The sequence below is a fragment of the Winslowiella sp. 2C04 genome (assembly GCF_050037805.1).
GTDB classification, from domain to species: Bacteria; Pseudomonadota; Gammaproteobacteria; order Enterobacterales; family Enterobacteriaceae; genus Erwinia; species Erwinia toletana_A.
Genome location: NZ_CP188300.1, coordinates 575621 through 690963 on the forward strand (window position 1 = coordinate 575621; position 115343 = coordinate 690963).

At 54.7% G+C, this 115343-nt stretch carries 78 protein-coding genes and 1 riboswitch (2 of these 79 running past the window's edge); of the genes, 51 read left to right on the forward strand and 27 right to left on the reverse strand.

Annotation, left to right across the window (positions count from 1 at the left end; genetic code table 11):
• On the forward strand, positions 1-218 hold the 3' end of the coding sequence (tsaD, locus tag ACP3TC_RS02580) for a tRNA (adenosine(37)-N6)-threonylcarbamoyltransferase complex transferase subunit TsaD (protein ID WP_313853798.1). Its footprint begins 796 nt before the window's first position; only the last 218 of its 1014 coding nucleotides appear in the window; its start codon lies beyond the left edge, outside the window; the stop codon is at positions 216-218.
• An 18-nt stretch (positions 219-236) separates the two neighbouring features.
• On the opposite strand, the gene plsY is transcribed toward tsaD, so the two are convergent.
• Positions 237-848, reverse strand: coding sequence for a glycerol-3-phosphate 1-O-acyltransferase PlsY (gene plsY, locus ACP3TC_RS02585; protein WP_313853797.1), 612 nt, complete (start codon positions 846-848; stop codon positions 237-239).
• Between the two features lie 107 nt (positions 849-955).
• Here plsY and folB point away from each other — a divergent pair, with 107 nt between their 5' ends.
• Complete coding sequence (gene folB / locus ACP3TC_RS02590) at positions 956-1315, forward strand: bifunctional dihydroneopterin aldolase/7,8-dihydroneopterin epimerase (RefSeq protein ID WP_313853795.1); 360 nt, start codon at positions 956-958, stop codon at positions 1313-1315.
• Between the two features lie 150 nt (positions 1316-1465).
• Complete coding sequence (gene bacA / locus ACP3TC_RS02595; RefSeq protein WP_313853794.1) at positions 1466-2284, forward strand: undecaprenyl-diphosphate phosphatase; 819 nt, start codon at positions 1466-1468, stop codon at positions 2282-2284.
• Between the two features lie 33 nt (positions 2285-2317).
• On the opposite strand, the gene ACP3TC_RS02600 is transcribed toward bacA, so the two are convergent.
• Both ACP3TC_RS02600 and ACP3TC_RS02605 read right to left on the reverse strand, forming a co-directional pair.
• Positions 2318-3538: a multifunctional CCA addition/repair protein gene (locus ACP3TC_RS02600; protein WP_426817463.1), complete on the reverse strand. Its 1221-nt coding sequence runs from the start codon at positions 3536-3538 to the stop codon at positions 2318-2320.
• A 151-nt stretch (positions 3539-3689) separates the two neighbouring features.
• A complete protein-coding gene (locus tag ACP3TC_RS02605) occupies positions 3690-4310 on the reverse strand; it encodes a TIGR04211 family SH3 domain-containing protein (RefSeq protein ID WP_313853792.1) in 621 nt (206 codons plus the stop codon).
• 220 nt (positions 4311-4530) lie between these two features.
• On the opposite strand from ACP3TC_RS02605, the gene ACP3TC_RS02610 reads away from it, so the two are divergent.
• From ACP3TC_RS02610 to hldE, 3 genes are all read left to right on the forward strand, one after another.
• A complete protein-coding gene (locus ACP3TC_RS02610; RefSeq protein ID WP_426817464.1) occupies positions 4531-5853 on the forward strand; it encodes an inorganic triphosphatase in 1323 nt (440 codons plus the stop codon).
• A 62-nt stretch (positions 5854-5915) separates the two neighbouring features.
• Complete coding sequence (glnE, locus tag ACP3TC_RS02615) at positions 5916-8762, forward strand: bifunctional [glutamate--ammonia ligase]-adenylyl-L-tyrosine phosphorylase/[glutamate--ammonia-ligase] adenylyltransferase (protein WP_426817465.1); 2847 nt, start codon at positions 5916-5918, stop codon at positions 8760-8762.
• Between the two features lie 85 nt (positions 8763-8847).
• Complete coding sequence (gene hldE, locus ACP3TC_RS02620; RefSeq protein ID WP_313853789.1) at positions 8848-10278, forward strand: bifunctional D-glycero-beta-D-manno-heptose-7-phosphate kinase/D-glycero-beta-D-manno-heptose 1-phosphate adenylyltransferase HldE; 1431 nt, start codon at positions 8848-8850, stop codon at positions 10276-10278.
• A gap of 47 nt (positions 10279-10325) precedes the next feature.
• Here the strand turns inward: hldE and ubiK are convergent, their stop codons facing one another.
• Positions 10326-10613, reverse strand: coding sequence for a ubiquinone biosynthesis accessory factor UbiK (gene ubiK, locus ACP3TC_RS02625; protein WP_313853788.1), 288 nt, complete (start codon positions 10611-10613; stop codon positions 10326-10328).
• A gap of 179 nt (positions 10614-10792) precedes the next feature.
• Positions 10793-10944: riboswitch (FMN riboswitch) on the forward strand.
• Positions 10945-11052: 108 nt separating this feature from the next.
• Here ubiK and ribB point away from each other — a divergent pair.
• Complete coding sequence (ribB, locus tag ACP3TC_RS02630; protein WP_313853787.1) at positions 11053-11691, forward strand: 3,4-dihydroxy-2-butanone-4-phosphate synthase; 639 nt, start codon at positions 11053-11055, stop codon at positions 11689-11691.
• 83 nt (positions 11692-11774) lie between these two features.
• Here ribB and zupT read toward each other — a convergent pair whose 3' ends face one another.
• On the reverse strand, positions 11775-12542 hold the full coding sequence (gene zupT / locus ACP3TC_RS02635) for a zinc transporter ZupT (RefSeq protein WP_313853786.1): 768 nt from the start codon (positions 12540-12542) through the stop codon (positions 11775-11777).
• A gap of 152 nt (positions 12543-12694) precedes the next feature.
• On the opposite strand from zupT, the gene ygiD reads away from it, so the two are divergent.
• Entirely contained in the window at positions 12695-13480 is a 786-nt protein-coding gene (gene ygiD / locus ACP3TC_RS02640; RefSeq protein ID WP_426817466.1) for a 4,5-DOPA dioxygenase extradiol, read from the forward strand.
• 54 nt (positions 13481-13534) lie between these two features.
• On the opposite strand, the gene ACP3TC_RS02645 is transcribed toward ygiD, so the two are convergent.
• The 3 genes from ACP3TC_RS02645 to tolC all read right to left on the reverse strand — a co-directional run bounded on the left by ACP3TC_RS02645 (position 13535) and on the right by tolC (position 16998).
• Positions 13535-14695: a glutathionylspermidine synthase family protein gene (locus tag ACP3TC_RS02645; RefSeq protein ID WP_426817467.1), complete on the reverse strand. Its 1161-nt coding sequence runs from the start codon at positions 14693-14695 to the stop codon at positions 13535-13537.
• A gap of 8 nt (positions 14696-14703) precedes the next feature.
• On the reverse strand, positions 14704-15366 hold the full coding sequence (locus ACP3TC_RS02650; protein WP_313853781.1) for a DUF1190 family protein: 663 nt from the start codon (positions 15364-15366) through the stop codon (positions 14704-14706).
• A gap of 147 nt (positions 15367-15513) precedes the next feature.
• Positions 15514-16998, reverse strand: coding sequence for an outer membrane channel protein TolC (gene tolC, locus ACP3TC_RS02655; RefSeq protein WP_313853779.1), 1485 nt, complete (start codon positions 16996-16998; stop codon positions 15514-15516).
• Between the two features lie 215 nt (positions 16999-17213).
• On the opposite strand from tolC, the gene nudF reads away from it, so the two are divergent.
• From nudF to ACP3TC_RS02685, 6 genes are read left to right on the forward strand one after another with little or no spacing between them, the layout of a single operon-like run.
• Positions 17214-17849: an ADP-ribose diphosphatase gene (nudF, locus tag ACP3TC_RS02660; RefSeq protein ID WP_426817468.1), complete on the forward strand. Its 636-nt coding sequence runs from the start codon at positions 17214-17216 to the stop codon at positions 17847-17849.
• Entirely contained in the window at positions 17846-18271 is a 426-nt protein-coding gene (locus ACP3TC_RS02665; protein ID WP_313853777.1) for a DUF1249 family protein, read from the forward strand. Before nudF ends, ACP3TC_RS02665 begins: the two co-directional genes overlap by 4 nt.
• A gap of 45 nt (positions 18272-18316) precedes the next feature.
• Positions 18317-19144 carry a 3',5'-cyclic-AMP phosphodiesterase gene (gene cpdA, locus ACP3TC_RS02670; RefSeq protein ID WP_426817469.1) on the forward strand — a complete coding sequence of 276 codons (828 nt, stop codon included), beginning with the start codon at positions 18317-18319 and terminating at the stop codon, positions 19142-19144.
• Positions 19145-19146: 2 nt separating this feature from the next.
• Complete coding sequence (gene yqiA / locus ACP3TC_RS02675) at positions 19147-19728, forward strand: esterase YqiA (protein WP_313853773.1); 582 nt, start codon at positions 19147-19149, stop codon at positions 19726-19728.
• A gap of 53 nt (positions 19729-19781) precedes the next feature.
• Positions 19782-21677, forward strand: coding sequence for a DNA topoisomerase IV subunit B (parE, locus tag ACP3TC_RS02680; RefSeq protein ID WP_313853772.1), 1896 nt, complete (start codon positions 19782-19784; stop codon positions 21675-21677).
• A gap of 53 nt (positions 21678-21730) precedes the next feature.
• On the forward strand, positions 21731-22630 hold the full coding sequence (locus ACP3TC_RS02685) for a LysR family transcriptional regulator (protein ID WP_313853770.1): 900 nt from the start codon (positions 21731-21733) through the stop codon (positions 22628-22630).
• Between the two features lie 30 nt (positions 22631-22660).
• Here the strand turns inward: ACP3TC_RS02685 and ACP3TC_RS02690 are convergent, their stop codons facing one another.
• Entirely contained in the window at positions 22661-22969 is a 309-nt protein-coding gene (locus ACP3TC_RS02690) for a putative quinol monooxygenase (RefSeq protein WP_313853769.1), read from the reverse strand.
• Between the two features lie 32 nt (positions 22970-23001).
• On the reverse strand, positions 23002-23583 hold the full coding sequence (locus ACP3TC_RS02695; protein ID WP_313853768.1) for an NAD(P)H-dependent oxidoreductase: 582 nt from the start codon (positions 23581-23583) through the stop codon (positions 23002-23004).
• 156 nt (positions 23584-23739) lie between these two features.
• Between ACP3TC_RS02695 and ACP3TC_RS02700 the strand changes: the two genes are divergently transcribed.
• From ACP3TC_RS02700 to ftsP, 4 genes are all read left to right on the forward strand, one after another.
• A complete protein-coding gene (locus ACP3TC_RS02700) occupies positions 23740-24504 on the forward strand; it encodes a transporter substrate-binding domain-containing protein (RefSeq protein ID WP_313853767.1) in 765 nt (254 codons plus the stop codon).
• 211 nt (positions 24505-24715) lie between these two features.
• Positions 24716-26989 (forward strand): DNA topoisomerase IV subunit A, encoded by a 2274-nt coding sequence (gene parC, locus ACP3TC_RS02705; RefSeq protein ID WP_313853766.1) that lies wholly within the window; start codon positions 24716-24718, stop codon positions 26987-26989.
• A 147-nt stretch (positions 26990-27136) separates the two neighbouring features.
• Positions 27137-27874 (forward strand): 1-acylglycerol-3-phosphate O-acyltransferase, encoded by a 738-nt coding sequence (locus ACP3TC_RS02710; RefSeq protein WP_313853764.1) that lies wholly within the window; start codon positions 27137-27139, stop codon positions 27872-27874.
• Positions 27875-28002: 128 nt separating this feature from the next.
• Positions 28003-29421 carry a cell division protein FtsP gene (gene ftsP, locus ACP3TC_RS02715; RefSeq protein WP_313853763.1) on the forward strand — a complete coding sequence of 473 codons (1419 nt, stop codon included), beginning with the start codon at positions 28003-28005 and terminating at the stop codon, positions 29419-29421.
• Between the two features lie 50 nt (positions 29422-29471).
• Here ftsP and ACP3TC_RS02720 read toward each other — a convergent pair whose 3' ends face one another.
• Positions 29472-35450: a hypothetical protein gene (locus tag ACP3TC_RS02720; RefSeq protein ID WP_426817470.1), complete on the reverse strand. Its 5979-nt coding sequence runs from the start codon at positions 35448-35450 to the stop codon at positions 29472-29474.
• A 237-nt stretch (positions 35451-35687) separates the two neighbouring features.
• Between ACP3TC_RS02720 and ACP3TC_RS02725 the strand changes: the two genes are divergently transcribed.
• On the forward strand, positions 35688-36608 hold the full coding sequence (locus ACP3TC_RS02725) for an Rpn family recombination-promoting nuclease/putative transposase (protein WP_426817471.1): 921 nt from the start codon (positions 35688-35690) through the stop codon (positions 36606-36608).
• Between the two features lie 34 nt (positions 36609-36642).
• Here ACP3TC_RS02725 and ACP3TC_RS02730 read toward each other — a convergent pair whose 3' ends face one another.
• From ACP3TC_RS02730 to yqhD, 3 genes are all read right to left on the reverse strand, one after another.
• Entirely contained in the window at positions 36643-42669 is a 6027-nt protein-coding gene (locus ACP3TC_RS02730) for a hypothetical protein (RefSeq protein ID WP_426817472.1), read from the reverse strand.
• Positions 42670-42887: 218 nt separating this feature from the next.
• Complete coding sequence (dkgA, locus tag ACP3TC_RS02735; protein WP_313853757.1) at positions 42888-43712, reverse strand: 2,5-didehydrogluconate reductase DkgA; 825 nt, start codon at positions 43710-43712, stop codon at positions 42888-42890.
• A gap of 83 nt (positions 43713-43795) precedes the next feature.
• Entirely contained in the window at positions 43796-44953 is a 1158-nt protein-coding gene (gene yqhD, locus ACP3TC_RS02740) for an alcohol dehydrogenase (RefSeq protein WP_313857807.1), read from the reverse strand.
• A gap of 177 nt (positions 44954-45130) precedes the next feature.
• On the opposite strand from yqhD, the gene ACP3TC_RS02745 reads away from it, so the two are divergent.
• On the forward strand, positions 45131-46021 hold the full coding sequence (locus tag ACP3TC_RS02745; protein WP_313853756.1) for an AraC family transcriptional regulator: 891 nt from the start codon (positions 45131-45133) through the stop codon (positions 46019-46021).
• Positions 46022-46049: 28 nt separating this feature from the next.
• Here the strand turns inward: ACP3TC_RS02745 and ACP3TC_RS02750 are convergent, their stop codons facing one another.
• From ACP3TC_RS02750 to ACP3TC_RS02770, 5 genes are all read right to left on the reverse strand, one after another.
• Positions 46050-46715, reverse strand: a complete 666-nt coding sequence (locus ACP3TC_RS02750; protein WP_313853755.1) for a DedA family protein — start codon at positions 46713-46715, stop codon at positions 46050-46052.
• Positions 46716-46841: 126 nt separating this feature from the next.
• The gene (gene metC / locus ACP3TC_RS02755) at positions 46842-48032 is read right to left on the reverse strand and encodes a cystathionine beta-lyase (RefSeq protein ID WP_313853754.1); all 1191 of its coding nucleotides are present in this window, start codon (positions 48030-48032) and stop codon (positions 46842-46844) included.
• A gap of 118 nt (positions 48033-48150) precedes the next feature.
• Positions 48151-49443 (reverse strand): TRAP transporter large permease, encoded by a 1293-nt coding sequence (locus tag ACP3TC_RS02760; RefSeq protein WP_313853752.1) that lies wholly within the window; start codon positions 49441-49443, stop codon positions 48151-48153.
• A gap of 9 nt (positions 49444-49452) precedes the next feature.
• Positions 49453-49959 (reverse strand): TRAP transporter small permease, encoded by a 507-nt coding sequence (locus ACP3TC_RS02765; RefSeq protein ID WP_313853751.1) that lies wholly within the window; start codon positions 49957-49959, stop codon positions 49453-49455.
• Between the two features lie 13 nt (positions 49960-49972).
• Entirely contained in the window at positions 49973-50941 is a 969-nt protein-coding gene (locus ACP3TC_RS02770) for a TRAP transporter substrate-binding protein (protein ID WP_313853750.1), read from the reverse strand.
• Positions 50942-51247: 306 nt separating this feature from the next.
• Between ACP3TC_RS02770 and exbB the strand changes: the two genes are divergently transcribed.
• From exbB to ACP3TC_RS02785, 3 genes are all read left to right on the forward strand, one after another.
• The gene (gene exbB, locus ACP3TC_RS02775; RefSeq protein ID WP_313857805.1) at positions 51248-51982 is read left to right on the forward strand and encodes a tol-pal system-associated acyl-CoA thioesterase; all 735 of its coding nucleotides are present in this window, start codon (positions 51248-51250) and stop codon (positions 51980-51982) included.
• A gap of 5 nt (positions 51983-51987) precedes the next feature.
• The gene (gene exbD / locus ACP3TC_RS02780; protein WP_313853748.1) at positions 51988-52410 is read left to right on the forward strand and encodes a TonB system transport protein ExbD; all 423 of its coding nucleotides are present in this window, start codon (positions 51988-51990) and stop codon (positions 52408-52410) included.
• A 287-nt stretch (positions 52411-52697) separates the two neighbouring features.
• Positions 52698-54014, forward strand: coding sequence for an MFS transporter (locus tag ACP3TC_RS02785; RefSeq protein ID WP_313853747.1), 1317 nt, complete (start codon positions 52698-52700; stop codon positions 54012-54014).
• A gap of 41 nt (positions 54015-54055) precedes the next feature.
• Here ACP3TC_RS02785 and ACP3TC_RS02790 read toward each other — a convergent pair whose 3' ends face one another.
• Positions 54056-56125, reverse strand: coding sequence for a putative bifunctional diguanylate cyclase/phosphodiesterase (locus ACP3TC_RS02790; protein ID WP_313853745.1), 2070 nt, complete (start codon positions 56123-56125; stop codon positions 54056-54058).
• Positions 56126-56613: 488 nt separating this feature from the next.
• On the opposite strand from ACP3TC_RS02790, the gene ACP3TC_RS02795 reads away from it, so the two are divergent.
• The 6 genes from ACP3TC_RS02795 (at position 56614) to ACP3TC_RS02820 (ending at position 63406) form a co-directional block, all read left to right on the forward strand.
• Complete coding sequence (locus tag ACP3TC_RS02795; RefSeq protein ID WP_313853744.1) at positions 56614-57183, forward strand: Csu type fimbrial protein; 570 nt, start codon at positions 56614-56616, stop codon at positions 57181-57183.
• A gap of 32 nt (positions 57184-57215) precedes the next feature.
• The gene (locus tag ACP3TC_RS02800) at positions 57216-57740 is read left to right on the forward strand and encodes a Csu type fimbrial protein (RefSeq protein ID WP_390902410.1); all 525 of its coding nucleotides are present in this window, start codon (positions 57216-57218) and stop codon (positions 57738-57740) included.
• A gap of 30 nt (positions 57741-57770) precedes the next feature.
• Positions 57771-58478 (forward strand): fimbrial biogenesis chaperone, encoded by a 708-nt coding sequence (locus ACP3TC_RS02805; protein WP_313853743.1) that lies wholly within the window; start codon positions 57771-57773, stop codon positions 58476-58478.
• A 3-nt stretch (positions 58479-58481) separates the two neighbouring features.
• A complete protein-coding gene (locus ACP3TC_RS02810; protein WP_426817473.1) occupies positions 58482-60932 on the forward strand; it encodes a fimbria/pilus outer membrane usher protein in 2451 nt (816 codons plus the stop codon).
• Positions 60929-61924, forward strand: a complete 996-nt coding sequence (locus tag ACP3TC_RS02815) for a Csu type fimbrial protein (RefSeq protein WP_313853740.1) — start codon at positions 60929-60931, stop codon at positions 61922-61924. Before ACP3TC_RS02810 ends, ACP3TC_RS02815 begins: the two co-directional genes overlap by 4 nt.
• Before the next feature lie 72 nt (positions 61925-61996).
• Complete coding sequence (locus tag ACP3TC_RS02820; protein WP_313853738.1) at positions 61997-63406, forward strand: PLP-dependent aminotransferase family protein; 1410 nt, start codon at positions 61997-61999, stop codon at positions 63404-63406.
• 14 nt (positions 63407-63420) lie between these two features.
• Here ACP3TC_RS02820 and ACP3TC_RS02825 read toward each other — a convergent pair whose 3' ends face one another.
• The gene (locus tag ACP3TC_RS02825; protein WP_313853735.1) at positions 63421-63906 is read right to left on the reverse strand and encodes a YlaC family protein; all 486 of its coding nucleotides are present in this window, start codon (positions 63904-63906) and stop codon (positions 63421-63423) included.
• Positions 63907-64022: 116 nt separating this feature from the next.
• Positions 64023-64247 carry a flagellar biosynthesis anti-sigma factor FlgM gene (gene flgM, locus ACP3TC_RS02830; protein ID WP_313853733.1) on the reverse strand — a complete coding sequence of 75 codons (225 nt, stop codon included), beginning with the start codon at positions 64245-64247 and terminating at the stop codon, positions 64023-64025.
• Between the two features lie 434 nt (positions 64248-64681).
• Between flgM and ACP3TC_RS02835 the strand changes: the two genes are divergently transcribed.
• The 3 genes from ACP3TC_RS02835 (at position 64682) to ACP3TC_RS02845 (ending at position 66589) form a co-directional block, all read left to right on the forward strand.
• Positions 64682-65017, forward strand: a complete 336-nt coding sequence (locus ACP3TC_RS02835) for a hypothetical protein (RefSeq protein WP_426817474.1) — start codon at positions 64682-64684, stop codon at positions 65015-65017.
• The gene (locus ACP3TC_RS02840; RefSeq protein WP_313853731.1) at positions 65014-65712 is read left to right on the forward strand and encodes a FliA/WhiG family RNA polymerase sigma factor; all 699 of its coding nucleotides are present in this window, start codon (positions 65014-65016) and stop codon (positions 65710-65712) included. The genes ACP3TC_RS02835 and ACP3TC_RS02840 overlap by 4 nt, the downstream gene beginning before the upstream one ends.
• 253 nt (positions 65713-65965) lie before the next feature.
• Positions 65966-66589 (forward strand): cupin domain-containing protein, encoded by a 624-nt coding sequence (locus ACP3TC_RS02845; protein WP_426817475.1) that lies wholly within the window; start codon positions 65966-65968, stop codon positions 66587-66589.
• Between the two features lie 32 nt (positions 66590-66621).
• Here ACP3TC_RS02845 and ACP3TC_RS02850 read toward each other — a convergent pair whose 3' ends face one another.
• Both ACP3TC_RS02850 and ACP3TC_RS02855 read right to left on the reverse strand, forming a co-directional pair.
• Positions 66622-67866 carry an amino acid permease gene (locus ACP3TC_RS02850; RefSeq protein ID WP_313853728.1) on the reverse strand — a complete coding sequence of 415 codons (1245 nt, stop codon included), beginning with the start codon at positions 67864-67866 and terminating at the stop codon, positions 66622-66624.
• A 97-nt stretch (positions 67867-67963) separates the two neighbouring features.
• Positions 67964-69244 carry a 4-aminobutyrate--2-oxoglutarate transaminase gene (locus ACP3TC_RS02855; RefSeq protein ID WP_426817476.1) on the reverse strand — a complete coding sequence of 427 codons (1281 nt, stop codon included), beginning with the start codon at positions 69242-69244 and terminating at the stop codon, positions 67964-67966.
• A gap of 111 nt (positions 69245-69355) precedes the next feature.
• On the opposite strand from ACP3TC_RS02855, the gene ACP3TC_RS02860 reads away from it, so the two are divergent.
• Positions 69356-70873: a PLP-dependent aminotransferase family protein gene (locus tag ACP3TC_RS02860; protein ID WP_313853726.1), complete on the forward strand. Its 1518-nt coding sequence runs from the start codon at positions 69356-69358 to the stop codon at positions 70871-70873.
• Here the strand turns inward: ACP3TC_RS02860 and ftnA are convergent.
• Positions 70855-71367: a non-heme ferritin gene (gene ftnA, locus ACP3TC_RS02865; protein WP_313853724.1), complete on the reverse strand. Its 513-nt coding sequence runs from the start codon at positions 71365-71367 to the stop codon at positions 70855-70857. The genes ACP3TC_RS02860 and ftnA overlap by 19 nt on opposite strands.
• A gap of 447 nt (positions 71368-71814) precedes the next feature.
• Between ftnA and ACP3TC_RS02870 the strand changes: the two genes are divergently transcribed.
• The 16 genes from ACP3TC_RS02870 (at position 71815) to ACP3TC_RS02945 (ending at position 94960) form a co-directional block, all read left to right on the forward strand.
• Complete coding sequence (locus ACP3TC_RS02870) at positions 71815-73560, forward strand: IucA/IucC family protein (RefSeq protein ID WP_426817477.1); 1746 nt, start codon at positions 71815-71817, stop codon at positions 73558-73560.
• Complete coding sequence (locus ACP3TC_RS02875) at positions 73557-74507, forward strand: GNAT family N-acetyltransferase (RefSeq protein ID WP_426817478.1); 951 nt, start codon at positions 73557-73559, stop codon at positions 74505-74507. Before ACP3TC_RS02870 ends, ACP3TC_RS02875 begins: the two co-directional genes overlap by 4 nt.
• A complete protein-coding gene (locus tag ACP3TC_RS02880) occupies positions 74504-76252 on the forward strand; it encodes an IucA/IucC family protein (RefSeq protein ID WP_426817479.1) in 1749 nt (582 codons plus the stop codon). The genes ACP3TC_RS02875 and ACP3TC_RS02880 overlap by 4 nt, the downstream gene beginning before the upstream one ends.
• The gene (locus ACP3TC_RS02885) at positions 76249-77568 is read left to right on the forward strand and encodes a lysine N(6)-hydroxylase/L-ornithine N(5)-oxygenase family protein (protein ID WP_426817480.1); all 1320 of its coding nucleotides are present in this window, start codon (positions 76249-76251) and stop codon (positions 77566-77568) included. Before ACP3TC_RS02880 ends, ACP3TC_RS02885 begins: the two co-directional genes overlap by 4 nt.
• Positions 77569-77598: 30 nt before the next feature.
• Positions 77599-79788, forward strand: coding sequence for a TonB-dependent siderophore receptor (locus tag ACP3TC_RS02890; protein WP_426817481.1), 2190 nt, complete (start codon positions 77599-77601; stop codon positions 79786-79788).
• Between the two features lie 107 nt (positions 79789-79895).
• Entirely contained in the window at positions 79896-80243 is a 348-nt protein-coding gene (locus ACP3TC_RS02895; RefSeq protein WP_426817482.1) for a hypothetical protein, read from the forward strand.
• Positions 80244-80419: 176 nt separating this feature from the next.
• Positions 80420-81283: a ChaN family lipoprotein gene (locus ACP3TC_RS02900; RefSeq protein WP_426817483.1), complete on the forward strand. Its 864-nt coding sequence runs from the start codon at positions 80420-80422 to the stop codon at positions 81281-81283.
• A 5-nt stretch (positions 81284-81288) separates the two neighbouring features.
• Entirely contained in the window at positions 81289-82083 is a 795-nt protein-coding gene (locus ACP3TC_RS02905; RefSeq protein ID WP_426817484.1) for an energy transducer TonB family protein, read from the forward strand.
• A 22-nt stretch (positions 82084-82105) separates the two neighbouring features.
• Entirely contained in the window at positions 82106-84232 is a 2127-nt protein-coding gene (locus tag ACP3TC_RS02910; protein WP_426817485.1) for a S9 family peptidase, read from the forward strand.
• Complete coding sequence (locus ACP3TC_RS02915) at positions 84229-86454, forward strand: TonB-dependent receptor domain-containing protein (protein ID WP_426817486.1); 2226 nt, start codon at positions 84229-84231, stop codon at positions 86452-86454. Before ACP3TC_RS02910 ends, ACP3TC_RS02915 begins: the two co-directional genes overlap by 4 nt.
• 107 nt (positions 86455-86561) lie before the next feature.
• Positions 86562-87230: an iron efflux ABC transporter ATP-binding subunit FetA gene (fetA, locus tag ACP3TC_RS02920; RefSeq protein WP_313853711.1), complete on the forward strand. Its 669-nt coding sequence runs from the start codon at positions 86562-86564 to the stop codon at positions 87228-87230.
• Entirely contained in the window at positions 87217-87984 is a 768-nt protein-coding gene (fetB, locus tag ACP3TC_RS02925) for an iron efflux ABC transporter permease subunit FetB (RefSeq protein ID WP_313853709.1), read from the forward strand. Before fetA ends, fetB begins: the two co-directional genes overlap by 14 nt.
• 101 nt (positions 87985-88085) lie before the next feature.
• Positions 88086-89156, forward strand: a complete 1071-nt coding sequence (locus ACP3TC_RS02930) for a LacI family DNA-binding transcriptional regulator (RefSeq protein WP_426817487.1) — start codon at positions 88086-88088, stop codon at positions 89154-89156.
• 176 nt (positions 89157-89332) lie between these two features.
• Positions 89333-92410, forward strand: coding sequence for a beta-galactosidase (locus ACP3TC_RS02935; RefSeq protein WP_426817488.1), 3078 nt, complete (start codon positions 89333-89335; stop codon positions 92408-92410).
• Between the two features lie 59 nt (positions 92411-92469).
• The gene (locus ACP3TC_RS02940) at positions 92470-93732 is read left to right on the forward strand and encodes an MFS transporter (protein WP_313853706.1); all 1263 of its coding nucleotides are present in this window, start codon (positions 92470-92472) and stop codon (positions 93730-93732) included.
• Between the two features lie 319 nt (positions 93733-94051).
• Entirely contained in the window at positions 94052-94960 is a 909-nt protein-coding gene (locus tag ACP3TC_RS02945; RefSeq protein ID WP_313853705.1) for a LysR family transcriptional regulator, read from the forward strand.
• Here ACP3TC_RS02945 and ACP3TC_RS02950 read toward each other — a convergent pair.
• The gene (locus tag ACP3TC_RS02950; protein WP_426817489.1) at positions 94957-95733 is read right to left on the reverse strand and encodes a substrate-binding domain-containing protein; all 777 of its coding nucleotides are present in this window, start codon (positions 95731-95733) and stop codon (positions 94957-94959) included. The two genes, ACP3TC_RS02945 and ACP3TC_RS02950, sit on opposite strands and share 4 nt — an antisense overlap.
• An 11-nt stretch (positions 95734-95744) precedes the next feature.
• Complete coding sequence (locus ACP3TC_RS02955; protein WP_313853704.1) at positions 95745-97055, reverse strand: MFS transporter; 1311 nt, start codon at positions 97053-97055, stop codon at positions 95745-95747.
• Between the two features lie 1819 nt (positions 97056-98874).
• Between ACP3TC_RS02955 and ACP3TC_RS02960 the strand changes: the two genes are divergently transcribed.
• On the forward strand, positions 98875-99501 hold the full coding sequence (locus tag ACP3TC_RS02960) for a helix-turn-helix transcriptional regulator (protein ID WP_313853703.1): 627 nt from the start codon (positions 98875-98877) through the stop codon (positions 99499-99501).
• Between the two features lie 464 nt (positions 99502-99965).
• Positions 99966-115343, forward strand: partial view of an Ig-like domain-containing protein gene (locus tag ACP3TC_RS02965; RefSeq protein ID WP_426817490.1) — the 5' portion only. Its footprint extends 3807 nt past the window's final position; the window shows 15378 of its 19185 coding nt (coding positions 1-15378); it begins with the start codon at positions 99966-99968; the stop codon falls past the right edge of the window.

Sequence of the window (115343 nt, forward strand, 5' to 3'; positions counted from 1 at the left end):
CCGGTGGCGTCAGCGCCAACCACACCCTGCGCAGTAAACTGGCAGAAATGATGCAGGCGCGTGGTGGTGAAGTATTTTATGCACGCCCGGAGTTCTGTACCGATAACGGCGCGATGATTGCTTATGCCGGCATGGTGCGTCTGAAAGGCGGAACGCACGGTGAGCTGAGCGTAACGGTGCGCCCGCGCTGGCCGCTGGCTGAACTACCGGCAATCTGATGTCAAAAAAAATCCGCGTTAAGCGGATTTTTTGTCTTTATTCTTTTTCTTCCAGATTCTGGTTTCCTGCCCGCGCCACAGGCGCTGAATATTGTCGTGATGACGTAACAAAATCAGGCAGGAGAGCATTGCCACCGGAAACGTGAACTGCGGTTTAAACCACCAGACGTAGAAGGGTGCAATCAGCGCGCTGACGATTGCTCCCAGCGAAGAGTAGCCGCTGAGCAACACCGTCAGTAGCCAGGTGCCGGCCATCAGGCCGGTAAGATCAAAGCCGATTGGCGCGATGGCACCAAAGGCGGTCGCCACACCCTTACCACCTTTAAAATGGAAGAACACCGGATAGATATGGCCGAGGCAGGCAGCAATCGCCGTCAGGCCGAGGTACACCGGCGAGACGCCAAGAAAATAAGCCAGCCAAACCGGCAGCATGCCTTTCAGCACGTCAAATATCAGCACCGCCGCCGCCGCACCTTTACCGCCGATGCGTAACACGTTTGTGGCGCCAGGATTGCCGGAGCCACTGTGACGAGGGTCAGGTAATCCTGCCAGACGGCAAACCAAAATCGCGCTGGAAATGGAGCCGCACAGATACGCGAAAATAATCATACCAAGCGCGATAGCACTCATAACACCGTCCCGTACCGTAAGGGTCGTTTTCTTCTCATCATCAGTGGATAATACGCATAAACCGCCAGAAGTGGTATCCGGCTAACGCAAAAACAGAGACAGACATCATGGATATTGTATTTATTGAACAGCTAACGGTCATCACTACCATTGGTGTATATGACTGGGAACAGACCATTCAACAGAAATTAGTGTTCGATGTCGAAATGGCTTGGGACAACCGCAAAGCCGCGGCCAGCGATGATGTAAATGACTGCCTGAGCTATGCCGATGTGTCTGAAGCGATCATTTCTCACGTCGCTGAAGGTAAATTTGCATTGGTTGAGCGGGTGGCAGAAGAGGTCGCCTCGCTGCTGTTAGCGCGCTTCGCTTCGCCGTGGGTACGGATTAAAGTCAGCAAACCGGGCGCGGTCGCGCAGGCGGCGCAGGTTGGCGTCATTATTGAGCGCGGGACTAATCCGAAATAAAACCATTGTGATTGCCATCACAATGAAACCAAACCACATTATCGTATGTCATAAGCCTGTCGAAAACGTATCAGGCATCTTTTTCTGGCGGTCATCTGTTACAGCGGCCGCCTTTTTCGTGGTTTAAATATTTAGGGTAGAGGACGATTGATGGCAGATATTCATCAGCTTTGGGTGGCAGTTATCCTGGGCATTGTTGAGGGGCTTACCGAGTTTCTCCCCGTCTCATCCACCGGTCATATGATTATTGTCGGCCATCTGCTGGGGTTCGAAGGTCAGAAAGCTGAGACCTTTGAAGTGGTTATCCAGCTGGGTTCGATTCTGGCGGTGGTGGTAATGTTCTGGCGTCGCCTGTTTGGACTGATTGGCATTCACTTTGGCGAAGTCAAACATGAAGGGACCGGAACCGGCCATCTGACGCTGATTCATATTTTGCTGGGAATGGCACCCGCGGTAGTGATTGGCCTGCTGTTACACGATCAAATTAAATCGCTGTTTAACCCTATCAACGTGATGTATGCGCTGGTGGTCGGGGGTGTGCTGCTGCTGGCGGCCGAGTTCCTGAAGCCGAAGAAGCCAAAAGCAGAAGGCATTGATGATATTACTTACCGTCAGGCGTTTGTGATTGGTTGCTTCCAGTGTCTGGCTCTGTGGCCGGGTTTCTCGCGTTCAGGTGCCACTATTTCAGGCGGGATGCTGATGGGCGTCAGCCGTTATGCGGCGTCAGAGTTCTCGTTTATTCTGGCGGTTCCGATGATGATGGGCGCCACCGGGCTGGATCTGTACAAGAGCATGGGTTTCCTCAGCATGGCGGACTTGCCGATGTTTGCCGTCGGCTTTGTCACTGCCTTCATCGTCGCGCTGGTGGCGATTAAAACTTTCCTGCATATCATCAAACGAATTTCGTTTGTGCCGTTCGCTATCTATCGCTTTATCGTCGCTGCGGCGGTTTACATGGTGTTTGTCTAGTTGATAACAGGGCCAGCTATGCTGGCCCTTGTTTTATGCCGCTTTCCACGCCGCCAACGCTGCAACTCTTCTGCGTGTTAACTCTTCTCTTACCGCTGGCCCTTTAAAACCGGCTTCCACCACCGCTTTAGTTGATACGCTTAACGCCACCTGAAATGCCTGGCGCAAAAAATCACCCTGCGGATATGAATTACTTTCAAAACCGGTACGCCCGCGTGCATCGGCCTCGCTGGTTAAGGCAATTTGTTCGACACGCTGCGGTTTACGCCAGGCATCAATCCGGTCAAACAGCTGAATTAAAGTTTCGGGCTGCTGTCTCTCGATGGTATGCACCAGATCATGAACCTCGGCAACCAGCATCGAAAGGTCACGAATATGATTGGGTACCCGCAGCCGCTGGCAAAGCCCTTCAACCAGAGGCACACCGGCCAGTCCGTGGCCATGATGGCTCGGCCATTTCTCCGGTGGCGTTAGCGCTTTGCCAAGATCGTGACACAGCGTGGCGAAGCGCACGTCAGTTTCCGGGCTGAGCTGCGCAGCCATCGCCAGCGTCATTAGCGTATGAATGCCGGTATCGATTTCCGGATGCCATTTGGCCGGAGCCGGAATGCCGTACAGATTGTCGATTTCCGGAAACAGCACCGCCAGTGCATGACAGTCGCGCAGCACCTGGAAATAGACCTGAGGATTGGCCGACTGCAGCGCATTTTCCGTCTCTTTCCATACCCGTTCGGCGGTTAAGTGTGCCAGCTCACCGCTTTCTGCCATCTGACGCATTAGCTGCTGGGTTTCATCGGCAATGCGAAAGCCGAGATGGGCAAAGCGGGCGGCAAAGCGCGCCACGCGCAATACCCGTAAGGGATCTTCATTAAATGCGGCGGAGACATGGCGCAGCAGGCGTTTTGCAATATCGTCCCGGCCACCGTAAGGATCGATGTACTCGCCGTGCTCATCTCGGGCAATGGCGTTTATCGTCAAATCGCGGCGCATTAAATCCTGTTCAAGCGTGACGTCCGCCGCGAAATCGGTGACAAAACCGGTGTAACCCTGGCCTGACTTTCTTTCGGTACGCGCCAGCGCATACTCTTCACGGCTTTTTGGGTGTAAAAACACCGGAAAGTCGCGGCCTACCTGCTGATAGCCCTGTTCGAGCATTGTTTGCGGCGTAGCGCCGACCACCACCCAATCTTTATCTTTGACCGGCAGTTTAAGCAGACCATCGCGTACAGCACCACCGACAAGGTAAGTTTTCACTACAGATCTCCAGAGCACATTCATTGCTAAATTCGGGGTATTAAAAGGCAATCAGGGTAATTGTCGCACAAACGAGGGCAAATTGCGGGCAGGAAAAAACGGGCGGCGTAAAGCCACCTCGTCAGCATCAATGCATGGGCGTGCGGAAAAATTAGTTCATCCAGCGGTCGCTTTTTTTACGGCGCGGGATCATATGTGGCAACAGCAAACCTAACAGCAGGCCAACGCCTGCTACACCACCGCCATACATAAACCACTGCATTATGATGGTGCGCTGTTTATCATCAAGCTGCACATTGGCGGCATTAACTTTCTTCTGCGCGACCACTAACTCATTCTTCAACTTCTGGTTTTCGTCTTTGAGCCCGTTGATAACGCTGTCGCTACCGGCCACTTTCTTCTGCATATCGGCGGTGCGCTGATTCCAGCTGCCATCAATATTCGCCAGCTTGTCGGTGAGATCTTTTACCTGTTTTTCTAATTCCGGCACGCGGGTACGCAGACTTGGCTGTTCGCTCAGCTGCGCCAGTGGAATCCAGGTGGTACGCCCGTTGGCATCACGGATTTGCCCATATTTACTGTTATCATTGGTTTGCAGCAGGGTGACTTCTTCACCTGCGTTTACCGTACCAATCAGGCGATAATCATTGCTTGGGCCGCTACGTACCCAGGTCGACAATTCATCGGAAATATATCGTTTCTCTTCGGCGTGGGCGGAAAGGGTTACGCTGAAAGTCAGCAAAGTCAGGCCAATTAAGTGTGATTTCTTCATTAGATGTCGTTTTTGCAAAAAGTTCGGGAATGTAAAGGCACAGTCTGGAGAGGCTCCGCTTAAATCTGAATGAGAACTATCCTGGTCTCAGAGTCATGTCGTTGCGCGGGTAAAAGTATTAAGAAAGCCGAGACAGCAGCGCTTTTTCTGCATTACTCTTCACTCTTGACCTTTGCCTAATCTCAGCTGCCTGTGCCAGTGAGTATCTGAATAAGAAAATATGACCATCGAAATCGAATTAAAGTTCATTGTGCTGCCGGAAGCGGCAGCTAATCTCGCCGCGCAACTCGCTGCATGGCCGCATCAGCACACCCCCGCGGAGTCGCTGACCAATATCTACTTCGAAACCGCTGATAATCAGTTGCGGCGCTGGGATATGGGGCTGCGCATTCGTGGTTTCGGTGAACACTATGAAATGACGTTAAAAACCGCCGGTCAAACCATTGGCGGATTACATCAGCGTCCGGAATATAACATCGACTTGCAGCAGCCTGAACTTGATATTTTTCTGCTGCCTGCAGATATCTGGCCTGCTGGCTGCGATTTGGCTGCGTTACAACGGCAGCTTAGCGCGCTGTTCAGTACCCATTTTCAACGTGAAAAGTGGCTGGTGAGCTACAAGAGCAGCGAGATTGAAGTGGCATTAGACCGCGGCGAAGTGGCGGCCGGAGAGCTTAGCGAACCGCTGTATGAAGTGGAGCTGGAGCTGAAAAGCGGCGAGCGTGATGACCTGCTGGCCTTTGCAGCCGAGCTGGGCAAGATGAGCGGCTTACGCCTCGGTAGCCTGAGCAAAGCGGCGCGTGGCTATGCGCTGGCTCAGGGAGGCGCGCAACAGGCGCTGCGCCCGCTGCCGGTGATGCAGGTTAAGCGTAAAGCCACGGTTGAAGAGGGGATGCGTGCAGCATTTATGCTGGGTCTGAGCCAGTGGCAATACCACGAAGAGCTGTGGCTGCGGGGCAACCCAGCTGCGCGGGCTTCGGTACAGGAAGCGCTGGAAACGCTGCGTCAGGCGTTCTCGTTGTTTGGCGTATTGATTCCACGCAAGGCGAGCAGTGAGCTGCGCCAGAACTTAACCGCGCTGGAAGAGGCGTTGGCAGAGAAGCGCCCTGAGGCGCAAAACCTCTGTTTTAGCGCGCTATGGCTGGATACCCAGTTGGCACTTACTAACTGGCTGGCTACCGAGCGCTGGCGTCAGTTTATTGATGCCAAAGCCGATGCCAAACTACAGGGTTCGTTTAAGCGTTTCGCCGACATTATGTTGGGTCGTCTTGCTGCCGAGATGAAAGAGAGTTTCGACACAATCCATCACAACGGTGAGTATCGGGATAAAGCGCCGCGACTGGAGCGGCAGCTATTGGCGGTACATTTGTTAGCAGGTGCTTACGACAGTGCGGCGGTTGAAGCCTGGACCGGCAGCTGGAATCAACTGTTACAGGCGATTCGTTATCAGCAGGAGAGCTGGCTGGACGCACATTGCCGTCAGGCAGTGAAGCAGCCGGCATTCTGGATGAACGGCAGCGTTAAAGAGCGCCCGGAAGCCTGATTATTGAGTAAACCCTACGGGGCGACATCCCCGTTTTTCGCTATCGTCATCAGGGAGTGTTTATGTTGCCATCGTTATCACAACCGTTGCCGCCGCTGTTGCTGGAGCAAGCCGCAAAAGCGACTGAGCGGTTAAGTCTGCCGTTAACTGAGTTCAGCGCACAGCAGCAGGCAGTGCTGGCGTTCAGCGATTTCATCAGTGAAAACGTTGCTCAGCATCCGCACTGGTGGCAGCAGATAGTGCAGGTGGCACCACAGCCTGATGAATGGCAGCATTATCAACAGTGGCTGGACAATCAGCTGGCGACAGTGGCCGATGAGAATGCGCTGATGCGCGAGCTGCGGCTGTTTCGTCGTCATATGCTGGTGCGTATTGCCTGGATGCAGACGCTGGCAACCAGCAGCACGGAACAATCCTTGCAGCAGCTGAGCGTGCTGGCAGAGACGTTGATTGTCACCGCGCGCGACTGGCTGTATCAGGCGTGCTGCAAGGATCTGGGTACGCCTTGTAATGCCGCAGGCGAAGCGCAGCCGCTGCTGATTCTCGGCATGGGTAAACTCGGCGGCGGTGAGCTGAATTTCTCCTCGGATATCGATCTGATTTTCTCTTATCCGGAAAATGGCGCTACGCACGGTGGCCGTCGCGAGCTGGATAACGCGCAGTTCTTCACGCGGCTGGGGCAACGGCTGATCAAAGTGCTCGATCAGCCAACGATGGATGGCTTTGTCTATCGCGTTGATATGCGTCTGCGTCCGTTTGGTGACAGCGGGCCGCTGGTGTTGAGTTTTGCCGCACTGGAAGATTATTACCAGGAGCAGGGGCGTGACTGGGAGCGCTACGCGATGGTGAAAGCGCGACTGATGGGTGACAAAGATGACCGCTGGAGTCTGGAATTACGCCAGATGCTGCGGCCCTTTGTTTTCCGCCGCTATATCGATTTCAGTGTGATTCAGTCACTGCGCAATATGAAAGGCATGATTGCGCGTGAAGTGCGACGTCGTGGCCTGACTGACAATATTAAGCTCGGTGCCGGCGGGATTCGCGAAACCGAATTTATCGTGCAGGTATTTCAGCTGATACGCGGTGGACGTGAGCGCTCGCTGCAACTGCGTTCACTGTTGCCAACCCTCGAGTCGATTGGCGCATTGAATTTGTTGCCTGCATCGCAGATCGATCAGCTGCATGACAGCTACCTGTTTTTACGCCGGCTGGAAAACCTGTTGCAGAGCATTAATGATGAACAGACCCAAACTTTGCCCGCTGACGAGCTTAACCGCGCGCGGCTGGCGTGGGCGATGGGCTTCGCCGACTGGCAGGCGCTGCACGCCGGGCTTGATAAGCATATGGCGGCGGTACGGGCTATTTTCGACGAGCTGATTGGTGATGATGCGCCGGAAATTGATGAGAATCAGCAGGGGGCCGATTACGGCGTGCTGTGGCAGGATAAGCTGGAAGAGATTGAACTGGCTCCGCTGGTGCCGCATCTGGACGACATTGGTCGCCACAGCCTGCTGCGGGAACTGACGGATTTTCGCCATGATGTTGATAAGCGTACCATTGGACCGCGTGGCCGCCAGGCGCTCGATCAGCTAATGCCGCGATTACTGAGTGAGGTCTGCCCGCGTGATGATGCGGCAATTACCCTTAGCCGTCTGACGCCGCTGCTGCTCGGCGTGGTTACGCGCAGTACCTATCTTGAGCTGTTGACCGAATTTCATGGCGCATTACGTCATCTTATTCGCCTGTGTGCCGCGTCACCGATGCTGGCCAGCCAGCTGTCGCGCCATCCATTGCTGCTCGACGAACTGCTTGATCCGGCCACGCTTTATCAGCCGACCGCCACCGATGCCTACCGTGACGAACTGCGTCAGTATCTGCTGCGCATTCCGGAAGATGATGAAGAGCAGCAGCTGGAAGCACTGCGCCAGTTTAAACAGGCGCAGCATCTGCGTATTGCCGCGGCGGATATCGCTGAAACGCTGCCGGTGATGAAAGTCAGCGACCATTTAACCTGGCTGGCAGAAGCGATTATCGAGTCGGTGGTGCAGCAGGCGTGGAATATGATGGTGCAGCGCTATGGTCAGCCGTCACATCTGACCGGTGAAGGCGAGCGCGGTTTCGCGGTCATCGGTTATGGCAAGCTGGGCGGTTGGGAGCTGGGCTACAGTTCCGATCTCGATCTGGTGTTTTTGCACGACTGCCCGAATGATTCTGTAACCGACGGCGAGCGCAGTATCGACGGACGCCAGTTCTATCTGCGGCTGGCGCAACGCATTATGCATCTGTTCAGTACCCGCACTTCGTCGGGCATTCTGTACGAAGTGGATGCCCGCCTGCGTCCTTCAGGTGCCGCCGGGATGCTGGTCAGCACCTTTGATGCTTTCGATGACTATCAGCGCAATGAAGCCTGGACCTGGGAGCATCAGGCGCTGGTACGTGCGCGTATCGTTTATGGTGAAGCGGCACTCAGCCGACGTTTTGATGATATTCGTCGCGGAATACTCTGTCTGCCGCGCGATGCTGAGCAGTTGAAAACTGAAGTGCGCGAGATGCGGGAAAAAATGCGTGCGCATCTTGGCAGCAAACATAAAGGGCGCTGGGACATCAAAGCGGATGCGGGTGGCATCACGGACATTGAATTCATTACGCAATATCTTGTCCTACGTTACGCTTCGCAAGAACCGAAGCTGACGCGCTGGTCAGATAACGTGCGCATACTCGAGTTAATGGCAAATTATGAGCGGATGGATGAGGGCGAAGCCAAAGCGCTGACCAACGCCTACGTCACCCTGCGTGATGAGCTGCATCACCTGGCATTGCAGGAGTTGCCGGGGCATGTAGATGATGAGAGCTTTATTGAGGCGCGAGACGGCGTAACCGCCAGCTGGAAACGCTGGCTGGAAGCCTGATTGCTATCCCGCCGGGATAGACAGAGTTTTTAGCAATTATGCTATTATCCCGCGCAATATTTTTCTGCAGTCTGGAGTGTCAGGAATGAAAGTAACACTGCCCGATTTTAACCGCGCAGGCGTGCTGGTAGTTGGTGATGTCATGTTAGATCGCTACTGGTATGGCCCAACCAGCCGTATTTCACCGGAAGCGCCGGTGCCGGTAGTCAAAGTGGACAATGTCGAAGATCGCCCCGGCGGCGCGGCTAACGTGGCAATGAATATTGCTTCATTGGGGGCCGAATCGCGGCTGGTAGGGTTAACCGGCATTGATGATGCGGCACAGGCGCTAAGTGCTACCCTCGGTAGCGTCAACGTTCAGTGTGATTTTGTTGCGGTGCCCACTCATCCAACCATCACCAAGTTACGCATTCTTTCCCGTAATCAACAGCTGATCCGTCTTGATTTCGAAGAGGGATTTGAAGGTGTCGATCCGCAGCCGATCCACGATCGAATTTCGACTGCTCTGCCGTCTATTGGTGCGCTGGTGCTCTCTGATTATGCCAAAGGTGCACTGGCCAGCGTCGAAGCGATGATTAAGCTGGCGCGCGATGCCGGTGTGCCGGTGCTGGTGGATCCAAAAGGTACTGATTTTGCCCGCTATCGCGGTGCAACACTGTTAACGCCGAACTTCTCCGAGTTTGAAGCGGTGGTTGGTAAGTGCCACAACGAAGAGCAGATTGTTGAACGCGGTATGAAGCTGATTGCTGACTTTGAGCTGTCGGCGCTGCTGGTGACGCGTTCAGAAAATGGTATGACGCTGCTGCAACCGGGTAAAGAACCGCTGCATCTGCCGACTCAGGCGCAGGAAGTGTTTGATGTTACCGGTGCGGGCGATACGGTGATTGGCGTGCTGGCGGCAACGCTGGCGGCCGGAGATTCGCTGGAAGAAGCTTGCTTTATGGCGAATGCCGCAGCGGGCGTGGTGGTAGGCAAGCTGGGAACCTCAACCGTCAGCACGGTTGAACTGGAAAATGCCATTCATGCGCGCCCGGAAACCGGCTTTGGCGTTATGAATGAAGCCCAGCTGAAGCATGCGGTGGAGCAGGCACGGAAACGCGGCGAGAAAGTGGTGATGACCAACGGCTGTTTCGACATTCTGCATGCTGGTCACGTCTCTTATCTGGCGAACGCGCGCAAGCTGGGCGACCGTCTGATTGTGGCGGTGAACAGCGATGCATCGACGAAGCGTCTGAAGGGCGAAAGCCGTCCGGTTAATCCACTGATTAATCGCATGATCGTGCTGGGTGCGCTGGAAGCGGTAGATTGGGTGGTGGCTTTTGAAGAGGACACGCCACAGCGTTTAATTGCCGATGTACTACCGGATCTGCTGGTTAAAGGCGGAGATTACAAGCCGGAAGACATTGCCGGCAGCAAAGAAGTGTGGGCAAACGGCGGCGACGTGCGGGTGCTGAATTTTGAAGACGGCATCTCTACCAGCAATATCATTAAAAGCATCCGCTCAGCCAAAAGCTGATGCTTAAATAGCGGGACGGCTCAGGCTTGTCCCGCTATTTTGACTGATTATTGCGGATCTTCAGTCTTAATCACGGCTTGCGGCGCCGTTTCTGTTGCGCGGCTTTCCAGCGTAGCCAGACGCTGTTCCAGCGCGGACAGCTTTTCACGCGTGCGCAGTAACACCTGCGTCTGAACATCAAACTCTTCACGATTTACCAGATCCATGCGCGTCAGCTGTGCCTGCAATACCTGACGGATCTTCTTCTCAACGTCGTCGCCGAATTCACGAATGCCCTTTGGCATAGATTCATGAACCTGACGAGCAAGTTGTTCAATTTTTTTCGGGTCGATCATGGCGGTTTCCTGGTCGCAACAAGTATCTTGTAAGTGTAATGCCAGAAGGCAAAAGGATAAACCTTAAAACTGCATCGCCGTGAGACTTCTGGCCGCCGGGGGCTTAAAGAAGCACTGCGCATAACAATTTGCTGTTTTTGTTCGTTGCTCTGATTTTTTATTGGCGCTATAGTGAGTTCGCTTATTCTCAGGGCGGGGCGAAATTCCCCACCGGCGGTAAATCAGCTCACGCTGAAAGCCCGCGAGCGCTTCTGGTCGCCAGGCCCGAAGGTCAGCAGACCCGGTGTAATTCCGGGGCCGACGGTTAGAGTCCGGATGGGAGAGAGTAACGATATTTGTCGGGCTTTTGCTCGCCGCGCGTTATTTTTTGTCACTGCATGACACTCCTCAAGATCGCCCTGATTCTGGTAACCCATACACTTTATAAGGTTTATTTACCATGAATCAGACGCTACTTTCTGAATTTGGCACGCCGGAACAGCGTGTAGAACGTGCAATTGCAGCGCTGCGTGAAGGTCGCGGCGTAATGGTACTCGACGATGAAAATCGTGAAAACGAAGGTGATATGATCTTCGCGGCAGAGACCATGACGGTGGAACAAATGGCATTAACCATTCGCCACGGCAGCGGCATTGTCTGCCTGTGCATCAATGAAGAACGCCGCCAGCAGCTTGAATTACCGATGATGGTGGAAAATAACACCAGCTCCTATGGCACCGGCTTCACCGTGACAATCGAAGCGGCTGAAGGCGTCACTACCGGGGTCTCGGCATCCGATCGGCTGACCACCATCAAGGCCGCGATTGCCGATGATGCAAAACCCTCTGATCTGAATCGTCCTGGACACGTGTTCCCGTTGCGTGCGCATCAGGGCGGCGTGCTGTCTCGCGGCGGCCACACTGAAGCTACCATTGATCTGGTGACGCTGGCTGGGTTCAAACCTGCAGGTGTACTGTGCGAACTGACGAACGACGACGGTTCAATGGCGCATGCGCCTGAGGTTATTGTGTTTGCTAAACAGCATGATATGCCGGTTGTCACGATTGATGATTTAATCGCTTACCGCCAGAGCCGTTAATCTCCAGGCGGCGTTTTCGCCGCCCGTAAAGAGGATTTGCACTCTGCATGCCATCATGAGGGAGCCGAAAATGGCTCCCCACCTCAACCGGCTCCGGTACTTTGCAGTAACGCCAGACTGAATCCCATCACCGTCATGCCACAGAGTACGCCATAGCTGGGGTTATTGTGCGGATCGATCTCTTTCGCCAGCGGCATCAGTTCATCTACCGACAGCGCCACCATAATACCGGCAACTGCGGCCATCACTGCGGCCATAATGACCGGCGATACCATTGGACCGAGCAGCATAAATGCCAGCAGACCGCCAAGAATCTCGGCCATACCGGAAACACAGGCCCAAAATATAGCTTTTCTTTTTGAGCCGGTGGCGGCATACATCGGTCCGGCAACTGCCAGCCCCTCAGGAATATTGTGGATAGCGACCGCCAGCGCGACGCCAAGCCCCAGTTCAAGATCGCTGCTGGCAGTAACATAGGTAGCAATACCTTCAGGAAAGTTGTGCAAACTGATGCCAAGCGTCAGCAGAATCGCGGTGCGTCGCAGATTCTGCGGCTGCCCGCTGCTGTGGTTCATATCCTGCGGATGCTGATGCGGCACCATACGATCCAGCGCAAAATAACCCAGCAGGCCGAGCATAAACATGCCGTAACCCAGCATCGGTGGCATACCTGGTGTATGCAGCGCCGCGGGCAACATTTCCATTAATGAAATCAATAACATAATGCCAGCGGCAAAGCCGAGGGCGAAAGCTAACAGACGATTAGACGGTTTTTGTCCAATAACCCCCAACAGAGCGCCGATAAAGGTGGCAGCGCCCGCGAGAATCGTCAACAGCAACGGTACTGACATCTCACTCTCCGTAAATTAGTTCTCTGCACGTCATCATTCAGTGGCTATTCAAATTTATTGACCATCTTCATCACTGTTATCCGAGTTCTTCCGGTCAGTAAACGGCGTAAGGTAACCACTATTAACCATACTACTCTTTCCGGTGATGAATAATGAGTCAAATACGTATGCCGGCTCTTTTCCTGGGTCACGGCAGCCCAATGAACGTGCTGGAAGACAATATCTATACCGAAAGCTGGCGTAAACTGGGTGAAACCCTGCCGCGCCCGAAAGCGATTATTGCGGTTTCTGCCCACTGGTATACGCGCGGCACCGCAGTAACGGCGATGGCGCAGCCCCGCACCATCCATGATTTCGGTAACTTTCCGCAGGCACTGTTTGATACTCACTATCGCGCCGCTGGCTCGCCAGCACTGGCGCAGCAGATTGCGGATGCGTTGTCGCCGGTTGAGGTGCAGCTCGATCAGGAGTGGGGCCTCGATCATGGCTCCTGGGGCGTGCTGATTAAAATGTACCCGGATGCGGATATTCCGGTGGTGCAGTTAAGCGTCGATGGCACTAAACCCGCGGCATATCATTTCGAACTGGGACGTAAGCTGGCCGCTCTGCGCGAGCAGGGGATTATGATTGTGGCCAGCGGCAACGTGGTGCATAACCTGCGGATGGCGCGCTGGCAGGGTGAAGCAGCTGCTTATCCGTGGGCTGAGTCGTTTAATCAGTATGTGCGCGATAATCTCGACTGGCAGGGGCCGGATGAGGAACATCCGTTGGTGAATTTTATGCGTCACGAAGGTGCTGCCTTATCGAATCCGACACCTGAACACTATCTGCCGCTGCTGTATGTGCTGGGAGCCAGAGCGTCAGATGAAGCGATTTCGATCCCGGTTGACGGAATTGAAATGGCATCATTGAGTATGCTTTCGGTGCAGGTAGGTTGAGTTACTGAAGATTGTTATGGGCGGCGAGAAGCCGCCCCCGACAATCGGCAGGACTTATTCGATAAAGGCGTGCGGATAAAAGCGCGAAAGATCCTGAGTGATCAGGGCGCGATCTTCACGTAAGCCAATACCGGCTGGTTGATCGTTAATCAGCCAGCTGCCGATCAGCGTGTAACTGTCGCCGAATTTAGGCAGTTCATGAAATTGCTGAACAATCATGCCTTCTTCACCGTATGGCCCGTCAACACGCGCGATTTCCTCACCGTTTTCCACGATGCGGATATTCGCACCTTCACGTGAGAACAGCGGTTTCACCACGTATTTATCCATTGGCGGCACATCATCCTCGGCAAAGTAAGCCGGCAGCAGGTTAGGATGATTTGGGAACATTTCCCACAATAACGGCAGCAAGGCTTTATTGGAAATAATGCTCTTCCACGCCGGTTCCAGCCAGCGGACGCCAGCGTCTTCCAGCTTGGTGGAGAACATCTCGCGCAGCATAAATTCCCACGGGTAGAGCTTGAACAGATTACCAATTACCTGATCGTGAATATCGGTAAACTGGCCTTTTTCGCCGAGGCCGATTTCATCCATATACAGGAACTCAGAGGGTAAGCCCGCTTCGGTGGCACAGTCTTGCAGATATTGCACCGTACCACGATCTTCATCGGTATCGCGACAGCAGGCGAAGTGCAGCCAGCTAAATCCATGTTGTTGATGCAGCTCAGTAAACCGCTCGATCAGTTTTTCCTGCAGACTATTAAACTGGTCTGTTCCGGCAGGCAGCTGGCCGGCATTCAGCTGATCTTCCAGCCAAATCCACTGAAAAAATGCCGCTTCATACAATGAGGTTGGCGTGTCGGCGTTGTTTTCCAGCAGCTTGGCATCACCCTCGCCATCCCATGCTAAATCCAGACGCGAATAGAGCGACGGCTGCGAGGTTTTCCACGACTGACGGACAAAGTCCCAGGTGTGTTTGGGAATGCAAAATTTGGTCATCAGCGCGTCACTGTTGACCACTTTCTCTACCACCTGCAGGCACATCTGGTGCAGCTCGCGGGTGGTGTCTTCCAGGTAATCAATCTGCGGCAGTGTGAACTGGTAATAAGCATCTTCACACCAGTACGGTTCGCCGTGCATGGTGTGAAAGCGAAAGCCGTATTCGGTGGCTTTTTCGCGCCAGTCAGGTCGTTCGGTAATCGCAATGCGCTTCATCGGGCTGATTAGCCTCCGTAAGAACGACTGGTGCCAGAAGCGGCGCTGTTACGCTGCATGCTGTTTTGCTTCGCCACGCTCTCACCAAAGCCGCCGCGCGTCACGGTGCTGGTGGTTGCTGGTTTTGGCGCCAGTGCGGTTTTCGGTACGGTCATGGTGCGGCCGGAAGTGGCATTACCATAATTACGACCGCTGGCATCAACAAACTTACCGTTAGCCGGGCTGTTCGGTGCGCGTGAGGTAAACAACGGTTGTGATGCGCCACCGCTCATCATACGGCCCATCATATAGCCCGCCATCAGCGGCATCCAGAAGCTGCCACTTTGCTGAGCTTCAGCATTGTTAGTGGTACCTACACCGGCCTGCGCTGGAGTCTGCTGGCACTGGCTTTCACCAAACTCAGCCACGCAGTCTTCGCGAGTCGCATATTTAGGCGCGGTTTTTTCGGCTTCTTTCAAGGCGTTATTATAAGCAGTGGTGCATTGTGCGCTCTGGCCAGGGTTGGCTTTTGCACAATCATCTGCATTCTGGAACATGGAGACGGTTTCATCTGACTGTTCACAGCCAGCCAGCATAAATACAGCAGTAACGGCCAGCGCAACTGGCGTTAAATGACGTGCGCTCCAACTCTTACGGAAGGAGGCATGTTTAATTTGTTTAGTCCGTTTCATAGCAATCTGTCCTGTGCCCAAAGGTAGTGCATAGAATAGGGGAAGAGTGGTGAAATTTGAAGCGGTGAAGCCAGATGGAATGGGGATCTTTACTTAGCTATACGTTTGATTGTGAAGGGGGACAGCGATGACTGCCCCCGGTATCACTTACTGACTGAATGGGTTACGGCCAGTACTGGCTGATTGACGCGGCGCAGCGGCAGGTGTGGCCTGCGTTTGTACCGGAGCCTGATCCAGATTCGTGTTGTTGGCAGCGGCATCCTGCTGCGGATCTACTGGCGCAACAGCGTCAGGCGCAGTGGAAACATCCTTGCCTAAACGGGTGTTCAGTGCCGACAGATCCTGTTCGTTCAGCGTACCCAGAGCAGATTTGATGTTCAGTTCGTTAATCATATAGTCATAACGGGCATCAGAAAGCTGCTGCTTGGCATTGTACAATGTGGTCGTTGCATCCAGCACATCAACGATAGTGCGGGTACCCACCTGATAACCAGCTTCCATGGCATCCAGGGAGCTTTGCGCAGAAACCACTGCCTGTTTGTAGGCGTTGATGCTGCTGATGGACGCGTTCACGTTGTTAAATGAGGAGCGAACGGTTTGTACGGTGGAGCGATGCGCGCTTTCCAGCTGCTCACTGGCGCTGACGTAAGCGTATTGCGCCTGTTTCACCTGGGACGTCACCGCGCCGCCGCTGTACAGCGGAAGCGTAAAGCTCAGGCCAACCTGGTTGCTGCCGGTGATGCTATCAGTGGAGCCAGTGGACTGATTGGCACGGCTGCCGCCATATTTGCTGTTCGACATACCGGTAGAAGCAGTCAGGTCGACAGTTGGCATGTGGCCGGTTTCTGACGAGCGAATCTGCTCACGCGCCAGGTCTTGTGACAGACGCGCAGATAACAGGCTCAGGTTACGGCTTTCCGCTTCCTTCAGCAGCGCATTTACCGGCTGCGGTTTTTCGGTCTGGAAACGGTCGATATTCAGTGAAGCCAGTGACGGATAGTAGTTGCCGGTCACCTGGCGCAGGATTTCAACGGTATTATCCAGCGCATTACGTGCGGACACTTCACTCGCCAGCACGCTGTCATATTGCGCGCGCGCATTCTGCACATCGGTAATCGCCACTAAGCCAACGTTAAAACGTTGAGTGGTCTGATCTAACTGACGATAAATCGACTGTTTCTGCGCTTCGATATACGAAAGCGAGTCAATGGCGCGTAAAACATTAAAATAGGCGGTGGCGGTATTCAGCATCAGCGACTGCTGTGCGGTCTGATAAGTAACGTCCTGAATGCCGGCACTTTTTTCTTGTAACGTCAGCGCGCGCCATTTAGACATATCAAACAGCGTTTGCGTTAATTGTAATGTGCCGCTGGTGGTATTGGAGTGCAGGCCGCTGCTGTCGCGATAACCGTTGTTATAAGTATAATCTGCGCCCAGACCAAGTTGTGGTAATAGCGGACTGCGGGCTTCATTAATTTTTTCAAATGCAGCATCACGGTCGGCAGCAGAACTGCGCAGGTCAGGGTTAGTGATTCGCGCCTGCTGATAAACTTGCAGCAGGTTCTCTGCCTGACTTGCGACGCTGAAGCCCGCCAGGCTCAGGCCGATAAGTAATGGGAGCAGTTTCTTCATTTGCATTCCTTGTTGTGCAGCAATATTGCTATGGTAGCGCTGACATAAGCCAAAAAAATAATCGCCGATTCTAGCAGAATCTGCCGCCTGGATAAGTTGGCTGAACGTGCCATCTTCCCTTAATTTACGTAAATCTTTCAGAAAGAACCATACTTCTCCGAGATTGAGATTTGAGATACTCAATTTCGTCCCCAGCTTGTTCAGGAGGTGTAGCGATGGACAGTGAAAAAAAATACCCTGTGACTTTCACAAAAAACGATGTAGAAATTATTGCACGTGACTCGCTTTACCGTGGTTTTTTTTCCATCCAGCGTTATCGCTTTCGCCACCGCCTGTTTAATGGCGGAGTCAGCGATGAAGTGGTGCGGGAAATTTTTGAACGTGGTCACGCTGCGGTGCTGCTACCCTATGACCCATTACGCGATGAGGTAGTACTGATTGAACAGATCCGCATCGCGGCTTTCGACACCAGCCCGACGCCCTGGCTGATGGAAATGGTCGCCGGGATGATTGAGCCGGGTGAAAGCGTTGAAGATGTGGCGCGCCGTGAAGCGGTTGAAGAAGCCGGATTAACCGTTGGTCGTATAAAACCGATTATCAGTTATCTTGCCAGCCCGGGGGGCACCAGCGAACGATCGTCGGTGATGGTGGGTGAAGTGGATGCCAGCCTGGCACAGGGATGCCATGGTCTGGAGGAAGAGAATGAGGATATTCTCGTCCATGTAGTAAGCCGTGAACAGGCTTATCGGTGGGTGGAAGAGGGGAGAATTGACAACGCGGCCTCTGTCATCGCCCTGCAATGGCTGGAGCTGTACCATAAGAAACTACGCGAAGAGTGGAACGCCAAATGATTAAGCGCTATACCCCTGATTTCCCCGAAATGATGCGCCTGTGCGAAACCAATTTCGCCCAGCTGCGTCGCTTGTTGCCTCGCAATGATGAGGCGGGTGAAGCGGTGACTTATCAGGTTAACAGCGCCAGTTACAGCATCACTATTCAGGAATCGACCCGCTACACCACGCTGGTAGAAATCAAGCAAACTGCGCCGGCCGTGAGTTACTGGAGCCTGCCATCAATGTCTGTCAGACTTTATCATGATGCTATGGTTGCGGAAGTGTGTTCAACGCAGCAGATCTATCGCTTCAAAGCACGCTATGATTATCCCAATAAAAAATTGCATCAACGTGACGAAAAGCATCAGATTAACCAGTTTCTTGCTGACTGGTTGCGCTACTGTTTAGCGCATGGCGCGATGGCTGTACCAGCCTGTTAACCGTGCGACAGAAGACGATAATGGCGTGGAGACTAAGGATACTCTTTGGATAGCCTGTTAAAACTTCCTGTGTCGAGTGGGGACAACATCAGGATTTTACAAATAACGGATACCCACCTTTTCGCAGGTAAAAATGAGACGCTGCTGGGTGTGAATACCTGGGAAAGTTATGATGCAGTGCTGGACGCTATCGAGGCGGAAGGGCGGCATTATGATCTGATCGTCGCCACTGGCGATCTGGCTCAGGATCACACAGCTGAGGCTTATCAGCACTTTGCTGAGGGTATTGCACGTCTGCCGGCTCCTTGCGTCTGGTTGCCGGGTAATCATGATTTTCAGCCCGCGATGTTTAGCACGCTTGCTGAAGCGGATATCGCTGATGCCAAGCATGTGCTGCTGGGCGAAAGCTGGCAGGTAGTGCTGCTCGACAGTCAGGTGTTTGGCGTGCCGCACGGTATGCTGAGTGAATATCAAGTGGAGTGGCTGGAGAACACACTGGCACAGCACCCGCACCGGCATACGCTGGTATTGTTGCACCACCATCCGCTGCCATCGGGTTGTAACTGGCTCGATCAACACAGCTTGCGCAATCCCCACGCGCTGGATGCAGTCTTGCAGCACTATCCATTGGCGAAAACGCTGCTCTGTGGCCATATCCATCAGGAACTGGATCTCAACTGGAATGGACGCCGGATACTCGCGACGCCATCGACCTGCGTCCAGTTCAAGCCACACTGCACTAACTTCACTATTGATTCCGTTGCGCCGGGCTGGCGCTGGTTAGATCTGTTTGCTGATGGTCGGTTGGAAACTCAGGTAAAGCGCCTGCAAACTCAGTATTTTAATCCCGACCTCGACTCAGAAGGATATTAGCAATGGCGACGTTGCTCTATCTGCACGGATTTAACAGTTCGCCGCAATCGGCAAAAGCGACGCAGTTTCAGCGCTGGCTGGCAGAACATGCACCGGAGATTGAGATGCTGGTGCCGCAGTTACCGGCATTTCCCGACAGCGCCGCTACGCTGCTGGAAAGTCTGGTTATGGAGCGGGCCGGTCAACCGTTGGGCGTGGTCGGCTCCTCATTAGGCGGCTACTATGCCACCTGGCTATCGCAATGTTTTATGTTACCTGCGGTAGTGGTAAACCCCGCCGTGCGGCCTTTTGAGCTGCTGGCTGACTATCTTGGGCATAACGAGAACCCATACACCGGGCAACATTATGTGTTAGAGTCTTGCCACATTCACGATCTGAAAGTCATGCAAATTGACCCGCTGGAGTCGCCCGATCTTATCTGGCTACTGCAACAAACGGGTGATGAAGTGCTCGATTACCGTCAGGCTCTGGACTACTACAGTGCCTGCCGCCAGACGGTAGAAGAGGGCGGAAATCATGCCTTTATCGGATTCGAACGCCATTTCCCGCAGATTCTCGACTTTATTGGCCTGAATCACGCCTGAGCGATTGTGGGAACATAGCTAACCGTTTTTAAGCCACCAATCAGATTTATACGATGACTCAATCCAGCTACAACGCTGATTCCATTGAGGTACTCAGCGGCCTCGAACCCGTTCGCCGACGTCCGGGAATGTATACCGACACCTCACGCCCGAACCATCTGGGCCAGGAAGTCATAGATAACAGCGTCGATGAAGCGTTAGCGGGCCACGCCAAACGTGTCGAGGTGATTCTGCACGCCGATCAGTCGCTGGAAGTGATCGATGACGGCCGTGGTATGCCGGTGGATATTCACCCGGAAGAGGGCGTGCCAGCGATTGAGCTGATTCTTTGCCGTCTGCATGCCGGTGGTAAATTTTCCAATAAAAACTATCAGTTCTCCGGCGGCCTGCACGGCGTGGGAATTTCGGTGGTCAACGCCCTGTCCAAACGGGTGGAAGTTACCGTGCGCCGTAATGGCGAAGTGTACGAAATGGCCTTTGAAAATGGCGATAAAGTACAGGATCTGACGGTAACCGGCACGGTGGGTAAGCGCAACACCGGTACTCGGGTGCACTTCTGGCCGGATGGCTCTTTCTTCGACAGCCCACGTTTCTCGGTTTCGCGCCTGGCACACGTGCTGAAAGCCAAGGCGGTACTCTGCCCGGGCGTGGAAATTGTCTTTAAAGATAAGGTTAATAACACCGAGCAGCGCTGGCTCTATGCAGATGGCCTGAATGACTATCTCGCCGAAGCGGTTAACGGCCTGATTACGCTGCCGGAAACACCGTTTATCGGCTCGTTTTCCGGTGATGTCGAAGCGGTGGACTGGGCGCTGCTGTGGCTGCCGGAAGGTGGCGAACTGCTGACCGAAAGCTACGTCAACCTGATTCCGACCATGCAGGGCGGTACCCACGTTAATGGCCTGCGTCAGGGGCTGCTGGATGCTATGCGTGAGTTTTGCGAATTCCGCAATATTCTGCCGCGTGGCGTTAAGCTGTCGGCGGAAGATATCTGGGATCGCTGCGCGTATGTGCTGTCGGTTAAAATGCAGGATCCACAGTTTGCCGGTCAGACCAAAGAGCGTCTCTCTTCCCGTCAGTGCGCCGCTTTTGTTTCTGGCGTGGTGAAAGATGCGTTCAGCCTGTGGCTGAACCAGAATATTCAGATAGCCGAACAGCTGGCAGAACTGGCGATTTCCAGCGCCCAGCGCCGCATGCGTGCGGCAAAAAAGGTGGTGCGTAAGAAGCTGACCAGTGGCCCGGCACTGCCCGGTAAACTGGCGGATTGCTCCGCGCAGGATCTCAGCCGCACTGAACTGTTTCTGGTGGAAGGGGATTCCGCAGGCGGTTCTGCCAAACAAGCGCGCGATCGTGAATATCAGGCGATCATGCCGCTGAAAGGTAAGATCCTTAACACCTGGGAAGTCTCTTCTGATGAGGTGCTGGCGTCGCAGGAAGTGCATGATATTTCAGTGGCGATCGGTATCGATCCGGACAGTGAAGATCTGAGCCAGCTGCGTTACGGTAAAGTTTGTATCCTCGCGGATGCGGACTCCGATGGTTTGCATATTGCCACCCTGCTGTGCGCGCTGTTTGTTCGCCACTTCCGTTCGCTGGTGAAAGGCGGCCACGTGTATGTGGCGATGCCGCCGCTGTACCGTATCGACCTCGGCAAAGAGGTTTATTACGCCCTCGATGAAGAGGAAAAGGCCGGTATTCTTGAGCAACTGAAGCGCAAGAAAGGCAAGCCAGGCGTACAGCGCTTTAAAGGGTTAGGTGAGATGAACCCATTGCAGCTGCGTGAAACCACGCTCGATCCGAATACCCGTCGTCTGGTGCAGTTGACTATCGACGATGAGAATATCGCACAGACCTTAGCGGTGATGGATATGCTGCTGGCGAAGAAGCGTTCGGAAGATCGTCGCAACTGGTTGCAGGAAAAAGGCGACACTGCCGAAATCGAAGTCTGAATCCGGGGCGACCAACAGGTCGCCCTTATTATTTCTGGTTTGCAGGATGGTCTGTGAAAATCACCCTTGAAGAACTGCGTGCCTGGGTTGTGGTGATCGACACCGGTTCGATTACCGCCGCGGCTGAACAACTGAATCAAACCAGCTCGGGCATTAGTCGTGCGCTGAGTCGGCTGGAAAATAAGCTGCAAACGACGCTACTACACCGCACCACACGTCGGCTGGCGTTAACCGAAGAAGGGCAGATTTTTCTTGAGCACGCGCGGAACATTCTGTCTTCGGTAGAAATAGCTGAAGAGCAAATTGCTCAGCGCCGTGAAATCCCCTCCGGAAGACTGCGTATTAACGCCGCCACGCCGTTTATGCTGCATGTGATTGTGCCGTTGATGGCGGAGTTCAGTGCGCGCTATCCCTTGATTCAGCTGGAGCTGAATACCGATGATGTGGTGATCGACCTGCTAGAGCAGCAGACCGATATCGCCATTCGCATTGGTGAGCTGCGGGATTCCACTATTCATGCGCGCGCGCTCGGCAGCAGTAAGTTACGCCTGCTGGCCAGCCCGGACTATCTGGAGAAATACGGTAAGCCGGAAAGCGTAGCCGATTTGGCTAACCATCGGTTGATCGGCTTTACTCAACTGGATAAACATAACCTCTGGCCGCTGTGGCGCAGTGAAGGGGAGCTGTTGCAGATTAAGCCGGATGTTGCGGCTTCCAGCGGAGAAACCATTCGCCAGCTGGCAGTATATGGTCAGGGTATTGCACGGATATCTGATTTTCTTAGTCGGCAGGATCGCCAGAGTGGTCGGCTGGTGCCGGTGCTTGAAGAGCAGACGCGTGAAATGCATCACCCGATTCATGCGGTCTATTACCGCAATACCACGCTGTCGACGCGCATTACCTGCTTCCTTGATTTTCTCAGCGAGCAGATTGCCACAAAGCCCCTGCTGTAGCAGGGCGGAGCCAGCTCCGCCCTCAATGAACTACTTCGCCGCTTCCAACACGAAAATCTTCACATCTACCACATCATCTTTGATCCTGGTGCGATGGGCTTCCATATGCGGCATTTGCTGATGCTGTTCCAGATGGCGCAGCGAGTCCCAGTGTTCCAGCATAAAAATAGAATCTGGTGAATGCTGTTTCCACGGTACCTGGGCTTTTAGATCAAGCAGTGCCTGATAGCTGCCACAACCCTCTTCTTCCAGTACCGTTGGTGTTAACTGTTCAATTGCCGCCAAAACTTCATTGCGACGGCCCGGTTTGACACAAATTTCAGCAATCACGGTCAGCATGCTTAATCCTTCAGTTATTCAGGAGTGTTAAGTTAAGCAAAAATTTTGCCCAGATGCTCACGATAGCGCTCGATATCACGTGGAATATCCGGCTGTTTAATCACATCGTTACAGATAAAGGTCGGCAAACCTTCCATGCCAAGGAACTGATTGGCTTTGTGGAAGTGCAGATACAGGCCATCAACGCCAACACCTTCAAAGAACTGCTCGGGATCGGTAAAGGCTTCCAGCGGGGCGTTCCAGGTCAGCGACAGCATATAGGTTTTGCCCTGAATCAGGCCGCCGGAACCGTATTTTTTCGCCGCATCAGCACGGGTACGCCCGTCACTGGCATACAGTTTGCCGTGGCCTTCGGTGAACACTTCATCAATATATTTTTTCAGAATCCAGGGTTCACCCATCCACCAGCCAGGCATTTGATAGATCACCGTGTCGGCTGCGAGGTATTTCTCAATTTCTGCCGCCACGTCATAACCTTCATCGACCATGGTGACGTCTACTTCATGGCCGTTATCACGCAGAAAACTGGCCGCAACGTTAGTCAGGGTATGGTTCAGCTCGCCTTTGGAATGGGCAAACTGTTTGCCTGCATCAATGATAAAAATTTTGCTCATGTGATTTTGTCTCTGGTTCATGAAATTAATGCCAGTGTACGCGCCTGTGCGCCAGAGAAAAATGTGCTGTTGATCACAACACTCTTGCTTCAGCAGCAATAATCATCGCGGCTGGAGTAATGTTTTAGCCTTGATAATAAAACGGAAATGGCAGTAATGAACAAACTATGGGCCGTGGCATTAATGATGGTGGCAGGCGGAGCCAGCGCGCAGTCGCATCTGGACCGCGTAATGCAGAGCAAAATCCTGAACGTCTGTACTACCGGTGATTACAAACCTTATACCTTTCTGCGCAGCGATGGCGGCTACGAAGGGATTGATATATCAATGGCTGAATCACTGGCGAAGAGCCTTGGCGCGCAGGTTAAGTGGGTGCCAACCAGCTGGAAAATGCTGATGCCGGACTTTCTGGCGAAGCAGTGTGATATTGCACTGGGTGGCGTTTCGGTTACGCTAAAACGTCAGCAGACTGCCTGGTTTGCTAACCCGCTCGGCACTGACGGTAAAATTCCGCTGGTGCGCTGTGAGGATAAAGCCAAATACCAGACCATTGAGCAGCTTAATCAGCCGCAGGTAAGGCTGGTTGAACCGGCCGGCGGCACAAATGAAGCCTTTGTTCACAGCCATTTACCGAAAGCGAATCTGACGCTATTCCATGATAACGTCACTATTTTCCAGCAGTTGGTGGATAACAAAGCGGATGTCATGATTACCGATGCGTCGGAAGCATTGTATCAGCAGAAACGCTTCCCGCAGCTGTGTGCGGTTAATGCCGATAAGCCGATGCAGTATGGCGAGAAAGCCTATATGTTGCCGCGCGATGATATTAACTGGAAGCTGTATGTCGACCAGTGGCTGCATCTGAGCACCGCTACCGGCGAGTATCAGCAGATTGTCAGTCAGTGGTTAGCCCGCGATTAATCACTGTTCACCGGCGGCGATAATGCCGCCCGATATCTGACGGGTCGTCTGAGAGCGGTGTGCAGCCGCGCCTGCTGACAGTTGTGCCAGCCACCTCGCGGTTCTCTGTGACAGAACATCACCAGATAAGGTACTATCCTCGCCAAACATACCGCTGTGTGGCGCGTTGAAATCAGTAATAATTGCGCCGCGATGTGAGGAAATGAAATTAATGAGTGACTTGACGCAGGATGGTGCAGAGCGTCTTGCCCTGCATACGTTTACAGAGAATGCGTACCTCAACTACTCCATGTACGTCATCATGGACAGGGCGCTTCCTTATATTGGCGATGGCCTGAAGCCGGTTCAGCGCCGCATTGTCTATGCCATGTCGGAACTGGGGCTGAACGCCAGCGCCAAATTTAAAAAGTCAGCCCGTACCGTTGGTGACGTGCTGGGTAAATATCATCCACACGGCGACAGCGCGTGTTATGAAGCGATGGTATTGATGGCGCAGCCGTTCTCCTATCGCTATCCGCTGGTGGATGGTCAGGGAAACTGGGGTGCGCCGGACGATCCGAAATCCTTTGCGGCGATGCGTTATACCGAATCGCGCCTGTCGAAATATGCAGAAGTGCTGCTGGGAGAGCTGGGTCAGGGTACGGTAGATTACGTACCGAACTTCGACGGCACCATGCAGGAGCCGAAAATGCTGCCTGCGCGCCTGCCGAACATCCTGCTGAACGGCACGACCGGTATTGCGGTGGGAATGGCGACCGATATCCCGCCACATAACCTGCGTGAAGTGGCAAAAGCCGCCATCACCCTGATTGACAGCCCGGAAACCTCGCTTGATGAGCTGCTGGATATCGTGCAGGGGCCGGACTATCCGACCGAAGCCGAGATCATTACGCCGCGCGATGAGATCCGTAAGATCTATCAAAATGGCCGCGGTTCAGTGCGTATGCGAGCGGTATGGCGAAAAGAAGAGGGTGATGTGGTGATCACCGCGTTGCCACACCAGGTTTCCGGTGCGCGTGTGCTGGAGCAGATTGCCGCGCAGATGCGCAACAAAAAGCTGCCGATGGTGGAAGACCTGCGCGATGAATCGAACCACGAAAACCCGACGCGTCTGGTAATTGTGCCGCGCTCCAACCGGGTGGATATGGAACAGGTGATGAACCACCTGTTTGCCACCACCGATCTGGAAAAGAGCTATCGCGTTAACCTGAATATGATTGGCCTGGATAATCGCCCGGCAGTGAAAAATCTGCTGGAGATTATCAGCGAGTGGCTGGTATTCCGCCGTGATACGGTGCGTCGCCGTCTTAATTATCGTCTGGAAAAAGTGCTGAAACGCCTGCATATCCTCGAAGGTTTGCTGGTGGCGTTTCTGAATATCGATGAAGTGATTGAGATCATCCGAACTGAGGATGAGCCGAAACCGGCACTGATGTCGCGTTTTGGCATCAGCGAAACTCAGGCAGAAGCGATTCTCGAATTAAAACTGCGTCATCTCGCCAAACTGGAAGAGATGAAAATTCGCGGTGAGCAGGACGAACTGGCAAAAGAGCGCGATCGGTTGCAGGCGATTCTGGCTTCCGAGCGCAAAATGAATAATTTGCTGAAGAAAGAGCTACAGGCTGACAGCGATGCCTACGGCGATGACCGACGTTCTCCGCTGCGTGAGCGCGAAGAAGCGAAAGCCATCAGTGAACACGATCTGATGCCATCTGAGCCGGTAACGATTGTGCTGTCGCAGTCTGGCTGGGTGCGCAGCGCCAAAGGGCACGATATCGACCCGTCAGGTCTGAGCTATAAAGCTGGCGACAGCTATCGCGCCGCCGCGCGCGGCAAGAGTAATCAGCCGGTGGTGTTTATCGACTCTACCGGACGTAGCTATGCGCTGGATCCAACGACGCTGCCGTCGGCGCGTGGTCAGGGCGAGCCACTGACCGGAAAGCTGACGCCACCGCCGGGCGCGGTCATTGAGCAGGTATTGATGGAAGCCGACGAGCAGAAACTGCTGATGGCATCCGATGCCGGTTATGGTTTTGTCTGCACTTTCAGCGATTTGGTTTCGCGTAATCGTGCCGGTAAGGCGCTACTGTCGCTGCCAGAAAATGCCAAAGTGATGACGCCGATGGCGATTCACAGCAACGACGATATGCTGCTGGCAATTACCACTGCGGGCCGCATGCTGCTGTTCCCGGTCGGCGACCTGCCACAGCTGTCGAAAGGTAAGGGAAACAAGATTATCTCGATTCCATCGGCTCAGGCTGCATCGGGCGAAGATAAGCTGGCGTGGCTGCTGCTGCTCACGCCGCAGAGTGCAATTACCCTGCATGTGGGTAAGCGCAAACTGACGCTGCGTGCTGAAGAGTTACAGAAGTTCCGTGCTGAACGTGGTCGTCGTGGCACCCTGTTGCCGCGTGGATTACAACGTATCGATCGCGTGGATGTAGACGCCCCTGCGCGTCCACCAGCGGCCGACAGCGAAGAGTAACGGTCAGATATTTTCACCATAACGTCCCTTCCTCCTTTACGGAGGAAGGTTAGGATGGAGCTTGCTCCATCCCAATCCTCCGCCATATTCTGGTGGAGGGGGCATTGGCGCCGGGTTGCTTAGCTCGGAAGCAATAACGAGGTTGTGATGCTCTTAATTTTACGGGTAATTTTTGTCGTCATTTATTCAATTCTGCTGTGTGTGTTTGGTTGTATTTATTGTCTGTTTTCGCCGCGAAATCCCCGTCACGTTGCGACCTTTGGCCACCTGTTTGGCCGACTTTCCCGGGTGTTTGGCGTTAAGGTTGAACAGCGTAAACCTGCTGATGCTGCAAATTATGGCAATGCCATTTATATTGCTAACCATCAGAATAATTACGATATGATCACCGCCGCGAACATTGTGCAGCCGACGACCGTAACTATCGGTAAAAAAAGTCTGCTGTGGATTCCGTTTTTTGGACAGCTCTACTGGCTAACCGGTAACTTGCTGATTGACCGGGATAATCGCGCTAAAGCACATGGCACTATTGGTGAGATGGTTGAACAGTTTCAGAAGAAAAAAATCTCTTTCTGGATGTTCCCGGAAGGCACGCGCAGCCGTGGTCGCGGTTTATTGCCGTTTAAAACCGGTGCGTTTCATGCTGCGGTGACAGCGGGCGTGCCGATCATTCCTATTGTGGTCTCAACAACGCATAACAAAATAAAACTGAACCGCTGGAATAATGGTTTAGTGATTGTCGAAATGTTGCCACCGGTTGATGTGAAGCAGTTCGAAAATCAGTCGGTGCGTAAACTGGCGACCCATTGCCGCGAGCTGATGGCTGCTAAGCTTGAGCAGCTGGATGCGGAAGTCGCGGAACGTGAAGCCAGTAACCGGGTTTAATGATGAATATCGGAGCGGCAGCTATGCTGCTCCGCGTGATATAAGCAGTAACGCAGCACTTTCTCACATCATAATAAAATGGAAAGCGGCCAGTCCCCTATAGCCGCGCTCACGGGTACGGAGTTTTTATGTCCTTTAGTCGACGTCAATTTATTCAGGCATCGGGCCTCGCCCTGTGTGGCAGCGCACTGCCTTTCAGTGCCCGCGCCGCCGAGAATGGAACTGCATTACCGGTTCCACCGTTGCTGGAATCTCGTCGTGGTCAGCCGCTGTTTCTTACCCTGCAACGCAGTCACTGGTCGTTTAGCGGCGACAAAAACAGAGTGCCGGTATGGGGTATCAACGGCGGCTATCTTGGTCCGACGGTGCGAGTCTGGAGTGGCGATGACGTCAAGCTTATCTACAGCAACCGCCTGAATGAGCCGGTATCGATGACGGTCAGTGGTTTGCAGGTGCCGGGTGCTCTGATGGGCGGTGCGCCGCGCATGATGTCGCCGGGTGTCGACTGGTCACCGGTGGTGCCGATCCGTCAGGCGGCTGCCACCTGCTGGTATCACGCCAACACGCCTAACCGCATGGCTCCTCATGTTTATAACGGACTGGCGGGTATGTGGCTGGTGGAAGATGAGGTGAGTAAATCGTTACCGATTCCTAATCATTACGGCGTCGATGATTTCCCGGTAATTATTCAGGATAAGCGGCTGGATAATTTTGGTGTGCCACAATATGAGCCGCCTTCCAGCGGTGGCTTTGTTGGCGATACGCTGGTGGTTAACGGGGTACAGAATCCGTATGTTGAAGTGTCGCGTGGCTGGGTTCGCCTGCGCCTGCTGAATGCTTCCAACTCGCGCCGCTATCAGCTGGCGATGAGTGATAATCGCCCATTTAATGTGATTTCCAGCGATCAGGGCTTTTTGCCTGCCCCGGTCGCGGTTCAGCAGCTGTCGCTGGCACCGGGTGAGCGTCGTGAAGTGCTGGTGGACATGTCGCAAGGTAAAGAAGTATCGATTACGGCTGGCGTGGCGGCAGGAGTGATGGACCGTCTGCGTGGCTTTTTCGAACCCTCCAGCATTTTAACTTCTACGGTGGTATTGAATCTGCGACCAACCGGATTGCTGCCGTTAGTGACTGATAATTTGCCGATGCGTCTGGTAGCCGATCAGATTATTGATGGTTTGCCGAGTCGCACGCGTGAGTTCCGCCTCGGTGATGCGTTACCGGGTATTAATGGTGCGCTATGGGATATGACGCGTATCGATACTCAGGCGCAGCAGGGCAGTTACGAACGCTGGATTATCCATTCGGATACGCCACAGGCCTTCCATATTCAAGGCGTGATGTTCCTGATCAAAAGCGTCAATGGGGCGCAGCCGATGGGGGAAGATCGTGGCTGGAAAGATACCGTATGGATAGATGGCGATGTGGAGCTACTGGTGTTGTTTACTCAGCCATCCTCGCAACACTTCCCGTTTGTTTACCACAGTCAGATGCTGGAGATGGCCGATCGCGGCTCGGCAGGTCAACTGCTGGTGCTGCCGGTAATGTAATCCAGCATGCTGCGACTCATAAAATTTGTGCAGGTGTGCTGGTCGTCTGACTAACTTGAACGAAAGTAAGAGAGATAGCGACGTTTAATCGGCAATTTTCGCGCCTCCAGTTCGATCTTTAGCCTGGCGGCATCGACCATCTGCAGATAGCGCGGACTGTGAGCGAGAAACTCATCGGCCGCAATGCCGCGCAGGCGACGGACGTCAAACTGACCGAAGCCACTTTCCGTTAAACTGCGGCTGATGGCCTGGTACAGGCAGTCACCATCGGCGGCAATCGGAATAATTTCTCCCGGCGCTGTTTCAATATCGTAATGCCCCATGCCTGACGGTTCGCTGTATCTCAGCGCGACGTGCAGCTCTGCCGGCTGCGGCTGATAACGTCCCGTCACGCAGCGTTCGTCCTGCCCCTGGCGATAGATATGACTCACACCGTCCCGGTTTACGGTCAGCACCGTGTCTGACGGCAGCTGCGCCGAATTGATCAGTAACACGGCCGCCTGCTCACCCAGTTCAGAGTGCCAGGCACCCGGCGCGCGCAGCATTGAGTCGGCCATCAACGCCACATCTGCGCTGCTGAAGGTGATGTCCGTTGGGGGGGCAAGCTCGCTGCTCGCCGCCGCCGGTTCGGCTTTTATCTCCGTCTGGGCCTTCAGATATTCATCGCCATAGCTGATAAAGTACTCCTCACCCGGCATTACGTCCCGGGTGGTGACCAGCATGGTAAGATTTTTACCGAAACGCACGGCGGCAACGTTATTGCTGGCAATCGCGGGATTGTTACCCAACTGGCCGGTATTGATATTTTTGGTGATATTCCCGCTTGCCAGGCCGCTGACGGTACGCGTGATGGCATTGGTGCCAAAAAGATAGGCGGAGGTGCGGTCTGCCCCCTGTTTCCTGCGCTCGTGCTGCAGCGATTTGACAGAAGCATGATAGATGCCAGCATAGGGTGCCAGCAGGGTCAGTGACGGAATAATCTCTCTGCTGCCGTTAAATACGCCGTTGCCCAGTGAAATAATCTCGCCGTTCACCTCATGGCAGGTTGGCGCGGTTATCATGCGGTCACCGGCGGTAATCTCCAGCGTGGTTTCATGCTCCACTGCCTGGCGAAAGGCTTCAGACAGCTTCATTTTTGCCGCTTTGCTCTCCTTTGAGGGCATACCGGCAAAGATGCTATTCAGCTCACCCCAGTTGGTGGTATTGATCTCACTGGCCGACGCTTTGCCTTCGGCCTGAAGCGTCAGGCTGCGGGAGGGATCGTCCGGATCGCGCAGAATAGGGAGATCATTTCGGATGGTGTCCTGCTGCGGTAGTTCGAGCTGCTCTCTGTTCAACACCATGCCTCGATCATCCAGCGTGATTTGCCAGATTTTACCGCGTTGCTGATCGGTTATCAGAGATGACTCCGTTTTGATTGCCGCTCCTGTTATCTCCGGTGCAACGGCTTGAGGATGGGGAAGCTCATTGGTGATGGATTTGTTGTGCAGCTTCAGCGATTTTGCTGGCCGTTTGGCGCAGTAGCGTTTCCAGAGTATTGCCCCTCGGGGTTTCAGTCCGTTTTCATCGACCAGTCTGGAAAAATAGCTGTATCTCAAACCATGTTCAACGGCGTACTGTTTCACCCCCATTTTTTTCAGCTCCTCGGTCATATTGGACCAGGTCTCCAGATGCGGAAGATAGTTCAGTGGGCCGGGGTGAGTTTTATTAAGTATCGCGTTGCCATCGGCCGTCAGTCCGGAATCATTGGCCAGTTTTGCCCAGGTATGTTTATTAATCCCTTTACTCAGAGCATAGTTTTTTGCTCCTTCCCGAATTGCTTCGGTTTTTTCAGTAATTTTTTGCCATTGCTGACAGTGATAGGCAATAAACGACTGATGATCCTGCATTGTACTGGATGGTTGCGTCACCGGTATGCTGCTGCTGTCAGGAATAGCGGAGACAGTATTATCAGCTTGATGCGTTATTGCCGCTGCCGGGAATGCAGCAACCGGGGTAGGTGACAGATCCGGCTGTTGCGAAAGCAGGACTCTTGTCTCATTAGCATAGATGCCAGAAAGTAACCGCTTGGTGCCCTTATTGCTCAGGCCGTTTTTGTTGGCAAGAAACGAAAACGTCCGGTAATTGAGTACATGTTTATTTGCGTAGTTTCTTACTGCATCATCAGCATTCCTTTCGGCGTCCGACAGCTTAAGCCAGCCCAGCAGATGAATATCATATCCCTTGCGACTTTTATCAGACGGCATCAATCTGCGTTGGCCCTCTTCGGTTAATCCGCTATCGGTAGCCAGCTCTGACCAGTAAGAACTATTGAGGCTGTTGAGTTCAGCGTAACCCCTTGCACCGCCAACCCTTGCTCTGAATTCAGGACTTTTGGTGATCCATAACTGACACTGAAGGCTGTAATCGATCTTGCCGCCAGTTGTCAGAGTAGCCATCATTTTTTTATGTCCTTTTTCAGTCAGGCCCTGGTCGGTGGCATACATTGACCAGTATCGGTGTATCAGGTTGCGGCTATCAGCGTACAGGCGTGCGCTGCCTGCTGGCAGGTTTCCATTCCTGGATATTTGCTGCCATATAATGCAATGCTGGCCATAATCGTTTCCTGAAGGGAAGTTGAGGGCAGCCATTCGCTGATTTCCCTCGTCGGTTAGCCCGATGTCGTTAGCCAGCCTGAGCCAGCAATCAACGCTTAACCGATTATCGACGGCATACTGCGCTGCGCCACCGGCCTGCTGCCGCGCCTGCTGTTGCATCTCGTGCCAGATTTTGCAGTACTTGCCGTAATTAACATGCTGATCGCCGGCATAGCCAATTAACTGTTTTAGTCCCTGGTTCGACAAGCCCTCCTCGTTGACCAGTCTCTTCCAGGTCGACAGGCACAGATTATGCGTGTAGGCATACTTTCTGGAGCCACCTGCATCGGCCTTTTCCTTAGCCGACATTCTGTCCCAGTTATCCAGATGATCGTAATAGCCGATTCTGCGTGTTTCAGCCGGCGCGGGTGCCAGCCGGTCTACTCCAGATTGTTGCAGTCCTCGACGGCCAACCATTCGTTCCCACGTCGAGACAGTTATCTTGTTCGCTTCGGCATAGCCTAATGGCCCGCCCCACATCTCCCGTAGATCCTGTCCCATTGTTTTCCAGTTATTCAGATGAAAGATATAATCGGCTTTCTTATTGACCGATGATGCTGCAACCAGCGCTTCACCCTCGTCGCGCAATCGATCGTTCTGAGCCAGTTGCTGCCAGAATCGGGCATCAATATTGTGGGTTCTGCCATAGCCCTGTGCACCACCAAAGTTATCCCGCTGTGCCTGGATCATGTTTTGCCAGATTCTGCAGTGGTCGGTAAGGCTGAGTCCGTCGGATTGTTGCGGATCGTCACCGGAGATACTGGTAGCGGGCTCTGTGGCACGAATCTCTTTAGCTTTCGGCAGCAGTGGCGGCGAGCCATGACGTTTAACCATATAGATTGAAACATCCTGCCAGGTGGCGATGATCTGGCTGAGATCCGGCTGCGATACGCTGTGGACGGTATTGATATTATTGGCATAACAGATGGCCTGGCTAAGCTGCGCCAGCGTCACGGTCCCACCGGCGCTGGCATCGGTATTTTCCGTGGCTTCAGCCGGTGGATCCAGCTGAGAAAACAGCGATGTGAACGCGTTCTGCAACGGCAGCGGCAGTTGGTCCAGTCGCCGCTGCTGGCCGAGACTGGCGACGCACTGCTCAATATGGCTCAACGCCGCCGCCTGGTTCTGCTGGCGGTGGGATACCGTATCCGTTCCGGCGGCATTGTCCTGGAGCTGATGCAACTGGGTCAGCAGCTGATTTTCAACCGGCGACATCGGGCGCAGATTATCCGGCAGCGGCGGGGCGGACAGGTTTTTGCCTGCGAAAATCTCAGAAACCCGCAGGCAGGGCTGATAACTGATCGGATCGTCAGCGCTGTCGCTGCTGTCATAATCCGGGCCGGTGGCTGACGTCAGCGGACTGGCAGAGTGAGAAGGACCCGCCTGAGGAGGCGATGAACACTTACTGGTGCCCAGTCCGAACGCAGGCCCGGCGTCACTGTTCGCTCCGTCGGGAAGCAGCACTGGATTCAGCGCATAGTGTTCCCACTGGCGTTGCAGCTCCTGCCTGACGTCAAACACCGCTATCCGCAGCGGCAAATCATCACTTTTTTCACGATATCCGGCGATCCTGACCTGGCGATCCTCGTCGGTTACGATCAGCTTGCGCAGCATGTGTCCCTGCTTAACCGGAGCCTGCGCGTAAGGCGCGGTTTTATGCGCGGTCTCACCGTCTTTGATGGCCCCCATGGTACGAAACAGCAGATTGCGCACCGCATAGTCGCCGGTTTTGCGCGCCTCGATCAGATCTTTGCGCCGGACCCTGACGACAAACGACGGTGCTTTATTAATGCGCGTTTCATCGCGGGTAATGTGGCTGTTGACCCCGTCGATCTCCTTCAGCGTCACGATGCGTTGTTTCCGGGTGCTTTCCACCTGGCAGACGATCTCCACTTCCTCGTTCAGCCACTCCTGCTCACGCCGCATGCTGTCGAGCCGATCCTCGCGCTGCTCTGTCCAGGCCTGGCCCTTCAGCTCCCTCTGCTGCTGATATAAGCGGTAGTCGGCCTGCTGCTGCCGGGTTCGTTCCGCATCCTGCTGCGCCTTCGTTCGGTTTCCGCACTCGATGAAAAACTGATTATCGGCGGTGAAGGTGTCCAGCGCTTCACGCAGTTTTATCCAGTTGCGCTGTTTTTTCATTTTCTGCTCAAGCTGCAGGTTGAGTGCCGTCAGGCTGAAATTCAGGCGGCTGAAGAATTCCGGATCGTTGACCAGCTGCAGACTGCGCTGCGCTGCGTGGTAAATCTGACCGTCGGCCAGCACTTCCTGTAAATGGCGACGGGCGTCGGAATCCAGTGCGGTGCAGAAGGTGAAGCACTCCAGCAGAGCGGGCAGCAGCGACTGGTCATGCGGCGTAGCTGCCAACGTGCTGACGATACGGTAGCCGGGCAGGTGTTCGCCGAGTGCGCGGACTAAAGCTGCCCGAGCCTCGCGGCTGGTTTCCAGTAACGCCAGCCACCTGATCGTCGTCAGCTTTTTTGCTTTGGAGGCAGTGGTTTGCTGACGTGTCCGGTCCCATGCCAGCCTCAGTGCGTTCAGTTTGCCAATGACGTCACCGGTCAGCACGCGGCTAATGTCGCTGCTCAGGCCGGTGACAGTGCGCTCTATACCGGTGACGGCGGGAGGCCCGGTCCGGTCCGTCGCAAACAGATCCTGCATAATTATCTGGCGGACAACCTGCTGCATGCGTGGAATTTCCGTAGTTCGCAGCGCGAGGCGGAGGGACGCTTGCCTGTCGGCGATAAAACTTCGCAGTCGCCCGGCCGATGCTTTTTCCTCTGCCCCGATGCCGCTGATGCGTCCCTGCTCAATACTCTGCAACCGGTTAGTCAGCGCACTGAGATCGTCAAGGGTGCGCTCGCCGCCTTGCAAAGCGTGCAGCAGGGCGAGATCACGGTACAGGGCGGGCAGTGCGGAATCGCGGCTGGTAGTGACCTGGCTGTCGGGCAGCCCCTGAAAACGGCGCTGAATCAGCTCAAGATCGGCGCGTAAGGCGACGGTGATGGCGTTGCCGTGCTCAGCCAACAGTCTGGTTGAAAGGCTGTAAAGCTGCCGGGCAAACATCTGTGGGGCAGCGGCTGGCGGCGCTATTCCGGTGGTAGCCAGCGCTCGTGCTGCATCAGGCAGGCAGAGTGCAGCACTGACGGAGGCAGGCACCGGCAGCGGGTTAAAATGAATCGCGGCAGCGGGGGCGGAAAGCGTATCCGGCTGCGACAGCGTGGCTGCGGATCGTGGGAGAAGCTGATCAGCCTGTAGCGTGGGAGCAGCGTTGGCATGTGGGCTGTTAGTAACGTGGCGGAGATTCTCAGCCAGGGCTGATGAACTGCCGATTAAATCAGCAACTGGGGCAAGCTGCGTTCTGTAACTTATACAGGCAATAGCGTTGTTTTCCATACGCGCACCTGCTCCGCTGTCAGGCCGTGATTTCAGGTCTTTTTTGACTGAAATAATTTCGGCAGGTTAACAAATGTAGACGGAAGTACAATTACTCTTACCGTTAAAACAGCGATATGGTCTTTTTTTGCGAACAGCAGGGCGGTATTTATCTGATGAATTTGCTGTCTGTATTTTAACCAATCTGTTTCTGTGATAGCGTCCGGATATGTCAAACGGAATGACAGGTAAGATAATATGGCATCTACACCCGCCCCACATGATTCGATATTCAGGCAGTTGCTTAGCCATCCCGAAACCGCCAGAGATTTTCTGCAGATTCATCTGCCTGCGCAACTGCAGTCACACTGCAAACTTGATACTCTGCAACTGGCGTCGGGAAACTTTATTGAAGAGGACCTGCGACCGTATTACTCAGATGTGTTGTATTCGCTGGAAGCAGGGTGCGGTGACGGGTATGTTTATTGCCTGATTGAGCATCAGAGCTCGCCGGATAAACAGATGACCTTCCGGCTGATGCGCTATGCCATTGCGGCGATGCAGCGCCACCTTGATGCCGGGCATCTTCAGCTGCCGCTGGTGATCCCGTTGTTGTTTTATCACGGACAGGTCAGCCCTTATCCTTACCCGATGAACTGGCTGCAGGCTTTTAGCGATCCGGAGCTGGCGGCACAACTGTACAGCAGCGATTTTCCGCTGGTTGACGTGACTGCCATTCCTGATGACGAAATCATGACGCACAGGCGAGTGGCGATGCTGGAGCTGTTGCAGAAACATATTCGCCTGCGCGATCTTGCCGAGTTGCGCGAGCGGCTGGTCACACTGCTGCACAGTGGATACACTACTGGAGAGCGGCTGAGCTCACTGCTGCAATATATGCTTCAGGTGGGAGATACCGCGGCCGCTGGCTTCTTTATTCGCGAGCTGGCACAACGTTCACCGCAACATGAGGAACTACTGATGACTATTGCACAAAAGCTGGAACAGAAAGGGCGTCAGGAAGGACGTCAGGAAGGGCGTATTGAGGGAATTCAGCTGGGTGAGCTGAAGGCAAAACGAGAAGTTGCCCGGATGATGCTGGCTAAAGGCTTATCCCCCTCCGTTGTGATAGAAATGACCGGTCTGACAGAAGACGAACTAAAAAAAATTCATCACTAACCGGCCAAAAGATCTGCCTTTACTGCCGCCGTGGCTAACTGGAGCGAAAGTGAGAAAGATAGCGGCGTTTAACCGGCAGTTTTCGTGCTTCCAGCTCCACTTTGAGCCTGGCAACATCAACCATTTGCAGATAGCGCGGGCTATGGGCAAGAAACTCGTTGGCCGCGATATCGCGTAAGCGCTTGAAGTCAAAATTGTTGTGGCCTCCTTCGCTTAAGCCGCGACTGACGGCCTGATACAGGCAGTTGCCATCCGGCGCAATCGGAATAATCCGCCCCGGTGCTGTTTCAACATCGTAATGCCCCATGCCTGATAGTTCGCGATACCTCAGTCCGACGTGTGTCTCTCCCGGCTGAGGCTGATAGCCTCCCGTGATAAAGTGTTCGTCCTGCCCCTGACGATAAATATGGGTCACTTCGTCCCGCTTAACGGTCAGCACTGTACCGGACGGCAGCTGTGCCGAATTTATCAGCAATACCGCCGCCTGTTCCCCCAGTTCAGAGTGCCAGGCACCCGGCGCGCGCAGCATCGAGTCGGCCATTCTGACAAGATCTTCAGGGCTGAAAGTGATCTCCGGAGATGTCGCAATCTGCCTGATCTGCTCTGCCGGTTCAGCTTTTACCTCAGTCCCGGCCTTCTGAAATTCATCGCCATAATTGATAAAGTACTCCTCACCCGGCATCACGTCCCGGGTGGTGACCAGCATGGTAAGGTTTTTACCGAAACGTACGGCGGTAACGTTATTGCTGGCAATGGCGGGATTGTTACCCAACTGGCCGGTATTGATATTTTTGCTGATATTCCCGCTTGCCAGGCCGCTGACGGTACGCGTGATGGCATTGGTGCCAAAAAGGTAGGCTGAGGTGCGATCTGCCCCCTGTTTCCTGCGCTCGTTCTGCAGCGATCTGACAGAAGCATGATAGATGCCAGCATAGGGTGCCAGCAGAGTCAGTGACGGAACGATCTGCTTGCTGCCGTTAAATACGCCATTGCCCAGCGAAATAATCTCGCCGTTCACCTCATGGCAGGTTGGCGCGGTCATCATGCGGTCACCGGCGGTAATATCCAGCGTAGTTTCGTGCTCCACCGCGTGGCGAAAGGCTTCGGACAGCTTCGTTTTTGCTGCTTTCCTCTCCTTTGAGGGCATACCGGCAAAGATACTATTCAGCTCACCCCAGTTGGTGGTATTGATCTCACTGGCCGACGCTTTGCCTTCGGCCTGAAGCGTCAGGCTGCGGGAAGGATCGTCCGGATCGCGCAGGATAGGGAAATCATTGCGGATGCTATCCTGTTGAGTCGGCTGTGGGATATCGAGCTGCTCCCGGTTAAGCGTCATACCTTGATCATCCAGCGTGATTTGCCAGATATTCTCGCGCTGGAGGCTGGCTGGCTGAGGCAACTCAGTTTTTATTGCCACCACTGGCGTCTCTGTTCCAGGCGATTGAGAGGCAGTCGTCTCAGTGACGAGAGATTTGGCGCGTAAGATCAGGGATTTTGCTGGTCGTCTGGCGTGGTGTCGCTCAAGAATTCTTATCCCTTTGGGTTTCAGTCCGTTTTTATCAACCAGCCGGGAAAAATAGCTGTATCTTAAATTATGCTTCAAAGCGTACTCTTTTACCCCCAGATTTTTAAGCTCCTCGGTGATATTGGACCACGCCTCAAGATGCGGAAAATAGTTCATCGGGCCGGGAAGCGTTTTATTCATCACCGCGTATCCATCCACTGTCAGCCCGGAATCATTGGCCAGCTTTGCCCAGGTAAACCGGTTGATGCCATTTCTCAACGCATAGTTTTTTGCCCCTGCTTTGATTAATTCGTTTTCTGCGGTTATCTTCTGCCATTGTCGGCAGTGATAAGATATAAATGATTGATGATCCTGAATTTCGCTGGATGATTGCGATGCAGAGATGCTGTCAGTTGCAGGGCTGCAGGAGAACATATTGTCCGAATGGGGTGTTGTCGTCTCTGCAGAAGATGTTGATACAGTGGTCGGCGACAGATCTGATTGCTGGAAAAGAATGGCTCTCGCCTCATCGGCAAAGGCTCCGGATAGCAACCGTTCCACGCCCTTATTCGACAGGCCGTTTCTGTTGGCAAGAAACGAAAAGGTTTTATGATGAAGCCCATGCTGATCTGCATAGTTTCTCACGGCATCGTCGGCGTTTTTCTCAGCATCCGGCAACTTAAGCCAGCCGAGCAGATGAATATCGTAATCTTTTCTGCTTCTGTCGGTCTGGGTCAGCCTGCTAAGGCCCTCATCGGTTAATCCGGTGTCGGTGGCCAGCGCTAACCAGTGCATACCAAGATTGTTAAGTTTAGCGTAGCCTCTTGCGCCGCCAACCCTGGCTCTGAACTCGGGCGTTCTGGAGATCCATATCTGGCACTGAAAGCTGTAATCAATTTTTCCTCCACTCGCCAGAGTAGCCATCATTTTTTCGCGCCCTTTTTCAGTCAGGCCCTGATCGGTAGCGTAGCTTGACCAGTATCGATGCGTCAGACGACGCACATCCCCGTAACCGCGTACGCCGCCCGCTTGCTGTTTTTCTTCCGCAGACATCCGATCCCAGATTATACAGTGATGACCATAATCGCTAATCGCGGGAGAGTTGTGTGCAGACATTCTGATTCTTCCTTCCGCAGTTAATCCGCTGTCGTCAGCCAGCCTGAGCCAGCAGTCGACGCTTAACTGATTATCGACGGCATATTTCACCACTCCCCCGGCCAACTGACGTGCCTGCTGCTGCATGCCATGCCAGATCTCACAGTGCCTGCCGTAGCTGGTATGATTCGCACCGATATAGCTGATTAACCGCAGTTGGCCCATGTTTGACAGCCCATCTTCGTTGACCAGCCTTTTCCAGGTCGACAGATTCAATTTATGCGAATGGGCATAATTTCTGGCACCACCGGCAGCGGCTTTTTCCTCTACCGACATTTTGTCCCAGCAAACCAGGTGGTCGTAATAGCCGATTCTGCGCGAGTTAACCGGCACCGGCACCAGCCTGTCTCTGCCTGGCTGTTGCAGCCCGCGGCGGCCGACCATTCTTTCCCAGGTCGACACGGTTATTTCGTTCGCACTGGCATAACCTTGAGGACCGCCCCACATCTCCCGTTGCTCCTGGCTCATCGACTTCCAGTTGCCCAGATGGAGAATATAGTCAGTTTTCTTTATGGCCGCTGACGCCGCCACCAGCGCTTCGCCCTCGTCGCGTAATCGATCGTCACAAGCCAGATGCTGCCAGAAGCGGGCATCAATGTTGACGGTTTTGCCATAGCCCTGTGCACCACCAAAGTTATCCCGCTGTGCCTGGCCCATGTTTCGCCAGATTCTGCAGTGGTCGGCAAGGCTGAGCCCGGCGGGCTGTTGCGGATTAATACCAGAGGTACTGGCGACAGGCTCTGTGGCGCGCGTCACTTTGGCTTTAGGCAGCAGCGGCGGCGAGCCCTGACGTTTAACCATATAGAGGGATATATCCTGCCAGGTTGAGATGATCTGGCTGAGATCCGGCTGCGATATGCTGTGAACGGTATTGATATTATTGGCATAACGAATGGCCTGGCTGAGCTGCGCCAGCGTCACTGCACCGCCGAAGGTGGCATCGGTGTTTTCAGTGGCCTCAGCCGGGGGCTCCAGCTCAGAAAACAGCGACGCGAAGGCGTTCTGTAGCGGGAGTGGCAGTTGATCCAGCCGCCGCTCCCGGCCGAGGTTGGCCACGCACTGCTCCAGTTGCATCAGCGCTGCCGCCTGATCCTGCTGGCGTCTGCGTCCGGCATCAGCGGCGGTGATGTTGCCGTGCAGCTGATGTAGCTGGCTCAGCAGCTGATTTTCAACTGGTGACATTGGCCGCAGGTTATCCGTCAGCGGTGTGTCGGGCGGGTTTCTGCGGCCAAAAATCTCGGAAACCCGCAGGCAGGGTTGATAGCTGATCGAGCCTTCAGTACTGTCGCTGCTGTCTGAGTCCGGGGCATGAGCGGTGGCTGACGTCAGCGGACTGGCAGGGCGAAAAGGAGCCGCATGAGGCGGTGAGCTCTTACTGGTGCCCAGCCCGAACGCAGGCCGGGCGTCACTGTTCGCTCCGTCGGGAAGCAGTATCGGATTCAGCGCATAGTGTTCCCACTGGCGTTGCAGCTCCTGTCTGACGTCAAACACCGCTATCCGCAGCGGCAAATCATCACTTTTTTCACGATATCCGGCGATCCTGACCTGGCGATCTTCGTCGGTTACGATCACCTTGCGCAGCGCGTGCCCCTGCTTAACCGGAGCCTGCGCGAAAGGCGTGGTTTTATGCGCGGTCTCACCGCCTTTGATGGCCCCCATGGTACGAAACAGCAGATTGCACACCGCATAGTCGCCGGTTTTGCGCGCCTCAATCAGGTCTTTGCGCCGGACCCTGACGACAAACGACGGCGCTTTGTTAATGCGCGTTTCATCGCGGGTAATGTGGCTGTTGACCCCGTTGACCTCCTTCAGCGTCACGATGCGTTGTTTCCGGGTGCTTTCTACCTGGCAAACGATCTCCACTTCCTCGTTCAGCCACTCCTGCTCACGGCCTATGCTGTCCAGCCGATCCTCGCGCTGATCTGTCCAGGCCTGGCCCTTCAGCTCCCTCTGCTGCTGATAGAACCGGTAGTCGGCCTGCTGCTGCGCGTTTCGTTCCGCATCCTGCTGCGCCTTTAGTTTGTCGCCGTACAGCATCTGAAACTGGCTGTCGGCGGTAAAGTTGGCCAGCGCTTCGCGCAAATTCACCCAGTTACGCTGTTTTTTCATTTTCTGCTCAAGCTGCAGATTGAGGGCGGTCAGGCTGAAATTCAGGCGGCTGAAGAATTCCGGATCGTTGACCAGCTGCAGGCAGCGTTGCGCTGCGCGATAGAGCTGGCCGTCGGCCAGTACTTCCTGCAAATGGCGGCGGGCGTCGGAGTCCAGTGCGGTGCAGAAGGTGAAGCACTCCAGCAGGGCGGGCAGCAGCGACTGGTCATGCGGCGTTGCGGCGAGCGTGCTGACAATGCGGTAGCCGGGCAGATGTTCGCCGAGCGCACGGACTAATGCCGTGCGGGCCTCGCGGCTGGTTTCCAGTAGCGCCAGCCACCTGAGCGGCGTCAGCTTTTTTGCGCCTGAGGCGGTGGTTTTCTGGCGTGCAGAGTCCCACGTCAGCTTCAGCGCGTGTAGCTGGCGGACGGCGTCGCCGGACAGCAGGCGGCTGATGTCGGCGCTCAGCCGTGCGGTGGTGTACCCTTCGCCGGTGACGCCGGGCGCGCTGGCCGGCTGTGCGGCAAACAGCCTTTGCATAATCATCTGGCTGACGGCCTGCTGCAGGCGTGGGATTCCGGTGGTTCGCAGCGCGAGGTGCAGGGACGTTTGTCTGCTCCGGATAAAGCTCCTCAGCCGCCCGGCCAACTCACGCTCGTCCGTTCCGATGCCCTCATGGCGGCCCTGTTCGATGCTCTCAAGCCGGGTGGTCAGCGACCGCAGATTATCCAGCGTACTTTCGCTGCTGCGGATAGCCTGGGCCAGCGCGAGGTCGCGGTTTAAAGCAGACAGCGCCAGTGGGTTCTGGTCACTGAACGGCTGAGAGACACATCCATCGGCCAGCCCCCGGAAGCGGTGCTGAATCAGCTCCAGATCGGCGCGAAAAGCGGCGGTGATGGGATTGGCGCGGTCGGCCAACAGCCTGACGGCGAGGCTGAACATCTGGCGGGCAAAAACCAGCGGGGCGGACGCGCCGTCAGCTGGCACCGGCGATGCTATCCCGGCAGACGCCAGCGCCAGCGCGGCATCAGGCAGGCTGAGCGGGGTACCGGCGAGGGCGGGCAGCGGCAGCGGGGTAAAATGGACGGCGGTGACCGAAGCGGACGGATTGTCAGCCGGTAAAGACAAAGCATCCGGCCGCGGATATTGCCGGTCAGGCTGCGCTGCGCAAGCCTGATCGGCGGTAGCGCTGAAATAGGCGCTGTTGGTTATCTGGCGGACATTCTGCGCCAGGCCCGCTGTATGGCTGAAGGGAACCACAGCAGGTGCAAGCTGGGTGCTGTTGCTGATACGGGCAATAGCATTGTTTTCCATACGCGCGCCAGCTCCGGCTGCTAAATCCGTGAATGATGTCTGCAATAATTTCGGAGGGTAGCAAATGTAGACGTAAGTACAATTGCTGTTACTGTTAATACGGCGATATGGTCTTTTTTTGCGAACGGGAAAGGCGACGATTACCTGGCAGGAAGAATGGCTGTGGATGCCAGAGGCGGCGGGAATGCCGCCTCTGTGAAGCTTGTGTTATCCTGAAATCAGTTCAGCTCGTCGGGATTTGGCCCTAAACGATTACCCTGATCCAGTTTGGCAATTTCAGAGATCTCTGGTTTTTCCAGGCGGAAATCAAACACCTTAAAGTTCTCTTCAATACGTGCCGGCGTTACCGATTTAGGAATCACCACCAGTCCGCTGTCAAGGTGCCAGCGAATCACAATCTGCGCGGCAGTTTTACCGTATTTCTTCGCCAGCTTTTTAATGATTTCCTGATCGAATACGCCTTTACCGCCCTGGGCCAGTGGGCTCCAGGATTCAGTCTGAATTTGATGCAGGGCATTCCAGGCGTGTAATTCGCGCTGTTGCAGCATTGGGTGCAGTTCAATCTGATTCACAACTGGCGTAACGCCGGTTTCATCAATCAGGCGTTTCAGGTGCGGCTGATTAAAGTTACAGACACCAATACTTTTGGTCAGCCCTTGCTTTTGCAGCTCGATCATGGCTTTCCAGGCGTCGACATAATTGTCATTATCCGGACAAGGCCAGTGCATCAGATAGAGATCTACACTCTCCAGCTGCAGTTTTTTCAGGCTGGTTTCAATCGCTTTATCGGCATTCAGCTGATCGTCATTCCACAGTTTCGTGGTAATAAAGATCTCGTCGCGTGCGACGTCAGTCTCCTGTAATGCCTGCCCGATAGCTTCTTCATTCTTGTAGATAGCCGCGGTATCAATGGAACGATAGCCGACGTCCAGTGCCTTCAGCGCGGCATTGCGCGCATCCTCAATGCTGGCCTGCCAGACGCCGAGTCCGAGTTGCGGCATCATATTGCCATCACGCAGCTTAATTATCGGTTGATCTACCATAACATCTCCTTTCTGGCGAGTTAGCCGGTGCCAGCGGCACCGGTTTTTAACAGTAGAGTCTAGTCAATAAATGGCATTAATGATTAACGCGCGTCTTCGAAGATCTGACGACTGACCTCAAGCGTAATGTCTTTGTGCTCACCCAGTTGTGTCAGTCCTTTCTCTTCGAGCTTCGCCAGCAGGGCCGGAATGGAACTGCCATCCAGTTGATAATCCTTCATACGGGTCGGAATACCCATGGCTTCGAAGAACTCACGAGTGGCGGTAATTGCCAGGTCAATGCGCTGCTCTTCATTGCCTTCTTTAAAGCCCCAGACGCGTTCAGCATATTGCAGCAGCTTGCCACGTTTTTGCTCACGCTTGATGTTCATCAGTGATGGCAATACGATAGCCAGCGTTTGCGCGTGGTCGATGCCGTGCATCGCGGTCAGTTCATGGCCGAGCATGTGGGTGGCCCAGTCCTGCGGGACGCCAGCACCAATCAGGCCGTTCAGCGCCATGGTGGCACTCCACATCACATTGGCACGAACCGCATAGTTTTCGGGTTCTTTCAGCGCTTTTGGACCCTCTTCAATCAACGTAAGTAGCAGGCCTTCGGCAAAGCGATCCTGCACTTTGGCATCAACCGGATAAGTCAGATACTGCTCAATGGTATGAACAAAAGCATCGACCACGCCGTTAGCAATCTGACGTTCTGGCAGGGTGTAGGTGTACACCGGGTCCAGTACGGCAAACAGCGGCTGTACGAACGGAGAGCTGAAAGCCTGCTTGTCGCCAGTGGCGCGACGGGTAATCACCGCACCGCTGTTGGATTCTGAACCGGTAGCAGGCAGCGTCAGCACTGATCCCATCGGCAGCGCCTGTTGGATATCAGCCCCACGTGTTTTCAGAATGTTCCAGGGTTCTTCGCCGTAGAACGCCGCGGCGGCAATAAACTTGGTGCCATCCAGCACCGAACCGCCGCCAACTGCCAGCAGAAAATCGATTTTTTGCGCTTTAACCACTTCAACGGCTTTCATCAGCGTTTCATAAGATGGGTTCGGCTCAATACCGCCGAACTCCTGCACGTCGAAATCTTTCAGCGCGCTGTAGACCTGATCCATTACGCCGGTTTTTTTAACGCTGCCGCCGCCAAAGGTAATCAGTACTTTGCTGCCGACAGGAATTTCTTTGCTTAAATGTGCAATCTGGCCCTGACCGAAAAGGATGCGGGTTGGGGTATGAAGAGTAAAGTTGTTCATCATTATTCGCCTTATATAGGGGTTATCTGGTGTAACGTGATAACTATTGTCGGGATTCAGCGCTGAACTCACAATGCTCAATTCTGCCTTAATCTTGCCTGTTTCTACAATTCACTGGAGAATTGCGCAGTGGCAGTGCACTATTCCTCGCATTAAAAAGTTACAGAGAATGAGATTATGGATCGTGACGCAATTTGTCGCCGTCTGGCGCAGCAGGTGGTGACGTTAATGACCGATGGCAAAGCCTCACTGGCCTCGGTGCCGGATATCAAGCTACTCTACGCCAATGCCCCCTGTGCGCGGACGCCAGTGATGTATAAGCCCGGCATCATCATCTTATTTCAGGGGCAAAAGACCGGTTATCTTGGCACCAGCGTGTTTCATTATGATGCCAGCCAGTATCTGATGCTGACGGTGCCGTTGCCGTTTGAGTGCGAGACTTTCGCTACTGCCGAAGCGCCGCTGGCGGGAATCTCACTCAGTGTCGATAGCCTGACATTGCAGGATCTGCTAATCGATATTGGCGATGACGATAGTTTTCAGCCGCAGCCGCAAACGCGCGGTATTCAGTCGTCGTTACTGACCGAAGAGATGCTGTGCGCCTGTGAGCGGCTGTTGGATGTGATGTCCAATCCACGTGATGCGCGGGTGCTTGGGCGGCAAATTGTGCGCGAAATTCTCTATCACGTACTGCTGGGGCCGTGTGGTGGCGCACTGCTGGCGCTGATTAGTCGTCAGACGCAGTTCAGCCAGATTGTCCGTTCACTGCGCCGAATTGAACATCATTACACCGAGAATCTCAGTGTCGATCTGCTGGCGGCTGAGGTGAATATGAGCGTGTCAGCTTTTCACCATAACTTTAAGGCGGTTACCAGTACTTCGCCGTTACAGTACCTGAAAAGCTACCGACTGCATCAGGCGCGTATGATGATGCTACACGACGGCCTGAAGGCCAGTGTGGCGGCAATGAAAGTGGGCTACGAGAGTGCCTCTCAGTTTTCACGCGAGTTTAAGCGCTTTTTTGGTGTGACGCCGGGAGAGGAAATTTCAAGAATGCGCGCCTCCTGAAGAGGCGTCGGCGAGCGGGCTGAATTGCTCAGGCCCGCTGTTTTTTATGTTTATGTTTCCAGATCATCACAATGCTGCCAATCAGACCGATAAACAGCAGGGCCACAGGCAGAATGATCAGGATCGCCATCACCTGGTCTTCATGGCGTTTAATAAATGGCACCTGGCTGATGCCATAGCCGAAAGCCACCACAATTGTGACCCACAGCAAGCCGCTCAGCCAGTTAAAAAACTGAAAGCGACCGTTTTTCAGGCCAGAAATCCCCGCCATGGTTGGCAGCAGCGTACGCACAAAGGCGAGAAAGCGGCCTACCAGCAGCGCCAGCAATCCGTGACGGTTAAACATATGCCAGGCGCGCTGGTGATATTGCGCCGGCAGATGCATCAGCCAGCTTTTCACCAGTTGAGTATTTCCCAGCCAGCGGCCTTGCAAATAACTTAACCAGCAGCCCAGACTGGCGGCGGTGGTCAGAATCACCATGGTCGGCACAAAGTCCATTACCCCTTTCGCTACCATGGCACCGGCCAGCAATAACAGGCTGTCACCGGGTAAAAATGAGGCAGGTAATAAACCATTTTCAAGAAACAGGGTAATAAACATCACCCCATAAACAATCCAGACAACATCCGGATTGGCCAGCGCAGCAAAGTCCTGATGCCAGAGCGCCTGCACAATCTCATGTAAAACACCCATGTTTTATCCTGTTAACTACGGCTACTTAGTTTATTGTAGCCGCAAAAGGCAAGCGGCATCTTGATCTGTGGCGCGAAGATACCGGATTGTTGAATCTTGATTAAGATTTCTCTCGCCAGACAGTCATTATTCGCTAATACGCTTAAATCCGGCGGCCAGATCGTCGAGCAAATCCTCAACGTTTTCCAGTCCAATATGCAAGCGTACCAGTGTACCGCTAAAGTCAACGCCAGCGACAGGGCGGATTTCTGCCAGCTCTTCCGGCTGATTCGCCAGAATCAGTGATTCATAGCCGCCCCAGGAGTAGGCCATACTGAAATGCTCGAAATGATCGAGATAGTCTGCCAGCTGCTGCGGCGTTAACTTTTGCTTTAACACAAAAGAGAACAGTCCGCTGCTGCCGCTGAAATCACGTTTCCAGAACTGATGGCCTTTGCATTGCGGCAGCGCCGGATGGTTCACCACCGCCACTTCCGGGCGTTCAGCCAGCCAGTTGGCGATGCGGATACTGCTCTCTTCATGCTGACGCAGGCGGACCGCCAGCGTACGCAAGCCCCGGCTGGTCATATAGGCGGTGTCGGCATCGACCATCTGACCCATCAGATAGGAGTTCTCCCGCAGCTGCGGCCAGCAGCGCTCATTAGCCACCGCCGTGCCAATCATCGCGTCGGAGTGACCAATCAGATATTTGGTGCCTGCCTGAATCGAAATATCGACGCCGAAATCAAGCGCACGAAACAGTATTCCGGCTCCCCAGGTATTATCCAGCATGATAATCGCCTCGGGCGCTTTGCTGCGCACCGCGGCGACAATCGCCGGAACATCCTGCACTTCCATGGTGATCGAGCCGGGCGACTCGAGAAACACCACTTTGGTATTCGGCTGTACCAGTTCGGCAATTTCAGCACCGATACTGTGATCAAACCAGCGGGTCGAGACATTCATTTTGCTGAGGATTTTGGTACAGAAGTCCTGCGTCGGTTCATACACCGAGCCGCTCATCAGCACGTTATCACCTGCCGCGACAAACGCCAGAATGGCGTTTGCCACCGCAGCTGCGCCGCAAGGATAGAGCGCACAGCCTGCGCCACCTTCCAGCTCGGTCATCGCTTCCTGTAGTGAGAAGTGCGTCAGCGTACCGCGTCGGCCATAAAACAGTTCTCCGCTGGCTCGTCCGGCGGTGGCGCGCTTTTTATCCGCAACGGTATCGAAAACCAGTGAAGAGGCGCGCTGAATTACGCTGTTTACGGAACCCTGAGTGAATTTTTTAGCCCGACCGGCAGCGATCAAGGTGGTTTCAATTTTCTTCGTCGTCATACCCAACGCGTCCTGCTAACCCCATAAGATAAATAACAACTTAACATGATTAGCCCGGCGGGTTTATAACGAAAACAGATAATCACCGTGCGCCCGGGCGAGATGCCCGGGCGACAGTCTATTCTCCCATCACGCCAACCAGTCGCGGTAGCCACAGTGAGATGGCCGGAATGTAAGTGATCATCATCAGGACCAAAAACAGTGCGCCATAGAATGGCAGCATGGCACGCACCACCTGCTCTATTTTTTGCTTGCTCACCGCACTGGCAACAAACAGCACGGAACCTACCGGTGGGGTAATCAGACCGATGCCGAGGTTGACCATCATTATCATGCCGAAATGGACCGGATCGATGCCGAGCGCATTGGTCACCGGCAGCAGTACCGGAGTTAAGATCAGAATGATCGGTGCCATATCCATCAGGGTGCCGATCAGCAGCAGCATGATATTGATGCACATCAGAATGACATACTTGTTGTCAGAGATGCCGGTGAAGAAACTGGTGATACGATCCGGCAGCTGCATCCAGGTCATTACCGCACCAAACGAGGCGGCAAAGCCGATCAGAATCATGACGATAGTGACGGTCTTTACCGTGCGGCACATCAGTTTCGGCAGCTCACGCCATTTGTAGTCACGATAGATAAACATGGTGACGAAAAACGCCCAGAGACAGGCGATTGACGCCGATTCGGTGGCGGTAAATACCCCGGTAAGAATTCCGCCGAGGATAATCACTACCGTCATCAGCCCCCACAGCGCATCGAGCAGAATTTTCAGCGCCTGCTTAAAAGGAACGCGTTCACCCTTCGGGTAAGAGCGTTTGTGCGCAAAGGCGATGCACATCACCATCAGCGTCAAGCCGAGCAGCAGGCCGGGCAGCACTCCGGCGATAAACAGCGCGGCGATCGACACCGTGCCGCCTGCCGCCAGCGAATAAATCACCGAGTTATGGCTGGGTGGAATCAGGATCGCCTGCACCGATCCACTGGCGGTAACCGCAGCGGCATAGTCGCGCGGGTAGCCCTTCTTATCCATCTCCGGGATCATTACCGAACCGATCGAGGCGGTATCTGCCACCGACGATCCGGATATGGCGCCAAAAAAGGTTGAGGCGACGATATTCACCAGCGATAAGCCGCCGCGAATAAAACCGACAAAGACATAGGCGAAATTGACCAGTCGTCGGGCAATACCGCCCTCGGCCATAATTGCGCCAGCGAGTATGAAAAACGGGATCGCCAGCAGCGAAAACTTATTCACCCCGTTGGTCATTTGAATCATCAGCGCTTCCAACGGCAGATCGATCCACCAGGCGCCAACCAGCGCGCTTAATCCCACCGCATAGGCCACCGGCATGCCTACCGCCAGCAGCACGCCCAACGTCAACAGCAATACTAATGCGTCCATGATGACCCCTCAGGTGTTACCCATAATCACAACCGGGCGATTTTCTTGCGAACCAAATGCCAGCCGTTCCAGCACAAACATCAGCGTCAGCGCAGCACCAATCGGCACCGGCAAATAGCTGTGTCCGGCGGTTATCATCGGAAATTCGGCGATGGGCTGATACCACAGCTGTATACAAAGCTGAGCGCTGTACCAGAGAATAAAGCCGCAGATCACCAGCATCAGCAGATCGGCAATGCGTGAGGCCAGCAGGCGTAAACCCTCAGGTAAGCGATCGGTCAGCATTGAAACCGCGATATGAGAACCGGCACGGTAGCTGACTGCTGCGCCGACAAAGGTGAAGGTCACCATGCACATAATCGCCAGCGGCTCCGGCCATGAGGAGCCATCATTCATTACGTAGCGCATAAAGATGGCGAAGGGGACGACCAACGTCATCACCAGCAGTGCAATGCCGGAGACCACCATTCCTGCCAGGTAGAGCCAGTCCATCAGGTTATGACATTTATTCGTCATGGTCGGCTCCTGATTATTGAACGTCGGCAATCGCTTGCATCAGTTGCTGATGCTGAGCGGCATATTTATCGCGAATCGGTTTGGTGGCTTCGATCCAGGCGGTTTTGTCGATGTCATGAAACTTAACGCCGCCTGCTGTCATCTTATCGATCGACTGCTGATTGTAGGTTGCCCACAGCTGACGCTGCTCAGCCTGCGCTTCTTTTGCCAGTTTGGTAATCAGCTGCTGATCCTCTTTACTCAGTTTGTCCCACTTCACCTTTGAGTAGAGAAACAGCTCAGGAATAATAAAGTGGCCGCTGAGGGTGTAATTTTTCACCACCGGCAGGTAGTTATGGGCGATAAAGGTAGGGGGATTATTCTCCGTGCCATCGATGACGCCGGTTTGCATGCCGCTGAATACCTCACTGACGCCCATTGGCACCGCATTGGCACCCATTGCTTTCAGCGTATTGATCGCCACCGGGCTGCCCTGCACGCGGATTTTCATCCCGTGTAGCTCTTCCGGCGTCAGCACCGGCTGCTTGGTGATCAAATTGCGCGTGCCGCCATCCATCCAGCCGAGAAACACCAGGCGGGAGTTGGCGCTGCCGGTAATTTTATCGCCGATCTGCTGGCCGATTTCTCCATCCAGTACCTTGTGCAGATGATCCTCATCGCGGAACACATATGGCAGGGTAAAGACTTCGATTTCCGGCAGAATGGCCGCTACCGGAGCCATCGAAACGCGGATCATATCGATGGCTCCCAGTTGAGCCTGCTCGATCATCTGTTTCTCATCGCCCATCACGCCGCTGGGAAACACTTTAATTTCCAGCCGATCGTCGGTGGCCGCCGCCAGCTTTTCCCCCATATGTTCCACCGCAACCACGTTCGGGTAGCCTTTTGGGTGGACATCGGCGGCACGAAGGGTGGCGGCTTGCACACAAGTCACCGCTGCACCAAGCAAACACATGCTGAGTAAAGTTCGGGTTAGGTTCATCTCAGGCTCCAGAGGTCAGGTCGTTGTTAGAATAATGTGGCTAAAAAGTAGCGTTAAAATTAACCAGTAGCGGTGAAGCGACTCACAGTTTTGTAATATTTTGAAATGACATTCGCTAATTTATAAAACATCATTTCAAAAATGTGATGTGGATGGTATCTCTTCGTTAGTCTGAGGTAGCGCAGGCTGAAATCAGCGGTGTCAAAATGTAAATAGTAATGAGAACTACTATCAATTCAGCGCTAATTTGATATGATCTGCGCTTGATTTCCGAATGTGGTTTATTGAGGTTGGAGATACAGCGTGGTGACCAGTAATTTGATGCAAACAGATCTCTCTGTTTGGGGCATGTATGCACATGCTGACATCGTAGTGAAAGCGGTAATGATTGGACTGCTGTGTGCATCCGTCATCACCTGGGCAATCTTCTTCAGTAAGAGTGTGGAACTGCTGTCAGCTAAACGCCGTCTGAAGCGTGAGCAGCAGGCACTGGCAACGGTTCGTTCACTGAACGAAGCGGTAGAAACCTGCAAAAATTTCAACGCTGGCAGCCTCAGTACTCAGCTGCTTAATGAAGCACGCAATGAGCTGGAGCTTTCTGCCGGTTCTGACGACAACGACGGTATTAAAGATCGCACCGGATTCCGTCTGGAGCGCCGCGTCGCCGCATTCAGCCGACATGCCGGGCGTGGTAACGGCTTCCTGGCAACCATCGGTGCAATTGCACCCTTCGTCGGCCTGTTCGGTACCGTTTGGGGTATCATGAACAGCTTTATCGGCATTGCGAAGACGCAGACTACCAACCTGGCAGTGGTTGCTCCGGGTATTGCTGAAGCCCTACTGGCAACGGCAATTGGTCTGGTTGCGGCGATTCCAGCGGTCGTCATCTATAACGTGTTTGCGCGTATGATTGCCAACTACAAAGCTTCACTTGGCGACGTAGCGGCACAGGTGTTGCTGTTGCAGAGCCGCGATCTCGATCTGGCAAACAGCGCTGATGCGCACCGCACGGCGGCAGCCCATAAGCTGCGGTTAGGTTAACTATCATGGCGATGCGATTAAACGAAGATCTCGACAGCAACGGTGAAATGCATGAAATCAACGTCACGCCGTTTATCGACGTGATGCTGGTTTTGCTGATCATCTTTATGGTTGCCGCTCCGCTGGCGACAGTGGATGTCCGCGTTAATCTGCCTGCTTCAACCAGTACCCCGCAACCGCGCCCGGAAAAGCCGGTTTATCTGTCGATTAAAGCAGACAAACAGCTGTTTATTGGCAACGAAGCGGTAAATACTGAGAATCTGGTCAACGTGCTTAATGCGCAGACTGAAGGGAAGAAAGACACCACTATTTTCTTCCAGGCAGATAAGAGTGTTGATTACGAGACGCTGATGGGCGTAATGGACTCCCTGCGACAGGCTGGCTATCTGAAGATTGGTTTAATGGGTATGGAAACCGTCGCTAAATAGCCTTTTGTCACGCCTGTGATTTTACGGGAGCCGTTTTCGGCTCCCGTCCAGACAGCATTTTTCGGCGCGGGTGGCGGAAGATGCCACCGCTACAGAAAAAACCTCAAGTTGCTCATTACTGCGTAAATCCCCTCAAACCCCCTCTTATCAGTACAATCTTCTGGCTAATTCCTTTTGTTAATTTTTCGTTACCAATCGGTTTACTTTGTAAACTGGAATGGTGAAGAAGGTCACATTAAAACCTGGCCTTGCAGGATAAAAACGAAGAAAAACATAAGGAAGCCTGTATGAACCCCACTGCTGCAATGTCAAGGCGGCCCAAGAGCGCTGCAAAAACCATTTTTAGCGTTACCAGCGGTAACTTTCTGGAAATGTACGATTTTATGGTGTTTGGCTATTATGCCACCGCTATTGCTAAAACCTTTTTCCCCGGTGATGACCCATTCGCTTCACTGATGCTGACGCTAATGACGTTTGGTGCCGGATTCCTGATGCGTCCGCTTGGGGCGATCATTCTTGGTGCCTATATTGATCAGTACGGTCGTCGCAAGGGCCTGCTGTTGACGCTGTGCCTGATGGCAGTGGGTACACTTACCATCGCCTGTGTGCCGGGTTACAGCACTCTGGGCGCGGCAGCGCCAATTCTGATTTTGCTGGGGCGTTTATTGCAGGGCTTTTCAGCGGGCGTTGAACTGGGCGGCGTATCAGTTTACCTGTCGGAAGTGGCTCCGAAAGGGCGCAAAGGGTTTTACGTCAGCTGGCAGTCTGGTAGCCAGCAGGTAGCGGTTATCTTCGCCGCGCTGCTGGGCTTGTTGCTGAACCATCTGCTGGATAAAGGCGAGGTTACCGAATGGGGCTGGCGTATTCCGTTTGTGGTGGGATGTATGATTGTGCCGTTCCTGTTCTGGATCCGTCGCATGCTGGAAGAAACCGAAGCATTCAGCCAGCGCAAGCATCATCCCAAAATGAGCGAAATCATGCGATCGGTTGCCAGTAACTGGGCGCTGGTGCTGGCCGGAATGCTGATGGTGGTTACCACCACGGTAATGTTCTACATGATTACCGCTTTTACCCCGACCTTCGGTAAGACCGTGCTGATGATGAGCGACAAGCAAAGTTTTCTGGTAACGCTGTTTATCGGTCTGTCGAACCTGTTCTGGCTGCCAGTAATGGGGGCGTTATCGGACCGGGTTGGGCGTCGTCCGCTGTTGATTGTGTTCAGCCTGTTAATGATCGTCACCGCCTGGCCGGTATTGCACTGGCTGGTGGGATCGCCAAGCTTTGCTCACCTGCTGGAAGCTGAACTGTGGCTGTCGTTTCTCTACGCCAGCTATAACGGTGCGATGGTGGTTTATCTGGCAGAGGTGATGCCGGCTGAAGTGCGTGCCACCGGATTTTCGATGGCCTACAGCCTGGCGACCGCGCTGTTTGGCGGCTTTACTCCGGCGATATCCAGCTACCTGATCCACGTAACCGGCGATAAGGCGATGCCTGGCGTCTGGCTGACCGTGGCGGCGCTGTGTGGGCTGGTGGGGACCCTGCTTATCAGACGCCTGTTACGCCAGTATCAGGCGCGTCATACACCGCTGCCGGTAACCGTATAACCCCGCGCGCAGAGGCGGCGATTTTGCCGCCTCTGGCAAAATTACTCCGGCACGCCAGTGTAATTTTTAAGTTCACTGACTTTTTCTGCCGGAACCGGTCGACCCAACAGATAGCCCTGCAGTGTGTTGCAGCCGAGGCCCGTCAGAAACGCCTGCTGCTCCTCGGTTTCAACGCCTTCTGCCACCACTTTCAGATTCAGCGACTGTGCCAGTGCCACAATCGCCGAGACGATGGTGGCATCTTCGGTTTCAGACTGTAATTCGTTAACAAATGCCCGGTCGATTTTCAACTCGCTGGCGGGTAAGCGTTTGAGATATAACAGGCTCGAATAGCCAGTGCCGAAATCGTCAATCGATGCTTTTACTCCGAGGCGGGTTAACTCCGTCAGGATACGCACGCTCTCATCCGGATCGCGCATCGCGGTGGTTTCAGTCACTTCCAGCGTCAGTAGCTCCGCTGGAATCTGATGGCGATCCAGCGCCTGCACCACCGTTTCGATCAGGCTACTCTGCTCAAATTGTAATGCCGACAAGTTTACCGCCACCGACCAGTCATCATGGCCTTGTAAATGCCAGACGCGCAGCTGGCGCAGCGCTTCGTTAATTACCCAGTTACCGATACTGACGATTAAACCGGTCTTTTCCGCCAGCGGTAAAAATATATCCGGGGACAGCAGACCTCGCTCCGGATGCTGCCAGCGCAGCAGGGCTTCGAAACCAAGAATCGGCCCCTGGGGCGCGCAATACTTCGGCTGATAAAACAGTTGCAGCTGATGGTGATCCTGCGCCAGCCAAAGATCGTTAATGAGTTGAAGCTGATTCTGCGCAATGGTGTTCATCGACGGCTGAAAAAAGTTATAGCCATTACGGCCATTGTTTTTCGTGTGATACATCGCGGCATCAGCGTTAAACAGCAGCTCCCGCTCATCGACGCCGTCATCCGGATAGACGGCGATGCCAATGCTTAATGACACCACCAGTTCATAGCGTGAAATCTCAAAAGGAGCATCGATTGACCTGACCAGCTCCGCGGCCACCGTTGCCGCATCATTAGGATCGTCGATTTCAATCAACAGCACGAACTCATCGCCGCCAAGGCGGGCCAGCGTATGGTGCCCCTGCATTTTTTCGGTCATACGTTCAGTAACGGCAATCAGTAAATTGTCGCCGATATGATGGCCAAAAGCATCGTTCACCGCTTTAAAGCCGTCAAGATCCATAAACATCAGAGCGAACTGCGATTTTTCGCGCGTGGCTTTATTGATGGCCTGGTCAAGCCTGTCCTCCAGCAGGATGCGGTTAGGCAGCCGGGTCAGGTTATCGTGCAGTGCCAGCTGAGCCAGCTCACGATTCGCTTCTGCCAGTGATGAAGCCAGTACCGAGGTACGGGCCTGCAAACGCGCATCCAGCATCGATACCAGCAGCGTAATACCGAGTATCGACAAGGTTACCACCATCACCAGAATTGCCAGCCAGTTGCTGTTAACACCGGCGTGAGTGGCGTGGCTGCCTGCCGGAAAGCTGGCAGCCGCCATGCCGGTATAGTGCATACCCGCAATCGCGATACCCATAATAATTGCCGCACCGGCGCGCAGCCATGCTACCCGACTGCTATTTTTGCGCAGGTTAAACGCCAGCCATAGCGCGGCACCCGAAGCGGCGAGGGCAATCGCCACCGAGCAGGCTATCCAGCCCCAATGCCAGACAATGCCCGGCTCAAACATCAGTGCCGCCATGCCGGTGTAGTGCATCGCTACCACGCCGCTGCCCAGTATCAGCGCGCCACTGGCGAGCCGCAACAGCGGCAGTTCTCCGTAGCAGACGATCCACAGGGCAAAAATCGAAGCAGCAATGGCGATAAACATCGACAGGGCGGTAAGCAGAGCGCTGTAGCTCATTACCATTGGCAAGTTCATCGCCAGCATGCCAATAAAGTGCATTGACCAGATGCCAATTCCCATGGCAAAGCCGCCGCCAATCAGCCAAATCAGCGCGGCCTTACCACTGGTAGTGGCAACGCGGCCGGCCATATCGAGAGCGGTATACGAGGCAAGAAATGCCACGATAAATGAGAAAATGACCAGCGGTTGATCGTACGAACTAACAAGCATAGATATTCCCAAGTGCTGATAACCAATGAGCTGATGATTTGGTGTGGATAAAAGAAAATTACTCAGGCGTATTTTCTGCGAAAAGTCTGAATAAAAACACTGTTATTGCCGCCGGCTGTGGGCTGCGCGATTTATTAAATCAATTAATCGATTTTATTGAGGGAAGAAAATACCACTGGAGAAAAAAATCGCCTATAGCCAGCCAGTAATATCTTTGACAGGTGCGACGAGGCCCCAGCTGGTAACGTGACTCAATCATTTTGGTTGTAATCCACATACTTTGAAATATTTTTTAATTTTGATTGTAAGGGCAGAGGTGAGGGTGATATATAATTAATAAAATTGATGCATAAGCATTAATTCAAATTTCGAACTAATTCATCGGTACTTCAATAACCTGTAGCCAGAGGGATCCAAAACAGCTTTTTTTGTTAATTGTTAGCCAGTCTGGAAAGCACAATCATCACACTAATTAGTAAGGAATAATTATGAAAATGAAGCTTTTTCTGATGGGTTGTGGTCTGAGCCTCGGTGTTGCTTCTTCAGGCTTTGCCGCCACCACAACGGGAACGATTAATGCCACATTGACGCTGACCACCGGCTGTCTGGTCAATGGTCAACCGACTACCACCAATGTCGACTTCGGTGATTTGAGCTTTGGTACCAGTGCAGCGACCTTTGATACGCTTACCGCCACGTTGGTTGGTCCGGTGGGTAACGGTATCTATGTCAACTGCACCAACGACGAAGATTACAACGTACAGATTGACAGCAGTAATGGCGCCCCGTCCGGTGATACCTATGGTGATGTAACCGCCTCGCCACGTTATCTGCTGCTGGACAGCGATAACACTCAGGGCATTGCCTATACGCTGTATAACGACGCTGGCTTTGCGACGGTAATTGCCGACGGCGCGGATCTGACTGCCAGTGGTACGCCCGATCCGGTCAACGGTGAAAACTACCCTATCTATGGACGGATTACCGGCGGAGATTACAACGCGAATATCCCGGTAGGAACCTACTCAGACACCATTAACGTCGTTGTGAACTACTGATTCTTGTTGTCAGGGATAACGGGTTGTCAGGAATGTCAGTGCTCATCACCAGACGTGTACCTGTACTGTGCATCTTGCTGACGTTATACGTCAGCAGTGCACGGTCATTGCCAACGCAGACTTTTCTGGTTTCGGCGACGATTGTCGCAGGCTGTGCGGTTTCCGGCACTAATACCGGTGTGTTTGGCACACTGGACTTTGGTACTCATTCCGGGGTGTCCTCAACCAGCGTCAGCGCCAGCTATGTGCAGAGCACCACCATTATTTTGGCCTGCACGCCGGGTACGACTTTGAACATGAGTATTAATGGTGGCATTCACGCTTCATCCAACACGCGACACCTTAAAATCGCTAACTTCAGCGATCAAATAACCTACCGACTGTTTACCAACTCAAGCCACAGCGCCGCCAGTGAGATCCCGATTAATCAAAATGTGGCGGTAACTTACAGCGACTCTAACAACATTACGCTGCCAATTTACGGCTTATTGCAGTTGAGCGGCGTTAAGCGTGCCGGAAACTATAGCGATACCCTGACGGTTACCCTGAGCTGGTAATGCATCATTTATTTTAAAAGGATGTCTGGAATGAATATTGCTCGTGTCGCATTACTGCTGCTGGCGACGTTGACTACGAGTCTGGCCCATGCGGGTAACTCAGTAATGATTTGGCCTATTGATCCTAAAATCAGCAGCGACCAGAAAGCGACCGAGCTTTGGCTGGAAAATCGCGGAACGTCCACCACGCTGATGCAGGTGCGAGTGTTTGGCTGGAACCAGGTGAATGGCAAGGAACAATATCAAACGCAGACACAGGTGGTAGCCAGCCCGCCGCTGGTACGTATAGAGCCGGGAAAAAGACAGTTGGTGCGTTTGATTAAGCAGGTTCCACCGGCTTCCGGTCAGGAAACCGCCTGGCGGGTGTTGCTGGATGAAATTCCGACGCCAAAAGAGGAAGGGAAGAATCAGGTTGGATTAAATTTCCAGATGCGTTACTCGGTGCCTTTATTTGTCTATGGTCAGGGGCTCGATGCTACTACTACCGAACCCGATCTCAGCTGGCGGGTGGTCAATGAGCAGGGAAAATCGTTCCTTGAGGTAACCAACCGTAGTGCGGTACATGCGCGCCTGAGTAAAGTCTCAATTGGCGGACGCAATATGTCGGAGGGATTACTGGGCTACGTGCTGGGCAAAAACACCATGCGCTGGCCGCTCTCTTTTCCGGCGTCGTCAGGTTCTCAACTGGTCGCAGAGGTAAATAGTAAACCCTGGCGTAGTAGCGGCTCTGAACGTTAAATAATGGCTAACTTTTGGTCACCGCCCTCGCGGCGCTATTCGCTGGTTATCAGCGGGGTAATCTGTTGGCTATCACCGGTGAGTGGCTATGGGGAAACCTGGGATACCTTGCCGCCTCCGGTAGCAACCAGTAATAGCGTGAAGAATCAGCAGTATATGCTGGGGTTGGTGGTGAACGAATCCGATCGCGGCGCGATTGTGCCGGTGCAGTTTCGCGACGGGCACTATCTGTTACGCGCTGCGGATCTGCAAAACGCGGGTATCCCGGCGTCTAAAATGCCCGGCGAACAGGTGGATGTGACCACTCTGCCAGGAGTTAAAGCAGAGTATGACAGCGCCGGTCAGCGTATGGTTCTGACGGTGCCCAGTGAGTGGCTACCCGAGCAAAATTTCTCCGGCGGTAAGCATGCATTACGCTATCCGGGCCGAACCAGTAGCGGCGTGCTGTTTAACTACGATCTGTATGCCAGCCGCGCAGATAACCGAGGCACGCGCTATTCGGCGTGGAATGAGTTTCGTTTGTTTGGTGATTCCGGTCAGTTTATCAGTAACGGGGTATGGCAGCAGCAGTTGAGCAATGAATCCAGTTATCAGGATGACGGCTATATACGTTATGACACCTACTGGACCTATCAGGATGAAGACGATGCGCTGAGCTGGCGGTTGGGTGATTTGGTCACCGACTCTGTGGGCTGGAGCAGCAGCGTGCGTATCGGCGGCGTACAGTTCGGCCGCGACTTCTCTTTACGCCCGGATCTGGTGACTTATCCGCTGCCATCCTTCGCCGGTCAGGCCGCCGTTCCCTCAACGGTTGATCTGTTCGTTAATGGCTACCGCAACAGCAGCAACAATGTGCAGCCGGGGCCTTACTCATTAACCAATATGCCCTTCGTCAATGGTGCCGGGAACGCGGTGATTGTCACCACTGATGCGGTTGGCCGCCAGGTAACCACCACACTGCCATTTTATGTCTCCAGCGATCTGCTAAAGCCGGGTCTGACTGACTATTCGGTTGCGGCCGGGAGCATCCGCCAAAATTACGGCATCAGTAACTTCGATTATGGACCGGCAGCGACCAGCGGCTCGCTGCGCTATGGCGTTACCGACTGGCTGACGCTGGAAACCCACGCCGAGGGCGCAGAGTCACTGGCGTTAGGCGGCGCTGGCGCCCAGATGAAAATCGGTTCGCTGGGGGTGGTAAACGGCGCGCTGGCCCAGAGCCGGATGTATGCTGATAGCGGCAGGCAATACAGCTGGGGATATCAATATAACCAGCGCTGGTTCAATGTCGGTACTCAGCACACCATTCGCACCAGCAGCTACGGCGATCTGGGGCTGTATGGCAGCCGGCAGGGAAATAACAGCAATAGTCGATACACGCTGAGTCACCGTAGTGCCCAATACAATGCCAGCGTTTCCCTTAATCGTTTCGGCAGCCTGGGGGCCGCATTTATCGATATCACGTCAGGATCGGGCGATCGCACCCGGCTGTGGAATCTGTCATGGAGCAAAAATATCTGGGGAAACAGCAGCCTGTACGTTTCCGCCAGCCGCGATCAGCAGCAGGGTGACTGGGCGGGAGCAATATCGCTGATTATCCCATTCGGCGAGCATTACAGTGCCAGCCTGAGTACCGAGCGTAATCAGCAGGGGGGGACTGCACAGCGCGCGTGGGTGTCACGATCGATGCCAAGCGATGGCGGCCTGGCCTGGGATGCTTCCTGGGCGCATCAGAGTGTCGGCAGTGATTATCGGCAGGCCAGCCTGAACTGGCGTAACCGCAAGATTGATACTTCGGTCGGTTTCTATGGCGACAGCGATAACACCACGCAATGGGCCGATCTTTCCGGTTCGCTGCTGCTGATGGATGGCGGAGTGTTTGCCGCTAACCAGGTTAACGATGCCTTTGTTCTGGTGAAAACGGGTTATCCCGATATCAACGTGCGTTATGAAAACCAGTCGATGGGAAAAACCGACAGCCAGGGTTATTTGCTGGTGCCTGGCATCAGCTCTTATTATCCGGCGAAGTACGGTATTGATACCCTTAATCTGCCCGCCGATATGACCGCGCCTGAAGTGGAAAAACGTTTTGCCGTGAAGCGGCAAAGTGGCTACCTGCTCGACTTCCCGATTGAACCGCTTCGCGCGGCCAGCGTAATCCTGCATGACCAGCAGGGTCAGCCATTACCGGTTTCAACGCAAATCTATCGCCGTGGGCAGGCCATCGAATATGTTGGTTGGGATGGTCTTAGCTGGATGGAAAACCTGACTGCCGACAATCAGATTGTGGCGGTGACGCCAGACGGCAGGCGCTGCGAAACCCGGCTGGTGATTGCAGACGGTAAGCCAAAAGGATTAAGCACCTATGGGCCGATTGTCTGCAACCTGCCTTCCGCACCCGTCGCTTCCACTACAGCATCATTGTCTGACTTATCTTCAGGAAAACGCCGATGAAAAATCTTCTTGCCGCGCTTGTAGCGTTAATCACACTGGTGTTTTCCTCCGGTGGCTGGGCAGCCTGCACGCTGCCAGCCTCCACCGCCAGCTTTGGCTCCGCCAGCTCCTTTGCGGTGAACAGCACGGTGAGCAGCACCTCCACGGAAGTGCATGTTAACTGCGGCGCGGGTAATATTCTGTCGCTGCTGGCGACCAATAGCGTAACGCTGCGGCTGTCAGGAGCCAGTGCTGTCTCGGCTGATGCCCTGCGCGGCACCATGAAACGCGCAGGTGATTCAGGGCCGGATAATATCCCTGTCAGGCTTTGCTCGACATCAAACTGTACATCAGAAATGACGATTGGTGCGACCGCCGTCACTTACACGTCAACCCAGCTTGGCAATCTGATCGGTTTGCTGGGTGGGCTTAACTTCACCTTCCCACTCTATCTGCGCACGGTGCCGGGGCAAACGGTAGCGGCCGGAACCTATACCGTTACGCTAAATATTGCGGTGACCTATCGTGTCTGTACTGGCGCAAATATAGGGGGGGTCTGTGTCGCGCTCAGCGATCAGAATGGATCCGGCACGATTCCGATTACCGTAACGATGGTGATTGGTAATGACTGCACCACCATCACCGCACCCAACCTTAATTTTGGTAGCGCACCGTTGACCACTGCCTTCGCACCGGTTTCCCAGTCGATAAGCGTAGTTTGCACCAAAGGTAGTACATATACCGTTGGCCTGAGCAATGGTAACAACTCGATATTTGGCATACGTAGGATGCTCTACAATGGCTACACGATTAATTACAGCATTCTGAAAGCCAGCACCAATACTAACTGGGGACCAACCGGGACCGACCGCTGGTCCAGCGCCTCCTCCAGTGCCGTGAGCAGCGATGGCCTGACACGCACCTACAACTACACCGCAAGGGTGGTTGATTTTATCTCAACGCCACCGCCGGGCACCTATACCGATAACGTGGTAGTCGATTTATCTTTCTGATGACGCCCTCGACGCAGGCCAGCAATCACCTATAATAGTCGCTCTGTTTTCTCAACTGGCCTGTAACAGATCGTGGCAAAATACCAACAGCTGGTCCATCAGATCCGCGCGCAAGTGGAAGCCGAAGTCTGGCAACCGGGTGAAAAACTGCCGTCGCTACGCGAACAAGTGGCGCTTAGCGGCCTGAGTTTAATGACGGTGATGCATGCTTATCAGGTGCTGGAGAGTCAGGGATGGATCGTTTCGCGTCCACAGTCTGGCTACTATGTGGCACCGCGTGCAGAATTTCTCAGCCAGCCGATCAGCCACCAGAAAGTCCAGCTGGCGGAAACGGTGGATATCAACGCTTTTATCTTTGATGTGTTGCAGGCGTGCCGCGATCCGTTGATTGTGCCTTTTGGTTCGGCATTTCCCGATCCTGAGCTGTTTCCGCAGCGCCAGCTAATGCGTTCTCTTAACAGCGTCTCGCGCACCATGACCTCAGCGGATGCCATTAATAACTTACCGCCAGGTAATGAAGCGCTGCGCAAAACGCTGGCCCAGCGTTATGCCCAACAGGGAATTACCGTTTCGCCCGATGAGATTGTCATTACCAATGGGGCAATGGAAGCGCTGAACCTCAGCATGCAGGCGGTTACCGAGCCGGGTGACTGGGTGGTGATTGAGAACCCGTCGTTTTATGGCGCACTGCAGGCGATTGAGCGGCTGAAGCTTAAAGCAGTGGCGATTGCCACCGATCCGCAGCACGGCATGGATATTGATGAGCTGAAAAGGGCGCTGGAGCGCTGGCCAGTCAAGGCATGTTGGCTGATGACAAATCAGCAAAATCCGGTCGGTTTCACGCTGTCGAAGCAGAAGAAACAGCAGCTGGTGGCCTTGTTAGCCGAACACAATGTGGCGCTGATTGAGGATGACGTTTACAGCGAACTCTATTTTGGCGGGGATAAGCCTTTGCCGGCCAAAGCCTTTGATCACACCAGCAATGTATTGCACTGCTCATCATTTTCCAAAAATCTGGTGGCGGGCTTTCGCGTCGGTTGGGTGGCGGCAGGAAAACATGCGCAGCGTATTCAGCGTTTGCAGCTGATGAGTACTCTGTCGACCAGTGCACCTATGCAGCTGGCGCTGGCCAACTATCTGGGCACCCGCAGTTATGACAGCCATTTACGTAAACTGCGTCAGGTACTGGAACAGCGCAAAAACCTGGCGCGGCAGTCACTTAAGCGCCATCTGCCTTACGGCACGCGGATTAACGATTCACACGGTGGCTATTTTCTCTGGATTGAACTGCCGAAACAGGTCAATGCAACGGAGCTTTATTACCGTGCGCTTGAGCACCATATCAGCATTGCGCCGGGCAGTATGTTCTCGTCGGGTCAGCAATATGCCAACTACTTCCGCTTTAATGCCGCCTGGGTCTGGGATGATGCCCAGGAAGCGGCGGCGGCAGTTCTCGGCGGCCTGATAGCCGCCATGATGTGATGCAGGAACGGGGATTATACTGAGGAGGCGCGCGCCTGCCCCCAGGTCAGCGAATAGACGTCATAAAAATCGACTTCGCCCTTCTGCGATAACAGATGGCGGATACCGGCTTTCACTTTTTCCGGCGTATTGTGGTGATTGAGAATCTCGTTGATTGCCGTATCAGACAGGGTGCGCACATAATACCATTCGCCGTAATAGCAGACGCGCAAATCGTGCAGATTGTCGATATCTTCGAAGCGGTATTTTGGATTGATATCCATCAGCATCAACACGCTCATCAGCAGCACGAAAACGGATGCGCCCCAGAATGCTGGCCAGCCAAGGAAGTCGGTAGTAAAGATCAGTGCCACACTCAGGGCATAACAGATATACATCGACAGCCACAGGCCGGGATGGGATTTCAAAAAGTTGAAGCTGAAGCGGGGTTTGTTGTCGCGCTGCTCTTCACGATTCAGTGTGTCGATCTCGCGCTGCAGGATCTGTTTTATTTCATTCATTGTTCACCTCGGTCATCAAACTCCAGCCAGAGTAAAATTAGAACACGAAGTAAACAGTAATAACAGGCACAGTTACCGCACATTTTTCTATAACAGTTGTGCACCTGCGTTGTCAGTTATCCGCGGTTGCGGAAATAATCCAGCATGTTACGGGCCAGAGTATCGACGTCCAGCGGGATGCTACCGTTCGCGATGGCTTGTTTCAGTTCGGCGATGCGAACCTGGTCAATTTCTGGCAGCTGTTGTAACGCTTTCTGTCCCTCATCGATTATGCCGTTTATTTCCTCAGCACTCTCCAGACCGGAGGCAATTCGTTGTTCTGATGATGCGCTCAATTTCATTCAATCTTCCTGCCAGTACCGCGATTAAATTCGATACCTACCCACAACGACACGTTGTCAGGAAACTTAAATACGTCGCTATCCTTAAGGCTGCGTCGATCTTTCCTTGAACATGGGTATAAATCTCGCGGCTGATAAATGCTTCACACTTTGCTGAAAAAAATAAATAAATCATATGCATCATCATGTTAATGGTTTTTCCGTCAAAGAGTTTCATCTGAAAATTAAAGGTGAGAGAGTTTTCCCGTTAACGACAAGAGCTTTCTAATCTGCGCTGTCGTGACTTCTTAGAACGAATTTAACCAATATTTAGGATAATGATCACAGAGCTTACATCAGCTGTGTGATTATTTTTTAGCGCTGAGAAAGTTGAATTATCGGTAGTAGGCAGAGAATCCTGCACCGAACAATTTATATCAACAACGGTGTGAAAGATGACGATTAATCATTTTTTTATTAGCAAGTTGCTGACAGTCTTTGTTGCGATTTTTATTGCCGCAATGATAGTTGCCAGTAAAGGCTATTTCAACCAACAGGAAAAATCATCTTCGACAAATTTATTTTTGACGATGATAAAAATAGAGAAGCAACTTTGCTGTGACGTCATTAAGGGTCACTTCAATACTCTGATTGCCGATGCACATCAACAGCATCATTTTCCTGTAGATGGAATGCAAAATATTATGGCGCGTTATAAAGGAGCTTATGGTGAACAGCTGTCTTTTAATGACGTATTAATTTCAAAGAACATCATTAATTGGCAATCATGAGCGTATTTACTGATATTACTGTATTAACCGTAGCTGAAGAGAGCCACTATTTGCAACAGTGGTTACCCTTAGTTAAACGTGTTGTGCGCCAGCTTTCAACGCAAGCAGACAGCGTAATGGATCGTGACGATCTGGAACAAGTGGCATTAATCGGCCTGCTGGAGTCGCTGCGTCGCTATGGCCGACCGGACGCTCAGTTCGCTGGTTATGCATTGCAGCGTGTACGCGGTGCCGTGCTTGATCAACTGCGGTTGCACGACTGGCGGCCACGGCGTTTGCGCCAGAAAACGCACAAAATTAATGACGCGATGCGCGATCTGACGCGTAAGCTAGGACACCATCCTTCTGATGAAGAGATTCGTCATCATCTTGGTCTGAGTAATAAAACTTTCCAGGAGTATCGGATGCTGGAAAGCGCCAGCAGCATGGAAAGTTATGATGATTTACTTTCTGTCGATGGCCTTGGTACTGCATTACACGGACGGGTAATGGAAGAGGAGATCGATATTCAGCGCACGTTAAAACTGGCGCTCAGTACGCTTGATGATCGCGAAAGAACGATCCTCGCTCTTTATTATAATAAGGAAATGAGCCTGAAAGAAATTGCGCTGATACTTGGCCTGACCGAGGCAAGAATCTGCCAGCTGAATAAAAAGATCAGTGAAAAAATAAAAGCTTTTTTCATACTGAAATAAAAACGTATTGAGCACTGTACCGGCAGGGCGGGGTGAAGCCTTAACTGACCGCTACAGCAATCCTGTGTTCCTGTTTAGAATTTAACGTTTGGTTCACCCGGTGGCTGGCACCACCGGTTTTTTTTGGGTGAATTTGAGTTAAGCAACTAAATTTAAACATGTTTTGTGACTTTGTGCCCAATCATTTTATTGCGTGCTTATTAATAACTGCCACACTAAACATATCGATTATCGCATTACGGGAGACGTCAATATGTTGCCATCAACAGGCAGTCTGTTGTTAATGATGTCATTTGCGGCTGGAACTTTTTCTGCCGGCGCGTCAACTCATCCTCAGCATTTGATGCTGGCTACGCCCGCTAATGGCGTACCCAATAATCCGCTACCCCTGATTATCTATCCTCGCGTGGTGCCGGAGGGTACGGAAGATATTGCCGGTTGGTTTGAACAGCTATTCGCCGCTCATCGCTGGCCACCGCGCTGGCGTTATCCGGTATTCCCCTATACCCACTATCACTCAAATACCCATGAACTGCTCGGCGTCAGCGCCGGCTGGGCAGAAGTGTTGTTCGGTGGCGAGAGCGGCCGCGTGGTGACGCTGCGCGCCGGTGATGCGGTACTGATTCCGGCTGGTGTCGGCCATCAGCAAATTTTCGCCAGTGAGGATTTCTTCTCCGTCGGCGCTTATCCTGAAGGTATTGAGCCGGATACGTTGCGCGATGATAAGAGTAAGATGGCGCAATCAATCGAAAACATTAAGCGTGTACCGCTTCCGCAGCAGGATCCGATTAGCGGGGGGGAAGGTGCGGTAACGGCCATTTGGCATCCGATCGCCCAACAGTCGGGGTCCGCAACCTGGCCGTTCAGTAACGAATGAAGTCTTGCCAGATATCTGGCAAGACGAGTTTATCACCAGCCGGAAGGCAGCAGCCTGAACAGAGAGGCGATTGCGTAGGCCGCGCTGGCAAGGTAAATGGCGATAATAATGACTTTTACCAGCGGATGGGTGATCGCCCGGTTGCATTGCCAGCTCGGTTGGCTATCACCGCTGGCACGTGCGCCCTTAAGAATCAGCATCGGCATAATCGACAACACCACGCCGCTGAATACACCGGCGATATACAGCGCATTCACGAACGAGACCAGCCCGCTCCAGGCCAGCGCAAAGGGAGGAAGCACCACCATCAGCAGCGCCACCAGCCGACGCCAGGGTATATTTTCGATATCCCAGTTAAAGCGATCGCCAATGTTGCTGAGAAAGCTTCCGCCCAACCCCCAATAGGATGACACCAGCGCCAGCAACGCAAAGATATTCGCCGAGAAGAATGCCCATTGACCCAGCGCCTCACCCCAGGTGATGGTCGCCACTTCCGAGATATCGGCGAGGCCATTCAGCGCAATCACCGATAGCGGTACCGCCGCCAGCAGCAAAAAGGTGATCGCCATTCCGACAATAATCGCTTTCGGTAGCTGCTGAGGTTTATCGCTAAAACCACGCGCCATTTCCGGCACGATGTACTGGGCAGAAAAGCAGAACACCACCACATTAAATACCGGGATCATAAACAGCCAATTGCCCTCCAGCAGATTAACCAGCTGGGTTTTCTCCTGAATAAAAGTGGCGCTAAATAACAATAACAACATCAGGATCATCCCGGCGCAGATCACTTTCTCACTGCGTCCAATCGCTTTTAGTCCCAGCCATAGCACCCCGGCCGCGGGTATAAAAAACAACAGGCTACCGACAGAGGGCGACAGGCCAAGTAATGACTGCAACAGCTTGCCGCTGCCGCTCATATAGGCGGTCAGCGCACCAATACTGTTAACGCAAACCGAGGAAAACATCAGCCAGGAACCGAAGCCACCGACATAGCGTTTTGCCAGACCACTAAGCTGCAAGTGTGACCGGGTGCGCAAGGTCGATTCGGCGACATACAGCATAGTGATGGTGGTAAACACGCCGACCACCACCAACCAGAACAGCAGCGGCATAAAGCCTGCCTTACGTGAGGCATAGGCAATCGACAGCACGCCAGCACCAACATTGGTGCCGACGATCATCGCGACACCTTCAACAAAGCTCAGCGATTTGCTGCGGGTATGCTGGCGCTGCGCGGCTTCAGTTGCCGGCAGATACGACGTTTCGAACGACATGGTGGCTCCTTTCGCTGGCCAATCAGGCGTTGAGTAAACACACCTCAACGCAGAGAGTTTTCTGTTCAGAACTGTCAGTGGTCGCGAGGTCAGCGCGTTAGATCTGTGCTGCCAGAGCCTGTTTCAGCAGGGTAAGCGCTTCGGCAAACTGCGCATCGGGAATGGTCAGGGGATAAAGGAAACGAATTACATTGCCGTGCTGACCACAGGTCAGCAGCAGCAGGCCATTCGCCATGGCATGTTGTTGTACCGCGCGGGTGATGTCAGCGTCAGGCCTGCCGCTGTCAGGATGACAAAACTCCACCGCAATCATTGAGCCACGCGCACGAATATCGGCAATCTGCGGCATGCTGCGCTTTGCCTGCTGCAATACTTCAACCAGGGCGGCACCGAGTTGGTTAGCACGCTGACAAAGCTGTTCCTCATCGATCACATCCATCACCGCATGTGCGGCAGCAACCGCCAGCGGATTACCGGCATAGGTGCCACCGAGACCGCCTGCTGCAGGCGCGTCCATCACTTCAGCGCGTCCGGCGACTGCCGAAAGCGGCATACCGCCCGCCAGGCTTTTTGCCATGGTGATCAGATCGGCTTTTACTTCGCCATAGTGCTCCATGGCAAACAGTTTTCCGGTGCGGGCAAAGCCGCTTTGAACCTCATCGGCAATCAGCAGAATGCCGTAGCGATCGCAAAGCTGGCGGAGTTGCGCAAGGAACGGCGTTGGAGCGATATGAAAACCGCCTTCTCCCTGCACCGGCTCCAGCACAATCGCGGCGACATCTTCCGGCGCAATGTCATGCGCAAACAGCGCGTCAATGCTGTTAATGGCATCCTCGACGTTGACGCCGCGTAAGATATTGGGATAGCGGGCATGGAATACGCCTGCCGGCATTGGGCCAAAATCACGCTTGTAAGGCGCGACTTTGCCGGTCATCGCCATCGTCATTAAAGTGCGCCCATGAAAAGCGCCTCCAAAGGTGATAATGCCGTGGCGTCCGGTGCTGGCTCGGGCAATTTTCACCGCGTTTTCTACCGCTTCGGCGCCGGTGGTAAAAAAGGCGGTTTTAGCCGGGCCGTTAACCGGCACGCGCTGATTAATACGTTCGGCTAATGAAATGTAGCTCTCATAAGGCACAATCTGAAATGCGGTATGGGTAAACTGCGTCAGCTGTTGGGCGATGGCTGCCGTCACTTTAGGATGGCGATGGCCGGTGTTCAGTACCGCAATGCCGGCGGCAAAATCGATATAGCGGTTGCCTTCAACATCCCACAGGGTGGCGTTCTCGGCGCGTTCGGCAAACCAGTTACACATCACGCCAACCCCACGTGGGGTGGCATTCAAACGACGCTGGTTGAGAGGGGCGTTTTTGTTGTCCATCCTGTTACTCCGCGGTTATTAGTTATTTACAAACGTTAAGCAATAACGTCTATTTACCCGCTAGCGAAGCGTTGTGACGAGAGCCATTTTTACACTGAGGGAGGGAGCCAATTGCGTACTCTGCACGGAGATCACCTTTTGCAGCGACTGCAACGGGAAACCGAAGGCGCACTGCATGCGCGGCTGTTTCGCAGTCTGCGCGGCGCGATTATCGACGGCATTATGCTGCCGCAAAGCCGACTACCGGCATCGCGCGATCTGGCTCACGAACTGGGCGTATCACGCAATACGGTACTGAATGCCTATGAACACTTACTGGCGGAAGGCTATGTCAAAGCACGCACCGGCAGCGGCACCTGGGTAGCGGAAACGCTGCCAGACAGCTGTCTCTCCTCCAGCGGATCGGCCAGCTGCACGCCGCAGCGTCGTGCAACGGAGGTAAAAATGTCGCGGCGCGGTGCCAGTTTGCTCGGTTATGCCGGGGCGTCGCCGCACCAGTGGGGAGCTTTTGTGCCGGGTGCGCCGGATGTCACCGCGTTTCCTCATGCGCAGTTCAGCCGTATTCAGGCGCGACTCAGCCGCGAACCGGATATTGAACGGTTGATCTACAGCAGTGCTGGTGGTTGCAGCGAACTGCGCAGTGCATTGGCGGATTATCTGCGCGTAGCGCGATCGGTTAACTGCGATGCCGATCAGATTCTGATCACCGAAGGGGTTCATCAGGCGGTGGATCTGGTTTCACGCATGCTGTGTGATAGCGGCGATCGGGTATGGATCGAAGACCCTGGCTACTGGGGAACGCGCAATATCCTGCGCATCAACGGGCTAAAAATTATGCCGGTGCCGGTGGATGAGGAGGGCATTATCCCTGCCAGCGATGCCGACCGCACGCCACCACGGCTGATGTTTGTTACGCCTTCACACCAGTATCCGCTGGGGGCGCATCTTAGTCTGGCCCGCCGTCAGCAGATGCTGGCGCTGGCGCGACGCCATCACAGCTGGATTGTGGAAGATGATTATGACAGCGAGTTTCGCTTTTCCGGACAGCCTTTTCCCTCGTTGCAGGGGCTGGAAGCGGATGCACCGGTGATCTATATGGGCACTTTCAGTAAAACGCTTTATCCGGCCCTGCGTATCGGCTACATGATCGTACCGAAGCAGCTGATGACTCCGCTACGCACTGCGGCAGCTGAGCTTTATCGTGGCGGGCATTTACTGATCCAGCGGGCGCTGGCTGAATTTATTCGTGAAGGGCATTATGCGGCGCATATCCGTCGGATGCGGCTGCTGTATGGCAAACGCCGCGCCTTTCTGATATCACTGATCCAGCGCTATTTGGGGCCGGATTTTTTGCGTGAGTTCAATCATGAGGCTGGGCTGCATCTGGTGCTTAATCTGCCGGACGGCTGTGATGATGTGGCAATTGCCGCGCAGGCGTTGCGCCAGGGAGTGAAGGTGCGCCCGCTGTCGCAATATTATATGCAACCGCAGGCAACACGCGGATTACTGCTGGGTTTTGCCTGCGTCGACGAGCGGGTAATGTTACCCGCTTTCAACGTGCTGCGTGACTGCCTGGCTAAAAATGGCGTGGCATCACGCGCTGACCATCATCAGGCTGCGGGACCGTGATTTTCCGCGCCCATTTTAGCCAGATCTTTATCGACAAAGAACAGGCCTTTGCCACTGGTGCCAACCAGCGCCAGTTTATCCAGTACCGATTTAAACAGTTTCTCTTCTTCGTGCTGTTCAGACACATACCACTGCAGGAAGTTGAAAGTGGAATAATCCTGTGAGGTCATGGCGTAGTGCGCCAGCTCATTAATTTTACCGGTAATCAGCTTCTCGTGTTCGTAGGTTTGTTCAAATACTTCTGCCAGCGAATTAAATGCTACCGGTGGTGCAGCGATACTGCCCAGTACCGGCATTGAGCCTGTATCAGCCAGATAATCAAACAGGCGTTGCATATGCTGCATCTCTTCGCGCGAATGTTCTTTAAGAAATGCTGCGGCTCCTTCAAAGCCTTTGTCACCACACCATGCGCTCATTTGCAGGTAAAGATTAGCGGAGTAGAATTCCAGGTTTAACTGATCGTTCAGGCGCGCGGTCATTTCGTTAGTCAGCATGGCAGCTCCATAATAAGCGATTTGGATTTATATTTAGTTGATTTAAGCCAAGTATGCATCATGAAATAGCAAAGGGATATATTTTTAACGTAAAAGCAGAAAATTCTATCCTGTTGTTTTTAATTGTAATTACTCCGTTTGCTGAATGCTATTGATTCTCATTTTTTTCTGTATTTCATCCGTTATAATTCGCTGATAAAACAGCAAATGAGCAGTCTTTGATAGCGTTTTGGCTGAAGCTGATATTAATTTTCATTATCACAATAATTATATTCAATCATAATTATGATCATCATTTCATTTAGCCTTAAGTCACGAAGAACATTTTTCACTGCGACAAGCGTATTAATCAAAGCCGGCTCAAGAAACGCAAGCTAATAAGTTGATAATGTAAATCACTCTTGATATAAGAATCATTCTCAAGGATATCAGAGTGAGTCAAGGATTATGACCATTCAACATGCAGCATCCGTCACGGATGTTGCTGCGCAGTGTTTTCTTAATGCACTGACGCGCGAAACCCGGGACTGGCAAATTATTCCGGCTGGCGCAGCACAGCAATATGCACAACTGCAAATCTCGCTATTGCCTTCTCAAACGCTGTGTATTGACCTGCGCTTTTATTCGCTGACTCAGCATCATCACTATCTGTTTCCGGCGCGTCTGCATATTGACGGCGAGGAGGAGAGTCGCAGGCTCAGTCCGGAACAGCTGGTTGACCTGCTGCTGGCAAAGCCATCAATCAAAGATAGGGTGGATGAGCATCAGCTGGCACGTTTTCGCCAGCGCGTACTGGAGAGCCATTCCCATACACATCAGGCGATTGCCAGCCGTACGGACTGGCCCGGGCTGCGCGACAAACCGCTAAACTTTATTGACGCCGAGCAGGCGTTGCTGGTGGGCCATGCCTTTCATCCGGCACCAAAATCACATCAGCCTTTAACGCCCCAGCAGGCGCGTCGCTATTTGCCGGAGTTTGCCGCCGGATTTCCATTACGCTGGTTTGCTGTAGATAAGCGTTATCTGGTGGGTGACAGCCTGGGTCTGACGTTACAGCAGCGGCTGCACCGCTTTGCCGCAGAAAATGCGCCGCAGCTGCTGGCGTATTTTCTTGATGATATCTGGCTGCTGCCGATGCATCCGTGGCAGGCCGAGCGCCTGCTGACACAACCCTGGTGTCAGCAACTGGTGATGCAACAGCGGCTGCGCGATTTAGGCGAGGCTGGACAACGCTGGTCAGCGACCAGCTCTTGCCGTTCGCTGTACTGCGCCTCCAGCCGCGATATGGTGAAGTTTTCTCTTAGCGTACAGCTAACCAATTCATTACGAACATTATCGTTGAAAGAGTTGCAGCGCGGCATGCGGCTGGCACGACTGGCGCACACTGAGCGCTGGCAGCAATTACAGGCGCGTTTTCCGACGCTGCAAGTGATGCAGGAAGATGGCTGGGCAGGATTGTGCGATGCTGAGGGGCATTTACAGCCGGAGAGCCTGCTGGCGCTGCGGGTTAATCTGCTGTTTGGCCAGCCACACAGCCAGACTAATGTGCTGGCAAGCCTGACTCAGGCGGCACCGGATGGCGGCGACAGTCTGCTGGCAGCGGCGGTGCATCGATTATCAGCACGGCTTGAGATTTCATTGCCGCAAGCGGCTTACTGCTGGCTGGATGCCTGGTGCCAGCAGGTGCTGATGCCGCTGTTCAGCTGTGAAGCCGATTACGGGCTGCTGCTGCTGGCACATCAACAGAATATCCTGGTGGTGATGCAGCAGGATTTACCGGTTGGCATGATGTTTCGTGATTGTCAGGGCAGTGGTTTTACCGCCGCTGCAGGCAGCTGGCTGGCGCAGATTGACGAAGCCAGTGCAGAAAATAGCTTCAGTGAGCAGCAACGGCTGCGCTATTTTCCCTATTACCTGATCGTTAACTCGGCACTGGCAGTGACTGCGGCACTGGCCGCCGCCAGGTTTGCTGAGGAAAGCCAGCTGATCGCGCGGGTTCGCGATATCCTGAGTCAGCTGCGGGCAACGGTCAGCGATCCGTTATGCCTCGATTATGTGCTGGATAGCGCCGAATGGCGCTGCAAAGGCAATTTCTTCTGCTCTCTGCGTGGACACAATGAAAACACGCTTATCGATCCGGCCGAGATCTACTTTTCGTTGACCAATCCATTGCCTGGTGAGGTGAGCCTGTGATGCCTTCTGCCAGAGTAGTGCACGCCAGCAGGGGTTTTCGCTGTGAACGGCTGGAGCAAAATCTGTCGGTTGGCCTTGGGCGGGATGGCAGCGCAGTGCTGCACTCGCCGGGTGAACTGCCCGCTGGCTGGTTAATTGCTGCATGCGATCAGCTACTGATCGCCGCCCCCGAACTGAGCGGCATTATGCTGCCGTATGCTGAATGGTGCGATCAACCACAGGCGCAGGCGCTGTTTGCGCAGCTCTGCGGAGATTATCTGGCGCGTGAGCAATTTTATCAGCTGCCGCTGTGGCTGACATCAGCGGCGAGACCGCCTGCCAGTGAGATGCACTATGATGCCAGCCATGAACTGTGGCTGCCGCGACGGCCACCACGTCCGGAAGGTGAGGTTTATCGCCGCTTCGATCCTCTGATAAAACACAGCTTAAGTTTCCGCCTGCCGGATGTGGCGCGCGATGCCGAGCAGTTTACCCGCTGGATGAATGCGCCGCGCGTTGATGCGTTCTGGGAAATGCGCGGGCCGCTGGAGCAGCAGGTTGCCTATCTGCAACGCCAGCTCGACTCACGCTATTGCTATCCGTTGCTGGGCTGTTTCGATGACCAGCCGTTTGGCTATTTCGAGGTTTACTGGGCTGCGGAAGATCGCATTGGTCAGCATTATCGCTGGCTGCCGTTTGATCGTGGCTTACACATGCTGGTAGGTGAAGAGAACTGGCGTGGTGCGCCGTATATTCACAGCTGGCTGAGCGGGTTGACTCACTACCTTTATCTTGATGAAAGCCGTACCACCCGGGTGGTGGCAGAACCGCGTGCTGATAATCAGCGGTTATTCCGTCATCTGCCTGCCGCAGGTTATCAGACGGTGAAAGAGTTCGATTTTCCCCATAAGCGCTCACGGCTGATTATCAATCAGCGTGAAGCCTTCTTTCGGAGGTTTGGCCGATGATCGCGTCTGACTATCCGGACTGGCAACGGGTTAATCGCCAGATGATCGCGCGGATGCTGGCTGAACTGGAGTATGAGCAACTGTTGCAGGCCCACCAGCAGGATGGCGCGTGGCGAATTGTGGTCGGTGAGGCAGGCTACCGCTTCTGCGCGACGCGCGGAATCTGGGGATGGCTGCATATCGATGTTGCCAGTCTGAGCTGCGATGGCTTCCCACTGGAGGCCGATCAGATGCTGTGCCAGCTGGCGGGTATGCTGAAGATGAATGATGCGCAGATCGCTGAACAGCTGGAAGATCTTTATGCCACGCTACGCGGCGATATGCAGCTGCTGTTTGCGCGCCATGGCTGCAGTGCGGCGGATCTGATCGCCCTCGATCCTGAGGCCTTACAGTGTCTGCTGGCTGGACATCCGAAATTTATTTTTAATAAAGCGCGACGTGGCTGGGGGCTGAGTGCATTACGCCAGTACGCACCGGAATATCAGGGGCAGTTCCGTCTATGCTGGCTGGCGGCGCGGCGCACCCATTTTGTCTGGAGTGCGGATCGGCTTCACTCGCTGGATGCGTTACTTAACAGCGCGATGGATAAGGTTGAACGACGGCGCTTTGACCGCCACTGGCAACAGCTTGAGCTGGACGATCGGTGGATCCCGCTGCCGGTACATCCGTGGCAATGGCAGCAAAAAATCGCGCTGCATTTTCTGCCGCAGCTGGCAAAAGGTGAGCTGGTAGAACTGGGGGAGTTTGGCGATCTTTATCTTGCTCAGCAATCATTGCGTACTCTGACCAATATCAGCCGTAACGTCGCTTTCGACATCAAGCTGCCGCTGACGATTTACAACACCTCCTGTTATCGCGGTATTCCCGGAAAATATATCAGTGCCGGACCGGCCGCTTCGCACTGGCTGCAACAGATTTTTGCCGAGGACTGCACCCTGCGCAGTAGCGGCGCGACGATTCTTGCTGAACCGGCAGCGGGTTATATGGCGCATCCGACCTATGCCATGCTCAGGCACGCGCCATACCGTTATCAGGAGATGCTGGGAATTATCTGGCGTGAAAACCCCGGCTGTTACCTGAAACAGGGTGAGCAGGCGGTACTGATGGCGGCACTGATGGAGTGCGACAATCAGGGCAACCCGCTGATTGTTGAGTGGATTAACGCGTCGGAACTGAGTGCGGAACAGTGGCTGCTGCAACTGTTTCATTGCGTGGTGGTGCCGCTGTATCACCTGATGTGTTGTTATGGCGTTGGGCTGATTGCCCACGGGCAAAACATCACGCTGGTGATAAAAAATCACTTGCCGCAGCGTATTTTTCTCAAAGATTTTCAGGGAGATATGCGCTTGGTCGATCTGGATTTCCCCCAAATTTCCTCGTTGCCCGCCGGGGTCAAAGAGGTCACTGCTCGTCTCTCGGCGGACTACCTGATTCATGACTTACAAACCGGGCATTTTGTTACCGTATTACGCTTTATCTCACCGCTGCTGGCTTCAGGTGGGTTGAGCGAAATGCGTTTTTATCAGCTGCTGGCGCAGGTGCTGCAGCAATATATGGCACAGCATCCACAGCTGGCGGATCGTTTTGCGCTGTTCGATCTGTTTAAACCGCAAATCTTACGTGTGGTGCTGAATCCAGTGAGGCTGACCTGGTCAGAGCAGGATCGGGGTCAGCGCATGTTGCCGCAGTACCGACAGGATCTCGATAACCCGCTGTATAGGGTCAGCATGGAGCAGGATCAGTGAAGCAGCCTCTTGATTTTATCGGTATTGGAATTGGCCCGTTTAATCTCAGTATCGCCGCACTGGCGAGTGAGGTACCCGGTTTCAACTGTCAGTTTTTTGAAAGCAAAGCGCGGTTCTCCTGGCATCCGGGCATGATGGTGCCGGAGTGTCAGATGCAGACCAGTTTTCTCAAGGATCTGGTTAGTGCGGTATCACCGACCAACTACTACAGCTTTATTAACTATCTGGTACAGCGCAAGAAATTCTATCGTTTCCTGACAACAGAGCAGCGCACCGTATCGCGTGAGGAGTTCGCCGATTATCTTGATTGGGTCGCCAGCCGCCTCGACTCACTGGCCTTCAGCCAGCAGATCGACAGCGTGGATTTTGACGATCGTCAGCGGCTGTTTGTGGTGACGACTTCGCAGGGTATCTGTCGCGCACGTCATATCTGCCTCGGCATCGGCAAAAGGCCGGCCCTGCCAGAGTGTGTCAGTGAGCAGAATGCGCACTGTTTTCATGCCAGTGAGATGGCGTTGCGTAATCCCGATCTCAACGGAAAGCGGGTCACCATCGTCGGCGGTGGACAGAGCGGTGCTGATCTGTTCCTCAATATTTTCCGCGCAGAATGGGGGGTGCCGCAGCAGCTTAACTGGTTATCACGGCGTAACAACTACCAGGCGCTGGATGAAGCGGCGTTCGCGAATGAGTACTTTACACCGGATTATGTGCAGAGTTTCTTTAGCCTGAACGACGGCGCGAAGCAGCAGCTACTTGCTGAGCAAAAGATGACTTCCGATGGCGTTACCAGTGAATCGCTACTGACGATTTATCGCGCCATGTACCACCGTTTTGAGGTACTGCGTGAACCGGTCTGGGCACGACTGCTGCCGAGCCGCAGCCTGACCGCTCTGCACCGGCAGTCGCAGGGCTATCGGCTGGTCACGCAGCATCATCTCGACCAGGGCTATGAGCATTTCGATAGTGATGTCGTGATCTTTGCCACCGGCTATCAACAGTATCGCCCGGCATTCCTCAGCCCGTTAGTGCATCGGCTGCAACTGACCGCCGATCGGCAGTACCAGATTACTCCAGATTTCACCCTGCGCTGGGATGGCCCGCAGGACAACTGCCTGTTTGCCGTTAATGCCAGCATGCACAGTCATGGCATTGCGGAACCGCAGCTCAGCCTGATGGCCTGGCGATCGGCGCGTATTCTTAATCGGGCTTTAGGGCGTCAGCAGTTCGATTTAACGTCCAGCCCATCGGTGATCCACTGGCGTAGTCAGTGCCCGGTTACCGATCTTCAGCACAACCAGTTTGATTACACGCCTTAATAAACGGACTTTTTAAGGAAAAAATAGAAAATGATAAAAATAAGTACTCTGTGGATCGTAAACCTTTGCCTGTTAATGATGTTGTCACCCCCCGCCTGGGCCGCCGAGGAGAATCAGATAGTGGTATCTGCCAGCCGTGCGCACCGGACGGTGGCAGAAATGGCGCAAACCAGCTGGGTGATTGAAAGCCAGGAGATTGAACAGCAGGTGCAGGGTGGAAAAGAGCTGAAAGAGATTCTTGCCCAGTTAATACCGGGAATGGACGTCAGCAGTCAGGGGCGTACCAACTACGGCATGAATATGCGTGGCCGCTCGATGATGGTGATGATTGACGGCGTAAGACTTAACTCATCGCGCAGTGACAGCCGCCAGCTGGATGCCATCGATCCGTTTAATATCGCTCATATTGAAGTGATTTCTGGGGCTACCTCGCTGTATGGCGGTGGCAGTACCGGCGGCTTAATCAATATCGTCACCAAAAAGGGACAGGCGGAAAAGCAGGTCGAATTGCAGCTCGGCGGTAAAAGCGGTTTTAACAGCCACAGCGATCGCGATGAAAATATCGCCGCCGCAATTGGCGGCGGTAATGAAAAGGCGTCGGGGCGCCTGTCGCTGTCTTACCAACGCTATGGCGGCTGGTACGACGGTAAAGGCAATGAGGTATTGATCGACAATACTCAGACCGGATTACAGTATTCGCACCGCATTGATCTGATGGGCACCGGTACGCTGAATATTGACGAGCATCAGCAGCTCCAGCTGACTACGCAATATTTCAACAGTGAGTCGGATGGCAAGCATGGCCTCTGGCTTGGCGAAAATTTTTCGGCGGTGACCGGCAAGGGCACGGCTGCCAACCGCGGCGGGCTGAAGTCCGATCGCATTCCCGGTACTGAGCGTCATCTGATTAATTTGCAATATTCCAACACCGATTTCTGGGGGCAGGATTTTGTGGCACAAATTTTTTATCGTGATGAGTCACTGACCTTTTATCCGTTTCCGACATTGAGTAAAGGTGTGGTCAGCAGCATAAGCGCCTCACAGCAGAAAACCGATTTTTATGGTGGCAAGCTGACACTGAACAGCCAGCCGCTCGATAGTCTGACGCTAACCTGGGGGATTGATGCGGAACATGAAAGCTTCAATGCCAATCAGCAGTTTTTTAATCTGGCGAAGGCGCAGCAGTCCGGAGGAATGATACTGCAGAACGCCTATAATGTCGGTCGTTACCCGGGTTATACCACCACCAATCTCGCGCCGTTTATGCAGGCCAGCTACGATATTGATCCGATGTTTACCCTGAGCGGCGGCGTGCGTTATCAGTACACCGAAAACCAGGTCGATGATTTTATCGGTTATGCGCAACAGCAGGCGATTGCTAACGGGCTGGCGACTTCCGCCGATGCGGTACCGGGCGGCAACACCAGTTACAACAACCTGTTGTTTAACGCCGGTTTGCTGGCACATCTGACTAAGCGTCAGCAGGCGTGGTTCAACTTCTCACAAGGGTTTGAGATCCCCGATCTGGCAAAATATTATGGTTCCGGCAGTTATAAGCTGGTGAATGGTCACTATCAATTGCAAGACAGCGTTAACGTTAACGATTCTAAGCTCGACGGAATTAAGGTTAACTCGTGGGAGCTGGGCTGGCGCTACACCGGTGATAATCTGCGCACTCAACTGGCGGCGTACTATTCCTTGTCGGACAGAACCATCTCGATCAATAAAACCGATATGACCATTAATCTTGAAGACGATAAGCGTCGTATCTATGGGATGGAAGGGGCGCTGGATTACTTCTTTGATAATAGCGAGTGGAGTGCTGGCAGCACCTTTAATCTGATTAAATCGCAGACCCGGGTGAACGGAAGCTGGAATAAACTAACGGTAGACAGTGCCAGTCCGTCAAAGGCCACGGCTTATATTGGCTGGGCGCCGGGCGAATGGAATTTGCGGCTGCAATCTCAGCAAACCTTTGATGTTTCCGATGAGAAAGGCAACAGGCTTGAAGGGTATAACACCATCGACTTTTTGGGCAGCTATGCGTTAGCGGTGGGTAAAGTCAGCTTCAGTGTGGAAAATCTGCTGGATAACGATTACACCACACTTTGGGGGCAGCGCGCGCCGTTACTCTACAGCCCGACCTATGGCTCACCTGCGCTTTACAGCTACAAGGGGCGTGGCCGCACCTTTGGTCTGAATTATTCGGTGGTATTTTGATTTTTTGACGCGGTATGATGCGGGCGGCGATGACGCCGCCGGTAAATCAGCTCTGCACAGATAACCTGTTTGCCGACTGTTAAAGGTCTTACTAAATGGTAACCAGGATGAATAAACGCAGTGCCCTGATAAAATTTTTTCTGCCGCTGGTGGTGCTGGCAGTAATTGTTGGCTATATGTCGCTATCGCGTGTTGATAAGCAGGAGCAGGATTATTATGTGGCGGTTTATTGTCAGGCGGTTAAATTGCCTGACTACCGCTCACCACTGGCCGCGATGCGGAAAATTGTTGACTCTGGTAATGGTGATTACGCGCTGGATCGTAAAAAGTTTAATCAGCAGGCAGCAGATAATGTGCTGAATACCGTCAGTAAACTGACAAATGTGCAGCGCAGCACATTGAAGGACGATGCTACCGTCTGTAGCCAGATAATCAGTGCGAAAATGGCCGGATAACCGGCCTTTATCCCTCAGTTCCCTCCCGATAATACCCTCACAAACTGGCCAGATTCGTTAAGATTTCGTAGAGAAATGATAATTATATTGATCGTGATTATGATAATTATTATCATTCGCTTTCGTAACTGAATATTAACACCAACTTCACTTGCCCCTCTCCTCAGGCCAAAAAAATGATAAAGACTAAGTTGTTAGTCGCAGGGCTACTGGTTTCATGGCTGGCTGGTTGCCAGCAACACGTCAGGCAATCTGAACCGCAGCTGACGCAATCGCTGGAATTTTCCTCACGAATTGAATCACTGCGAGATAATCAGCCGCTCTCTGCCGCTGCTCTGGTCGATAAACTCAGTGCTGCACCGATGGTTATCGTTGGTGAAAAGCACGACAACACCGATCACCATCGCATTGAGCAGTGGTTACTCAACCAGATGGCGAAAAGGCGGCAGCAGGGTAGTGTGCTGATGGAAATGATTGCCAGCGATCAACAGGAGGCGGTGAATCAACTTCAGCAGGGATTGAAAGGCGAGCCCTATATTCGTGATGAGCGTCTGCAACAGCTGTTGCAGTGGAATAAAGGCTGGCCGTGGGCGCTGTATGGCGGAGTAGTGACCACTGCGCTGCACGGAGACTATCCATTGCTGGCTGCCAACCTCAGCGCCAGCGAAGTGAAGCAGATTTATCAGAGTAAGCAATTGCCCGCAGGCGAACTGTCGACGCGGCAACCGGTGCTGGATGCGCTGTCGACGCTGATTGTGACCATGCATGGCGGTCAGATTGATAACGATCGTCTGGCATCGATGCTGGCGGTGCAGCAGCAGCGCGACCGCTTTATGGCGCAGCAGTTACTGGCAGCGCCGAAACCTGCGCTGTTGATCGCCGGCGGTTATCACGCTGCCCGTAATCTTGGTGTGCCTCTACACCTGCACGATCTGGATAAACAAGCCCGGCCATTGGTACTGATGCTGGCGGAGCAGGGAATGAAGATCACCGCCGATCAAGCGGATTATGTCTGGTACGTTGCTGTCGCTGCGCGCTGATGTCGATGATGCTGACAACTGCACCTTATCTGCATCGTCCGCGCTGGCGTGCAGGCCTCTGCTGTAGCGTTATCGTTCACTTGCTGCTGGTGGCGCTTTTAATTACCACCTGGCGCGATAACACGCCGCCGCCAGCGCCACCGGCGGCAGTGATGCTGGCGTTTTCCAAGCAATTTCAGGTCACCAATCGTCAGCCGGATGTGCCATTGGGTATTAATCAGCAACAGAAGGTGGACGCAGCCACCCCGGAAACTACGCCAGAGAAGCAACAGATGCATCGGGTAGTCACGGCGGATAATGCTGAGTTGCAGCAGCCAAAAACGCAAAAGGCCACGCCGAAGCCGACCAAACCGCATGATATGAAGCACAAAAATTTGCTGCCTCAGAAAGCGGTGGAAGGTAATGCAAAAGTGGCTAACCGCGCGGCACCCAAGCCACAGTTAAATGTTGCCAGCACCACCGCCGCGCCGGTAGCCAGTGATGCGGCTACCGTGAGCAACAGTCAGCTAAGCTGGGAAGGGTTAGTTAAAGGGAAACTGAATTTGGTTAAAGCCTATCCGGCAGATGCCAGACGACGTGGCCGATCGGGTATCGTGCTGGTGTCATTTGTGGTGGGTGCCGATGGCGGCGTGATCTCCCGCCAGCTTATTCGTTCATCGGAAACGCTTTCGCTCGACAGAGAGTCACTGGCAATGATTGATCGCGCCCAGCCTTTTCCACCGCCGCCAGCAGAAATATTAACTGGCGGTATGTATAAAGTAACCATGCCGGTGAGTTTTGATTTAAATCAGGCTAATTAATTCTATCTAAGAGTTTTATTCAATGCTGAATATTCGTTGGGTCATGATGGCTAATTTATTATTAGCCATGCATTTCGCCGTGGCTGCTTCTCAGCCAGCCGCGCCGGTAGCAGAGAGTAAACCGGAAATCATCGTCACCCAGGGGGAATCCCGTGAGGATAACTATCACTGGCTGCGGGATGACTCACGGCAAAATAAAAAAGTGCTGGACTATCTGACGGCAGAGAATAATTACACCGCCGGGATATCACAACGCTGGCAGCCGCTCAGCAAGCAAATATATGCTGAAATGAGTGAGCGGCAGGCGCAGGATAAATATTCCCCACCCTATGAAATAAAGGGTTATCGATACCAAAGTCAGTTCCCGGAAAATGCCAATTATCCGCAACTAATGCGCCAGAAAAATGGAGAGGTAGTCTGGCAAAAGGTGCTCGATGCGAATCAGCGCAGTCAGGGAAAGCGATATTATCATCTCTCGCGCTATGTAGTCAGTGACGATAATCGCTATCTGGCGATTGCTGAAGATTTACGTGGGGATGGTCAGAATCAGCTGGCGTTGCTGGATATGCAAAGCGGCAAATGGTTGCCAGACAGTATCGCCAACAGCTCAGGCGATATGGTATTCAGTCAGGATGGTCATACGCTGTTTTATGTGCTGAACGATCCGCAAACCCTGACGCCATCTAAAGTGATGCAACATCGCCTGCATGATGCCGGGCCGGATAAACTGGTTTATCAGCAGCAGGATCAGACGCTGTATACCGGTATTGCTCGCTCGGCATCGAACGACTATCTGCTGATTACTTCCAGCGGTAATGACTCTTCGGAGGTCAGAGTTTTATCCCTTACCAGGCCGCAGGCTGCATTGCAGCTGATACAACCGCGTCGAACCGCTGTTGAGTATTATGTTGATCATATCAACGGCCAGTTCTTTATGCGCAGTAATGCCAGGGATAAGAACTTCGAAATTTATTCTTTCCGCCAGCCGGGCGATAGCTGGAAAACGGTACTTGCTGCGAAAAATAATATTGAAGTTGAAAGCTTCAGCCTGTTTGATCGCTGGCTGACGGTGATTCAACGTACCGACGGTAAAACCGAGTTTGCCAGAATGGAGTTTTCCACTGGCCAATGGCAAAACCTGCAATTTCCGGACGCCAGCTATATGGCGCGGGTGGGAAATAATCCATCCAGTGATGCACAGGTATTTAATTATCTCTATTCATCTCTGGATAAACCGCTGGGTTATTATCAGTGGGATTTAGCCACTAATCGTACCCGACTGGTACATCAGAAAAAAATTGCCAGGTTTCAGCAAAGCCAGTACGCCAGTGAGCGGGTGCAAATTGGCGCACGCGACGGTCAGCAGATTCCCGTATCACTGGTGTATCGCAAGGATAGTTTCAGGCAAGGGCATAATCCGCTGCTGGTATATGGCTACGGGGCTTACGGTGTCAGCCTCGATGCGGCATTCAGTGCGCCACGCCTCAGCTTGCTCGACCGGGGTTTTGTCTTTGCGCTGATACACGTGCGTGGTGGTGGTGAGAAGGGCGTGAACTGGTATCTGAGCGGTAAAAAGGCACTTAAGCAAAACAGTTTTAACGACTTTATAGATGCCACTCGCGGCCTGGTCGCACTGGGTTATGGCGCAGAAAAACGTGTTTACGGTATGGGGGGCAGCGCCGGCGGTTTGTTGCTGGCCGCAGTAGTGAATCAGGCTCCCGGACTGTTGTCGGCGGTGGTGCTACAGGTGCCGTTTGTTGATGTGCTGAACACCATGCTGGATGCTTCGCTGCCCATGACGCAGCAGGAATATGAAGAGTGGGGTAATCCGGCTACTGCTGAATATTATCCGATAATTAAATCTTACAGTCCTTATGAGAATCTCTCCGCACAAGAATATCCCGATATGCTGGTGACCAGCGGATTAAATGATTCACGCGTACCCTATTGGGAGGCGGCGAAATATGTCGCCCGTCTGCGCGTGCTTAATCAAAACAAGCAGGCGAGAATTCTGCTTAATACTAATATGCATGCCGGGCACAGTGGCGAAGCCGGACGCTATTCCCGTCTGCGCGACTCGGCTGGTGCATTTAGCTTTCTGCTTTACCTTGATAATGAAAAAAATAATACCTCAGGAGCATTACCTTGAAATATAAAAATATCGCCAACTGTGCATTGGCCAGCTGTCTTATTTTTCCTTGTATTGCCAGCGCTGCGGAAAAAAAAGGAGAGTCGACTTTCTCAACGTTAAAGGTTGCTGATAATACCCGGCAGCAGGAGAACGATAATGTCGGCTCCGATGAGGAAACTTACAGCAAGCCGGGCGCTTTTAGCTCACGCAAGATCAATAAGAATCTGCAAAGTCTTGATGCCACTTTGCGTACCATGCCGGGAACCTTTACCCAAATAGACCCGTTACAGGGGGCGGTGAATGTCAATATTCGCGGAATGAGCGGCTTTGGCCGCGTCAATACTATGGTTGATGGTGTCAGTCAGACCTATAACGGTATGGCGCCTTCCAGCTATCATGGTGGCGCGAACAGCTCTTCAGGCGTGTTAATTGATCCCAACTTCCTTGCCGGAGTGGATATTACCCGCGGCAGCAGCGCTGGAGCGCAGGGCGTTAATGCGCTAGCCGGCAGTGCCAATATGCGTACCATCGGCATTGATGATGTGCTGCTAAAAAATCGCCGGGCCGGTGTGCTGACGCGTTTTACCGTCGGAGATAATGGACTGGGGCGCAGTGGCATGGTGGCGGTGGCTGGCAGAAGCGAAACCTTTGGCGACGGTGGCAGCATCGGCGGCCTGCTGGGATTAAGTGATAATGTTCAGTATGCCACTTATAACAATGGTGCCGGCACCAGTAGCAGTGAGCTGTTTGGCTCAGATAACAATTACATGAAGCAGAAACCCAATTCGCAGCTGTATAAGCTTAACCTGAACCTCGATCGCTACAGTAAACTTGAACTGGCCGGACGTAACTACGCCAATAAGTTTACCCGCCGTGACATCACCAGCGATGATTATTATCTGAAATATGACTACACCCCGCTGTCAGAGCTGGTTGATGTAAATATATTGCTCAGTACCAGCCGCTCTAACCAGACTTATGATGTCAATTCACTCAGTGATGCCAATCATGCTTCCACCACTAATAAATCAGACGCCGTGAATATCAGTAATACCAGCCGTTTTTCGCTGAGCGATTACGATTTTGCCTGGCAGTATGGCGGTAAGGTAATGGATACCGAATATACCCGTGCTTATGATAACAGCGCTGAAAAAGTTTATAATACGTTTGCACCAGCGGGTAAGCAGAAGATCTCTGCGCTATACACCGGGCTGACGATAAATAAAGCTATTTATCAATTGGATTTAAATCTGAATTATACGCAAAGTCGGGTTAGTGGTTTCAAACCGGCATGTGCAGCGAATCAGCAATGCTTTCCGCAGGGCGCGGCAAATCTGAGGCTCAACGATCATGCAGTTAATCCTTCGGTGGCGTTTTCGGCGCAGGTGACGCCGTGGCTGCAACCCTTTATCAGCTATAGCCATTCCTCGCGTGCTCCGGTGCCACAGGAGGTCTTTTTTGCCAATGAAGGCGGCGCTTCAATGAATCCATTCCTGCAACCTGAACGGTCAGAGACCTGGCAGGCTGGATTTAATCTGGTAAAAAATGGGCTGTTGCTGGAGCAGGATAGCTTCAGGCTGAAAGCACTCGCCTATCAGACGCGGATTAAGGACTACATCAGCAGCCAGAACTATTATCTGTGCGCCAGCGGAGTTAAGTGCCGCAATGGTGAAGACAGCGATCCTAATTTCAAAGCCAATATTTACACCAACTCGCTGTCGCCGGTGAAAACCGAAGGCTATGAGATCGAAGCGAGCTATGATGTTGATTATGCCTATATTAATCTCTCCTGGAGTAAGCAACATACCGATCAGCCGACCTCCATCGCCAGTACCACCATGTTGGGTTTTGGCTACGATGATTTAAGCGATTTGCCGGACAGCTATGCCACGCTGGATATCGGCGCGCGTTTCCTTGCTAAAAAACTGGTGGTAGGCAGCCTGATTAAATTCACCGGAAAATCGAAGCGTTTACATCCTGAAGGTGAAAGTATTGATACCGGCGATGTGCCTAAAGATGATATGCCCAATATTCCAACGGTTATCGATGTTTACAGCAGTTATCAGATGACGGATAACCTGTTGTTACGCCTGAGCGTACAAAACGTGGGCAATAAAAACTATGCCGCCGCTTTGAATAAAATGAATCAGGATTATAACTACGTCGGCGATGATGGAAAGTCAGTTAATACCACCGCTCGTGGCCGCACCTGGGTATTTGGCGGTGAGCTGCGTTTTTAATTGCGTAAGGCAAAGCGGGCTGTCAGTAGGGCAGCCTGATAAAAAGGCGACAACAAGCGGCTTTTTAGCGCTATGCTTTTGCAGATTATTTTTCAGGATGAAGCAAAATGTCGACCGATTTTCCCCTGCTTGACGTGCAGGAAATAAGCTATTCCCTTGATGGCAGTCAGCTGCTGGCGCCGGTTTCGCTGGCGCTGAACGCCGGTGAGTTTGTACTGCTGACCGGGCCTTCCGGCAGTGGAAAAAGTACGCTGTTAAAGATTATTGCTTCGCTGTTGACGCCAACGACGGGCCATATCTTTTTTAAAGGCCAGCCGATCGGTGAGCTAAAAGCAGAACACTATCGCCAACAGGTCTCTTATTGTTTTCAGACGCCGGTACTGTTTGGCGAGACGGTATTTGATAACCTGGCACTGCCGTGGCAAATCCGCCACAAGAGAGTCGACAGGCCAAAACTGCAAAGCTGGTTGCAAAAGGTCAACCTGCCGCCGGAGATGCTGGATAAGAAAACGGAGCAGCTTTCCGGCGGTGAAAAACAGCGGGTGGCGCTGTTGCGCAACCTACAGTTCTTACCGGATGTTTTATTGCTTGATGAAATTACCAGTGCGCTGGATGAGGAAAACAAGCAGCTGATTAACCAGCTCATTACCGGGCTGGCGGCGGAAGAGGGTGTTGCCGTGATGTGGATCAGTCACGACAGTGCTGAAATCAGCCAGGCACAGCGGGTACTGACGCTCACGCCGGTCGGCCTGGAGAGTGCTAATGAGCCAGCATAATATTACCAATGAATCGCTTGCTCTGGCGCTGATGCTGGTAGTGATTGCCCTGCTGGTCAGTGGCAAAGAGAAGCTGGGTCTGGAAAAAGATATTGTCTGGAGCGTGGCGCGGGCGGTTGTTCAGCTGATCCTTGTCGGCTATGTGCTGAAGTATATTTTCGATTTGAACAACGGCTGGCTGACGGTGCTGATGGTGCTGTTTATCTGCGTTAATGCATCGCTAAATGCCCGCAAGCGCAGTCGCAATATCGGCAATGCCCTGATGATTTCGTTTGTTGCCATCACCGTGAGCACCACCTCGACGCTGACGATTCTGGTGCTGAGCGGCTCAATCGAATTTGTCCCGATGCAGGTGATTCCGATTTCCGGCATGATTGCCGGTAATGCGATGGTGGCGGTCGGGCTGTGCTACAGCAATCTGAATCAGCGTTTTGCCGACAATCAACAAAAAATCCTCGAAATGCTCAGCCTCGGCGCGTCAGTTAAACTGGCTTCCGCTAAGCTGATCCGCGACAGTATTCGCGCCGCGATGATCCCGACGGTTGATGCAGCCAAAACCGTCGGGCTGGTCAGCCTGCCAGGCATGATGTCCGGCCTGATTTTTGCCGGTATCGATCCGGTGAAAGCGATCAAGTATCAGATAATGGTGACGTTTATGCTGCTGGGTACCGCCAGCCTGTCGACCATTATTGCCGGTTACCTTGCTTACCGTCGCTTTTTTAATGCGCGCGCACAGTTAAAGCAAGCGGGTTAAACATTGCAGGGGAGTCTTTTTTGGCTCCCTTGATTGCACTACCCCGAGCCAGAATGTGTAGAATACCCGCCACCTGAGCCTGTCTGATAAGGAAGCCCGCGATGAAACCGAAGTCTGTGACCCTGTATGATGTGGCAGAGTGTGCCGGCGTCTCTTACCAGACCGTTTCACGCGTGATTAATCAGGCCAGTCACGTCTCAGAGAAAACGCGCCTCAAAGTTGAAGCGGCGATGAATGCGCTGAACTACGTGCCTAATCGCGTCGCACAGCAGCTGGCTGGCAAGCTCAGCCATACTATCGGGCTGGCCACCACTAATCTTTCTCTGCATGCACCGTCGCAAATCGTCGCGGCAATCAAATCCAAAGCGGGAGAAATGCAGTTCAATGTGGTGATTTCCATGATTGAACAAGCTGGGCTGGAGGCGAGTAAAGCGGCGGTCAACAGCCTGCTTTCTCAGCGGGTAGACGGACTGATCGTTAATATTCCACTGGAAGACGCTGAGGCGCTGGAGATCCAGCGACGTTGCGGTGAGGTTCCTGCGCTGTTTCTTGATGTATCGCCGGCACTGGCCGCCGATCATATTGTTTTCGATCCGACGATGGGAGCGTTGTTAGGCGTGGAACATCTTGTCGGGCTGGGCCACCAGAAGATTGCGTTACTGACCGGGCCGCTCAGTTCTGTCTCAGCGCGTCTGCGCTTTGAAGGCTGGCAACAGTGTCTTGCGGCGCATCAGTTAACCGCCAGCGCAATTATGCACGGCGACTGGAGCTCTCTTTCCGGTTATCAGCAGGTGATCCAGCTATTACGCGGCGGGGTGAGCCCGAGCGCTATTCTGGTCGCAAACGATCAAATGGCACTCGGCACGCTGCGGGCATTGTCAGAATTTGGTCTTGCAGTGCCGGGCGATGTATCCGTGGTGGGTTATGACGATACCGAAGACAGTGCCTGTTTTATTCCACCACTGACCACCATTAAGCAGGATTTTAAAGCCTTAGGCCAGGTCAGCGTCGATCATCTGTTGGCGCTTATCAGGGAAGAACAGGTTGAGCCAGTCATATTGCCGGTCAGTCTTGTGGAACGCAAAACCACCGCTGCACCGTGCGCAATTACGCCACATGTTCTGGCTGAGGCGCTTGCGCGGCTTGCGTTGCAGGTCGCTCGCCTGAAATAAACCGCCGACGGTGGCGGGGGTGTGTATCCGGCATGCCGTCAGGGCGGGAGCCGATACTGCGGTTTATTTGTGACGACTATCACCGAATAACTCTAATCAGCTTTACAGCTACGTTAGCCAAAATCATATTACTTTAAAATTGTGAGCGCATCGCAATACGCTAAAGGAATCCGACGATGACTAACAACGCTATTGATTTAAACGCCGTATTACAACGCCGCGACTGGGAAAACCCGGCGGTTACTCAGCTGAATCAGCTGAACGCCCATCCGCCATTTTCGAGCTGGCGCTCAGCAGAACAGGCGCGTGAGGACAGCGCTTCCGCCTCACTGCGCAGCCTGAATGGCGAGTGGCAATTCAGCTATTTCGCGCGGCCAGAAGCGGTGCCTGCCAGCTGGGTGAATAGCGATCTGAGCGATGCGAATTCGACGCCGGTGCCTTCCAACTGGCAGATTCTTGGCTATGACGCGCCAATTTATACCAATGTCACCTATCCAATTCCGGTAAACCCGCCGTTTGTGCCGCAGGAAAATGCCACTGGTTGTTACTCGCTCACATTTGATGTCGATGAGCGCTGGCTGGCCAGCGGACAGACGCGGATTGTATTTGATGGCGTGAATTCTGCGTTTCATTTGTGGTGTAACGGGCAGTGGATCGGCTATGCCCAGGACAGCCGTCTGCCTTCTGAGTTTGATCTGAGCGCAGTGTTAAAGCCGTCAGAAAACCGCATTGCGGTTATGGTGCTGCGCTGGAGCGATGGCTCTTATCTGGAAGATCAGGATATGTGGCGTATGAGCGGCATCTTCCGCGATGTGTCGCTGTTGCATAAACCGGAGACCCGCCTTAGCGATGTACGGCTGGTGACGCATCTTAATGAAGATTTCAGCCGGGCCGAACTGGCAGCGTTAGTGGTGGTGGAAGGTGAGCCATTAACCGATGTGCAAATCGCCGTGCAGCTATGGCGCGGTGACCAGCTGATCACTGAGCAGCAGCAGGCTATTGGCAGCGAGATTATCGATGAGCGCGGCGCTTATCACGACCGTACTACGCTGAAACTGCCGCTGGAACGCCCGCTGTTATGGAGTGCTGAAATACCAAATCTCTATCGTGCTGTGGTGGTATTAAAGCGCGGTGAAGAAGTCATTGAAGCCGAAGCTTATGACGTTGGTTTTCGCAAAGTGGAAATCAGTGAGGGTTTGCTGAAAGTTAATGGTAAGCCGCTGCTGATTCGTGGCACCAATCGTCATGAACATCACCCGGAAACGGGCCAGGTGATGGATGTGGAGACCATGCGCCGCGATATTCTGTTGATGAAACAGCATAACTTTAACGCGGTGCGCTGCTCGCACTATCCTAATCATCCAATGTGGTATCGCCTGTGTGATTACTATGGCCTGTACGTAGTGGACGAAGCCAACATCGAAACCCACGGCATGGTGCCGATGAACCGCTTAAGTGACGATCCCCGCTGGCTACCAGCCATGACCGAGCGCGTTACCCGCATGGTGATGCGTGACCGCAATCATCCATCGATCATTATCTGGTCTCTGGGTAACGAATCCGGTCATGGCAGTAACCACGATGCGCTGTATAACTGGATTAAATCCAACGATCCGACGCGCCCGGTGCAGTACGAAGGCGGCGGTGCTGACAGTGCGGCGACGGATATTATCTGCCCGATGTACGCCCGCGTCGATCAGGATCAGCCTCATCCACAGGTGCCAAAATGGTCAATTAAAAAGTGGATTGGCATGCCGGATGAGCAACGTCCGCTAATCCTTTGTGAATATGCCCACGCTATGGGTAACAGCTTTGGCGGCTTCCATAAATACTGGCAGGCATTTCGTCAACATCCGCGTCTGCAGGGTGGTTTTGTCTGGGACTGGGTGGATCAGTCACTGATTAAGCACGATGAAAACGGCCAGCCATTTTCTGCCTATGGCGGCGACTTTGGTGACAAACCGAATGACCGTCAGTTCTGTATGAATGGTCTGGTATTTGCCGATCGTTCCCCTCATCCGGCGCTGTATGAAGCGCAGCAGGTACAACAGTTCTTCCAGTTCCAGTTACTGACCAATGGTCATCCAGCAGTAGAAGTGACCAGCGAGTATCTGTTCCGTCACAGCGATAATGAGCGACTGGTGTGGACAGTGAAGTTGGAGGGAGAAGTGCTCGCCAGCGAAGAGGTGCTGCTGGATATCGCGCCGCAAGGCAAACAGCTGATCGAACTTAATCTGCCGCCCGCGACCCGCAGTGGTCAACTGTGGCTGAATGTCGAAGTGCAGCAGATTCAAGCCACTGACTGGAGTGACGCCGGTCATGTCTGCGCCTGGCAACAATGGCGTCTGCCTGAGTTATTAAGTGAGCCGGTAAAATCCAGCCACGGTGAAAGCCCACAGCTGGATATCAGTGAGCAGACGTTCGATGTGCGGCATGGCGCGCAGCACTGGCAGTTTAATCGCGCCAGCGGCTTGCTTACGCAGTGGCAAAGCGCTGGCGAAAATCTGCTGCTGACTCCGTTACAGGATCAGTTTACCCGTGCGCCGCTGGATAACGATATCGGCGTCAGCGAAGTGACGCGCATTGACCCGAATGCCTGGGTAGAGCGCTGGAAAGCGGCGGGGATGTATGAAATGGAATCCCAGCTGATCAGTTGCGAAGCTGAATCCCTGCACCATGCGGTGCAGCTGCATACCGTTCACTGCTGGCGTGCCCAGAGCAAAACGCTGTTTATCAGCAGCAAAACCTACCGTATTGATAATCAGGGTCAGTTACAGATCAGTGTTGATGTGGAAGTCGCTTATGGCGTACCTGCTCCAGCCCGTATTGGCCTGAGCTGCCAGCTGGCAGAGGTACAGCCGCAGGTGAGCTGGCTGGGTCTCGGTCCGCATGAAAATTATCCGGATCGCCAGGCATCAGCACGCTATGACCACTGGCAGCGCCCGCTGGCAGAGATGTATACGCCGTACGTCTTTCCTACCGAAAACGGTTTGCGCTGCGGTACCACCCGTCTTGAATATGGTGATAACCAGTGGCGCGGCAATTTCCACTTTAATATCAGCCGCTACAGCCAGCATCAATTGCATGAGATTTCACATCGCCATTTGCTGCGTGAAGAGCAGGGCAGTTGGCTGAATATCGATGGCTTCCATATGGGAGTGGGTGGCGATGATTCCTGGAGCCCCAGCGTATCGCCTGAGTTTTTATTACAGGAACAACATTACCACTACACAGTGAACTGGGCGCGTAACTAACCGCCGGGTTTTTCAGGGCAGGCGCCAGCCTGCCCACTGCTCCCCTAAGGATAAGAACCATGTACTACTTAAAAAACAGCAATTTCTGGATGTTCGGGCTGTTCTTCTTTTTCTACTTTTTCATTATGGGAGCCTACTTCCCCTTCTTCCCAATTTGGCTACATGATATTAATCATGTCAGCAAAAGTGATACCGGAATTATCTTCGCCTGTATCTCTTTCTTTTCACTGCTGTTCCAGCCAATTTTTGGCCTGCTGTCCGATAAGCTTGGCCTGAAAAAACACCTGCTGTGGTTTATTACCGGCATGCTGGTAATGTTTGCGCCATTCTTTATTTACGTATTTGGGCCGCTGCTGCAAACCAACCTGCTGCTCGGTTCGATTGTCGGCGGTATCTATCTTGGCTTTATCTATAATGGCGGTGCGCCAGCGATTGAAGCCTATATCGAAAAGGTCAGCCGTCGTAGCCAGTTTGAATTTGGCCGCGCTCGCCTGTTCGGTTGTATCGGCTGGGCGCTGTGTGCCTCGATCGCCGGCATCATGTTTACCATCAATAATGAGTTTGTTTTCTGGCTGGGTTCTGGCTGTGCGGTAATCCTCGCTATTCTGCTGTTTATTGCGAAGCCGCAAACTCAGCCGTCAGCGGAAGTGGCGAATTCTCTCGGTGCCAACCACTCGCCGTTTAAATTCCGTCTGGCACTTGAGCTGTTCAGGCAGCCAAAACTGTGGTTTTTATCGCTGTATGTGGTGGGTGTATCCTGTACTTATGATGTGTTTGACCAACAGTTTGCCAACTTCTTTACCTCATTTTTCAGCACCAACGATCAGGGGACGCGTGTCTTTGGCTATGTCACCACTATGGGTGAACTGCTGAACGCCAGTATCATGTTCTTTGCACCACTGATTGTTAATCGGATTGGCGGTAAGAACGCGCTGCTGCTGGCTGGGATGATCATGTCTGTACGCATTATCGGCTCTTCCTTTGCCACCACGGCGACTGAAGTGGTGATTCTGAAAACCCTGCATATGTTTGAGATTCCTTTCCTGATTGTCGGCTGCTTTAAATACATTACCAGCCAGTTTGAAGTTCGCTTCTCAGCGACCATTTATCTGGTCTGTTTCTGCTTCTTTAAACAACTGGCGATGATTTTCATGTCGTTATTTGCCGGATACATGTATGACCGGGTCGGCTTCCACGGTGCCTATCTGGTACTGGGGCTGGTGGCGCTGTCGTTTACCGTGCTGTCGGTATTTACCCTGTCAGGCGACGGCCCGTTGACGGTGCTGCGCTCATTCGGGAAGCAAAAACAGAAAATGGCATAATCCAGTGGAAGCCACGTTCCGGGCGTAAAGCAACGGCGTGGCTTCCACACTTTCCTGCATAAGCACCTCAATTAATTTAACTGAAAATTAATCGCCTTTATCCTTCACTCTGTTCAGCCGTGGCTTTTAGACGTAGTTTATGTCGCGCCAATGTAAGTCTATTATCATGGTGTATTTATTAAGGCTCCGGCATTCAGCAGAAGCGTGAGCGCCAATGATGTTTCTGATGGTCTGTCATAACTGGCATTAGACGGTTCATGGCCTGATACCAGCATCGGCTTACTCACTTAAGCACAGTGTTTTAAGGAAGCGGATAATAATGGCGGTAAATTTTGACCTGAGTGATCTTTACGCATTCCGCGCGCTGGTGGAATACGGCAGTTTTAAATCCGCGGCTGATGCGATTTGCATATCGCAACCTGCGCTTAGCAGGCGCATTGATAAACTTGAAACCTTACTCGGTGTTAAGCTGTTTGAAAGGACAACCCGCCGCGTCAGTCTGACCTTAGTGGGGCGCAAATTCTCTCCTCGCGCCCAGCGTCTGCTGATGGATTTTGAAGAGGTAATGTCGGATATCAGTGATGTTGGCAATAGCCGGGCAGGATTAATTACCGTTGCCTGTGTGCCTTCGGCGGCTTACTATTTTATGCCAAAAGTCATTGCCGCTTTCCAGTCACACTATCCACGAGTCCGTATCAAGCTGATTGATTCCAGCGCCGGGAATGTTTATGACGCAGTGATCAGCGGCCAGGCGGATTTTGGCCTCAGCTTTACCGGAACACCGCAACCGGACGTGGAATTCTTTCCTTTAGTCGACGAAGTTTATGTTGCGGCATGCCGTCGGGATCACCCTCTTGCCGCGCGAAAAACCATGACATGGCAGGAGTTTTACACTCATCCTTATGTCAGGCTGGATAAAACCTCAGGTAATCGCAATCTGCTTGATCAGGCGTTGGGCGATATCGTTCCTGAGACGCCAGGTGTTTGTGAAACCCGACATGTCACTACCCTGCTTGGAATGGTGGAAGCCGGTCTCGGAATTGCCGCCGTTCCGGCAATGGCAATGCCAAAATCAGACCATCCTGTTCTGGCAAGCATAGGATTAATTAACCCCACGGTAAGACGTAATGTGGGGTTAATTAAACGCAGTGGCCGTGAGCTATCACACCTTGCCAGAGCGCTGGAAAAACAGATTATTGCGCTACACGCCGTCGATTCCACTGCTTAAGGCGTTGTAACAGAATCCAGCCCGGTAGCGCGCACGGTTTGCTGTACCTGCTTTGACGATAGGTAGCGGAGTAAAAGCTTCGCCTCTTCAGCGTGCTCCGTTTTAGCGGCCACAGCACCGGCAAAGCGCGTGACATACTGAACGTTGTCCGGAATTTTTCCCACAAATGATACGCCTGGAACCGGCAGCAGCTCACTCACCTGCTGAAGCCCGATAGTATAGTGGCCCTGCGCGACGGTTAACGCTACCGGGGTTTTCTCAACCTGATGCGCTTTCCCCTGAACCTGTTGTTCAATGCCCAGCTTTTTAAACAGCTGTTGCTGCACATATCTGCCACTGGCACTGTCGGAATAAGCTATCGAGTCCGTTTCCAGTAAGGCGCTCCTCAGGGTTTTATCAGTGCTGATATCTGGTTTTGGCTTACCGCTACTGACGACCACACCAATTCTTGAATCAGCAAGTTCAGTGCGCGTATCCGCAATGACCATGCCGTTGCGGCTTAAATCACTCAGCGCATCGCCGACCATAATAATCACATCAGCGTTCTCTCCAGCCGCCAGACGGTTGGGAATAGCTTCAGCAGATTTCCCCATCGACGGGCCAGGTACGGTTTTCAGGGTAATTCCCTGTTTTTCAGCAAATTCCGGCGCCAGTTTTTCCCATGCGGCTTTGAAGCCGCCAGAGATCATTACGGTTAACTCTGTTGCGTGAAGGGGCTGACTGATTAAACAAAACAGCATCGCCAGCAGACTCAAACTCATACGTTTTTGCATGAAGTAATCCATTATCCGAAAGTTTTTTTAGCAGAGTGAGGTTGTGGTGTTTCCTGTTTGTACAGATACAGGGTTGCCAGTAGTGCGCACACCGCAGCAAAACTCATCCACAATCCGGGAGAGGCTTTATCACCTGTGGTTTCAATCAGTACCGTTGAGATTGCCGGAGTGAAGCCGCCAAAAATGGCAGTAGCAAGGCTATATGCCAGCGAGAAACCGGCTACTCTGACCGAGGTTGGCATTATTTCCGTCAGGGCAGGGATCATGGCACCGTTGTACAGGCCATAAATAAATGACAACCAGAGTAAAACGCCCAGCATCATATAGAAATCAGGCGCGCCAGCCAGAAGTTTGAGCGCGGGATATGAGGTGGCGATGGCGATCAGCGCCATGGTAATCAACACTGGTTTACGCCCGAATTTATCAGAAATAGCTCCGCCAATCGGTAACCAGATAAAGTTGGACACTGCAACCAGCAGCGTGACCAACAGACTGTCAGAAGCACTCAGCAGCAGGACTTTTTTACCGAAAGTCGGGGCGTATACCGTAATCAAATAGAATGAAGTTGTCGTCATCGCCACCATCAGCATGCCGGCTACCACTATTTTCCAGTTCTCCATCAGGGTACGGAATACCTGGGATAGTTCCGGATGTTGACGTCGGGCGCTGAACTCTTCGGTTTCTTCCAGATTACGGCGCAGGAAAAAGATAAAGGGAACGATTAAACAACCAAACAGAAACGGGATGCGCCATCCCCAGTCACCGATAGCTGCTTCGTCCAGCAATGCATTAAGAGCAAATCCCATCGCGGCGGCGACCATAATCGCTACCTGCTGGCTACCGGACTGCCAGCTGGTGTAAAAACCTTTCTTTCCGGGCGTTGCAATTTCAGCCAGGTATACGGACACTCCACCCAACTCAGCACCGGCTGAGAATCCTTGCAGCAATCGACCGACGAGGACGATTAAAGGTGCCCAAAATCCGATCGCATTGTAAGAAGGAATCAGCACGATAAGAAATGTGCCCATTGCCATAATGGATAACGTAACGATAAGCCCTTTCCGGCGCCCTACTTTGTCAATATAAGCACCCAATACCACCGCGCCGATAGGGCGCATTAAAAAGCCCGCGCCAAAAACAGCAAAAGTCATCATGAGTGAGGCGAACTCACTGCTTGCAGGAAAAAAGGTATGAGCAATATAGGTTGCGTAAAAACCAAACAGGAAAAAATCGAATTGTTCTAAGAAGTTTCCCGAGGTTACCCGAAAAATTGCGCCAATACGTGAACGGGCTGATGCAGGATGAGCAGAGGTTTGATTCATTATTTTCTCCGATACATATTAAATGTGTCGTAGTTGTTACCGACTTGTATCAGGAGACTGGCGCAATAATGGTGATTTAATAAGTGCGTTTTAGTTATCGTTTGATGCGTCTGACGCATCAATGCAAAAACAACTCAGGCGTGACTGAGCACCAGGTGCAATTCTTACATTCAGTGCGGACTAAACTGAAAACCTGGCTCGTTGGATATTTGTGACAGACTTATCATGTTTGAGTCTCTCTTTGGAGCAATGTTTGGCAACCGACTGACGGCATCCCCGGTGATTCGCACACCTATTAAGAAGGTGTTTGCCACACCGCAGCAGAGATAGGCTTTTTACCCAGTTGCTACCCCTGGAACATTGATAAGGATGTATCACAGCAATGATTCGCTGTTGCAGGAGATGCTGTCACCGCGAACGGGAGTCGTGAGTGAGACTGAACTATTTAGTCGCGACAGCATGTCAGGCTGGCTTGCGATATGGAAAACGGCAAGTTGAGAATGTCTAAAGCACAGCAGAGTTTAAGAATTTTATGATTGGCAATATCGAACCACATTTCACAGGCAACTAATTACTCATCGTTACTATCCAGGTGTGGTGCATTATCATATTTGCTCACCAGATAGCCCTATATTCACCTGGTATAGAATGTAAATGCAAAATTTACACTTAAAAAAAGATCTTGATTGAGTGTATGGCTCTGCGCGAACTAAACCTGATTGTGTATTCAGGAATATTCGATATGCTCGAAATATTTAATTCCAGTATCGGATAAATCCTTGTTCTAATCCTATACTATCTGGCGGCCAATGATGTCCATTGTGGAGTAGCATGAGCTCTATTTTTTAAAGGGAATCAAAAAAATTATTATATCTACGAAATAATTTTATGAGAGCACTTGAGCCTTTTTTGCGCAGATCTCAAAGAGAGCGTGATAGATTAACAGCTTGCCATGCGCTCTATAGTTTGATGATTGGGATTAATCCTGGTGTGTATATTGGTGTAAGAATTGTCTTTTTGCATAGGAATATCTAGGCATCCTGTCAGTAATCTAAATATATGCCTATTAAAAATAAGTGTTTTTATTGATTGCTTAATTAAAGTCTTGTTTAATCAATGGGTTAAATGTTGTTTTGTTCAGCGAAAGATTACAAATTTAACACTTGGTAAAACCTGGCAGGATTGACTGAAACATTATTAGTATATAGTATGATTTGTAAGTGAACAGTCAGGGTAGTGTGACATTAATATCCGCATTATGTAAGAGTGGTTAGCAATTATGTGGAGGCTCGTTAATGGTTTGTTTAAGTTATAATTTTCCTCTGTAAATTATTAGCTTATCTAAGATCACATGAAGCTTCATTATTATAGTGCTTACAGGATAGCGCTAAGAGCAAAATTTAGACATTGGAGAACTCTCAAGGTGCTAACGCTGCGCCAGGTGAATCTCACCGATGACAATATTAGAGGAGGAGTGTTAATTTGCGAATGCAATGGAGTGTTCTTCGCGCAACATAACAGCAAGTTTTTTTGATGTATATGTTCTTACCGAAGATAAGAAATGGAAATTTAATCTTCCTGGGTATTTTTTATTAAATATTCCAAGCCCCGGTTTATAGATGAATTTTATATTTATCATCGCTGATTTTTAATTTGGCTTCGATTGATATTGGTTTGTCCCATTTCTATATAAGTCATAGCGATGTTTGCCGCTTTATGATCAATAACTTCTTAAATTATTTTTTTATATTGTAGTCTATACTTAATATTTTCTGGATGGTTAGCTGTTCATATGAGTATGGCTCTTAAGAGATTGCTAATGAAATTTTTATATCTGGGTGAAAAGAACATTGGAAGCTTGGGAATAGTCCATATTATTGAAGCGAACTATCAAGATTCTACTATTGTATTAAAAAGTATCGAAGAATGCATCGAGTCAACTATTGCCGAATCCTATGACATTTGCATCATTGATGGCAAGAAGCTGGATGATATGCCACTAACCAGCTTAAAGAAATTTGCTGCGGTGACTAACATTCCGCTGCTGATTCTTGCAAAAAAAGATCAGGGAATCTACAAATTCATAAATCATCTGAACAATGTGCGTGGAATGATTGAGTTTGAAAGTGGAGTAGAGTTATTCCTTAACGCAATCAATGTTGTGCGATCAGGTGGCTATTGCTATTCCTGGGATATCTATGCACTGAAGAACAATAATTCGGCATTATTTAATGAAGAGTATTGCGAATCTGTTGGGTTGACTCGTCGAGAGATGGAAATTTTAAAAATGTATCTTGATGGTGCAACCAACAAAGAAATCTCCGTAAAGCTTTCACGTAGTCAAAAAACCATCAGTGCACATAAGTCCAATATACTTAGAAAAATTGGGATTAAACGTTTGCCTGTCTCATCATTCAAAATGGAATGTATGGAAGTTGGTTGCTAATTTCAGCCTGACTTTTAATGACTAAATGTAATGGTAGTGAATCACTATAGCCATGCGCTGTGTGTGGTTTTTTTAACAATGCCAGTAGTTGTAATTATGCGACTACGGATTACATCAAAGTATTAACAATCCTGAATGATTTAAATCAGGATTATTTATTTAGTTTCAGGATTAATTTTTCCTACTTTTTACCTGGATGCTATTTCATCAGCTCAAAACCCTCACAGTTCTTGTGAGGGTGATTCCTTTAAAAACAACCATTTACATTGTTCTTTTCTTGATATTTTCTTAAGTTTACTTAGTGCTGTTTATTTCCCTCAAAACCCGGGTTTTGGGGGTGGCTAAAATTGTCTGATTATCAATGATAAAGTGTCAGGTGATTATCTTTGCAGTGACCAGAACGTCATTCGTTATAAAGGAAATGACGCTTTTTCATCGGAGCAACATCTGGAGTTATGGAATAAATGGATAGAACAATAGTTCTGGCCGTCAACAGTGGCGAGGGGAAAACCCGACTGTTAACCGCGAACGCAAACAAGGCAGTTAAGGTTAAATTGATCGACGGTAATAAGTATCTGTTGAAAAATCTTGGTAACGATTTTGCTCCAGAAAATATTACTCTCACCCGCGTAGGCAATGAGTTGCATGTCATCCAGGAAGGTGACACTCAAGCCAGTATTATTATTGAAGATTACTTCAATGGGAATGACAAAAATCCTGCATTGTTAGGTATGGCGGAAGATGGGCAACTGTACGCCTATGTGCCTTTGTCAGGTGCAGACTACGAAAGTGGTTATCTGACCAGCGAAGGTGAAATGTCTGATGCAGCGCTGGGTGGCCCGGCATTGGGCAGCGGTGAGGATATTTTTACTGGCTCCGATGATGATAGTAACAACTATATACTTTACGGCCTGTTAGGATGGCTTGGAGCGGCTGGCCTTATCGGTGCCGGGGCTGCTATTGCCAATAATAATAATGATGATGGCGAAAGTAACCCACCGGCTAAGCCGGCAATTGGCCAGGCGCTGGATAATACCGGACCAATCACTGGGGCAATTCAGAATGGCAGCGTCACTGACGAAGCTAAACCTGTTCTGAGTGGCACCGGTCAGCCTGGTAATACCATTACGATTTATGACAATGGCCAGGAAATTGGTTCGGTAGTCATTGATAATGCAGGTAACTGGACTTTCACGCCGGAAAATTCATTGGCAGATGGCCAGCATGAGCTGGTGATCACTGAAACCGATCCTTCAGGTAATATCAGCTCTCCATCAGACTCGCTGAATTTTGGCGTGGATACTGTAGCGCCAGGCGTGCCCGGCATTCAGCATATTATGGATAAAGTGGGCGATACGGTTGGTGAAATTCAGCCGGGTGGCTTTACCGACGATTCACGTCCAGAAATAAGTGGTACTGGCGAAGCCGGTAGCACCGTAACTATTTATGATAACGGTATTGTCATCGGCACTGCTGAAGTCAATGCTGCAGGCCGTTGGTCATTCCTGCCAGAAACCGCGTTGGTTAACGGTTCTCACAACATTACAGTTTCTCAGACTGATGCAGCAGGAAACCAGAGCGTTATTTCTGAAGGATGGGCCTTTACGGTCGATACTGGTTTGCTTTCTCAGCCGAACATCAGTGAAATTCAGGATAATACCGGCAGTATTACCGGACCAATACAATCAGGTGGAATCACTGATGAAACTCAGCCGGTCTTAAGCGGCAAGGGTGAGCCAGGCAACGTCATCATCATTCAAGATAATGGTAATGAAATTGGCACCACTACGATTGATGAAAACGGCAACTGGACCTTTGTCCCGGAACTCCCTCTCGATGAAGGTCGACATGAACTGGTTATTACCGAACAAAATCAATCCGGTAATAAAAGCGAACCTTCAGATCCGATTGTAATTAATGTCGACACCACCGCGCCTGACCAACCGGGTGTTTCTCAGGCTATTGATAATACCGGACCTATTACCGGTATCATTCAGCAAGGTAGTACGACTGATGAGTCCAGGCCTCAACTAAGCGGCGTTGGCGAAGCAGGCAATACCATTACCATTTATGATGGTGGCCAGCAGATCGGTTCTGTGGTGATTGGTGAAGATGGCAAATGGAGCTTTACTCCAGAAGAAGCGCTTAGCGAGAGCGATCATAGCATTACGGTCACAGAGTCCGATCTGGCAGGTAACGAGAGCGCACCTTCTGAGTCGTTAGACTTTACCGTTGATACCACTCCACCTCTGTCAGGATCAGAGTTTCTGGCGATCACTGCGGTTGCCGATAGCGTTGGTGACAGGCAAGGTAATGTTGCCAGCGGTGAAATCACCGATGACAGCAAACCTCAAATCAGTGGCATCGGCACTGCCGGCGACACGGTTTTTGTCTATACCACTGACATCTCTGGCAACCATCTGATTGGCAGTGCAGTTGTTGGCGAAGACGGTACCTGGAGCATGGCACCAGAGTTACCGCTGCTTGAAGGCACGAACCAACTGGCCATCATTGCGCAGGATGCCGCAGGTAACAGAACCCCTCTGTCATCACCAAGCTATGACATTAATATCTTCATTCCTGTTGCCAGCGGTGCACCGGCGATCCTCAGCGTGGTGGACAACGTTGAGCCGAACGCCGGCGCGCTGCAGAAGGGCGACGTCACCAACGACAGCACCCCGACCCTGAGCGGCTCGGCGGAGGCGAACAGCACCGTCACCGTTTACGACAACGGCGTGGCGATCGGCAACGCGACGGCGGACGCCGGCGGGCGCTGGACGTTTACCCCGGAAGCGGGGCTGGCGGACGGCGGCCACAGCCTGACCATCACCTCAACCGACGCGGCGGGCAACGTCAGCGCGCCGAGCGGCGACTTTGCCCTCGTTATCGACACCGCGGCGCCGGAGGCGGCGGCCGGCATCGTGATCGTTGACGACGTGGGCGACAAAACCGGGCCGGTGGCGCCGGGCGAGACCACGGACGACCGTTCGCCGACCCTGAGCGGCAGCGGCGAGCCGGGCAGCACCGTCACCGTCACCGACAACGGCCGCGAGATCGGCACGGCGGTGATCGACGAGAGCGGCAGCTGGACGTTTACCCCGCCGGCGCCGCTGGACAACGGCGAGCACAACCTGAGCACCACGGTGACGGACGCGGCGGGCAACGTCAGCGAGCCGAGCCCGGGGATCAGCATCGTGGTGGACGACACCCCGGTGGTGGTGAGCGTGGGCACGGTGGCGGACAGCGTGGGGCCGGTGACCGGCAACGTGCCGGCGGGCGGCGTGACGGACGACACGCGGCCGGAAATCAGCGGCAGCGGCAAGCCGGGCAGCGTGGTGACGGTGCAGGACGGCGACGTCGTGCTGGGCACGACGACGGTGCAGCCGGACGGCAGCTGGAGCTTCAGGCCGGAGGCGGAGCTGGGCGAGGGCGCGCACAGCCTGACGGCGACGGCGGAGGACGCGGCGGGTAACAGCGTGACCAGCCCGGCGGTGGAGTTCACCGTTGACAGCGTGGCGCCGGAGCAGCCGGTAATCGGCGGGGCGACGGACGACGTCGGCGACGTGCGCGGGCCGCTGGTAAGCGGCGGCGTGACCGACGACGCGACGCCGACCTTTGCGGGGACGGCGGAGCCGGGCAGCACCATCGACATCTACGACAACGGCGGGCTGATCGGCACGGTGGCGGCGGACGAAAACGGCGCGTGGTCGTTCACCCCGACCACGCCGCTGGCGGAGGGCGACCACTCGCTGACGACCACGGCGACGGACGCGGCGGGCAACACCAGCGCGGCCTCCGATGCCTTCGAGCTGACGACCGACTACACGGCGTCGCCGACCGGGCCGGAGTTCCTGGCGATCACCGCGGTGACGGACAACGTCGGCAGCGTGACCGGCCCGGTGGTATCGGGCGGGGTAACCGACGACAGCCGCCCGGTGATCAGCGGCATCGGCACCGCCGGCGACACGGTCATCGTTTACGCGCAGGACGCGTCGGGCAACCGGCCGATCGGCAGCGCGACGGTGCAGGCGGACGGCAGCTGGTCGCTGACGCCGGCGCTGCCGCTGCTGGAGGGCAGCAACCAGCTGACGCTGGTTGCGGTGGACGCGGCGGGCAACCGCACCGCGCCGAGCGCGCCGTCCTGGGACATTACCGTCGACATCTCTGTGCCGGCGGTGCCGGCGATCCTGAGCGTGGTGGACAACGTTGAGCCGAACAGCGGCGCGCTGCAGAAGGGCGACGTCACCAACGACAGCACCCCGACCCTGAGCGGCTCGGCGGAGGCGAACAGCACCGTCACCGTTTACGACAACGGCGTGGCGATCGGCAACGCGGCGGCGGACGCCGGCGGGCGCTGGACGTTTACCCCGGAGGCGGGGCTGGCGGACGGCGGCCACAGCCTGACCATCACCTCAACCGACGCGGCGGGCAACGTCAGCGCGCCGAGCGGCGACTTTGCCCTCGTTATCGACACCGCGGCGCCGGAGGCGGCGGCCGGTATCGTAATCGTTGACGACGTGGGCGACAAAACCGGGCCGGTGGCGCCGGGCGAGACCACGGACGACCGTTCGCCGACCCTGAGCGGCAGCGGCGAGCCGGGCAGCACCGTCACCGTCACCGACAACGGCCGCGAAATCGGCACGGCGGTGATCGACGAGAGCGGCAGCTGGACGTTTACGCCATCTGAGCCGCTGGACAACGGCGAGCACAACCTGAGCACCACGGTGACGGACGCGGCGGGCAACGTCAGCGAGCCGAGCCCGGGGATCAGCATCGTGGTGGACGACACCCCGGTGGTGGTGAGCGTGGGCACGGTGGCGGACAGCGTGGGGCCGGTGACCGGCAACGTGGCGGCGGGCGGCGTGACGGACGACACGCGGCCGGAAATCAGCGGCAGCGGCAAGCCGGGCAGCGTGGTGACGGTGCAGGACGGCGACGTCGTGCTGGGCACGACGACGGTGCAGCCGGACGGCAGCTGGAGCTTCAGGCCGGAGGCGGAGCTGGGCGAGGGCGCGCACAGCCTGACGGCGACGGCGGAGGACGCGGCGGGGAACAGCGTGACCAGCCCGGCGGTGGAGTTCACCGTTGACAGCGTGGCGCCGGAGCAGCCGGTAATCGGCGGGGCGACGGACGACGTCGGCGACGTGCGCGGGCCGCTGGTAAGCGGCGGCGTGACCGACGACGCGACGCCGACCTTTGCGGGAACGGCGGAGCCGGGCAGCACCATCGACATCTACGACAACGGCGGGCTGATCGGCACGGTGGCGGCGGACGAAAACGGCGCGTGGTCGTTCACCCCGACCACGCCGCTGGCGGAGGGCGACCACTCGCTGACGACCACGGCGACGGACGCGGCGGGCAACACCAGCGCGGCCTCCGATGCCTTCGAGCTGACGACCGACTACACGGCGTCGCCGACCGGGCCGGAGTTCCTGGCGATCACCGCGGTGACGGACAACGTCGGCAGCGTGACCGGCCCGGTGGTATCGGGCGGGGTAACCGACGACAGCCGCCCGGTGATCAGCGGCATCGGCACCGCCGGCGACACGGTCATCGTTTACGCGCAGGACGCGTCGGGCAACCGGCCGATCGGCAGCGCGACGGTGCAGGCGGACGGCAGCTGGTCGCTGACGCCGGCGCTGCCGCTGCTGGAGGGCAGCAACCAGCTGACGCTGGTCGCGGTGGACGCGGCGGGCAACCGCACCGCGCCGAGCGCGCCGTCCTGGGACATTACCGTCGACATCTCTGTGCCGGCGGTGCCGGCGATCCTGAGCGTGGTGGACAACGTTGAGCCGAACAGCGGCGCGCTGCAGAAGGGCGACGTCACCAACGACAGCACCCCGACCCTGAGCGGCTCGGCGGAGGCGAACAGCACCGTCACCGTTTACGATAACGGCGTGGCGATCGGCAACGCGGCGGCGGACGCCGGCGGGCGCTGGACGTTTACCCCGGAGGCGGGGCTGGCGGACGGCGGCCACAGCCTGACCATCACCTCAACCGACGCGGCGGGCAACGTCAGCGCGCCGAGCGGCGACTTTGCCCTCGTTATCGACACCGCGGCGCCGGAGGCGGCGGCCGGCATCGCGATCGTTGACGACGTGGGCGACAAAACCGGGCCGGTGGCGCCGGGCGAGACCACGGACGACCGTTCGCCGACCCTGAGCGGCAGCGGCGAGCCGGGCAGCACCGTCACCGTCACCGACAACGGCCGCGAAATCGGCACGGCGGTGATCGACGAGAGCGGCAGCTGGACGTTTACGCCATCTGAGCCGCTGGACAACGGCGAGCACAACCTGAGCACCACGGTGACGGACGCGGCGGGCAACGTCAGCGAGCCGAGCCCGGGGATCAGCATCGTGGTGGACGACACCCCGGTGGTGGTAAGCGTGGGCACGGTGGCGGACAGCGTGGGGCCGGTGACCGGCAACGTGCCGGCGGGCGGCGTGACGGACGACACGCGGCCGGAAATCAGCGGCAGCGGCAAGCCGGGCAGCGTGGTGACGGTGCAGGACGGCGACGTCGTGCTGGGCACGACGACGGTGCAGCCGGACGGCAGCTGGAGCTTCAGGCCGGAGGCGGAGCTGGGCGAGGGCGCGCACAGCCTGACGGCGACGGCGGAGGACGCGGCGGGGAACAGCGTGACCAGCCCGGCGGTGGAGTTCACCGTTGACAGCGTGGCGCCGGAGCAGCCGGTAATCGGCGGGGCGACGGACGACGTCGGCGACGTGCGCGGGCCGCTGGTAAGCGGCGGCGTGACCGACGACGCGACGCCGACCTTTGCGGGGACGGCGGAGCCGGGCAGCACCATCGACATCTACGACAACGGCGGGCTGATCGGCACGGTGGCGGCGGACGAAAACGGCGCGTGGTCGTTCACCCCGACCACGCCGCTGGCGGAGGGCGACCACTCGCTGACGACCACGGCGACGGACGCGGCGGGCAACACCAGCGCGGCCTCCGATGCCTTCGAGCTGACGACCGACTACACGGCGTCGCCGACCGGGCCGGAGTTCCTGGCGATCACCGCGGTGACGGACAACGTCGGCAGCGTGACCGGCCCGGTGGTATCGGGCGGGGTAACCGACGACAGCCGTCCGGTGATCAGCGGCATCGGCACCGCCGGCGACACGGTCATCGTTTACGCGCAGGACGCGTCGGGCAACCGGCCGATCGGCAGCGCGACGGTGCAGGCGGACGGCAGCTGGTCGCTGACGCCTGAGCTGCCGCTGCTGGAGGGCAGCAACCAGCTGACGCTGGTCGCGGTGGACGCGGCGGGCAACCGCACCGCGCCGAGCGCGCCGTCCTGGGACATTACCGTCGACATCACCGTGCCGGCGGTGCCGGCGATCCTGAGCGTGGTGGACAACGTTGAGCCGAACAGCGGCGCGCTGCAGAAGGGCGACGTCACCAACGACAGCACCCCGACCCTGAGCGGCTCGGCGGAGGCGAACAGCACCGTCACCGTTTACGACAACGGCGTGGCGATCGGCAACGCGGCGGCGGACGCCGGCGGGCGCTGGACGTTTACCCCGGAGGCGGGGCTGGCGGACGGCGGCCACAGCCTGACCATCACCTCAACCGACGCGGCGGGCAACGTCAGCGCGCCGAGCGGCGACTTTGCCCTCGTTATCGACACCGCGGCGCCGGAGGCGGCGGCCGGCATCGCGATCGTTGACGACGTGGGCGACAAAACCGGGCCGGTGGCGCCGGGCGAGACCACGGACGACCGTTCGCCGACCCTGAGCGGCAGCGGCGAGCCGGGCAGCACCGTCACCGTCACCGACAACGGCCGCGAAATCGGCACGGCGGTGATCGACGAGAGCGGCAGCTGGACGTTTACGCCATCTGAGCCGCTGGACAACGGCGAGCACAACCTGAGCACCACGGTGACGGACGCGGCGGGCAACGTCAGCGAGCCGAGCCCGGGGATCAGCATCGTGGTGGACGACACCCCGGTGGTGGTAAGCGTGGGCACGGTGGCGGACAGCGTGGGGCCGGTGACCGGCAACGTGCCGGCGGGCGGCGTGACGGACGACACGCGGCCGGAAATCAGCGGCAGCGGCAAGCCGGGCAGCGTGGTGACGGTGCAGGACGGCGACGTCGTGCTGGGCACGACGACGGTGCAGCCGGACGGCAGCTGGAGCTTCAGGCCGGAGGCGGAGCTGGGCGAGGGCGCGCACAGCCTGACGGCGACGGCGGAGGACGCGGCGGGGAACAGCGTGACCAGCCCGGCGGTGGAGTTCACCGTTGACAGCGTGGCGCCGGAGCAGCCGGTAATCGGCGGGGCGACGGACGACGTCGGCGACGTGCGCGGGCCGCTGGTAAGCGGCGGCGTGACCGACGACGCGACGCCGACCTTTGCGGGGACGGCGGAGCCGGGCAGCACCATCGACATCTACGACAACGGCGGGCTGATCGGCACGGTGGCGGCGGACGAAAACGGCGCGTGGTCGTTCACCCCGACCACGCCGCTGGCGGAGGGCGACCACTCGCTGACGACCACGGCGACGGACGCGGCGGGCAACACCAGCGCGGCCTCCGATGCCTTCGAGCTGACGACCGACTACACGGCGTCGCCGACCGGGCCGGAGTTCCTGGCGATCACCGCGGTGACGGACAACGTCGGCAGCGTGACCGGCCCGGTGGTATCGGGCGGGGTAACCGACGACAGCCGTCCGGTGATCAGCGGCATCGGCACCGCCGGCGACACGGTCATCGTTTACGCGCAGGACGCGTCGGGCAACCGGCCGATCGGCAGCGCGACGGTGCAGGCGGACGGCAGCTGGTCGCTGACGCCGGCGCTGCCGCTGCTGGAGGGCAGCAACCAGCTGACGCTGGTCGCGGTGGACGCGGCGGGCAACCGCACCGCGCCAAGCGACGACTTTATCCTCGTTATCGATACGTTGGCGCCTGAAGCGGCGACTGACATCGTGATCGTTGACGACGTGGGCGACAAAACCGGGCCGGTGGCACCGGGCGAGACCACGGACGACCGCTCGCCGACCCTGAGCGGCAGCGGCGAGCCGGGCAGCACCGTCACCATCACCGACAACGGCCAAGAAATCGGCACTGCGGTGATCGACGAGAGCGGCAGCTGGGCGTTTACGCCATCTGAGCCGCTGGACAACGGCGAGCACAACCTGAGCACCACGGTGACGGACGCGGCGGGCAACGTCAGCGAGCCGAGCCCGGGGATCAGCATCGTGGTGGACGACACCCCGGTGGTGGTGAGCGTGGGCACGGTGACGGACAGCGTGGGGCCGGTGACCGGCAACGTGCCGGCGGGCGGCGTGACGGACGACACGCGGCCGGAAATCAGCGGCAGCGGCAAGCCGGGCAGCGTGGTGACGGTGCAGGACGGCGACGTCGTGCTGGGCACGACGACGGTGCAGCCGGACGGCAGCTGGAGCTTCAGGCCGGAGGCGGAGCTGGGCGAGGGCGCGCACAGCCTGACGGCGACGGCGGAGGACGCGGCGGGGAACAGCGTGACCAGCCCGGCGGTGGAGTTCACCGTTGACAGCGTGGCGCCGGAGCAGCCGGTAATCGGCGGGGCGACGGACGACGTCGGCGACGTGCGCGGGCCGCTGGTAAGCGGCGGCGTGACCGACGACGCGACGCCGACCTTTGCGGGGACGGCGGAGCCGGGCAGCACCATCGACATCTACGACAACGGCGGGCTGATCGGCACGGTGGCGGCGGACGAAAACGGCGCGTGGTCGTTCACCCCGACCACGCCGCTGGCGGAGGGCGACCACTCGCTGACGACCACGGCGACGGACGCGGCGGGCAATACCAGCGCGGCCTCCGATGCCTTCGAGCTGACGACCGACTACACGGCGCCTGACGCCAGCCTGGTGGCGATCACCGGGGTCGACGATCAGGTCGGCGCGGTGACCGGGCAGGTCGCATCCGGCGGAACCACCGACGACAACCGCCCGACCATCAGCGGCACCGGCGCGGAGGCCGGCAACACCATCACGGTGTACAACAACGGCGCGGTGATCGGCACGGCGACGGTGCAGGCGGACGGCGGCTGGTCAATGACCCCGACCCTGCCGCTGGCGGACGGGCTCTACACCCTGACCGCCACCGAAACTGATGCGGTGGGCAACGTGACCCCGGCCTCGCCGGAGTACGCGATTAACGTGGTGACCGTGGCGCCGAACCCGCCGGTGATCACCAGCGTGGAGGGCAACGCGGAGCCGAACAGCGGCGCGCTGCAGAAGGGCGACGTCACCAACGACAGCACCCCGACCCTGAGCGGGTCGGCGGTGGCGGGCGGCACGGTGACGGTGTTCGACAACGGCGCGGCGATCGGCACCGCTGTCGTTGGTGATAATGGCGAGTGGAGCTTCACGCCGTCAGCGCCGCTGGCGGAGGGCAACCACAACCTGACGGCTTCGGTAGTAGACAGCATCGGGCAGACCAGCCCGGCGACCGGGGCGTTCGACATCGTTGTCGACACCATCGCGCCGGATCCGGTGACCGGCCTGACCGTGACCGACGACGTCGGTGCGACGCAGGGCGCGCTGAGCGCCGGGCAGGTGACCGACGACAACACGCCGACCTTCGGCGGCAGGGCGGAGGCCGGCAGCACGGTCACCGTCTACGACAACGGGGCGGCGATCGGCAGCGCGGTGGCGGACGCCAGCGGCGCCTGGTCGTTTACGCCGGGCGCGGCGCTGGACAACGGCGCGCACGACTTCACCACCCGGGTGACGGACGCGGCCGGCAACACCAGCGCCGAGGGCGAGCACCTGGTGGTGACGGTGGACGTCGAGCCGGGGCTGGTCGCGCTGACCGGCCTGGTGGACGACGTCGGCGCGGTGACCGGCGCCGTCGCGCAGAACGGCGTGACGGACGACACCCGCCCGACGCTGAACGGCACGGCGAAGGCGGACAGCGTGGTGACGGTGATGGACGGCGCGAACGTGCTGGGCACCACCACCGCGAACGCGAACGGCGGCTGGAGCTTCACGCCAAGTTTTGACCTCGGCCAGGGGCTGCACAGCCTGAGCGCGACGGCGGTCGACCCGGCGGGCAACAGCAGCACCAGCGGCAGCTGGAGCTTCACGGTCGACTCGATCGCGCCGACGGCGCCGACCATCGACTCGGCGGCGGACGACGTGGGCAGCGTGCAGCCGCAGGCGATGGCCAGCGGCAGCGCGACGGACGACCCGACGCCGACGCTGAGCGGGCGCGCGGAGGCCAACAGCACGGTGACGATCTCGGACCAGAACGGCGTGATCGGCACGGCGACGGCCAGCGCCAGCGGGAGCTGGACGTTCACCCCGAGCGTGCGGCTGTCCGAGGGCGAGCACCGCTTTACGGTGACGGCGACGGACGCGGCGGGCAACGTGAGCGATCCGTCAAACACCTTCGTGCTGACGCTGGACTTCACGGCGCCTGACGCCAGCCTGGTGGCGATCACCGGGGTGAACGACCAGGTCGGCGCGGTGACCGGGCAGGTCGCATCCGGCGGCACCACCGACGACAACCGCCCGACCATCAGCGGCACCGGCGCGGAGGCCGGCAACACCATCACGGTGTACAACAACGGCGCGGTGATCGGCACGGCGACGGTGCAGGCGGACGGCGGCTGGTCAATGACCCCGACCCTGCCGCTGGCGGACGGGCTCTACACCCTGACCGCCACCGAAAGCGACGCGGTGGGCAACGTGACCCCGGCCTCGCCGGAGTACGCGATTAACGTGGTGACCGTGGCGCCGAACCCGCCGGTGATCACCAGCGTGGAGGGCAACGCGGAGCCGAACAGCGGCGCGCTGCAGAAGGGCGACGTCACCAACGACAGCACCCCGACCCTGAGCGGGTCGGCGGTGGCGGGCGGCACGGTGACGGTGTTCGACAACGGCGCGGCGATCGGCACCGCGGTGGTCGACGGCAGCGGGGCGTGGAGCTTCACGCCGTCAGCGCCGCTGGCGGAGGGCAACCACAACCTGACGGCCTCGGTGACCGACAGCATCGGGCAGACCAGCCCGGCGACCGGGGCGTTCGACATCGTTGTCGACACCATCGCGCCGGATCCGGTGACCGGCCTGACCGTGACCGACGACGTCGGCGCCGAGCAGGGCGCGCTGAGCGCCGGGCAGGTGACCGACGACAACACGCCGACCTTCGGCGGCAGGGCGGAGGCCGGCAGCACGGTCACCGTCTACGACAACGGGGCGGCGATCGGCAGCGCGGTGGCGGACGCCAGCGGCGCCTGGTCGTTTACGCCGGGCGCGGCGCTGGACAACGGCGCGCACGACTTCACCACCCGGGTGACGGACGCGGCCGGCAACACCAGCGCCGAGGGCGAGCACCTGGTGGTGACGGTGGACGTGGTGCCGGGGCTGGTCGCGCTGACCGGCCTGGTGGACGACGTCGGCGCGGTGACCGGCGCTATCGCGCAGAACGGCGTGACGGACGACACCCGCCCGACGCTGAACGGCACGGCGAAGGCGGACAGCGTGGTGACGGTGATGGACGGCGCGAACGTGCTGGGCACCACCACCGCGAACGCGAACGGCGGCTGGAGCTTCACGCCAACGGTTGACCTCGGCCAGGGGCTGCACAGCCTGAGCGCGACGGCGGTCGACCCGGCGGGCAACAGCAGCACCAGCGGCAGCTGGAGCTTCACGGTCGACTCGGTCGCGCCGACGGCGCCGACCATCGACTCGGCGGCGGACGACGTGGGCAGCGTGCAGCCGCAGGCGATGGCCAGCGGCAGCGCGACGGACGACCCGACGCCGACGCTGAGCGGGCGCGCGGAGGCCAACAGCACGGTGACGATCTCGGACCAGAACGGCGTGATCGGCACGGCGACGGCCAGCGCCAGCGGGAGCTGGACGTTCACCCCGAGCGTGCGGCTGTCCGAGGGCGAGCACCGCTTCACGGTGACGGCGACGGACGCGGCGGGCAACGTGAGCGATCCGTCCAACACCTTCGTGCTGACGCTGGACTTCACGGCGCCTGACGCCAGCCTGGTGGCGATCACCGGGGTGAACGACCAGGTCGGCGCGGTGACCGGGCAGGTCGCATCCGGCGGCACCACCGACGACAACCGCCCGACCATCAGCGGCACCGGCGCGGAGGCCGGCAACACCATCACGGTGTACAACAACGGCGCGGTGATCGGCACGGCGACGGTGCAGGCGGACGGCGGCTGGTCAATGACCCCGACCCTGCCGCTGGCGGACGGGCTCTACACCCTGACCGCCACCGAAAGCGACGCGGTGGGCAACGTGACCCCGGCCTCGCCGGAGTACGCGATTAACGTGGTGACCGTGGCGCCGAACCCGCCGGTGATCACCAGCGTGGAGGGCAACGCGGAGCCGAACAGCGGCGCGCTGCAGAAGGGCGACGTCACCAACGACAGCACCCCGACCCTGAGCGGGTCGGCGGTGGCGGGCGGCACGGTGACGGTGTTCGACAACGGCGCGGCGATCGGCACCGCGGTGGTCGACGGCAGCGGGGCGTGGAGCTTCACGCCGTCAGCGCCGCTGGCGGAGGGCAACCACAACCTGACGGCCTCGGTGACCGACAGCATCGGGCAGACCAGCCCGGCGACCGGGGCGTTCGACATCGTTGTCGACACCATCGCGCCGGAGCCGGTGACCGGCCTGACCGTGACCGACGACGTCGGCGCCGAGCAGGGCGCGCTGAGCGCCGGGCAGGTGACCGACGACAACACGCCGACCTTCGGCGGCAGGGCGGAGGCCGGCAGCACGGTCACCGTCTACGACAACGGGGCGGCGATCGGCAGCGCGGTGGCGGACGCCAGCGGCGCCTGGTCGTTTACGCCGGGCGCGGCGCTGGACAACGGCGCGCACGACTTCACCACCCGGGTGACGGACGCGGCCGGCAACACCAGCGCCGAGGGCGAGCACCTGGTGGTGACGGTGGACGTCGAGCCGGGGCTGGTCGCGCTGACCGGCCTGGTGGACGACGTCGGCGCGGTGACCGGCGCCGTCGCGCAGAACGGCGTGACGGACGACACCCGCCCGACGCTGAACGGCACGGCGAAGGCGGACAGCGTGGTGACGGTGATGGACGGCGCGAACGTGCTGGGCACCACCACCGCGAACGCGAACGGCGGCTGGAGCTTTACGCCAACGGTTGACCTCGGCCAGGGGCTGCACAGCCTGAGCGCGACGGCGGTCGACCCGGCGGGCAACAGCAGCACCAGCGGCAGCTGGAGCTTCACGGTCGACTCGGTCGCGCCAACGGCGCCGACCATCGACTCGGCGGCGGACGACGTGGGCAGCGTGCAGCCACAGGCGATGGCCAGCGGCAGCGCGACGGACGACCCGACGCCGACGCTGAGCGGGCGCGCGGAGGCCAACAGCACGGTGACGATCTCCGACCAGAACGGCGTGATCGGCACGGCGACGGCCAGCGCCAGCGGGAGCTGGACGTTCACCCCGAGCGTGCGGCTGTCCGAGGGCGAGCACCGCTTCACGGTGACGGCGACGGACGCGGCGGGCAACGTGAGCGATCCGTCCAACACCTTCGTGCTGACGCTGGACTTTTCGGCGCCTGACGCCAGCCTGGTGGCGATCACTGATGTGATTGATAACGTGGGTAGTGTGACAGGTTCTGTTGCTCAAAATGGTGTGATGGACGATCGTCAACCGGTGATCAGAGGTACAGGAGCTGAAGTGGGTAATACCATTACGGTTTCAACCACTGATGCCAGTGGCAATACCATTGTACTTGGCACAACAACCGTAGCGGCAAATGGTACCTGGGAGCTGGCCTCAAGCGGTTCTCTGTATGATGGCCTCAACCAGTTGAGCGTAGTGGAAACCGATAGCGTAGGTAATAGCGCAAATCCGCAGACCAGCTACGATGTCAATGTATCGATGACGCCAGATATGCCGGGCATCACCAATATTGTGGATGACAGCAATAGTGAAATTGTCAGCCTGAGCAGCGGCGATCTGACCAAAGACAATACCCCAACCTTGAGTGGGACGTCTGGGTTAGCAGAAGGCGGCATCATTACCATTTATAACGGCACTACTGTAGTGGGAACCACGACGGCAGACGCGAATGGTGACTGGAGCTTCACGCCGGACGCTGGACTGAGCGATGGTAACTATAACTTTACGGTTACAGCGACCAATAGCGCGGGACAGACCAGTGATGCAAGTAATGGCTGGAGTATCACCATAGATACTACCGCGCCAAGTGCTGTGACCGATCTGGTGATTACTGATGATGTGGGTGAAATCCAGGGGACTCTCAATAATGGCGATGTAACAGATGATGCCAGACCGACCTTTAGTGGTACTGCTGAGGCCGGAGGTAAAGTCAACATCTATGATGATGGCGTGAAGGTTGGCGAAGCAACAGCCGATGCGGCTACCGGTCAGTGGAGTTGGACGCCGAACGAAAATATGTTGGATGGTGTCCATAACTTCACCACCACCGTTACCGATGTGGTTGGCAACGAGGGATCTCCAACAGCTAATGTCAGCGTTACTATTGATACCAAGGCACCTGAGGTGACGCTGGCTATCGAAGGTTACTACGATGATGTGGGTACCAATCAAGGGTTGATCTTGGGTAGCGGTGGCTCGACAGACGATACTTCACCGGTCCTGAAAGGAACCTGGACTGGCGACCTGCTGGCAACAGACACTATCCGTATCTACCAGGATGGGCAGTTAGTAGGTGCTGCGGTGATCGATCTGGTTAACAGATCCTGGACCCTGGCACTCAGTAATCTGGTAAATACCAATACCTACACTTATACCGCAACTGCGGTGGATTTGGCAGGTAACGAAACGGCAATTTCACCAGACTTTGCGCTGACTATCGATCTGGATGCACCAACT

Coding starts and splice junctions, on each gene's coding strand:
- ACP3TC_RS02845 (WP_426817475.1), top strand. CDS start 65,966: ATGTTGCCATCAACAGGCAGTCTGTTGTTAATGATGTCATTTGCGGCT.
- ACP3TC_RS02665 (WP_313853777.1), top strand. CDS start 17,846: ATGATTAAGCGCTATACCCCTGATTTCCCCGAAATGATGCGCCTGTGC.
- ACP3TC_RS02950 (WP_426817489.1), bottom strand. CDS start 95,733: ATGCAAAAACGTATGAGTTTGAGTCTGCTGGCGATGCTGTTTTGTTTA.
- ACP3TC_RS02870 (WP_426817477.1), top strand. CDS start 71,815: ATGACCATTCAACATGCAGCATCCGTCACGGATGTTGCTGCGCAGTGT.
- ACP3TC_RS02850 (WP_313853728.1), bottom strand. CDS start 67,866: ATGTCGTTCGAAACGTCGTATCTGCCGGCAACTGAAGCCGCGCAGCGC.
- ribB (WP_313853787.1), top strand. CDS start 11,053: ATGAATCAGACGCTACTTTCTGAATTTGGCACGCCGGAACAGCGTGTA.
- ACP3TC_RS02765 (WP_313853751.1), bottom strand. CDS start 49,959: ATGACGAATAAATGTCATAACCTGATGGACTGGCTCTACCTGGCAGGA.
- ACP3TC_RS02700 (WP_313853767.1), top strand. CDS start 23,740: ATGAACAAACTATGGGCCGTGGCATTAATGATGGTGGCAGGCGGAGCC.
- ubiK (WP_313853788.1), bottom strand. CDS start 10,613: ATGATCGACCCGAAAAAAATTGAACAACTTGCTCGTCAGGTTCATGAA.
- yqiA (WP_313853773.1), top strand. CDS start 19,147: ATGGCGACGTTGCTCTATCTGCACGGATTTAACAGTTCGCCGCAATCG.
- zupT (WP_313853786.1), bottom strand. CDS start 12,542: ATGTCAGTACCGTTGCTGTTGACGATTCTCGCGGGCGCTGCCACCTTT.
- fetB (WP_313853709.1), top strand. CDS start 87,217: ATGAGCCAGCATAATATTACCAATGAATCGCTTGCTCTGGCGCTGATG.
- ftnA (WP_313853724.1), bottom strand. CDS start 71,367: ATGCTGACTAACGAAATGACCGCGCGCCTGAACGATCAGTTAAACCTG.
- ACP3TC_RS02800 (WP_390902410.1), top strand. CDS start 57,216: ATGTCAGTGCTCATCACCAGACGTGTACCTGTACTGTGCATCTTGCTG.
- flgM (WP_313853733.1), bottom strand. CDS start 64,247: ATGAAATTGAGCGCATCATCAGAACAACGAATTGCCTCCGGTCTGGAG.
- ACP3TC_RS02785 (WP_313853747.1), top strand. CDS start 52,698: ATGAACCCCACTGCTGCAATGTCAAGGCGGCCCAAGAGCGCTGCAAAA.
- ACP3TC_RS02725 (WP_426817471.1), top strand. CDS start 35,688: ATGGCATCTACACCCGCCCCACATGATTCGATATTCAGGCAGTTGCTT.
- ACP3TC_RS02880 (WP_426817479.1), top strand. CDS start 74,504: ATGATCGCGTCTGACTATCCGGACTGGCAACGGGTTAATCGCCAGATG.
- dkgA (WP_313853757.1), bottom strand. CDS start 43,712: ATGGTAGATCAACCGATAATTAAGCTGCGTGATGGCAATATGATGCCG.
- ACP3TC_RS02960 (WP_313853703.1), top strand. CDS start 98,875: ATGAAATTTTTATATCTGGGTGAAAAGAACATTGGAAGCTTGGGAATA.
- ACP3TC_RS02770 (WP_313853750.1), bottom strand. CDS start 50,941: ATGAACCTAACCCGAACTTTACTCAGCATGTGTTTGCTTGGTGCAGCG.
- ACP3TC_RS02810 (WP_426817473.1), top strand. CDS start 58,482: ATGGCTAACTTTTGGTCACCGCCCTCGCGGCGCTATTCGCTGGTTATC.
- ACP3TC_RS02905 (WP_426817484.1), top strand. CDS start 81,289: ATGATGCTGACAACTGCACCTTATCTGCATCGTCCGCGCTGGCGTGCA.
- bacA (WP_313853794.1), top strand. CDS start 1,466: ATGGCAGATATTCATCAGCTTTGGGTGGCAGTTATCCTGGGCATTGTT.
- ygiD (WP_426817466.1), top strand. CDS start 12,695: ATGAGTCAAATACGTATGCCGGCTCTTTTCCTGGGTCACGGCAGCCCA.
- nudF (WP_426817468.1), top strand. CDS start 17,214: ATGGACAGTGAAAAAAAATACCCTGTGACTTTCACAAAAAACGATGTA.
- ACP3TC_RS02650 (WP_313853781.1), bottom strand. CDS start 15,366: ATGAAACGGACTAAACAAATTAAACATGCCTCCTTCCGTAAGAGTTGG.
- ACP3TC_RS02645 (WP_426817467.1), bottom strand. CDS start 14,695: ATGAAGCGCATTGCGATTACCGAACGACCTGACTGGCGCGAAAAAGCC.
- ACP3TC_RS02750 (WP_313853755.1), bottom strand. CDS start 46,715: ATGGGTGTTTTACATGAGATTGTGCAGGCGCTCTGGCATCAGGACTTT.
- ACP3TC_RS02720 (WP_426817470.1), bottom strand. CDS start 35,450: ATGGAAAACAACGCTATTGCCTGTATAAGTTACAGAACGCAGCTTGCC.
- ACP3TC_RS02930 (WP_426817487.1), top strand. CDS start 88,086: ATGAAACCGAAGTCTGTGACCCTGTATGATGTGGCAGAGTGTGCCGGC.
- ACP3TC_RS02790 (WP_313853745.1), bottom strand. CDS start 56,125: ATGCTTGTTAGTTCGTACGATCAACCGCTGGTCATTTTCTCATTTATC.
- ACP3TC_RS02935 (WP_426817488.1), top strand. CDS start 89,333: ATGACTAACAACGCTATTGATTTAAACGCCGTATTACAACGCCGCGAC.
- folB (WP_313853795.1), top strand. CDS start 956: ATGGATATTGTATTTATTGAACAGCTAACGGTCATCACTACCATTGGT.
- ACP3TC_RS02855 (WP_426817476.1), bottom strand. CDS start 69,244: ATGGACAACAAAAACGCCCCTCTCAACCAGCGTCGTTTGAATGCCACC.
- ACP3TC_RS02910 (WP_426817485.1), top strand. CDS start 82,106: ATGCTGAATATTCGTTGGGTCATGATGGCTAATTTATTATTAGCCATG.
- ftsP (WP_313853763.1), top strand. CDS start 28,003: ATGTCCTTTAGTCGACGTCAATTTATTCAGGCATCGGGCCTCGCCCTG.
- ACP3TC_RS02695 (WP_313853768.1), bottom strand. CDS start 23,583: ATGAGCAAAATTTTTATCATTGATGCAGGCAAACAGTTTGCCCATTCC.
- ACP3TC_RS02890 (WP_426817481.1), top strand. CDS start 77,599: ATGATAAAAATAAGTACTCTGTGGATCGTAAACCTTTGCCTGTTAATG.
- plsY (WP_313853797.1), bottom strand. CDS start 848: ATGAGTGCTATCGCGCTTGGTATGATTATTTTCGCGTATCTGTGCGGC.
- ACP3TC_RS02940 (WP_313853706.1), top strand. CDS start 92,470: ATGTACTACTTAAAAAACAGCAATTTCTGGATGTTCGGGCTGTTCTTC.
- ACP3TC_RS02690 (WP_313853769.1), bottom strand. CDS start 22,969: ATGCTGACCGTGATTGCTGAAATTTGTGTCAAACCGGGCCGTCGCAAT.
- ACP3TC_RS02835 (WP_426817474.1), top strand. CDS start 64,682: ATGACGATTAATCATTTTTTTATTAGCAAGTTGCTGACAGTCTTTGTT.
- metC (WP_313853754.1), bottom strand. CDS start 48,032: ATGACGACGAAGAAAATTGAAACCACCTTGATCGCTGCCGGTCGGGCT.
- ACP3TC_RS02795 (WP_313853744.1), top strand. CDS start 56,614: ATGAAAATGAAGCTTTTTCTGATGGGTTGTGGTCTGAGCCTCGGTGTT.
- ACP3TC_RS02840 (WP_313853731.1), top strand. CDS start 65,014: ATGAGCGTATTTACTGATATTACTGTATTAACCGTAGCTGAAGAGAGC.
- ACP3TC_RS02805 (WP_313853743.1), top strand. CDS start 57,771: ATGAATATTGCTCGTGTCGCATTACTGCTGCTGGCGACGTTGACTACG.
- ACP3TC_RS02825 (WP_313853735.1), bottom strand. CDS start 63,906: ATGAATGAAATAAAACAGATCCTGCAGCGCGAGATCGACACACTGAAT.
- ACP3TC_RS02815 (WP_313853740.1), top strand. CDS start 60,929: ATGAAAAATCTTCTTGCCGCGCTTGTAGCGTTAATCACACTGGTGTTT.
- hldE (WP_313853789.1), top strand. CDS start 8,848: ATGAAAGTAACACTGCCCGATTTTAACCGCGCAGGCGTGCTGGTAGTT.
- ACP3TC_RS02710 (WP_313853764.1), top strand. CDS start 27,137: ATGCTCTTAATTTTACGGGTAATTTTTGTCGTCATTTATTCAATTCTG.
- yqhD (WP_313857807.1), bottom strand. CDS start 44,953: ATGAACAACTTTACTCTTCATACCCCAACCCGCATCCTTTTCGGTCAG.
- ACP3TC_RS02605 (WP_313853792.1), bottom strand. CDS start 4,310: ATGAAGAAATCACACTTAATTGGCCTGACTTTGCTGACTTTCAGCGTA.
- ACP3TC_RS02945 (WP_313853705.1), top strand. CDS start 94,052: ATGGCGGTAAATTTTGACCTGAGTGATCTTTACGCATTCCGCGCGCTG.
- ACP3TC_RS02760 (WP_313853752.1), bottom strand. CDS start 49,443: ATGGACGCATTAGTATTGCTGTTGACGTTGGGCGTGCTGCTGGCGGTA.
- ACP3TC_RS02955 (WP_313853704.1), bottom strand. CDS start 97,055: ATGAATCAAACCTCTGCTCATCCTGCATCAGCCCGTTCACGTATTGGC.
- glnE (WP_426817465.1), top strand. CDS start 5,916: ATGTTGCCATCGTTATCACAACCGTTGCCGCCGCTGTTGCTGGAGCAA.
- fetA (WP_313853711.1), top strand. CDS start 86,562: ATGTCGACCGATTTTCCCCTGCTTGACGTGCAGGAAATAAGCTATTCC.
- ACP3TC_RS02610 (WP_426817464.1), top strand. CDS start 4,531: ATGACCATCGAAATCGAATTAAAGTTCATTGTGCTGCCGGAAGCGGCA.
- parE (WP_313853772.1), top strand. CDS start 19,782: ATGACTCAATCCAGCTACAACGCTGATTCCATTGAGGTACTCAGCGGC.
- exbD (WP_313853748.1), top strand. CDS start 51,988: ATGGCGATGCGATTAAACGAAGATCTCGACAGCAACGGTGAAATGCAT.
- ACP3TC_RS02900 (WP_426817483.1), top strand. CDS start 80,420: ATGATAAAGACTAAGTTGTTAGTCGCAGGGCTACTGGTTTCATGGCTG.
- ACP3TC_RS02730 (WP_426817472.1), bottom strand. CDS start 42,669: ATGGAAAACAATGCTATTGCCCGTATCAGCAACAGCACCCAGCTTGCA.
- tolC (WP_313853779.1), bottom strand. CDS start 16,998: ATGAAGAAACTGCTCCCATTACTTATCGGCCTGAGCCTGGCGGGCTTC.
- ACP3TC_RS02745 (WP_313853756.1), top strand. CDS start 45,131: ATGGATCGTGACGCAATTTGTCGCCGTCTGGCGCAGCAGGTGGTGACG.
- parC (WP_313853766.1), top strand. CDS start 24,716: ATGAGTGACTTGACGCAGGATGGTGCAGAGCGTCTTGCCCTGCATACG.
- ACP3TC_RS02895 (WP_426817482.1), top strand. CDS start 79,896: ATGAATAAACGCAGTGCCCTGATAAAATTTTTTCTGCCGCTGGTGGTG.